Annotated in this window: 100 protein-coding genes (1 of these 100 only partly in view); 57 read left to right on the top strand and 43 right to left on the bottom strand. The window is 71.5% G+C overall.

The features are described 5' to 3' along the window. Window positions 1-837 carry the 5' portion of an aldehyde dehydrogenase family protein gene (locus tag ABEA43_RS43255; RefSeq protein ID WP_345571521.1) on the bottom strand. 612 nt of this gene lie to the left of the window's left edge, so the window shows 837 of its 1,449 coding nt (coding positions 1-837); its start codon is at window positions 835-837; the stop codon falls past the left edge of the window. A gap of 204 nt (window positions 838-1,041) precedes the next feature. Here ABEA43_RS43255 and ABEA43_RS43250 point away from each other — a divergent pair, with 204 nt between their 5' ends. From ABEA43_RS43250 to ABEA43_RS43240, 3 genes are read left to right on the top strand one after another with little or no spacing between them, the layout of a single operon-like run. Continuing rightward, window positions 1,042-1,800, top strand: a complete 759-nt coding sequence (locus tag ABEA43_RS43250) for an IclR family transcriptional regulator (protein ID WP_345571519.1) — start codon at window positions 1,042-1,044, stop codon at window positions 1,798-1,800. Between the two features lie 15 nt (window positions 1,801-1,815). Continuing rightward, window positions 1,816-2,973: a CaiB/BaiF CoA transferase family protein gene (locus tag ABEA43_RS43245; protein WP_345571517.1), complete on the top strand. Its 1,158-nt coding sequence runs from the start codon at window positions 1,816-1,818 to the stop codon at window positions 2,971-2,973. Beyond that, window positions 2,970-3,797, top strand: a complete 828-nt coding sequence (locus ABEA43_RS43240) for a citryl-CoA lyase (RefSeq protein WP_345571515.1) — start codon at window positions 2,970-2,972, stop codon at window positions 3,795-3,797. Before ABEA43_RS43245 ends, ABEA43_RS43240 begins: the two co-directional genes overlap by 4 nt. A 34-nt stretch (window positions 3,798-3,831) precedes the next feature. Here ABEA43_RS43240 and ABEA43_RS43235 read toward each other — a convergent pair whose 3' ends face one another. Then, window positions 3,832-5,961: an outer membrane protein assembly factor BamB family protein gene (locus ABEA43_RS43235; protein WP_345571513.1), complete on the bottom strand. Its 2,130-nt coding sequence runs from the start codon at window positions 5,959-5,961 to the stop codon at window positions 3,832-3,834. 173 nt (window positions 5,962-6,134) lie between these two features. Between ABEA43_RS43235 and ABEA43_RS43230 the strand changes: the two genes are divergently transcribed. After that, complete coding sequence (locus tag ABEA43_RS43230; RefSeq protein WP_345571511.1) at window positions 6,135-7,076, top strand: ThuA domain-containing protein; 942 nt, start codon at window positions 6,135-6,137, stop codon at window positions 7,074-7,076. Window positions 7,077-7,083: 7 nt separating this feature from the next. Here ABEA43_RS43230 and ABEA43_RS43225 read toward each other — a convergent pair whose 3' ends face one another. Continuing rightward, entirely contained in the window at window positions 7,084-7,524 is a 441-nt protein-coding gene (locus tag ABEA43_RS43225; protein ID WP_345571510.1) for a MarR family winged helix-turn-helix transcriptional regulator, read from the bottom strand. Window positions 7,525-7,617: 93 nt separating this feature from the next. On the opposite strand from ABEA43_RS43225, the gene ABEA43_RS43220 reads away from it, so the two are divergent. The 4 genes from ABEA43_RS43220 (at window position 7,618) to ABEA43_RS43205 (ending at window position 12,338) form a co-directional block, all read left to right on the top strand. Continuing rightward, window positions 7,618-7,980: a VOC family protein gene (locus tag ABEA43_RS43220; RefSeq protein WP_345571508.1), complete on the top strand. Its 363-nt coding sequence runs from the start codon at window positions 7,618-7,620 to the stop codon at window positions 7,978-7,980. An 81-nt stretch (window positions 7,981-8,061) separates the two neighbouring features. Continuing rightward, window positions 8,062-10,302: a GH92 family glycosyl hydrolase gene (locus tag ABEA43_RS43215; RefSeq protein ID WP_345571671.1), complete on the top strand. Its 2,241-nt coding sequence runs from the start codon at window positions 8,062-8,064 to the stop codon at window positions 10,300-10,302. Next, window positions 10,299-11,573, top strand: a complete 1,275-nt coding sequence (locus ABEA43_RS43210) for a glycosyltransferase (protein ID WP_345571506.1) — start codon at window positions 10,299-10,301, stop codon at window positions 11,571-11,573. The genes ABEA43_RS43215 and ABEA43_RS43210 overlap by 4 nt, the downstream gene beginning before the upstream one ends. A gap of 318 nt (window positions 11,574-11,891) precedes the next feature. Continuing rightward, entirely contained in the window at window positions 11,892-12,338 is a 447-nt protein-coding gene (locus ABEA43_RS43205) for a MarR family winged helix-turn-helix transcriptional regulator (RefSeq protein ID WP_345571504.1), read from the top strand. Between the two features lie 82 nt (window positions 12,339-12,420). Here ABEA43_RS43205 and ABEA43_RS43200 read toward each other — a convergent pair whose 3' ends face one another. Beyond that, entirely contained in the window at window positions 12,421-13,026 is a 606-nt protein-coding gene (locus tag ABEA43_RS43200; protein WP_345571502.1) for an SAM-dependent methyltransferase, read from the bottom strand. A gap of 169 nt (window positions 13,027-13,195) precedes the next feature. On the opposite strand from ABEA43_RS43200, the gene istA reads away from it, so the two are divergent. Next, window positions 13,196-14,776, top strand: a complete 1,581-nt coding sequence (gene istA / locus ABEA43_RS43195; protein ID WP_345571669.1) for an IS21 family transposase — start codon at window positions 13,196-13,198, stop codon at window positions 14,774-14,776. Window positions 14,777-14,872: 96 nt separating this feature from the next. After that, window positions 14,873-15,652: an IS21-like element helper ATPase IstB gene (gene istB, locus ABEA43_RS43190; protein WP_345571500.1), complete on the top strand. Its 780-nt coding sequence runs from the start codon at window positions 14,873-14,875 to the stop codon at window positions 15,650-15,652. A gap of 256 nt (window positions 15,653-15,908) precedes the next feature. Here istB and ABEA43_RS43185 read toward each other — a convergent pair whose 3' ends face one another. Next, the gene (locus tag ABEA43_RS43185) at window positions 15,909-16,355 is read right to left on the bottom strand and encodes an SAM-dependent methyltransferase (RefSeq protein WP_345571499.1); all 447 of its coding nucleotides are present in this window, start codon (window positions 16,353-16,355) and stop codon (window positions 15,909-15,911) included. 123 nt (window positions 16,356-16,478) lie between these two features. On the opposite strand from ABEA43_RS43185, the gene ABEA43_RS43180 reads away from it, so the two are divergent. After that, a complete protein-coding gene (locus tag ABEA43_RS43180; protein ID WP_345571498.1) occupies window positions 16,479-16,751 on the top strand; it encodes a DUF7336 domain-containing protein in 273 nt (90 codons plus the stop codon). A gap of 131 nt (window positions 16,752-16,882) precedes the next feature. Here ABEA43_RS43180 and ABEA43_RS43175 read toward each other — a convergent pair whose 3' ends face one another. From ABEA43_RS43175 to ABEA43_RS43135, 9 genes are all read right to left on the bottom strand, one after another. Further along, a complete protein-coding gene (locus ABEA43_RS43175) occupies window positions 16,883-17,749 on the bottom strand; it encodes a hypothetical protein (protein ID WP_345571497.1) in 867 nt (288 codons plus the stop codon). Window positions 17,750-17,930: 181 nt separating this feature from the next. Continuing rightward, a complete protein-coding gene (locus ABEA43_RS43170) occupies window positions 17,931-19,526 on the bottom strand; it encodes an FGGY family carbohydrate kinase (protein ID WP_345571496.1) in 1,596 nt (531 codons plus the stop codon). Next, window positions 19,519-20,472, bottom strand: a complete 954-nt coding sequence (locus ABEA43_RS43165; protein ID WP_345571495.1) for a transketolase family protein — start codon at window positions 20,470-20,472, stop codon at window positions 19,519-19,521. Before ABEA43_RS43165 ends, ABEA43_RS43170 begins: the two co-directional genes overlap by 8 nt. After that, the gene (locus tag ABEA43_RS43160) at window positions 20,469-21,359 is read right to left on the bottom strand and encodes a transketolase (protein WP_345571494.1); all 891 of its coding nucleotides are present in this window, start codon (window positions 21,357-21,359) and stop codon (window positions 20,469-20,471) included. The genes ABEA43_RS43165 and ABEA43_RS43160 overlap by 4 nt, the downstream gene beginning before the upstream one ends. Continuing rightward, window positions 21,356-22,369, bottom strand: coding sequence for a TIM barrel protein (locus ABEA43_RS43155; protein WP_345571493.1), 1,014 nt, complete (start codon window positions 22,367-22,369; stop codon window positions 21,356-21,358). Before ABEA43_RS43155 ends, ABEA43_RS43160 begins: the two co-directional genes overlap by 4 nt. A gap of 76 nt (window positions 22,370-22,445) precedes the next feature. Then, window positions 22,446-23,546, bottom strand: coding sequence for an aldo/keto reductase (locus tag ABEA43_RS43150; RefSeq protein ID WP_345571492.1), 1,101 nt, complete (start codon window positions 23,544-23,546; stop codon window positions 22,446-22,448). A gap of 130 nt (window positions 23,547-23,676) precedes the next feature. After that, the gene (locus tag ABEA43_RS43145; protein WP_345571491.1) at window positions 23,677-24,273 is read right to left on the bottom strand and encodes a TetR/AcrR family transcriptional regulator; all 597 of its coding nucleotides are present in this window, start codon (window positions 24,271-24,273) and stop codon (window positions 23,677-23,679) included. Window positions 24,274-24,326: 53 nt separating this feature from the next. Beyond that, the gene (locus tag ABEA43_RS43140) at window positions 24,327-25,148 is read right to left on the bottom strand and encodes an NAD(P)H-binding protein (RefSeq protein ID WP_345571489.1); all 822 of its coding nucleotides are present in this window, start codon (window positions 25,146-25,148) and stop codon (window positions 24,327-24,329) included. Between the two features lie 28 nt (window positions 25,149-25,176). Next, window positions 25,177-26,640: an MFS transporter gene (locus ABEA43_RS43135; protein WP_345571487.1), complete on the bottom strand. Its 1,464-nt coding sequence runs from the start codon at window positions 26,638-26,640 to the stop codon at window positions 25,177-25,179. Window positions 26,641-26,735: 95 nt separating this feature from the next. Between ABEA43_RS43135 and ABEA43_RS43130 the strand changes: the two genes are divergently transcribed. The 6 genes from ABEA43_RS43130 (at window position 26,736) to ABEA43_RS43105 (ending at window position 34,877) form a co-directional block, all read left to right on the top strand. Beyond that, complete coding sequence (locus ABEA43_RS43130; protein ID WP_345571485.1) at window positions 26,736-27,200, top strand: MarR family winged helix-turn-helix transcriptional regulator; 465 nt, start codon at window positions 26,736-26,738, stop codon at window positions 27,198-27,200. 241 nt (window positions 27,201-27,441) lie between these two features. Further along, complete coding sequence (locus ABEA43_RS43125; RefSeq protein ID WP_345571483.1) at window positions 27,442-29,067, top strand: ABC-F family ATP-binding cassette domain-containing protein; 1,626 nt, start codon at window positions 27,442-27,444, stop codon at window positions 29,065-29,067. A 180-nt stretch (window positions 29,068-29,247) separates the two neighbouring features. After that, entirely contained in the window at window positions 29,248-30,018 is a 771-nt protein-coding gene (locus ABEA43_RS43120; RefSeq protein WP_345571482.1) for an IclR family transcriptional regulator, read from the top strand. 63 nt (window positions 30,019-30,081) lie between these two features. Next, entirely contained in the window at window positions 30,082-30,930 is an 849-nt protein-coding gene (locus tag ABEA43_RS43115) for a fumarylacetoacetate hydrolase family protein (RefSeq protein ID WP_345571667.1), read from the top strand. Beyond that, window positions 30,930-32,000, top strand: coding sequence for a zinc-dependent alcohol dehydrogenase (locus tag ABEA43_RS43110; RefSeq protein WP_345571480.1), 1,071 nt, complete (start codon window positions 30,930-30,932; stop codon window positions 31,998-32,000). The genes ABEA43_RS43115 and ABEA43_RS43110 overlap by 1 nt, the downstream gene beginning before the upstream one ends. Window positions 32,001-32,075: 75 nt before the next feature. Continuing rightward, a complete protein-coding gene (locus ABEA43_RS43105) occupies window positions 32,076-34,877 on the top strand; it encodes an FAD-binding and (Fe-S)-binding domain-containing protein (RefSeq protein WP_345571478.1) in 2,802 nt (933 codons plus the stop codon). Window positions 34,878-34,886: 9 nt separating this feature from the next. On the opposite strand, the gene ABEA43_RS43100 is transcribed toward ABEA43_RS43105, so the two are convergent. From ABEA43_RS43100 to ABEA43_RS43085, 4 genes are read right to left on the bottom strand one after another with little or no spacing between them, the layout of a single operon-like run. After that, complete coding sequence (locus ABEA43_RS43100) at window positions 34,887-35,858, bottom strand: glycine betaine ABC transporter substrate-binding protein (protein ID WP_345571476.1); 972 nt, start codon at window positions 35,856-35,858, stop codon at window positions 34,887-34,889. Window positions 35,859-35,910: 52 nt separating this feature from the next. Next, window positions 35,911-36,678 (bottom strand): ABC transporter permease, encoded by a 768-nt coding sequence (locus ABEA43_RS43095; protein ID WP_345571474.1) that lies wholly within the window; start codon window positions 36,676-36,678, stop codon window positions 35,911-35,913. Next, the gene (locus tag ABEA43_RS43090) at window positions 36,668-37,666 is read right to left on the bottom strand and encodes an ABC transporter ATP-binding protein (RefSeq protein WP_425570478.1); all 999 of its coding nucleotides are present in this window, start codon (window positions 37,664-37,666) and stop codon (window positions 36,668-36,670) included. The genes ABEA43_RS43095 and ABEA43_RS43090 overlap by 11 nt, the downstream gene beginning before the upstream one ends. Beyond that, complete coding sequence (locus ABEA43_RS43085; RefSeq protein ID WP_345571472.1) at window positions 37,653-38,306, bottom strand: ABC transporter permease; 654 nt, start codon at window positions 38,304-38,306, stop codon at window positions 37,653-37,655. The genes ABEA43_RS43090 and ABEA43_RS43085 overlap by 14 nt, the downstream gene beginning before the upstream one ends. A gap of 124 nt (window positions 38,307-38,430) precedes the next feature. On the opposite strand from ABEA43_RS43085, the gene ABEA43_RS43080 reads away from it, so the two are divergent. The 4 genes from ABEA43_RS43080 to ABEA43_RS43065 all read left to right on the top strand — a co-directional run bounded on the left by ABEA43_RS43080 (window position 38,431) and on the right by ABEA43_RS43065 (window position 42,778). After that, a complete protein-coding gene (locus ABEA43_RS43080) occupies window positions 38,431-39,222 on the top strand; it encodes an IclR family transcriptional regulator (RefSeq protein WP_345571470.1) in 792 nt (263 codons plus the stop codon). A gap of 86 nt (window positions 39,223-39,308) precedes the next feature. Then, window positions 39,309-40,334 carry a LacI family DNA-binding transcriptional regulator gene (locus tag ABEA43_RS43075; RefSeq protein ID WP_345571468.1) on the top strand — a complete coding sequence of 342 codons (1,026 nt, stop codon included), beginning with the start codon at window positions 39,309-39,311 and terminating at the stop codon, window positions 40,332-40,334. After that, a complete protein-coding gene (locus ABEA43_RS43070; protein WP_345571467.1) occupies window positions 40,331-41,446 on the top strand; it encodes a mandelate racemase/muconate lactonizing enzyme family protein in 1,116 nt (371 codons plus the stop codon). Before ABEA43_RS43075 ends, ABEA43_RS43070 begins: the two co-directional genes overlap by 4 nt. 75 nt (window positions 41,447-41,521) lie before the next feature. Continuing rightward, window positions 41,522-42,778, top strand: coding sequence for an MFS transporter (locus tag ABEA43_RS43065; protein ID WP_345571465.1), 1,257 nt, complete (start codon window positions 41,522-41,524; stop codon window positions 42,776-42,778). A 60-nt stretch (window positions 42,779-42,838) separates the two neighbouring features. Here the strand turns inward: ABEA43_RS43065 and ABEA43_RS43060 are convergent, their stop codons facing one another. From ABEA43_RS43060 to ABEA43_RS43050, 3 genes are all read right to left on the bottom strand, one after another. Then, the gene (locus tag ABEA43_RS43060; RefSeq protein ID WP_345571463.1) at window positions 42,839-43,036 is read right to left on the bottom strand and encodes a ferredoxin; all 198 of its coding nucleotides are present in this window, start codon (window positions 43,034-43,036) and stop codon (window positions 42,839-42,841) included. Between the two features lie 28 nt (window positions 43,037-43,064). Continuing rightward, the gene (locus tag ABEA43_RS43055) at window positions 43,065-44,276 is read right to left on the bottom strand and encodes a cytochrome P450 (RefSeq protein WP_345571462.1); all 1,212 of its coding nucleotides are present in this window, start codon (window positions 44,274-44,276) and stop codon (window positions 43,065-43,067) included. A gap of 90 nt (window positions 44,277-44,366) precedes the next feature. Further along, on the bottom strand, window positions 44,367-45,710 hold the full coding sequence (locus ABEA43_RS43050; protein WP_345571460.1) for an NAD(P)/FAD-dependent oxidoreductase: 1,344 nt from the start codon (window positions 45,708-45,710) through the stop codon (window positions 44,367-44,369). A gap of 141 nt (window positions 45,711-45,851) precedes the next feature. Here ABEA43_RS43050 and ABEA43_RS43045 point away from each other — a divergent pair, with 141 nt between their 5' ends. Further along, the gene (locus ABEA43_RS43045) at window positions 45,852-46,484 is read left to right on the top strand and encodes a TetR/AcrR family transcriptional regulator (protein ID WP_345571459.1); all 633 of its coding nucleotides are present in this window, start codon (window positions 45,852-45,854) and stop codon (window positions 46,482-46,484) included. A 137-nt stretch (window positions 46,485-46,621) separates the two neighbouring features. On the opposite strand, the gene ABEA43_RS43040 is transcribed toward ABEA43_RS43045, so the two are convergent. From ABEA43_RS43040 to ABEA43_RS43030, 3 genes are all read right to left on the bottom strand, one after another. Then, window positions 46,622-47,002, bottom strand: a complete 381-nt coding sequence (locus ABEA43_RS43040) for an STAS domain-containing protein (RefSeq protein WP_345571663.1) — start codon at window positions 47,000-47,002, stop codon at window positions 46,622-46,624. 248 nt (window positions 47,003-47,250) lie between these two features. Continuing rightward, window positions 47,251-47,577 carry a hypothetical protein gene (locus ABEA43_RS43035; protein WP_345571458.1) on the bottom strand — a complete coding sequence of 109 codons (327 nt, stop codon included), beginning with the start codon at window positions 47,575-47,577 and terminating at the stop codon, window positions 47,251-47,253. Window positions 47,578-47,681: 104 nt separating this feature from the next. After that, window positions 47,682-51,155, bottom strand: a complete 3,474-nt coding sequence (locus ABEA43_RS43030) for an AfsR/SARP family transcriptional regulator (protein WP_345571457.1) — start codon at window positions 51,153-51,155, stop codon at window positions 47,682-47,684. 175 nt (window positions 51,156-51,330) lie between these two features. Between ABEA43_RS43030 and ABEA43_RS43025 the strand changes: the two genes are divergently transcribed. Next, window positions 51,331-52,446, top strand: a complete 1,116-nt coding sequence (locus tag ABEA43_RS43025; protein WP_345571455.1) for an alkene reductase — start codon at window positions 51,331-51,333, stop codon at window positions 52,444-52,446. Window positions 52,447-52,460: 14 nt separating this feature from the next. Here the strand turns inward: ABEA43_RS43025 and ABEA43_RS43020 are convergent, their stop codons facing one another. After that, a complete protein-coding gene (locus ABEA43_RS43020) occupies window positions 52,461-53,180 on the bottom strand; it encodes an SDR family oxidoreductase (RefSeq protein ID WP_345571453.1) in 720 nt (239 codons plus the stop codon). Window positions 53,181-53,347: 167 nt separating this feature from the next. Here ABEA43_RS43020 and ABEA43_RS43015 point away from each other — a divergent pair, with 167 nt between their 5' ends. After that, a complete protein-coding gene (locus ABEA43_RS43015) occupies window positions 53,348-54,241 on the top strand; it encodes a LysR family transcriptional regulator (protein WP_345571451.1) in 894 nt (297 codons plus the stop codon). Window positions 54,242-54,279: 38 nt separating this feature from the next. Further along, on the top strand, window positions 54,280-54,423 hold the full coding sequence (locus tag ABEA43_RS43010) for a hypothetical protein (RefSeq protein WP_345571449.1): 144 nt from the start codon (window positions 54,280-54,282) through the stop codon (window positions 54,421-54,423). A gap of 172 nt (window positions 54,424-54,595) precedes the next feature. Here ABEA43_RS43010 and ABEA43_RS43005 read toward each other — a convergent pair whose 3' ends face one another. After that, window positions 54,596-55,057 carry a carboxymuconolactone decarboxylase family protein gene (locus ABEA43_RS43005; RefSeq protein ID WP_345571447.1) on the bottom strand — a complete coding sequence of 154 codons (462 nt, stop codon included), beginning with the start codon at window positions 55,055-55,057 and terminating at the stop codon, window positions 54,596-54,598. Between the two features lie 122 nt (window positions 55,058-55,179). Between ABEA43_RS43005 and ABEA43_RS43000 the strand changes: the two genes are divergently transcribed. After that, window positions 55,180-58,152 (top strand): AfsR/SARP family transcriptional regulator, encoded by a 2,973-nt coding sequence (locus ABEA43_RS43000; protein ID WP_345571446.1) that lies wholly within the window; start codon window positions 55,180-55,182, stop codon window positions 58,150-58,152. Window positions 58,153-58,203: 51 nt separating this feature from the next. On the opposite strand, the gene ABEA43_RS42995 is transcribed toward ABEA43_RS43000, so the two are convergent. Then, window positions 58,204-59,220 (bottom strand): LacI family DNA-binding transcriptional regulator, encoded by a 1,017-nt coding sequence (locus tag ABEA43_RS42995; protein ID WP_345571445.1) that lies wholly within the window; start codon window positions 59,218-59,220, stop codon window positions 58,204-58,206. Between the two features lie 370 nt (window positions 59,221-59,590). On the opposite strand from ABEA43_RS42995, the gene ABEA43_RS42990 reads away from it, so the two are divergent. The 7 genes from ABEA43_RS42990 (at window position 59,591) to ABEA43_RS42960 (ending at window position 66,672) form a co-directional block, all read left to right on the top strand. After that, on the top strand, window positions 59,591-60,775 hold the full coding sequence (locus tag ABEA43_RS42990; RefSeq protein WP_345571444.1) for a sugar ABC transporter substrate-binding protein: 1,185 nt from the start codon (window positions 59,591-59,593) through the stop codon (window positions 60,773-60,775). A 29-nt stretch (window positions 60,776-60,804) separates the two neighbouring features. Then, window positions 60,805-61,683 carry a carbohydrate ABC transporter permease gene (locus ABEA43_RS42985; RefSeq protein WP_345571443.1) on the top strand — a complete coding sequence of 293 codons (879 nt, stop codon included), beginning with the start codon at window positions 60,805-60,807 and terminating at the stop codon, window positions 61,681-61,683. Between the two features lie 54 nt (window positions 61,684-61,737). Beyond that, entirely contained in the window at window positions 61,738-62,556 is an 819-nt protein-coding gene (locus tag ABEA43_RS42980) for a carbohydrate ABC transporter permease (protein WP_345571442.1), read from the top strand. 19 nt (window positions 62,557-62,575) lie between these two features. Then, complete coding sequence (locus ABEA43_RS42975) at window positions 62,576-63,373, top strand: ThuA domain-containing protein (RefSeq protein WP_345571440.1); 798 nt, start codon at window positions 62,576-62,578, stop codon at window positions 63,371-63,373. Further along, window positions 63,370-64,458: a Gfo/Idh/MocA family protein gene (locus ABEA43_RS42970; RefSeq protein ID WP_345571438.1), complete on the top strand. Its 1,089-nt coding sequence runs from the start codon at window positions 63,370-63,372 to the stop codon at window positions 64,456-64,458. The genes ABEA43_RS42975 and ABEA43_RS42970 overlap by 4 nt, the downstream gene beginning before the upstream one ends. Window positions 64,459-64,600: 142 nt before the next feature. After that, window positions 64,601-65,773 (top strand): globin domain-containing protein, encoded by a 1,173-nt coding sequence (locus tag ABEA43_RS42965; protein WP_345571436.1) that lies wholly within the window; start codon window positions 64,601-64,603, stop codon window positions 65,771-65,773. Next, entirely contained in the window at window positions 65,770-66,672 is a 903-nt protein-coding gene (locus ABEA43_RS42960) for a DivIVA domain-containing protein (protein ID WP_345571435.1), read from the top strand. The genes ABEA43_RS42965 and ABEA43_RS42960 overlap by 4 nt, the downstream gene beginning before the upstream one ends. A 61-nt stretch (window positions 66,673-66,733) precedes the next feature. Here ABEA43_RS42960 and ABEA43_RS42955 read toward each other — a convergent pair whose 3' ends face one another. From ABEA43_RS42955 to ABEA43_RS42925, 7 genes are read right to left on the bottom strand one after another with little or no spacing between them, the layout of a single operon-like run. Continuing rightward, entirely contained in the window at window positions 66,734-67,924 is a 1,191-nt protein-coding gene (locus ABEA43_RS42955) for an ABC transporter permease (protein ID WP_345571434.1), read from the bottom strand. Then, window positions 67,921-68,586, bottom strand: a complete 666-nt coding sequence (locus tag ABEA43_RS42950) for an ABC transporter ATP-binding protein (RefSeq protein ID WP_345571433.1) — start codon at window positions 68,584-68,586, stop codon at window positions 67,921-67,923. The genes ABEA43_RS42955 and ABEA43_RS42950 overlap by 4 nt, the downstream gene beginning before the upstream one ends. Then, window positions 68,583-69,683, bottom strand: coding sequence for an efflux RND transporter periplasmic adaptor subunit (locus tag ABEA43_RS42945; protein ID WP_345571432.1), 1,101 nt, complete (start codon window positions 69,681-69,683; stop codon window positions 68,583-68,585). The genes ABEA43_RS42950 and ABEA43_RS42945 overlap by 4 nt, the downstream gene beginning before the upstream one ends. Further along, the gene (locus ABEA43_RS42940) at window positions 69,680-70,216 is read right to left on the bottom strand and encodes a hypothetical protein (protein WP_345571429.1); all 537 of its coding nucleotides are present in this window, start codon (window positions 70,214-70,216) and stop codon (window positions 69,680-69,682) included. The genes ABEA43_RS42945 and ABEA43_RS42940 overlap by 4 nt, the downstream gene beginning before the upstream one ends. Window positions 70,217-70,239: 23 nt before the next feature. Then, window positions 70,240-71,013, bottom strand: coding sequence for an ABC transporter permease (locus tag ABEA43_RS42935; protein WP_345571427.1), 774 nt, complete (start codon window positions 71,011-71,013; stop codon window positions 70,240-70,242). Beyond that, complete coding sequence (locus ABEA43_RS42930; RefSeq protein WP_345571425.1) at window positions 71,010-71,903, bottom strand: ATP-binding cassette domain-containing protein; 894 nt, start codon at window positions 71,901-71,903, stop codon at window positions 71,010-71,012. Before ABEA43_RS42930 ends, ABEA43_RS42935 begins: the two co-directional genes overlap by 4 nt. Beyond that, window positions 71,900-73,534, bottom strand: a complete 1,635-nt coding sequence (locus ABEA43_RS42925; protein WP_345571423.1) for a nucleotide-binding protein — start codon at window positions 73,532-73,534, stop codon at window positions 71,900-71,902. Before ABEA43_RS42925 ends, ABEA43_RS42930 begins: the two co-directional genes overlap by 4 nt. A 439-nt stretch (window positions 73,535-73,973) precedes the next feature. On the opposite strand from ABEA43_RS42925, the gene ABEA43_RS42920 reads away from it, so the two are divergent. After that, entirely contained in the window at window positions 73,974-74,384 is a 411-nt protein-coding gene (locus ABEA43_RS42920) for a hypothetical protein (protein WP_345571421.1), read from the top strand. A 77-nt stretch (window positions 74,385-74,461) separates the two neighbouring features. Here ABEA43_RS42920 and ABEA43_RS42915 read toward each other — a convergent pair whose 3' ends face one another. After that, window positions 74,462-75,067, bottom strand: coding sequence for a response regulator (locus tag ABEA43_RS42915; RefSeq protein WP_345571419.1), 606 nt, complete (start codon window positions 75,065-75,067; stop codon window positions 74,462-74,464). 75 nt (window positions 75,068-75,142) lie between these two features. Further along, a complete protein-coding gene (locus tag ABEA43_RS42910; RefSeq protein WP_345571417.1) occupies window positions 75,143-75,802 on the bottom strand; it encodes a GOLPH3/VPS74 family protein in 660 nt (219 codons plus the stop codon). Between the two features lie 269 nt (window positions 75,803-76,071). Here ABEA43_RS42910 and lxmK point away from each other — a divergent pair, with 269 nt between their 5' ends. From lxmK to ABEA43_RS42840, 14 genes are all read left to right on the top strand, one after another. Then, complete coding sequence (gene lxmK / locus ABEA43_RS42905) at window positions 76,072-77,208, top strand: class V lanthionine synthetase subunit LxmK (RefSeq protein WP_345571415.1); 1,137 nt, start codon at window positions 76,072-76,074, stop codon at window positions 77,206-77,208. Beyond that, window positions 77,205-78,236: a T3SS effector HopA1 family protein gene (locus ABEA43_RS42900; protein WP_345571413.1), complete on the top strand. Its 1,032-nt coding sequence runs from the start codon at window positions 77,205-77,207 to the stop codon at window positions 78,234-78,236. Before lxmK ends, ABEA43_RS42900 begins: the two co-directional genes overlap by 4 nt. Before the next feature lie 5 nt (window positions 78,237-78,241). Next, window positions 78,242-78,454 carry a hypothetical protein gene (locus ABEA43_RS42895; protein WP_345571411.1) on the top strand — a complete coding sequence of 71 codons (213 nt, stop codon included), beginning with the start codon at window positions 78,242-78,244 and terminating at the stop codon, window positions 78,452-78,454. A 46-nt stretch (window positions 78,455-78,500) separates the two neighbouring features. After that, a complete protein-coding gene (locus ABEA43_RS42890) occupies window positions 78,501-78,722 on the top strand; it encodes an LxmA leader domain family RiPP (protein ID WP_345571409.1) in 222 nt (73 codons plus the stop codon). An 89-nt stretch (window positions 78,723-78,811) separates the two neighbouring features. Then, window positions 78,812-79,816, top strand: coding sequence for a methyltransferase (locus tag ABEA43_RS42885; RefSeq protein WP_345571407.1), 1,005 nt, complete (start codon window positions 78,812-78,814; stop codon window positions 79,814-79,816). Between the two features lie 26 nt (window positions 79,817-79,842). Beyond that, the gene (locus ABEA43_RS42880; protein WP_345571405.1) at window positions 79,843-81,723 is read left to right on the top strand and encodes an ABC transporter ATP-binding protein; all 1,881 of its coding nucleotides are present in this window, start codon (window positions 79,843-79,845) and stop codon (window positions 81,721-81,723) included. A gap of 83 nt (window positions 81,724-81,806) precedes the next feature. Then, window positions 81,807-82,742, top strand: a complete 936-nt coding sequence (locus tag ABEA43_RS42875; RefSeq protein WP_345571661.1) for an LLM class flavin-dependent oxidoreductase — start codon at window positions 81,807-81,809, stop codon at window positions 82,740-82,742. Further along, window positions 82,739-84,424 (top strand): flavoprotein, encoded by a 1,686-nt coding sequence (locus tag ABEA43_RS42870; RefSeq protein ID WP_345571403.1) that lies wholly within the window; start codon window positions 82,739-82,741, stop codon window positions 84,422-84,424. The genes ABEA43_RS42875 and ABEA43_RS42870 overlap by 4 nt, the downstream gene beginning before the upstream one ends. Beyond that, the gene (locus ABEA43_RS42865; RefSeq protein ID WP_345571401.1) at window positions 84,408-87,134 is read left to right on the top strand and encodes a M16 family metallopeptidase; all 2,727 of its coding nucleotides are present in this window, start codon (window positions 84,408-84,410) and stop codon (window positions 87,132-87,134) included. Before ABEA43_RS42870 ends, ABEA43_RS42865 begins: the two co-directional genes overlap by 17 nt. Then, window positions 87,131-87,640 (top strand): PH domain-containing protein, encoded by a 510-nt coding sequence (locus ABEA43_RS42860; RefSeq protein WP_345571398.1) that lies wholly within the window; start codon window positions 87,131-87,133, stop codon window positions 87,638-87,640. The genes ABEA43_RS42865 and ABEA43_RS42860 overlap by 4 nt, the downstream gene beginning before the upstream one ends. Then, the gene (locus ABEA43_RS42855; protein WP_345571396.1) at window positions 87,637-89,247 is read left to right on the top strand and encodes a PH domain-containing protein; all 1,611 of its coding nucleotides are present in this window, start codon (window positions 87,637-87,639) and stop codon (window positions 89,245-89,247) included. Before ABEA43_RS42860 ends, ABEA43_RS42855 begins: the two co-directional genes overlap by 4 nt. Window positions 89,248-89,308: 61 nt before the next feature. After that, window positions 89,309-90,220 carry an ABC transporter ATP-binding protein gene (locus ABEA43_RS42850; RefSeq protein ID WP_345571394.1) on the top strand — a complete coding sequence of 304 codons (912 nt, stop codon included), beginning with the start codon at window positions 89,309-89,311 and terminating at the stop codon, window positions 90,218-90,220. Continuing rightward, window positions 90,221-90,961 (top strand): hypothetical protein, encoded by a 741-nt coding sequence (locus tag ABEA43_RS42845; protein WP_345571392.1) that lies wholly within the window; start codon window positions 90,221-90,223, stop codon window positions 90,959-90,961. A gap of 280 nt (window positions 90,962-91,241) precedes the next feature. Beyond that, on the top strand, window positions 91,242-94,010 hold the full coding sequence (locus ABEA43_RS42840; protein ID WP_345571390.1) for an AfsR/SARP family transcriptional regulator: 2,769 nt from the start codon (window positions 91,242-91,244) through the stop codon (window positions 94,008-94,010). On the opposite strand, the gene ABEA43_RS42835 is transcribed toward ABEA43_RS42840, so the two are convergent. Beyond that, window positions 94,007-94,885, bottom strand: a complete 879-nt coding sequence (locus ABEA43_RS42835; protein WP_345571388.1) for an ABC transporter ATP-binding protein — start codon at window positions 94,883-94,885, stop codon at window positions 94,007-94,009. The two genes, ABEA43_RS42840 and ABEA43_RS42835, sit on opposite strands and share 4 nt — an antisense overlap. A gap of 526 nt (window positions 94,886-95,411) precedes the next feature. On the opposite strand from ABEA43_RS42835, the gene ABEA43_RS42830 reads away from it, so the two are divergent. Then, complete coding sequence (locus ABEA43_RS42830; protein ID WP_345571386.1) at window positions 95,412-96,638, top strand: polysaccharide deacetylase family protein; 1,227 nt, start codon at window positions 95,412-95,414, stop codon at window positions 96,636-96,638. 66 nt (window positions 96,639-96,704) lie between these two features. Here ABEA43_RS42830 and ABEA43_RS42825 read toward each other — a convergent pair whose 3' ends face one another. Continuing rightward, on the bottom strand, window positions 96,705-97,745 hold the full coding sequence (locus tag ABEA43_RS42825) for a glycosyltransferase family 4 protein (protein WP_345571385.1): 1,041 nt from the start codon (window positions 97,743-97,745) through the stop codon (window positions 96,705-96,707). Continuing rightward, a complete protein-coding gene (locus tag ABEA43_RS42820; RefSeq protein ID WP_345571383.1) occupies window positions 97,742-100,534 on the bottom strand; it encodes a methyltransferase domain-containing protein in 2,793 nt (930 codons plus the stop codon). The genes ABEA43_RS42825 and ABEA43_RS42820 overlap by 4 nt, the downstream gene beginning before the upstream one ends. 91 nt (window positions 100,535-100,625) lie before the next feature. On the opposite strand from ABEA43_RS42820, the gene ABEA43_RS42815 reads away from it, so the two are divergent. Continuing rightward, window positions 100,626-101,735 (top strand): D-glucuronyl C5-epimerase family protein, encoded by a 1,110-nt coding sequence (locus tag ABEA43_RS42815; RefSeq protein ID WP_345571381.1) that lies wholly within the window; start codon window positions 100,626-100,628, stop codon window positions 101,733-101,735. Window positions 101,736-101,775: 40 nt separating this feature from the next. After that, window positions 101,776-102,786 carry an LCP family protein gene (locus ABEA43_RS42810; protein WP_345571379.1) on the top strand — a complete coding sequence of 337 codons (1,011 nt, stop codon included), beginning with the start codon at window positions 101,776-101,778 and terminating at the stop codon, window positions 102,784-102,786. A gap of 81 nt (window positions 102,787-102,867) precedes the next feature. Here ABEA43_RS42810 and ABEA43_RS42805 read toward each other — a convergent pair whose 3' ends face one another. From ABEA43_RS42805 to ABEA43_RS42795, 3 genes are all read right to left on the bottom strand, one after another. After that, on the bottom strand, window positions 102,868-105,882 hold the full coding sequence (locus ABEA43_RS42805; RefSeq protein ID WP_345571377.1) for a WD40 repeat domain-containing serine/threonine protein kinase: 3,015 nt from the start codon (window positions 105,880-105,882) through the stop codon (window positions 102,868-102,870). Between the two features lie 81 nt (window positions 105,883-105,963). Continuing rightward, window positions 105,964-106,647, bottom strand: coding sequence for a GntR family transcriptional regulator (locus tag ABEA43_RS42800; RefSeq protein WP_345571375.1), 684 nt, complete (start codon window positions 106,645-106,647; stop codon window positions 105,964-105,966). Window positions 106,648-106,679: 32 nt separating this feature from the next. Next, window positions 106,680-107,561, bottom strand: coding sequence for a dihydrodipicolinate synthase family protein (locus ABEA43_RS42795; RefSeq protein ID WP_345571374.1), 882 nt, complete (start codon window positions 107,559-107,561; stop codon window positions 106,680-106,682). A 76-nt stretch (window positions 107,562-107,637) separates the two neighbouring features. Here ABEA43_RS42795 and ABEA43_RS42790 point away from each other — a divergent pair, with 76 nt between their 5' ends. The 3 genes from ABEA43_RS42790 to dhaL are packed head-to-tail and all read left to right on the top strand — an operon-like array spanning window position 107,638 to window position 110,543. Beyond that, on the top strand, window positions 107,638-108,966 hold the full coding sequence (locus ABEA43_RS42790) for an MFS transporter (RefSeq protein ID WP_345571373.1): 1,329 nt from the start codon (window positions 107,638-107,640) through the stop codon (window positions 108,964-108,966). Continuing rightward, window positions 108,963-109,964, top strand: a complete 1,002-nt coding sequence (locus ABEA43_RS42785) for a dihydroxyacetone kinase subunit DhaK (RefSeq protein ID WP_345571371.1) — start codon at window positions 108,963-108,965, stop codon at window positions 109,962-109,964. Before ABEA43_RS42790 ends, ABEA43_RS42785 begins: the two co-directional genes overlap by 4 nt. Beyond that, window positions 109,965-110,543, top strand: a complete 579-nt coding sequence (dhaL, locus tag ABEA43_RS42780) for a dihydroxyacetone kinase subunit DhaL (protein WP_345571369.1) — start codon at window positions 109,965-109,967, stop codon at window positions 110,541-110,543. Window positions 110,544-110,550: 7 nt separating this feature from the next. Here the strand turns inward: dhaL and ABEA43_RS42775 are convergent, their stop codons facing one another. Then, entirely contained in the window at window positions 110,551-111,183 is a 633-nt protein-coding gene (locus ABEA43_RS42775) for a TetR/AcrR family transcriptional regulator C-terminal domain-containing protein (protein WP_345571367.1), read from the bottom strand. An 87-nt stretch (window positions 111,184-111,270) separates the two neighbouring features. On the opposite strand from ABEA43_RS42775, the gene ABEA43_RS42770 reads away from it, so the two are divergent. The 3 genes from ABEA43_RS42770 to ABEA43_RS42760 form a co-directional block, all read left to right on the top strand. After that, window positions 111,271-112,230, top strand: a complete 960-nt coding sequence (locus ABEA43_RS42770; protein ID WP_345571366.1) for a quinone oxidoreductase family protein — start codon at window positions 111,271-111,273, stop codon at window positions 112,228-112,230. Window positions 112,231-112,362: 132 nt separating this feature from the next. Then, window positions 112,363-113,907 carry a PP2C family protein-serine/threonine phosphatase gene (locus tag ABEA43_RS42765; protein WP_345571365.1) on the top strand — a complete coding sequence of 515 codons (1,545 nt, stop codon included), beginning with the start codon at window positions 112,363-112,365 and terminating at the stop codon, window positions 113,905-113,907. Further along, the coding region (locus tag ABEA43_RS42760; protein ID WP_345571363.1) for a cobalamin B12-binding domain-containing protein at window positions 113,904-114,483 on the top strand (580 nt) is incomplete at its 3' end. The genes ABEA43_RS42765 and ABEA43_RS42760, both read left to right, overlap by 4 nt.

Genomic DNA, 114,483 nt, shown 5'->3' with positions numbered 1-114,483 from the left:
GTTGCTGTAGCCGGTGCGGGCGCACGCGCGCGCCGCCGCGGCGACGTCGGCGTCCTCGCAGACGATGGTCGCGGCGTTGCCGCCGAGTTCGAGCAGCACCCGTTTCGGCCCGGCGGCGCGGGCGACGGCGTGCCCGGCCGTGACGCCGCCGGTGAAGCTCACCACGGCGACCTCCGGCGCGGCGCACAGCCGCGCGCCCACGTCGCCGCCCCCGTGCAGGACCTGTACCGCCTCCACGGGCATCCCGGCGTCGAGCAGCAGCTCCACCAGCGCCGTGGAGACGGCGGGAGCCTGCGGCGGCGGTTTGACGATCGTGGTGTTGCCGGCCGCGAAGGAGGCGGCGAGCTTGTGCGCCAGGAGGTTGGCCGGGGCGTTGAACGGCGTGATCGCCAGCACGGGGCCGGCGGGCGCCCGCTGCGTGATCGCGGTGTTGCCGACCCCGCGGGCCCAGCCCGCCACCGGCAGCACCTCGCCGCCGATCATCCTGGCCTCCGCGGCGGCCACGGACAAGGTGTCGGCGACCCGCACGATCTCGCCTCGTCCGTCCTTGAGCGGCTTGCCCAGTTCGAGCGCCAGCAGCGTGGCCAGCCGCTCGCCGCGCTCGGTGACCAGGGCGGCGGCGCGTTCCAGGATGCCGGCCCGGGTGGCGGGCGCCAGGCGCGCCACGGCCTTGGCGGAGCGCGCGGCGTAGGCCAGCGCCGCGGTGATGTCGGCGAGCTGTGCGGTTCGCGCCCGGCTGACGGGCTCCCGGAGATAGGGGCCAATGCGGTCGGTATGCGCGCCCCCGGTCAGCCACTCGCCGGCGACTAAGCACGCCGCGTCGTGGATTGCGTTCATGGTGACTCCCATTGATCCGCTCAGCGGTTCTGGTAAACCGCACTGTGGATTGCCTCACGGTATGAGGGCGATGAACGTTATGGCAAGGGGCTCGCGCAATCCGCTTGATGGAGCATATGGACCGCCAAGCGGACTGAGTGTTAGCGTACGGACCGCATGAGAAGGTGTGCGGCAGGTTCACCTTCGACTCTTAAGCGAGGATCCGTGCCTTCGACAGAAGACGCCGGCGGCGTCCGCAGCGTCCAGCGGGCGTTCGACATCCTGTCCCTGCTCACCGAGGACCGGCGGACGCTGAGCATCCGCGAGGTCGTGGACGAGACGGGGCTGGCCAAGACGACGGCGTTGCGCCTGCTGCAGACCCTGGAGCACATGGGACTGCTGTGGAGCACGCCGAAGGGATACACGGCCGGTCCCGCCCTGTGGCGGTGGGCGCATCTGGCCCGCCGCGCGTGGGAGCTGCCGCCGGAGACCGTCCAGCTCATGCGCGAGCTGGGCGCCCGGCACCGGGAGACCGTCAACCTCTACGTCGCCAGAGACATGCACCGCATCTGCATCGCCCAGCAGGAGAGCCCGCAGCCGCTGCGCCACGTGGTGCGGGTCGGCGACGAGCTGCCCCTGTGGGCCGGCGCCTCCTCCAAGGTCCTGCTGAAGGACGCGCCCGACCGGCTGCTCGCGCGGGTGGCCCGCTCCTCTCCGCACGGCGAGACGCACGTCGCGACGCTGCGCGAGTGGATCGAGCAGGCGGCGCGCGACGGCTACGCGGTCAGCCACGGCGAGCGCGAGCCCGGACTCTCCGCGGTCGCCGTCCCGATCACGGGCGGCACGCGGGCGACCGTGGCGGCGCTCACGCTGAGCGGCCCGACGGTCCGCTTCACCGAGGACCGGGTCCAGGCTTTCGCCGCGGACCTGCGTGAGGCGGCCAAGCGCATGTCGGAGCGCGGGTTCGACCATCCGCTGACTTGACCCTATGGAGCGTGAATGCAGCAGTTGCCACTGGACGGCGTCAAGGTCGTGGACCTGACCAACGTTCTGGCCGGGCCGTACTGCAGTTATCAGCTGATGCTGTTCGGCGCGGAGGTGGTCAAGGTGGAGCTGCCCGGCACCGGGGATCTCGCCCGGCGCCTCGGGCCGGACCCGGAGCTCAACCGGGCGCAGATGGGCGCCTCCTTCCTGGCCCAGAACGCCGGCAAGAAGTCGGTCGAGCTCGATCTGAAGAGCCCGGAGGGACGGGCCGCGTTCGAGTCGATGGTCGCCGGGGCCGACGTCCTGCTGGAGAACTTCAGAGCCGGGGTGCTGGGCAGGCTCGGCTATGACTGGGACCGGCTGCGCGAGCTCAACCCGGGCCTGGTCTACTGCGCGATCTCGGGGTTCGGGCAGAGCGGGCCGATGCGGGAGGCCCCCGCCTACGACCAGATCATCCAAGGGCTGTCCGGCATGATGAGCGTCACCGGCACCCCTGACACCGTCCCGCTGCGGGTGGGGTTCCCCATCTGCGACACCATCGGCGGGCTGATGGCCGCGCTGGCGATCTCCGCCGCGCTGGCGGGCCGGCACCGGAGCGGTCGTGGCTGCCATCTGGACCTGTCCATGCTGGAGGCGTCGATCTCCGCGATGGGCTGGACCGTCTCCAACTACCTGATCAGCGGGGTCGAGCCGGAGCCGATGGGCGACCAGAACGCCACCGCCGCCCCCTCCGGCACGTTCGAGACCGCCGACGGGCCGCTGAACATCGCCGCCAACCAGCAGGCCCAGTTCGAGACGCTGTGCCGGCTCGTCGGGCGGCCCGACCTGCTCGCCGATCCCCGCTTCGCCGAGCGCGAGGCGCGCAAGGCGTACCGGCAGGAGCTCAATCACGAGCTCAACCAGGCGCTGCGGGCCAAGACCGCGCTGGAGTGGGAGGAACTGCTCGCCCGCGAGGGCGTGCCCGCCGCCCGCATCCTCACCGTGCCGCAGGCACTCCTCCTCGACCAGGTACGGCAGCGCGGCTTCCTCACGGAGGTGCCCTTCGCGGGCGGCGGGGAGCGGTCCGTCACCGTCACCGGCAACGGCGTGGTCGTCGACGGCGCCGCCCTGCGCCCGCGCGGGGCCGCCCCGCGGCTGGGCGAGCACAACGACGAGTTCGAGGCGGCGTCGTGAGCGAGCGGCCCGAGGAGGGCGGCGTCGTGAGCGAGCAGGCTCGGGAGGGCGATGGCAGGCGCGAGCAGGCTAGAGAGGGCGGCGATATGCGTGAGGTGTCCGACTGGTGGGCGACCGCGGTGTCGAGGGTCGAGCCGGACGTCATCGAGCTGCGCGGGCAGCCGGTCCAGGACCTCATCGGGCGGATCGGCTTCGCCGAGCTGATCTGGCTCATGCTCCGCGGCGAGCGCCCGGAAGCGCGGCAGGCGGCGCTGCTGGAGGCGGCGCTGGTCTCGTCGGTGGACCACGGCCCGCACGCGCCCTCCATCGCCGTCGCGCGGATGGCCGCCACCTGCGGCGTGGGGCTCAACAACGCGGTCGCCACGGGCGTCAACCTGCTCGGCGACGTGCACGGCGGCGCGGGGGAGCAGTGCGTCGGCCTGCTCGGCGAGGTGGTCCGCGACGGGGACGCGGCCGCCGTGGTGGCGCGGTGGCGCGCCCGCGACAAGTACCTGCCCGGCTTCGGGCACCGCTTCCACACCCGCGACCCGCGCCGCGACCCGCTGCTCGGCCTCGTGGCGGCGGCCGTCGCGGACGGGGTGGTGCCGGGCGACCACCTGCGTGCCGCGCTGGAGGTCGAGCGGCTGATCGCGCCGGTGCCGATGAACATCGACGGCGCCACCGCCGTGGTCTACGCCGAGCTGGGCTTCCCCGCGCCGCTGGCACGCGGGCTCTTCGTCCTCAGCAGGAGCGTCGGGATCCTGGCGCACGCCTGGGAGGAGACCGGTCAGGGCCGGCGGAACAAGGGCCCGATGCCGCCGTCCGTACTGCCGACCTGGCTCTGAGCGCGGAGGGGAGCCCTGGGGCTCCCCTCCCGTGTCAGTAGACGACGATCTTGCCGGTGTTCTGCGGGAAGATCGCGTCGTTGTAGAAGTACTCGCCCGGCGTCGCGAAGGTGTGGGTGAAGGACTGGCCGGGCATCAGGACGCCACTGTCGAATTCGTACTCGAAGAAGGAGACGGCGGCGTGCGCGTTCGCGTTGCCGGCCGGGTTGACGAAGGTGACCGTCGTGCCCTTGGGCACCCGCAGGTGCTGCGGCGACATGGCGTTCTGGGCGACGGTGCTCTCGGTCGCGCCGGGCTGCTGGCCGGCCGCGTCCCAGACCCGGCCGAGTGTGACCGTGGTGCCGGTGACGGCGGCGGCCCGGATGTCGTTGCGCTTCTTCGGCGGCGTGGGCGTCGCGGCGGGCGGCACCTTGCCGCCCAGCTTGAAGGCCCACAGGTGGTCGCCCCTGGGGATGTCCGGGTACGGCAGGCCGTTGCCGCCCGCCAGCACCGCGACGTACTGCTCGCCGTCGATCTCGTAGCTGATCGGGCTGGTGTGCACCCCTGCGCCGCACTGGAAGCTCCACAGCACCGTGCCGTCGGTGTCGTCCATGGCGTGCAGCAGCCCGTCCGGCCCGCCCTGGAACATCACCCGCCCCGCCGTGGTCAGGATGCCGTTGCCGTGCGCGAGCGACCACTCCCGGTCCAGCGTCCACACGGGCGTGTTGGTACGGGGATCGACGGCCGCGATGCCGCCGGCGAAGTACTCGCCGAGTGGCCGCGAGGTGTTGACCCGGCCGTCACGGCTGTTGGAGAACCCGGAGTTGATCAGCCCGTAGCCGACGTAGATCCAGCCGGTGTGCGGGTTGTACGACACGTGCGCCCAGTCGGCGCCGCCGCCCGCCCCGGGGAAGATGATCGTCGCACGGTCCCAGTGCGGCGTGTAGAGCCCGCCCCAGGCGTAGAAGGGGACCGGCCGGGTGGCCTTGCCGAACTCGGGCGCCTGCGTGATGAACGGCTTCCCGCCGGGGAACGGCTGCGTCGCCGCGGTCTTCTGCCGCGGATCCTGCGGGACCGGGCGTTCCTCCACGCCGTGCAGCGCCTCGCCGCTCTCCCGGTCGAGGATGTAGAACATGCCGGCCTTGCTGCCGTAGACCACGGCCTTGCGCGTCCGCCCCTTGATCTTGACGTCCACCAGCACAGGCGCCATGACGTTGTCGAGGTCCCAGATGTCGTGGTGCACCGACTGGAAGTGCCATTTGCGCACGCCGGTCTTGGCGTCGATGGCCACGATCGAGTTGGCGAACAGGTTGTCGCCGCCCCTGCCGGAGCCGTCCAGCCGTGGGTAGGAGCCGCCGAACGTCCAGTAGACCAGCCCCAGGTCGGCGTCGATGGCCGGATGGATCCACGGGACCGCCCCGCCGGTCTTCCACGAGTCGCCCTCCCAGGTGTCGTTGCCGAACTGGCCCTCGCCCGGGCACGCCCAGAACGTCCAGACGACCTCGCCGGTGGCGGCCTTCAGCGCGTACGCCCGCCCCCGCGCGCCGCCGGTGCTGCCCTGCATGCCGACGTAGATCAGGCCGTCCCAGTGGACGACCGCCCCGGCCAGGGTCCCCGTCAGGCCGCCGCACTGCCCGTTCTGCGGATCGCAGCCGCCGGTGTCGCCGCCGCCCTCGTCCTCGGTGATGAGCTGCCGCTGCCAGACGACCTGGCCGGTCTCCTTCTTCAGCGCGTAGACGATGTTGGCGCCGGAGGTGGAGAAGACCAGGCCGTCGCCGAGCGCGACCCCGCGCATGTTCGTCTGCTTCGTGCCCAGATTCGTCTTCCACTTGACCGCGCCGGTCCTGCCGTCCACGGCGAAGACGTTCTGCTGCGTGGTCTGGACGTACAGGACGCCGTTCTCCACGACGCAGGTGCTCTGCTGCGCGGCGGACGTGCTGCCGCCTTCGAGGTTGACGTGCCAGGCGCCGCCGAGCCGGCGCACCGTGCGGGCGGTGACCTGCTTCATCGGCGAATAGTTGTGATTGCCCAGGTTGCCGCAGACCTTCGGGAAGTCCTTGCCCGTCACGCCCAGGGACGCGGGCTGCCGTTCCAGCGGTTCGGTGGCGGCCTGGGCGGGTTCTGTGATCGCGGCGGGGGCGCTCAACGCCGCGGCCGCACCGAGGAGGAAGTTACGTCGTTCCACTGGCACCAACCTTCAGTGGTCCGTCTAATGGACCACTAGATCCATATAACGGACGCACCTTAAAGCCGATCGCGCGGTGAAGGCAAGGCTTGTACCCGTGGAGATCCATGGTTACGCTCGAACCTCTGAGTGGACCATCCGATCCGTCTAGCGGATCGCAGCGTGAGGTGCCCATGCGTAGCAAGCTCTCCATCGCCGCCGCCACCGGAGCGGCCGCACTCCTGCTCACCGCCACCGCTCCCAGCTCCGCCGCCGCCCCGCAAGGGGCCCAGAACCTCGGCGATCCCGATTACGGCGTCTGCCGCGGCACCGACTCCCGCTGCTACCACGACTGGGGCAATTTCGACCCCGCCAAGGGCTACAAGCTGCTCGTCTACAGCCGCACCGCCGGGCCACGGCACGCCCATCTCGGCACCCCGCTCGCGCCCGGCCTGAACCCGCCGCTCAACGACGACAACGTGGCCGTCAAGGCGGTCGTCAAGCTGGGCCAGGAGAACGGCTTCGCGGTGGACTACACCGAGGACGTCACCCAGCTCTCGTCCGCGGGGCGGCTGCTGTCGTACAACGCGGTGATGTTCCTCAGCACCACGCGCGACACGCTCGACGACGCCGCCCAGACCTCGCTGCGCCAGTACGTCAGGGCCGGCGGCGGCTTCATCGGCGTGCACAACGCCTTCGGCACCGAGTACAACTGGCCCTGGTACGAGGGCCTGCTCGGCAACGCCAACTTCTACGACCACAGCGCCAACCAGCCGGGGACCGTCGTCACCGTGAACCGGCGCGACGCCTCCACCCAGGGGTTACCCCGGACCTGGGCCTTCACCGACGAGTGGTACAACCTCGTCCCGTACCCGACCCGCGTCCGCGTGCTGGCCGAGGTGGACGAGGACACGCTGACCCGAGGGGTGCGCGGCAGCCTCGGGCACCCCGGTCACGGCGACCACCATCCGGTGAGCTGGTGCCAGTACTACGACGGCGGCAAGGCCTGGCTCACCACCCTCGGCCATGACGTCAAGGCGTGGACGGACGAGCCCATGGACGGCGACCAGTACTTCGTCCAGCATCTGCTGGGCGGCGTCAAATCCGTGCTCGGCATGGCGCCCTTCTGCCGCTGAGCCGGGCTCAGGCCCGCTTCCCGCCGGTCGCCAGCGCGTCGATGCAGGCGGTGAGCCCGTCCGCCAGGCCGCTCCGCGCCTGGGGCGAGAGGCCGGCGAGCATGCGTGACTCGACGCCGTCGACCGCGAGGCCGGCGGGGTCCAGCAGGTCCCGGCCGCCGGCCGTCAGCTCCGCCTGGAGCACCTTCCGGTGCCGCGGATGCGGCCGGCGGCTCAGCAGCCCCCGATCCTCGAGCTCGCGCAGCACCACGTTCATGCTCTGCGGGGTCACGAACGCCCGGCGCGCGAGATCGGCGTTCGACAGGCCGGGCTCCTCGCTGAGCGCCGTGAGGGCGGCGTACTGCGACACGGTGAGCCCGTGCGGGGCGAGGGCGCTCACCATGGCCTCGTGCAGCACCAGCTGGGCTCGCTTGATCAGGTAACCGGGCCGGGCCGCGCTTCCGCTCATCGCATCTCCTTGCGTGTATCAGTCTGTCTGATACAGTGTCAGTCAGACTGATAACACCTTACCAGTCGTCCCGATCACGTTGAGGAGCATGCCTTGTCCGCCATCGGCCCCGACTTCATCGCCATCCAGGTCCGCGACCTGGAGGCCTCCGCCGCCTTCTACACCACTCACCTCGGCCTGACCCGGGCGCCCGTCAGCCCGCCGCACGCCGTCGTCTTCGCCACCGAGCCCATCGCGTTCGCCGTCCGGGAGCCGGTCGTCGACCTCGACGCCGTCGAGCGGCTCGGCTGGGGGGTCGCGCTGTGGCTGCGGGCCGAGGACCCGCAGGAGCTGCACGACAAGATGGCCGCCGCCGGCGTGCCGATCGTGACCGAGCCGTTCGACGGGCCGTTCGGGCGCACGTTCGCCTTCGCCGACCCCGACGGCTATTCCGTCACCATCCACGGCCAGGCCTGAAGCCGGGCCGGCCCGGATCTTTGACCGACAAATTCATCTCACCGAAACCTACGCGCGGACGGCGCTGGGTAGAGTCCCGCCATCCTGGACAATGTTGATCCCTTCATCGGCACCGCGGCGACGGACCTGCCTCGCGCGCGCGGTCTGGCCGCCACGTGGTGGTGGCCGAAACCCCAGGTGGGCAACACCCACCCGGGCGCCACGTCCCCGCTGGGGATGGTGTCGGCCTGTGCCTACTCCGGCGCGTACCCCACCGGGTACGGGCGGTACACGAAGAACACCGAAGGCGTGCCGGAGGAGATGTTCGGGCAGCTCCAGGCCTCCGGGTTCACCCACTTCCAGCAGTCCGGCACCGGCGCGATCCGCAAGTACTACAACTACGTCCGGGTCACCCCGATGGTGCAGCCGCTCGACGTGCTGGGGGAGGCCTGGCCGCTGCGCGACGAGGTGGCGGAGGCGGGCTACTACGCGGCCACCCTGGACACCGGGGTCCGCTGTGAGCTGACCGTCGGCCCCAAGGTCGCCGTGCACCGCTACACCTTCCCCGAGCACACCAGCGCCCGCGTGGTGATCGACCTGTCCTGCGGCGGCCTGGAGAGCGAGCTCGGCCGCACCGTGCCGGTCCGGGCGCAGGTGGAGAGCATGGGCCACGGCCGGGCGCAGGGCACGGTGGTGATGGAGGGCGTGCCGCTGTCGGTCTATCTGGACGTCGACAGCCCGGGCTGGCGGCAGATGCTCTGGTACGACCGGCGCCTCATCGACGGTGGCACCCGCCTGGACTTCGACAGCATCAGGCACACGACGCTGCGCCCGTTCGGCCTGCTCTTCATGGGTCCGGCCGTGGCGGGGCAGACCGTCGAGGTGCGGCTCGGGTTCTCGCTGCGCGGGTGCGAGCAGGCCAAACAGAACCTGGAGCGCGAGTGCGGGCCCGCCCAGCAGGCCTTCGACGCCGTACGTTCCCGCACCCGCGCCCGCTGGGGCGAGCATCTCGGCCGCGTCGAGGTCGAAGGCGGCACGCCGGCCCGCCGCACCGTGCTCGCGACCTCGCTCTACCACTCGCTGATCAAACCGTGCGTCACCGACGACGAGAGCCCGTTCTGGCCGACCCCGGGGCCGTTCGCGTTCGACGTGTGCACCATGTGGGACATCTACAAGACGCAGCTCCCGCTGCTCGCCGCCATCGTCCCCGACCGGGCCGCGGACCTGCTGGAGTCGCTGATCCGGATCTGCGAGGAGGAGGGCAACTTTCCCATCGGCTACCGGATGTCCCGCGGCGCCGACCGGTTCTTCCGCCAGGCCAGCGCGCTCGCGCACACCATCCTGGCCGACGCCCACGCGCTCGGCTGGGCCGGCCTCGACTGGAACTGGGCGCTCGTCCACATGGCCGGCGACCTGCGGCGCATGTACGGCGAGGACTTCTACGAGCACGGAGTGGTGCACCCGATCACCCACACGCTCGACCTCGCCTACGCCCACCACTGCACCGCACAGGTCGCCAGGGCGCTCAACGACCGGCGCCTGGCCGACGACCTGGAGGACCGCGGCCGCCAGTGGACCAACGCCTTCGACCCGGACACCGGGCTGCTGCGCGACTCGGAGTTCTACGAGGGCGGCAAGTGGAACTACTCGTTCCGGCTGCTGCACGACATGGCCGCGCGGATCGCCCTGGCCGGCGGCGACAAGTCCTTCATCGACAAGCTCGACCGGTTCTTCGGCTTCGGCGCCGCACCGGTCACGCAGCCGGGACGGCGCCCGCAGCCGGCGGAGATGCTGGCCGGTTACGCGCTCAACCGGTTCGAGGGGCTGAACAACGAGCCCGACATGGAGGCTCCGTGGGCCTACCACTACGCGGGCCGGCCCGACCGTACGGCGCAGGTGGTGAAGGCGGCGCTGACCTGGCAGTTCGGCACAGGACCCGGCGGGCTGCCCGGCAACGACGACTCCGGCGGCCTGAGCTCCTGGTACGTCTGGGCGTCGCTGGGCCTGTTCCCGATCGCCGGCCAGAACCTGTTCCTGATCAACACGCCCGCGTTCGCCAGGGCCGTGCTCAAGGCCGGCGGCAACGAGTTCGTCATCGAGACCAGCGGGCACCGCGAGACGCCGATCGGGGTCGACGGCCTCGATCACGACCCGCCGCCCCAGTACGTCCAGTCGGCGACCCTTGACGGGAAGCCGCTGCACGCGACGCACCTGAGCGCCGCCACGGTGCACCGCGGCGGCCGGTTGCACCTGCGACTGGGCCCCGAGCCGTCGGCGTGGGGCCAGGGGAGCCGCCCGCCGTCCCTTTCCGATCCGCCTGCGAAACCGGAGGAAGCGCGATGACATACCCCCCTCGCCGTCTCGTCATCGTGGTCAGAGCCGACCCGGTCATCTGCGGCCATTCCGGTGAGGCCCGCAACCTCGCCGAGGTGGCGCTGACCCGCGGGTTCTCCGACGTACGGCTGCTGACCTGGCCGATCCCCGCGCTGCAGGCGGCCGGGCTGCCGCTCAAGCCGCTGGACCGGCTGCTGCCGTACAGCGCCGGGATCACGGTGGAGCGGCCGGAGCCGGTCGGCGACTACCGGGTGCCGGACGGCCGCCATCAGGCCGGTCTCACCGGCCGGCTCGTCGAGCTGCTCAGCGAGCCGCTATCGACGGTCTGCCTGTCCATGTACCTCATGCCGCACGCCTCCGTGGTCATGGACGCGGTCGCGGCCGCGCGCATGGCCGGGTTCGCGCCCGACGTACGCACCATCGCGAAGGCGGTCGGCTCCGACGTGACCAACGTGATCAGGTCGTGCCTGCGGGAGGGCCGGTTCGGCGCGGCGACCGTGCTGTTCACCACGTTCCTGGCCAACGACGAGGTCGTCGCGGTCTCCGACTACACCCGCGAGGAGATCGTCGCCTCGGCCGAGGAGGTGGACGCCGCCTGCGGCACCACGTTCGCCGAGCAGTGCCGGCGCCGGGTGACCGTCAGCTACCCGCCGATCGACTCCGCCGCCTTCCTCGACCCGGACCCGGCGGACGTGGCCGCCGCGCTCGCGCGCCGCGGTCTGGAGCGCGACGGGTACATCCTGTTCCTGTCCCGGGTGACCAAGGCCAAGGGGATCGACGACCTGCTGGCCGCGTTCCGCCGGATGCGCTGCAGGTCGCGGGTGAAACTGGTGGTCGCGGGCACCGGGCCGATGCTGGCGCAGGCCAAGGCGATGGCCGAGGACGACGACCGGGTGGTCTTCCTCACCGACGTCGACGATCAGGAGAAGCCGCTGCTCATGCGCGGGTGCGCGGCCTACGTCCTGCCGACCAAGCCCGAGCCCGACTTCGTCGAGACGTTCGGCATCGCGCTGGCCGAGAAGATGCTGGCCGGCGGGGGGCCGATCGTCACCACGACGACGGGCGGGACCCTTGAGGCGGTCGGCGACGCGGCCGTCGTCATCGGGCCGGGGGACGTCGCCGCGCTGGCCGCGGCGGTGGACCGGGTGGTCCTCGACATGTCCGCGGCCGAACGGCAGGACCTGGAGCTCCGTGCCCGGGTCCGCGCGATGACCTTCGACAGGGAGGCGGTGTTCGACGACCTGTTCCCGCAGGAGGCGCCCGCCGTCGGGGTCCTGTAGAGCGCGCGGGCGGTCTGCGAGCTCAGCCGCCGAGTGAGCGGCTGATGAGCCGGGCCGCCCGCAGTACACCGCCGGCCACCCCACAGCCTGGAGGCCGGCGGCTTGCTGCGCGAAGCCCTCGACCTGTGATGGCGGGCCCCGGTGAGCTACGAGCGGATCCGCCACCACGTCATGGGCGACGCCGGCGAGCGTGGGGTCAGACGCCGAACAGCACCCGCGGGCGCGGCGATACGCTGAGTCATCGTGCCCGCCCAGCCGGGGCCGGGCGCGGCCGGACAGGCCGCGCGTCCGCCGGTTGATCCGCGCAAAGGAACGTGTGTGACTTCCCTGCCCCGTCAGTCATCGCTCGGCTACCAGGTCAACCACCTGGCCCGGCTGCTCGGCAACGGGCTGCGGGTCAACATCGCCGGCACGGGGGTGACGCCGGGGCAGTTCGCCCAACTGCTGGCCCTGTACGAACAGGACGGGCTCACCCAGCAGGAGCTGTGCGAACGGGTCAGGATCGACCAGTCGACGATGGCCCACACGCTCAAGCGGATGCAGCGCGACGGCCTGGTCGTCCGGGTCGCCGACACCCACGACCGGCGGCGCTCCCACTACCTGCTCACCGAGCGGGCCCGCGAGATCCAGTCCGCGCTCACCGAGGGCGCCCGCGAGGCCAACGCCCAGGCTGTACGGGGGATCGGCCAGGAGGAGCTCAAGGCGTTCATGGACACGCTCGGCCGCATGATCACCAACCTGGAGGAGCTCCCCGCCCCTGAGTAACAGGACCCATCGTGGTGACCCGCGGGTCAGGGCGAGGCGGCGGCGGATGACCGGCCGGCTCGCTTCCCCGCTCACCCCCAGGTCAGGGCTTGCGGGCGATGCCGCCGAACATGAGGCGCTGCCCCACCGTCAGCTCCTCCGGCACGCCGGCCTCGGGACGCCACAGAGGCAGCGGCACGACCCCCGGCTCCACCAGCTCGAACCCGTCGAAGAACGCCGTGATCTCCGCGACGGTGCGGAACCTGCCGGTGCCGAGCAACGCCAGGTACTTCTGCTCCGCGTCGCGGGACTCCTGGCTGGAGGCGCAGAAGTGGGTGATGAAGAGGTGGCTGCCGGACGGGACCGCGGCCATGTACGCCTCGACGATGCCCTGTGGATCCTCGTCGTCGTGCAGGTGGTGCAGGATGCCGACCAGCATCACGCCGACGGGGCGGCCGAGGTCGATGAGCCGCTTGACGGACTCGTCGCCGAGGATCGCCGCCGGGTCGCGCAGGTCCGAGGTGACCACCGCGGTGCGCTCGTTCGCCGCCAGCAGGGCCTGGCCCTGGGCGCGCACCATGGGGTCGTTGTCGACGTAGACCACGCGCGACTCCGGGTGCGTGCGCTGCGCCACCTGATGGGTGTTCTCCACGGTCGGCAGCCCTGAGCCGAGGTTGTCGGCGATCACGTTATTGAGCCGGAAAAGCATGATCGACTTCACTGATTTGAGCCGGGCAGGGGAGCCTCGATCGCGTAATTGAGCCAGGTCAGGACGTGTGCGTGTCGTCTGGACTTGGTCAGTCCTGTCCATGATCCTTTTGGTAGTCCATCAAGGGCTCGCCGAAGGGAGGGCGATCACGGCGCGGAAGGCGTTCCACGTGGTCGACATCGCAGAGATCCTGATGCATTGGCATGCCGGCCGTTCCGTCAGAGAGATCGCCAACAGCCTGGGCGTGTCACGTAACACCGTGGCCAGGTACTTGGCTCCGGCGATCGCCGAGGGCATCACGCCAAGCGACGAACCCCTTACCGCGGCGGAATGGGCCGAGTGGATCCACCTGTGGTTTCCCGCCCTGCGTGACACCAAGCTGCGCCGGACGACCTGGCCGCTGATCGAACAACACCGCGACTACATCACCGAGCAGATCGAACGCGGCGTCACGATCACCACCATCCACCAGCGACTGCGCGACGAACGCGGCCTGACCTGCTCGATCTCCGCGATGAGACGGTGGGTGCACGCCAATGTGCCTGAAGAGGTCTCCCGCTCGCGAGTGGTGGTGCTGCGGCTGGAACCGGCCCAGCCCGGCCAGGAAGCCCAGGTGGATTACGGGCGGCTGGGGGCGTGGGTCGATCCGGCCACCGGCCGCAAACACCAGGTGTGGGCCTTCGCCCTGGTGCTGTGTGCCAGCCGTCACCTGTTCGTCAAGCCGGTCATCACGATGGACCAGCACGCATGGTGCCAAGCTCACGTGGAAGCGTTCGAATTCTTCAAGGGTGTGCCCGCGCGGATCGTCCCGGACAACTTGAAGACCGGGGTCGAGCGCCCCGACCTCTACGACCCGAAGATCAACAAGTCGTACGGCGAACTCGGCGCGCACTACCAGCTCCTCATCGACCCGGCCCGCAGCGGCAAACCCCGCGATAAGGCGCGGATCGAACGGCCCATGCCCTACATCCGTGACAGCTTCTGGCGCGGACGAGAAGACAGCTTCGCCTCGGTGGCGGACATGGAGGCCGCGGCGCTGCACTGGTGCGAACAAGTCGCCGGGCAGCGCCAGTGCCGGCCGTTGGAGGGCGCCGCCCCGCTGACCGTCTTTCACACGGTCGAACAGCCCGCCCTGCGACCCCTGCCCCGCCATCCCTTCGAACTGTGTCGATGGTTTCGGGCGAAAGTCGGTCCCGACATCCACTGCAGCGTGGACAAGGTGCTGTATTCGGTGCCGTGGAAGTACGTCGGCAAGCACCTGTCGGTGCGGATGACGGTGAACCTGGTGCAGTTCTTCTACGACGGCGACCTGGTCAAGACCCATGTGCGCAAACCCCGCGGCAAGCAGACCGACCTGGCCGACTACCCGCCGGAGAAGATCGCCTTCCACATGCGCACCCCCGACTGGTGCCGCAAGCAGGCCGAACAGATCGGCCCGGCCTGCCTGGCGGTGATCGACGAACTCCTGGCCGACAACGCGCTCTACCACCTGCGCTCAGCCCAAGGGGTGCTGGCGATGGCCGACAAGCACAACCCCGAACGGCTGGAAGCCGCCTGCGCCAAGGCGCTGGCCGTGGGCGACCCCTCCCACCGCACCATCAAGGGAATCTTGGCCGCTGAAACCGATCAGGGCGACCAGGTCGCCCGCCATGCCGGTGACGGCGGCGCGGGCGCGTTCCTGCGCGGCCCGCAAGAGCTGTTCAACCACGACGCGGTCGCCCTGGACGCCTGGGACATCCCGGTCTCCTGACCCGCGACGAGCGGACACGGCGCCCTCGAATCCAGCCTGACCTTCATCGCGGCGGACTCAAGGGCGCCGAAAAACACCATCGAAAGGATACGGATCATGGCCACCCACATCGAGCTTGGCGCGCTGGACAAGGCTCTTCGCACGCTGCGACTCGGCGGCATGCTCGACACCCTCGACACCCGGCTCAGCCAAGCCCGCTCCGGCGACCTAGGACACATCGAATTCCTGCAGGTGTTGTGTGAGGACGAGATCTCCCGCCGGGAATCGGCCGCGATGGAGCGCCGCGAGCGTCGCGCACGCTTCGACGAGCCGGTCACCATGGAAGGCTTCGACTTCGCCGCCTCACCCAAGTTGCCCGCCGCTCAGCTACGCGATCTGGGAGCGCTGCGCTGGTTGCACGCCGGAGAGTCCGTGATCTTGTATGGCCCGGTCGGGGTCGGAAAGTCGCACATCGCCCAGTCTCTGGGCCAACTCGTCATCCGCCAGGGCATGGACGTCCGCTTCATCAAAACCTCCCGCGCGCTGGCTCACCTGGCAGGCGGGCACGCCGACCAGAGCTGGCGCAAACGCCTGGCCGAACTGACCAAACCCGCCCTGCTCATCCTGGATGACTGGGGCATGCGAGAACTCACCGCCGCCCAAGCCGACGACCTCTATGAACTGGTCTCCGAACGCTCCGGCAAGTCGATGATCCTCACCTCCAACCGGGCCCCGGAGGAGTGGTACAAGCTGTTTCCCAACCCGGTGGTCGGCGAGTCCCTCCTGGACCGGCTGATCAACACCAGCTACCGGATCTTCATGGACGGCCCGAGCTACCGCCCCAACAAACGTCCTGGCCAGAAACCCGCGGCGAACCGGGCCAAGAGCCGATCCTGAGGCACTTGCCAGCGCTTCCCAGAAGGACGGTCCCCCCGCCTCCACCTCAGCGTGCATTCCGCATCGCCATATCCGACACGCCAAGCACCGCCCGACGATCGCCCTGCGATGGCACCGCTCTGGACAGGGCTGGGGGCGATCGACGCCGCACGACCTCCTTCGTCGGCCGCACGGCAACGGTTTACCTTCTCATCCCTCCTGGCCAAGCCGAGGCAACCGAAGCCCCAAGCACAGCGCCGAACCATGAGAAATGCCGTCACAGCGGCAGATATTCGGCATCGACTCCGAACGGGCCGGTGACTACAGGTGGCTCAATTCCCTGATCGTTGCCCGGCTCAATTAGACGATCGCTGACACCGAGGTCGAGGAACTGCGTGATGCCCTGGCCGAGCATGAACCGGACGCCGCGCCCCAGGAGCAGGCGGTTGTAGGTCGCCACGTCGTAGATCTCGGGGATCACCTTGGCGATCTCCGCGACGAAGGCGCGGTCCACCTCGAAGTTGTCGTTGCCGCGCAGGACGACGTCGTAGGCCCTGGCGATGCTCGGCCTGGTCGTGTCGATCTCATCTGACGTGCCGGCCACGGGATGCCCTTCCTCGCGGGGGTCGATCAAACGATCATAGGGCGGCCGTGGCTTCTCCGCACGAGCGCGACCTTCGCCCACGGCGATCGCATCACCTGTCGAACTGGTGACGTGAAGCATGCGTTCTGTGCGGCAACCCCGCGCTCGACCTGACCTGCCCGCACCCGTCCGGCGTCGCGACGTCGTACGATTCCACTCGATCGAGGACGCCCGCGAGGCCGCGACACCTGAGGAAAAGGCGCGATGAAGGTTTTCATCCTCTGGCACGTTCACCACCTGGCGCGAGACGGCGAGGGGAACGTGGTGCATTTCGCCGACGGCGAGTTCGCGGCCCAGGAGGACGAGGGAGACGACGTCAAGCTGCTGGGCGTCTACTCCAGCGAAGAACGGGCCCGGCGTCGCATCGCCTCGGCGCGCGAGCTGCCGGGGTTCCGCGACGAGCCCGATTGCTTCTGGCACGGCGCGTACGAGATTGACGAAGACGCCTGGACCAGCGGGTATGCGAGTGAGGCTTGATTCGTTCCAAACCGGCCCCTCGTGCGGGCGCGCGGTCGGCGCTGACCTGCACTATCGTGGGGCTGAGTCCGGCACACTGATCCTGTGCCGGACTCAGCTCACGACCGCGGGCCGATCGCCCGGCGGATCGTCTAGCTCTTGCTCCAGATCGACGCGATGACGCCGTCCTCGGCGCTCAGGATCTGCGGCCGGTAGCCCAGCGCCTTGAGCTGTGCCGACTTGACCGTGTAGGTCAGCTTCGACAGGCTCAGGTACTCCTTCAGCCCGGTCGTGCTGCCCTTGCTCCACACGGTGGTGTAGAGCTTGCCGGGCCCGACGGCCATGAGAACCGGGCGCAGGCCCTGCTTCGTCTTCGCCAGCAGCTCCGCCCCGCGCTGCTCGACGGTCTGGCCGAGGGTCACCTGGAGGGTGCCCGCGGCGGCGCCCGCCACCCAGACGGCCGCGTACAGGGGCCTCTCGACCGTGCCGTACACGTCCAGCGAGGCGATGCTGAAGCCGGCGGCGGTGAGCTCGGCGTTGACCTTCGCGAAGGTCTCCTTGCTCATGCTGAGCTGGGACTTGGCCAGCTGCGTGGTCTTCTCGAAGACCACGCCGAAGACCGCGCTCGCGCCCGTGCCGGTGCCGGTGATCAGCTTGGGCTGGAAGCCCGACTTCACCTGCTCCTGGATGCGGGCAGGCAGGTCGGTGGCCGACAGGCCCTGCAGGACGTTCACCTTGCGGGTGGTGTCCTTGATCCACAACGACGTGTACTGCGGGTTCGCCGCGTTCGTCACGTTCAACGCCGAGGGCACGTAGCCCTTGCCCAGCAGGTCCTTGACCCGTTGCAGCAGCGCGGTGCCGCTGAGCGCGTCAAGGGAGAGCCAGTCCAGAGCCTGGGTCTGTACGGCCTGGGTGGTCGTGGCCGACTGGGCCATCGCCGGGGGCGTGAGGGCCAGCAGGGGTGCCGTGGCAGCCGCCACAGCCGCGGTCAGGGCAATCGCCCTCTTCGTGCTCCTCATGTTCCTCCTAGGGAAGTAAAGGTCATCCCAATTGCGGACAAGACGGGACCATAACAGAGCATGAGTGCGAGGCAACCTACCGTTACCGTGATCGTGACAAGGCTGTGTCAAAACTCACCACACCCGAGGATGACTCACCTTAAGTGGAGCGGTCCGGACGCGACCTCGGGGCCGCGCCGGGTCATCTCCGGGGGAGCGAGCGGCCGACCGCCTCCCGCCAGGCGGCCCTTCTGGCGTCGCGATCGTCCGAGGCGACCGCCGGCCGGAACGTGTCCGCCGGGCGCGGCCGGTCCTCCAGGCCCTCGCGGGTCCACAGGCCCGCCGCGAGCCCGGCGGCGCAGGCCGCGCCCAGGCAGGACAGATCGTGCTCGCCCGACCTGGCCACGGCGCGGCCGCTGAGGTCGGACTGGAGGCGCATCATCCGGTCGCTACGGGTCAGGCCGCCGTCGGCCAGCAGCACCTCCACCGGGCCCGCCACCCGTTCGACGGCCTCGACCACGTCCTCGACCTGGAACGCGACCGCCTCCAGCGCGGCGGCGACCAGCTGGGTCCTGCGGGTGCCCAGCGTCAGGCCGGTGAGCAGGGCCTGGGCCTCCGGCTCCCACCAGGGGGCCCCGAGCCCGCCGAACGCGGGCACGAATCGCACCCCTTCCGGCGCGTCGTCGTCGCAGGCGTCCAGCTCGGCCAGCAGCGCGTCGGGCGTGGTGCGGAACAGCTCGGCGAGCCAGATCAGGGTGCGGCCGGTCGCGCGGATGTTGCCCTCCGCCGCCGGCACCGGCCCGTCGCCGACGTCCCACGCCACGCTCCGGCACAGCCCGTCCGCCTGGCCGACGTCCCACGCCTCAGCCGGGCCCGGCCCCATAGTCCGGCCTGAGGTCCCGATGGACCGGCCGGGGGCCCCGATGGTCTGGCTTGCGGTCCCGAGGGTCTGGCCGGGGGCTCCGATGGTCCCGGCCGGAGTGCCGATGGCCATCACCGAGGAGCCGGTTCCGTACGTCACCTTGACCACGCCCGGCCGCCACCCGCAGTGCGCGAACATGGCGGCGTGCGAGTCGCCCAGCACCGCCAGCACCGGCACCCCGTCCGGCAGCGGCGGCAGGCCGCGGGCGGCGGGGAAGGGCCCGCACGAGGGCACCACCCGGGGCAGCACCGCGCGCGGGATCCCGAACAACGCGAGCAGCCGCTCGTCCCAGTCGCCCGTGGAGACGTCCATGAGCTGGGTGCGCGACGCGTTGCCGATCTCGACGACGTGCTCGCCACCGAACCGGCTGAGCAGCCACGAGTCGACGGTGCCCAGGCACAGCTCCCCGGCGAGGGAGCGCCGCCGGTCCGGGTCGCAGGCGTCCAGCAGCCAGCTCCCCTTCAGCGCCGAGAACATCGGGTCCAGCGGCATCCCGCTGACGGCCCTGACCAGGTCGCCCGCGCCCTCGGCGGCCAGCTCGGCGCAGTCGGCCGCGGTCCGCTGGTCCTGCCAGCTCACCAGGGGCCGCACCGGCCGTCCGGTGTCGCGCTCCCACAGCACGAGCGACTCGCGCTGCGTGCTGAACGCCACCCCGGCGACCCGCCCGGCCAGTGCCGGGTCCACGCAGGCGGCGACGGCCCGGCGCACGCTCTCCCACAGCTCGTCCGGCGACTGCTCCACCCAGCCGGGCCGTGGATGGCTCTCGGTCAGCGGCGCCGAGCCGCGCGCGACGACCGCGCCGCGGCCGTCCACCAGCAGGGCCTTCGTCGAGCTCGTCCCCTGGTCGACGGCCAGGATCAGCGGGCCGCTAGCCATGGCCGAGCAGATCGCGTACGGCCGCCGCGATGCCGTCGGCGGACAGCCCGAAATGGTCGAGCAGGAACTCGTTGTCGCCCGTGGGGGCGAACACCCGGGGCACGCCGAGTATCCGCATCGGCCCGGGATGCCGGGAGACGACCGCGGCGGCCACGGCCGCGCCCAGGCCGCCGCTGGTGGTGGCCTCCTCGGCGGTGACGATGCCGCGCGTCTGCCTGGCCGCCGCCACGACCGCCTCCTCGTCCAGCGGGTCGAGGAAGGGCATGTTGAGCACCCGTACGGACACGCCCTCGTCCTGCAGCAGGTCGGCGGCCAGCAGCGCCCGCGAGGTGAGCGAGCCGATCGCGATCACGGTGACGTCGTCGCCGTCGCGCATGACCACCGCCCGCCCGGGGCCGAACGGCGCGTCGGCGGGCGTCACCTCGGGCACCTTGAAGCGGGGGATGCGCAGGTAGGAGGGACGGTTCGAGGTGGCGGCCCAGCGGACGGCCGCGCGGGTCTGCACGGGGTCGCACGGGACTATGACGTCGAGCCCGGCGATCGCCCGCACCCACGACAGGTCCTCGATGGAGTGGTGGGTGGGGCCCAGCTCGCCGTAGGCCATGCCGGGGCTCTGGCCGCACAGCACGACGTGCGCCTCGCTGTAGGCCACGTCGGTCTTGATCTGCTCCAGCGCCCGCCCGGTCAGGAACGGCGCGGCGGCGCACACGTACGGGATCTTGCCGGCGTTGGCGAGACCGGCGGCGATGCCGACCATGTCCTGCTCCGCGATGCCCACGTTGAACAGCCGATGCGGGAACTCCGCACGGAAGCCCGCCAGGTTGCTGGAGCCGACGGAGTCGTTGCAGACCGCCACGACCCGCTCGTCCTGCCTGGCCAGGGCGATGAGCTCGCCGGCGAACGCCTGCCGGCAGTCGAACGTGGCCTGCTCCTCCGTCACCGTCATCCGGCCAGCTCCGCGAGCGCTGCCTGAACCTGCGCGGGATCGGGCACCTTGTGGTGCCATTCGACCCGGTCCTCCATGAAGGACACGCCTTTCCCCTTGATGGTGTTCGCGATGACGGCGACGGGCCTGCCGGTCGCCGAGCCGCGCAACGCCTGGCGCAGCGCGAGGTGGTCGTGGCCGTCGATCTCGCGGACCTCCCAGCCGAAGCTGTGCCACTTGCCGGCCAGGGAGTCGAGCCGGTTGGTGTCCTCGGTCCGCGCCCCCTGCTGGAGCCGGTTGCGGTCCACGACGGCCGTCAGGCCCGCCAGCTCGTGGTGCGCCGCCGCCATGGCGGCCTCCCAGTTGCTGCCCTCCTGTAATTCGCCGTCCCCGAGGACGACGAACGTCCGCCACGGCGCGCCGTCCAGCCTGGCGGCCAGCGCGCAGCCCGTCGCGACGGGCAGCCCGTGGCCGAGCGCGCCGGTGTTGGTCTCGACGCCGGGCACCTTGACCTTGTTGGGGTGGCCGTTCAACGCCGACAGCGGCGCCATGAACGTCTCCAGCTCGGCGGGCGCGAAGAAGCCGCAGTGGGCGAGCGTGGAGTAGAGCGCCGCCGCGCAGTGGCCCTTGCTGAGGACGAAACGGTCGCGATGCGCCCAGCGCGGACGCTCGGGATCGATGGACATGACGCCGTAGAAGCAGGTCACGAGGATGTCGGTGACGGACAGGTCGCCGCCGATGTGGCCGATCCCGGCCCGGTCGATCATCGTGACGATGCTCCTGCGCACGTCGGTGGCGATCCGGCCGAGCGCGGCGGCGGCCTGCGGCGCGGTGCCCTCGCGGATGCGCTCGGCGGTCTCCCGGTACGCGGCCGCCGCGACCGGGTCGGCGGGCAGCAACGCCATCATTCCTCGCCCATGACCGCGAACAGGGCCTTCTGTGCGATCCGCTGCGCGCCCAGCGCGTCCTGGGCCCGCTGGGCGGCTTCGAGCGCCTGCCGGTCCACCAGGCCGAGCGCGCGATGGATGGCCTTCATCACCCGGATCCCCGCGCGGGCCGCCTCGACCGAGTCCTCGCGGAACGGGAACTGGTCGAGCTGCCAGACGCCGTCCCAGCCGGCGTCGGTGAGCGCGTGGAAGAACTCGAACGTCTCGGTCAGGTGCACCGAGCCGACGACCATGTCGTCGTCCCAGCCCCGGTAGTTGTCGTTGACGTCGATGGCGAACAGCCGGCCGCGCGAGATCGCCAGCCGGGCGGCGTCGGCGGGGGATTCGCCGCCGTACAGGGAGTGCCCGAAGTCGAGCAGCACGCCGACGTTGGGCAGGCCGATCTCCTCGATGCCGAGCAGCGTCTTGGCCATGGAGGAGAACACCATGCGATTGCGCGGCTCGCGCGGCTTGTACTCGATCGCGAAACGCAGGTCGGGGAAGGACGTCGCCAGCTCGCGCACCGCGTCCAGCGACCACCGCCACAGCTCGCCGTGGTCGGCCTGGAACGGGTAGTCCCAGCCGTCCTGCCCCGGCCACAGCTTCACGTAGTCGCAGCCGAGCCGCCTGGCCGCCTCGGCCCCCTCCGCGACCAGCGCGACCGCCGCGCGGCGCACCTCCGGGTCGGGGTTGGTGAACGCGCCACGGGAGAAACGCCTGGTGTAGATCTCGGGCGTGACCGCGATGGCGCGCAGGCTCTGGCTCTTGAGCGCGGCGGCCACCTCGTCCACGGTCAGGCCGGGCGGGTCGAAGGGGTAGGTCATGTCGACCACGGACAACTCGCCGACCTGGCCGGCTCGCTCGATGGCCTGCGGCGTCGTCACGGGCGGGCCGTATCCGTCGGTGGCATAGCGATCCACGTACCGGCCGAAGTGCCAGATGCCGGCGCCGAACTGCGGGTACTGAATATCTATTCCACTCTGATTAGCCATACTTAGAAGTTAAGTCCCCCTCGTGCGCCTGTCAATGAGGTGTTCGCGTCTTCGGAATTCACTTTGAGCGCGGGCTTTACGCCACCCAGTTCTGTACGGCCGGAGCGTATTCCGCGGGTTTGTCGCCGACCTTGACACCCGGGTTGACCAGCCAGCTCTGATAGCCGGGCGTGAACATCCGATAGACGGACACGGGCGGCACCGCGCTGGCCTCGTCGAGCTGGGCCCGCAGCTCGGCCGGCAGCTCGAAGTCGAGGGCGCCCAGATTGGCGTCGAGCTGCCGCACACTGCTCGCCCCGGCGATCGCCGCGGCGATCCCGGGCTGGGTCGCGACCCAGTTCAGCGCGACCTGGGCCATCGTCACGCCGAGCTTGCCCGCGACGCCTTCGAGCGCCGCCAGCAGCCGCCATTCGCGCTCGCTCCACGAGCTCCCGGACGGGCTGCCCGCGTCGCTGAGCCGCCCTTCGCCGCTGAGGCCCTGGTCGGAGGGCCGGTACTTGCCGGTGAGGAAGCCGCCACCGAGCGGGCTCCACGCCGTGATGCCGAGCCCCAGGGTCTGTCCCATGGCGACGTGCTCCTGCTCGATCGCCCGGTCGATGAGCGAGTACGGCAGTTGCAGGCTGACCGCGGGTGCGAGGGCGTGGGCCTCGGCGTGGGTCTGGGCCCTGGCGGCGTACCAGCTGGGCACGTCGGACAGGCCCGCGTAGCGGATCTTGCCGGCGGTGGTGAGGTCGTCGAACGTCCGCATGACCTCCTCGACGGGCGTGATCCGGTCCCAGGTGTGCAGCATGAACAGGTCGATGTAGTCGGTGCGCAGGCGGCGCAGTGACGCCTCGACCGCTCTGATCATGTGCTTGCGGCCGTTGCCTCCCGCGTTCGGATCTCCAGGGGCGACGCTGTTGGTGAATTTGGTGGTGAGCACCACTTTGTCGCGTACGTTCGCCTCCGCGATGAGGGTGCCGAGGATGCGCTCGCTCTCGCCGGCGGTGTAGAAATCCGCGGTGTCGATGAAGTTCCCGCCTGCTTCCAGGTAGCGGCGGAAGATTTGCCGGGATTCGTCCTCGGTCTTGCCGTAGGCGGCGTGGAAGCCGCCGGTGCCGAAGTTCATCGTGCCCAGTGCCAATCGGCTGACGCGCAGGCCGGAGCGTCCGAGCAAGTAATAGCGGTCCAGGGACATGAGGGTGCCACTCCGTTCTGAAAGGGATTCGCCATTCAGCTTGCGGAGGGAAAAATGGACTGTCAAGTCCAAAAATGTCCTGGCGCCACCTCGGGCTGGGGGGCCGTCCGGGCCGCCGCCTGAGGCCGACTTATGGCCTGGTGGCGCGGAGGTGGGCGATGCCCATGTCCAGGGCGGCCTCCAGATGCGTCGTCCGGCCGGTGGACATCTGGATGAGCACGCCGCCCTGGATGCCGGCGAGCAGGGCGGCTGCCGCGTGGTCGGGGTCGAGGCCCGGATCGATCTCGCCGGCGCCCTGCATGTGCCGCACCCCGGCCGCGATCTCGGCCTGCCAGCTGCGCAGCAGCTCGGTGACCACGGCCTGGGCGGCGGGCGTGCTGTCACCGAGCTGCGACATGACGGAGTTGAGCGGGCACAGGCGGCCCTGGCTGCGATAGCGCTCGACGACCCGGTCGCGCCACCGCAGCCAGGCGGGCCAGGACGTGAGGTCGCCGAGCTGGGGCCGCTGGTCCTCCAGCACGCGGTCGGCCTCCAGCCGGGCCACGGCCAGCAGCAGCTCCTCCCGGCCGCCGGGGAAGTAGTGGAACAGCTGGCTCTTGCTCGTCGCCGTCCTGGCCAGCACGTCGTCGAGGGTCGTGGCGGCCACGCCGTGCTCGCGGATGTGCAGGGCCGCGCCTTCGAGGATGCGCTGCCGCGTCGCGGCTCCCTTGCGGGTCAACGTAGGCATGACCACCCCCCCAGATTGAACCGTACGGTCCACTCTAGCCCGCCCCGCGAACGTCAGCGCTTGAATGCGGCCGCGTGCTCCTGGGCCCAGGCGGCGAACGTGCGGGCGGGCCGCCCGATCAGCCGCTCGACGTCAGGGGTGAGCTCGGCCGGCACGCCGTCGTTCGACTCCTGCCAGTCCAGCAGCGCGTCCGCGATGGGCCCGGGGACGTAGTCGGCCATCTCCGCCTTCCACTCCTCCCGGGAGACGTGCCTGATGGCGATGTCCTGGCCGATCGCCTGGCTGAGGAGGTCGATCTGCCCGGCGCACGTGATCGACTCGGGCCCGGTCAGCGTGTACGCCCGCCCGCCCAGCGCGGGGTCGGTGAGGACGGCGGCGGCCACCTCGGCGAGGTCGGCCTCGTGCACGGGATCGGCGTACGACCCCGGGTACGGCAGGCTCACCGGCTCGCCCGCCTTGATGGGCCAGGCCCAGGCCAGGGCGTTGCCGGCGAACGCGCCAGGGCGCAGCAGCGTGCTCAGGAAGGGCGCGGCGGCCAGGGCGCGTTCGACGTCGAGGTGGGATTTGGCCAGCGGGCTGGCGTCGGCGTCCGGTGCGAGCACGGAGGACGACGAGAGCAGCACGACGTGCTCCACGCCGGCGGCGACGGCCTCCTTCACGAAGGCGTCGATGTGGGCCGGCTCGGCGTACAGGAAGACCGAGCCGACGCCCGCCAGGACGCCGGGGAAGGTGGCGGGGTCGGTCAGGTCGCAGGTGGCGATCGACGGGTCGCTCGGACGGCTCGAAGCCGGGCGCACCGGCAGGCCGCGCCTGCGCAGGAGGTCGATGAGCTCGGTGGCCACGGCGCCGCGGGCGCCGGTGACGAGGATGGTCATGTCGGGGAATGCCTTTCTGATGGGTGGGTCAGGAGGAGTGGCGCGGCTGCGCCTTGCGGGGGAGCAGGCGCACCAGCGCGCAGCAGGCGAGGATGGCGGCGATCACGACGAGCAGGCTGCGCGTGGCGGGCCCCGCTGGGTCGGCGGCGATCACAGCGGGCAGGCTGCGCGTGGCGGCGGCGGTCCCGCCGCCGTCGCTCGCGTGGAAGTAGACGGTGGTCACGGCGGCGGCGCCGACGGCGTTCGCGAGCTGCTGGATCGCGGTCAGCGACCCGCTGGCGCTGCCGGCCTGGCGCGGGTCGACGTCGCCCAGCGTGACGTCGAAGACGGTGCCGAAGCAGGCGCCCATGCCCAGCCCGATGATCAGGGCTGGCGGTACGAGCGCCCAGACGCCGTGCGGGTCGTTCGTGGCGACGAACAGCAGCAGCCCGGTGCCGGCCAGCGTGGTGAGCAGGCCGATGAGGATCAGGTCCCGGCCGAGCTTGGCGATGAGCCGGTGGCAGGCCACCGAGGCGATGACGATGCCCATCGCCAGCGGCGCCAGGCCCAGGGCCGCCTGCATGGGGGTGAACCGCAGGCCGTACTGCATGAGCAGCGACATCACGTACAGCAGGCCGGACACGGCGGCGAAGAAGACCACGCCGAGCACGAGCCCGGCGGTGAATCCGCGGTTGCGCAGCAGCGACGGCTCGATGAGCGGGTTCGCGGCGGTGCGCTGGCGGACCCAGAACAGGCCGGCGAACACCACGCCGCCCGCCAGGCACAGGTAGGCGAGGAGCCCCCACCCGTGGGCGGAGCCGTCGATCAGCCCGTACAGGAGGCCCGCCATGGCCAGCCCGAGCAGCCCGGCGCCGATCCCGTCCACCTGCACCTCGGTCTCGGTGGGGGAGGGGCGGTCGGCGGGCAGGAGTCGCGCGGCGGCGAGGAACGCCGCGCCGCCGAGCACGATGTTGATCAGGAACATGGCCCGCCACCCCAGCCCCAGCACATCGGCCTGGATGAGGAACCCGGCCAGCACGGGCCCGCCCACGGACGACGCGCCGAGCGCCGGGGCGAAGACGCTGAACGCCTTGCCGAGCTGGTCACGCGGGAAGACCGCGCCCAGGATGCCGAACCCCTGCGGGATCATCAGCGCCCCGAACGTCCCCTGCACGATCCGAGCCGCGATCAGCGTGCCAGGGTCGCCCGCCAGCCCGCAGGCGACGGATGCGATCGTGAAGCCGCCGACGCCGATCAGGAAGAGCCGGCGCCGCCCGTACTTGTCGCCGAGCCGTCCCGCGGGGACCAGCAGGATGCCGAGCGCCAGCGCGTATCCGGCGCCGAGCCACTGGATGAGGGCTTCGCCGCCGCCGAGGTCGGCCGCGATGACCGGCGCGGCGAGGTTGGTGATCGTGGCGTCGAGCAGGTCGAGCACGGCGGCGGCGAGGATGACGGCCAGGACGGCCCAGGGCCGGCGGTCTTGGAGCGGTGCGGCGCGGATGGTCGAGCGCATGCGGTGCCCTTTCCAGATACGATGAGAGCGTGACGCAAAGAGTGCGCCACGCAAAGATTGTGTGACGCAAGTAAATGTGAAGTATGGGGCTGCCTGTGTCAAATCGAGCGGCGACGCTGAAGCGGATCATGGACGAGAGCCAGCGGCACTACGCGGCGTACGTGCTGTTCAACCAGGCGATGGCCGACCGGCTGGGCATCCACTCCACCGACCTGCAGTGCGTGGCGCTGCTGGAGCTGGAGTCGGAGCCGGTGAGCACCGGCGAGCTCGCCCGGCTGACCGGCCTGACGCCCGGATCCGCCACCCGCCTGGTCGATCGGCTGGAGAAGGCGGGCCTGGTGGTGCGGCAGGCGGACCCCGGCGACCGCAGGCGGGCCCTGGTCGCCCTGGCGCCCGCGGCCCGGGAGCGGATCAGCGCGGCCTGGGAGCTGCCGGGCCGGGCGTTCGGCGCGGCGCTGGAGAAGTACGGTGACGCGGAGCTGGCCGTCATCGCCGACTACCTGAACCGGGCCGCCGAAGTGGGCCGCGCCCAGGCGGAGCGCCTCACCGGGGAGGGCTGACAGGCCGGGACCGCCCATCGGGAGGCGGCTGCTAGGGTGTGAAAGGCTGACGTGACAGATGGCTAGGAGACCAGACGTGGCAGGTGACGACGACATCTCCGGGTGAGACCGGAGGTTGATCGGCCCCGGCAGGCGCATGTGACCGCCGCCGTTGTGGCCTGGTCGTCGTACCCCGAATCCCTGTCCCCTTTCCCGGGCGGCTTCGGCGCGCCCCGGATCACGTACGTTCGAGGTCTCTCGCATGTCCGATGCGTTCATCATCTGTTCCGACCTGTCCTTTTCCTGGCCTGACGACACGCCTGTCTTCAGCGACCTCTCCTTCACCGTGGGCGGCGGCCGTACGGGCCTGGTCGCCCCGAACGGCGCGGGCAAGAGCACGCTGCTCAAGCTGATCGCCGGCGAATACCGGCCCGGCGGCGGCAGCGTGTCCGTCAACGGGGTGCTCGGCTACCTGCCGCAGAGCCTGCCGCTCACCGGCGACCTGACCGTGGCCGAGGTTCTGGGCATCGCGCCCGTGATCGCCGCGCTGGACGCCATCGAGTCGGGGGACGCGAGCGAGGAGCACTTCACCACGATCGGCAACGACTGGGACATCGAGGAGCGCACCCGCGCCCAGCTCGACCGGCTCGGGCTCGGCGACCTCGCGTTCGCGCGCCCGCTGCGCACGCTGAGCGGCGGCCAGGTCGTGTCGCTCGGCCTGGCCGCGCAGCTGCTCAAGCGGCCCGACGTCCTGCTGCTCGACGAGCCGACGAACAACCTCGACCTCGACGCGCGCCGCCGGCTCTACGACGTGCTCGGCGACTGGGGCGGCTGCCTGCTGCTGGTCAGCCACGACCGCGCGCTGCTCGACCGCATGGACCGCATCGCCGAGCTGGAGCGGGGCGAGCTCCGTTTCTACGGCGGCGACTTCACGGCGTACGAGGAGGCCGTACGCACGGAGCAGGAGGCCGCCGAGCGGACCGTGCGCAGCGCCGAGCAGGAGCTCAAGCGGGAGAAGCGGGAGATGCAGCAGGCCCGCGAGCGGGCTGAGCGCCGGGCGAGCAACGCCGCCCGCAACCTCAAGAGCGCCGGCCTGCCGCGCATCTTCGCCGGGAACATGAAGCGCGGCGCCCAGGAGTCGGCCGGGCGGGCGAACCAGACGCACGCCTCGCGCGTCGGCGACGCCAAGGCTCGGCTCGACGAGGCCGGGCGCGCCCTGCGCGACGACCAGAGGATCACGCTGCACCTGCCGGGGACCGGTGTCCCCGCCGGGCGCACGGTCTTTCTCGGCGAGGGACTGCAGGCCCGCGGCCTGTTCGCCGAGCCGGGCATCGACCTGACGATCCGCGGGCCCGAGCGCATCGCGCTGACCGGCCCCAACGGTGTGGGCAAATCGACGCTGCTCCGCCTGATCAGCGGCGAGCTGGACCCGGACGGCGGCACCATCAGACGCGCCGACGGCCGGGTGGCCTACCTGTCGCAGCGGCTCGACCTGCTCGACGTCGAGCGGACCGTGGCGGAGAACCTGGCCGCGTTCGCTCCCGGCATGCTCGAAGCGGAGCGGATGAACCTGCTGGCCCGGTTCCTGTTCCGGGGCCAGCGGGCGCACCTGCCGGTCGGGGTGCTGTCGGGCGGCGAACGGCTGCGCGCCACGCTGGCCTGCGTGCTGTGCGCGGAGCCGGCGCCCCAGCTCCTGCTGCTCGACGAGCCGACGAACAACCTCGATCTGGTCAGCGTCGGGCAGCTGGAGAGCGCGCTCGGCGCGTACGAGGGGGCGTTCGTGGTGGTCAGCCACGACGAGCGGTTCCTCGCGGAGATCAAGGTGGAGCGCTGGCTGGAGCTGTCCGGCGGGCGGCTGCTGGAGACCGGAGGGCCCGCGGGTGAGTGACGCGCTGCTCGCCCGCGACCTCGTAAGGACGCTGGGCACGGGGCGCGTGCTCGACGGCACGGACACGGTCGCCGGCGTGCTCGACGACGCGCATGAGCTGGCCCTGGGCGCGGAGCCACCTCGGCCTCCCAGAAAGGGGCGAACTTCCGGATTCCGGAACCATGGTCTAACATCCGGAATATGACCCAGCCGACGGACGAGCCCAAGCTCGTCGGATCCGATCGCGTGCTGGCGGTGCTGGCGGAGCTGGCCCGCCACCCCGACGGGATCGGGCTGGAGGAGATGGCGCGGGCGGTGGCCAGCCCCAAGCCGACGGTCCACCGCGCGCTGGCCTCGCTGCGCAGGGCCGGGTTCGCCACGCAGAACGGCCACGGCCGCTACGAGCTCGGCGACGAGTTCCTGCGGATGGCCTTCGCCCACCACGAGGCCCGCCCCGACCACCTCCGCGTCACCCCGATCCTCAAGAAGCTCTGCGACCGCTACGGCGAGACCATCCACTACGCGGCCCTCGAAGGCACCTCGGTCGTCTATCGCGCCAAGCTCGACCCGCCGTCCGGCGCGGTGCGGCTGACCTCGGTCGTCGGCGGCCGCAACCCCGCCCACTGCACCGCCGTCGGCAAGGTGCTGCTGGCCGGCGTCCTGCCCGACGAGGACGCGGTACGCGCCTGGGCCGGCGGCCGGGCCCTGGAGCGGCCGACCGAGCGCTCCATCGGCACGGCCGGAGAGCTGCACGCCGAGCTGGCCCGCATCCGCGAGCAGGGCTACGCCGTCGACGACCAGGAGAACGAGCCGGGCGTCAACTGCCTGGCCGTGCCCGCCTACCTGACCTCGCCCATCGTGCCCAGCGGCGCGATCAGCGTCAGCGCCCTGGCCTACCGCACGCCGCTGAAGGCGCTGGTCGACGACCTGCCCGCGATCCGCGCCGCCGTCTCGGGCGAGGAGCACCCGTGACGCTCACCGCCTCCCAGTCGATCCAGTTCATCCCCTGATTTCCGAACCGACGGAGAAATGACCGTGCACCTCATGCGCATCGGCGCGCCCGGCGCCGAGAAGCCCGTCGTCCGCGTGGACGACACCCACTACATCGACGTCTCCGACGTCACCCCCGACTTCGACGAGCGCTTCTTCGCCCAAGGCGGCGCCGCGCTGCTGGCCGGCCGGGTCGCCGAGGGCGACGTGCGGGAGTTCGCCGGCGAGCGGATCGGCGCGCCGATCGCCCGCCCGCACCAGATCCTGTGCATCGGCCTGAACTACAGCGACCACGCCGCCGAGACCGGCCAGGCGGTGCCCGACGAGCCGATCCTGTTCACCAAGTCGCCCAACACGCTCGTCGGCCCGTACGACGACGTGCGCATCCCGCGCGGCTCCACCAAGACCGACTGGGAGGTGGAGCTGGGCATCGTCATCGGTAAGCGCACCTCCTACCTCGACTCGGTCGAGGAGGCGAAGGACGCCATCGCCGGCTACTGCGTGGTCAACGACGTCAGCGAGCGCGCGTTCCAGATGGAGCGCGGCGGCCAGTGGAGCAAGGGCAAGTCGGCCGAGACGTTCAACCCGGCCGGGCCGTGGCTGGTCACCCCGGACGAGATCCCCGACGTGCGCGACCTCGGCATGTGGCTGGACGTCAACGGCACCCGCCGCCAGACCGGCACCACCAAGACGATGGTCTTCGACCCGTACTTCATCGTGCACCACCTGAGCCAGTTCATGGTGCTGGAGCCCGGCGACCTGATCAACACCGGCACCCCGCCCGGCGTGGGCATGGGCTTCGACCCGCAGATCTGGCTGCAGCCCGGCGACGTCATGGAGCTCGGCATCGACGGGCTCGGGCGGCAGCGCCAGCAGGTTCTGGGCCCCCGGTAGTGCGGGCGCTGGTCTTCACCGGCCCGCGCAAGGCCGAGGTGCGGGACATCGAGCCGCCGGTCGCGACGCCCGGGGAGGTGGTCGTGGACGTCGAGCGGGTGGGCGTCTGCGGCACCGACGTGGAGCTGTTCACCGGCGAGATGAGCTACCTGCACACCGGCCGCTCGTGGTATCCGCTGCGGCCCGGCCACGAGTGGTGCGGCGTCGTCACCGCGCTCGGGGACGGGGTCGCGGCGGAGTGGCTGGGCCGGCGGGTGACCGGCGACACCATGCTGGGCTGCGGGCGCTGTGCCCGCTGCCGCGCGGGCCGCCACCACGTGTGCGCGGAGCTGGCGGAGATCGGCATCAGCCGGGGCCGTCCCGGCGCGCTGGCCGAGCAGCTCGCCGTGCCGGTGACGGCGCTGCACCCGCTGCCGGACACGGTGGACCCCACGCTCGGCGCGCTCGCCGAACCGGGCGGGAACGCGCTCAGAGCCGTCGAGGCCGCCGGCCTCCAGCCGGGCGAGCGGCTGCTGATCCTGGGCACGGGCACGATCGGCCTGCTGGCGGCGCTGTTCGCGCGCGCCCAGGGGATCGAGGCCCACCTGCTCTGCCGCGACCAGGAAGCCCTCCGCCTGGCCCAGCCCCTTGGCCTCGCCACCGCCGCCGTCCGGGCCGGGTCGTCGGCGCGGGCGGATGCCCACCCGGCGTCGGCGGGCGTCTGGACCAGGGCGTCGCTGCCTGAGCTGCCCTGGCATGCCGTCGTCGACGCCTCCAACGCCCCCGGCCTGCCGGGGCTCGCCCTCGAACTCGTCGAGCCCGCCCGGCGGGTGGTCCTCATCGGCCTGGCCGGCACGCCGAGTACCCTCGACACCCGTGACCTGGTGCTCAAGGACGTCACCGCCGTCGGCATCCTGGGCGGCTCGGCCGGGCTGGCCGGCGCCATCGCCGCCTACGCCGACGGCTCGGTGGACGCCCGCCCGCTGGTGGCCGTCACGGCCGGCCTGGCCGAGACGGTCGGCATCCTGGCCGGACGCCGCCCGGCCGGGGCCGGTCCCGGTCCGAAGATCCACATCGACCCCCGCCGTTAGACGGACGAAGACCGGCCCCGGCCCCGCCGCCGGGCGTACGCACACCACACCGACCCGTACGAAGAGAGCACGAGCGTGACCCACCCTGAACCGCGCCCTGAATCGCGACGGCTGAGCGCGCCCGACCCCGCCGTCCTCGCGGCGGTGGAGACCGCCGTGCCCGGCATCACCCGGACCCGGGCCAGCGACCGGCTCGGCATGGCCCACGACGCCTCCCACTACCTGCTCACCCCGCAGGCCGTGCTGGTGCCCGAGAGCGCCGGGCAGGTGGCGGCCCTGATGCGGGCCGGGCTGCAGCTGACGTTCCGATCGGGCGGGACCAGCCTGAGCGGGCAGGGGGTGAGCGAGCACCTGCTGGTGGACACGCGCCGGCACTTCCGCGGCATCGAGGTGCTCGACGACGGCGCCCGCGTACGGGTGCAGCCGGGCGCGGTGCTGCGGCAGGTCAACGCCCGCCTCGCCGCGTACGGCCGCAAGCTGGGCCCGGACCCGGCCAGCGAGTCGGCGTGCACGATCGGCGGGGTCGTGGCCAACAACTCCAGCGGCATGACCTGCGGCACGCACGCCAACACGTACCGGACGCTGGAGTCGATGACGCTGGTGCTGCCCAGCGGCACCGTGCTCGACACCGGCGCCCCCGACGCCGACGAGCGCCTGCGCGCCCTGGAGCCCGAGCTGGCGGCGGGCCTGGAACGGCTGCGCGACCGCGTCCGCGGCAACCCCGGCTCGGTGCGCCGCATCGAGGCCCAGTTCGCGCTCAAGAACACCATGGGCTACGGCCTGAACAGCTTCCTCGACCACGACTCGCCCGCGCAGATCCTCGCCCACCTGGTCATCGGCAGCGAAGGCACCCTCGGGTTCGTCGCCGAGGCCGTGCTGCGCACGGTCCCCGCGCACCGGCTGGCCGCCACCGGGCTGCTGGTGTTCCCGAGCCTGCGGCAGGCGATGGCCGCGATGCCCGGTCTGGTCGCCGCCGAGCCCGCTGCCGTCGAGCTGCTGGACGCCGAGTCCCTGCGGGTGGCCCAGACCGACCCCAAGGCCGACGACGTCCTGCGTACGCTGGCCGTCGCCGAGCACGCCGCGCTGCTCATCGAGTGGCAGGAGTCGGACGCGGACCTGCTCGGCGAGCGCGAGCGCGCCGCCGAGCACGTGTTCGCCGAGCTGGAGCTGTCCGCCCCGGCCCGGCTCAGCAGGGAGAGCGGCGGACGGGCGGCGCTGTGGCACATCCGCAAGGGCTTGTACGCCTCCGTCGCCGGAGCCCGCCCCAGCGGCACCACCGCGCTGCTCGAAGACGTCGCCGTCCCGGTCCCCGTCCTGGCCGACCTGTGCGACGACCTGAACGACCTGTTCGCCAAGCATCGCTACGAGCGCAGCGTCGTCTTCGGCCACGCCAAGGACGGCAACCTGCACTTCATGCTCAACGAGCGCTTCGACACCGATCTGGCGCGCTACGCCGACTTCACCGAGGACCTGGTCCAGGCCGTCCTGGAGCGCGGCGGCACGCTGAAGGCCGAGCACGGCACCGGCCGGGTGATGGCCCCGTTCGTCCGCCGCCAGTACGGCGACGAGCTGTACGAGGTGATGCGCGAGGTCAAGCGCCTGTGCGACCCCGCCGGCACGCTGAACCCCGGCGTCGTGCTCACCGACGACCCGGACGCCCACCTGCGCGACCTCAAGACCGTCGTCACGGTCGAGCCCGAGGTGGACAGGTGCGTCGAGTGCGGCTACTGCGAGCCCGTCTGCCCCAGCCGCGACCTGACCACGACCCCGCGCCAGCGGATCGTGCTGCGCCGCGAGCTCGCCGCCGCCCAGGAGGCGGGCGACCACGCGCTCGCCCGCGAGCTGGAGCAGGAGTACGGCTACGACGCGGTGGACACCTGCGCCGTGGACGGCATGTGCGCCACCGCCTGCCCCGTCCTGATCAACACCGGCGACCTGACCAAGCGCCTGCGCGCCGAGCGCCACGGCCGCCTGGCGCAGCGAGGCTGGAAGACGGCCGCCGACCGCTGGCAGACGGTGACCGGCGCGCTCAACCTGGCTCTCGACACGGCCGCCGCCGTGCCGCCCCGGCTGCCCGAGACCGCGAGCCGGGCCGCCCGCGCCGTCGTCGGCCAGGACACCGTCCCGCAGTGGAGCCGTGACCTGCCGGGCGGCGGAACGCGCCGCCGCCAGGACCCGGTCGCGGACGCCGACGTCGTCTACGTCCCGTCCTGCCTGAACACCCTGTTCGGCCCCGCCGAGGGCGGCCCCGGCGTGCTGGCCGCCTTCCGGCGGCTCGCCGAGCGGGCGGGCGTGCGCCTGCACATCCCCGAGGGGATCGGCGGCCTGTGCTGCGGCACGCCCTGGTCGTCCAAGGGCTACACCGACGGCCACGAGGCCATGGGCCGTCGCGTGCGCGACGTGCTGCGCACGGCCACCGGCGACGGCCGGATCGCGGTGGTCAGCGACGCCGCGTCCTGCACCGAGGGCTTCGAGCACCTGGTCCCGGGCCTCCAGGTGACCGACGCGGTGGCCTACACGGCCGGGCACCTGCTGCCCCGGCTGACCGTGCGGCGCCGCCTGCCGTCCCTGGCCCTGCATCCGACCTGCTCCTCGACCCGTCTCGGGCTGGACGCCGCCATCGCCAGGATCGCCGAGGCGGTCGCCGAGCGGGTCACCGTACCGGAGGGGTGGCAGTGCTGCGGCTTCGCCGGCGACCGGGGGCTGCTGCACCCGGAGCTGACCGACTCGGCCACCCGCGCGGAGGCGGCCGCGGTGACCGAGGGGGACTTCGCCGCCCACGCCTCGGTCAACCGCACCTGCGAGCTCGGCCTGACGCGCGCCACCGGGAAGCCGTACCGCCACCTCCTGGAGCTGCTCGACCAGGTCACGGCCTGAGCCGGCGGCTCAGGCGGCGTCGCCGAGGAAGCCCTGCTTGCCCAGCCAGTCGGCGGACACCTTGGCGGGCTCCTCGCCGTCCACGTCCACCTTGGCGTTGAGCTGCTGCATGGTGGCGTCGTCCAGCTTGGCGATCACCGGCTGGAGCACCTTCTCCAGCGCGGGATGCTTCTGGTACGTCTCCTGCCGCATGGTCATGGCCGCGTTGTAGATCGGGAAGAACTTCTTGTCGTCCTCCAGCACGGTCAGGCCGAGCGCGGCGATGCGGCCGTCGGTGGTGAACACCTCGCCGAAGTTGCAGGTCTGGCCCTTGTCGGTCTCGGTGTAGACGACGCCGGTGTCCAGCAGGCTGATCTGCTTCTTCGGCAGGGTCATGCCGTAGGCCTTGCTCAGGCCGGGCAGCCCGTCGTCACGGGTGGAGAACTCCGTCTCGATGCAGATCGTGATCTCCTCGGGCTTCGTCTGAGCCAGCTTCGCCACGTCGGAGACCGTCTTGACCCCCAGCTCGGCCGCCTTCTCGGAGCGGATGGCCAGGGCGTAGGTGTTGTTCAGCGGTGTGGGGCCGATCCACTGGATCTTGTTCTTGGCCAGGTCGTCCTTCGCGGTGGCCGCGAACTGCTTGGCCGGGTCCTGGATCGGGGTGGTGTTGCGCAGGTGCTCGATCCAGCCGGTGCCGGAGTACTCCCAGTACATGTCGATCTCGCCGGCCGTCAGGGCCTTGCGGTTGGGCACGGTGCCGCCGAGGTTGGTCTTGTCGACGATCTCGGCCCCGTGCGCCGTCAGCAGCTGAACGGCGATCTTGCCGAGCATGATGTTCTCGGTGAAGTCCTTGGAACCGACGACGAACTTGGCGCCCGCCAGCTCGTTGCCTGCACTGCCCGACTCCACGGCGTCGGCTGAGCCGCAGGCGCTGACCGTCGTGATGGCCAGAGCCGCGGCGGCGAGCAGGGGGAACGTCTGTCGAAGCGGGCGGGAGATCATACAGGGACACCTCTTGGTTGTGATCGGGGGAAATTGCCGCGGAGTTCGTACGTCACATGCCGCGTGGCTTGAGCAGGCTCTCGGCGAGACCGCCGAGCCAGTCGACGAGGAAGGCGATGCACGCGGTCAGCACGCCTCCGACGATGGTCACGGGCATCCGGTTCAGCTTGAGCCCGTTGATGATCAGCTCGCCGAAGCCGCCGGCCGCGACGAAGGCGCCCAGCGTGGCGACGCCGACGGTGAGCACCAGCGCGGTGCGCAGCCCGGCCAGGATGGCGGGGACGGCCAGCTTGAGCTCCACCCTGCGCAGGATCTGGCCTCGGGTCATGCCCATGCCGCGGGCGGCCTCGATGAGCGCGGGATCGACCTGCTGCACCCCGACCATGGTGTTGCGCAGCACCGGGAGCACGGCGTAGGCGACGAGGCCGACGAGCGCGGTCTGGAAGCCCACGCCCATCACGAACGTGCACAGCACGAGCAGCCCGATGCACGGGATCGCCTGGCCGAGGTTGCCGATGGTGAGGATGACCGGGGTGATCAGCCGGTTCCTGGCGCGGGAGGCGACGATGCCCAGCGGGATCGCGATCACCACGACGAGGGCGGTGGCCGCGACCGTCATCTGCACGTGCTCGATCGCCTTGGTCAGGAGCACCGTTCCGTTGAGGCTGCGCTGCTCGATGGAGTCCAGCTCCAGCGTGCCGACCCAGGCGTACAGGGCGGCCAGGACGGCGCAGACGACGGCGGGCGTGACGAGGTGGCGCAGGCCGGACGAGCGGCCGGCCGGGCGGGCCCGGCCGACGGCCAGGGTCTCAGCGGTCACCCGAGATCACTTCCTCGCGGGCGGGCGCGGGCCGGGTGCCGAGCGCCGCGCACAGCGCGGCGTAGGTGAGCACACCCCCGGGCGTGCTGCAGCGGTCGGATCCGTGGGCCATCATGGCGTCCAGCGCCTCGCGGAGGCTGGCGTCGGCGGCGACCTGCGGCAGGAGCGGGTCGGGGAGCGTGCCGGTGGCCGGTACGTCCGCCACGCGCAGCAGCGCCAGCCGCTTGAGCGTGACGTCCTGGCCGATGAAGCCCGCGACGTAGTCGTCGGCGGGGGCGGCGAGGATGGCGGCGGGCGTGTCGTACTGCGCGATCTTCGAGCCCTCGCGCAGCACCGCGATGCGGTCGCCCAGCTTGATGGCCTCCTCGAAGTCGTGCGTGACGAAGATGATCGTCTTGCGGAGCTGCTTCTGCAGCTTCACGAACTCGTTCTGCAGGTGCTCGCGGGTGATGGGGTCGGTGGCGCCGAACGGCTCGTCCATCAGCATCACGGGCGGGTCGGCGGCCAGCGCCCTGGCCACGCCCACACGCTGCTGCTGCCCGCCGGAGAGCTGGCGCGGGTAGCGGTCGCGGAAGGCCGACGGCTCCAGGCTGACCAGCGCGAGCAGCTCCTCCACCCGGGCCGCGATCCGGCCGGCCGGCCAGCCGAGCAGCTTCGGCACCAGCCCGATGTTCTGGGCGACGGTCTGGTGCGGGAAGAGGCCCACCTGCTGGATGGCGTACCCGATGTGCCTGCGCAGCTCGTCGGGGTCGAGGCTGAGCGCGTCCTGGCCGCCGATGCGGATCTCGCCCGAGGTGGGCTCGACCAGGCGGTTGATCATCTTCATGGTGGTGGTCTTGCCGCAGCCGGAGGGGCCGACGAAGACGACCAGCTCGCCGGCCGGGATGTCGAGGCTGATGTCGTCGACCGCTGGGGCGGGCTGCCCCGGGTAATGCTTGGTCAGCGAGCGCAACTCGATGCGCACGCCTTCGGTGTCACGGTCGAACACGAAGCCCCCTCGGGGTGGTCAGCTGGCGGACGGCGAAGAAGAACAGGTCGAACAGGACGGCGATGACGACGATGCCGAGCGTTCCGGCGAGGGTGGCGTTCAGCGAGTTCGCCGAGCCGAGCCGGGACAGGCCCTCGAAGATCTGCGTCCCGAGTCCAGGGCCGTCCACGAAGGCGGCGGTGGCGGCGATGCCGATCAGCATCTGCGTCGAGATGCGCACGCCGGTCAGGACCAGCGGCCAGGCGAGCGGGAGCTGCAGGCGCAGCATGAGCCGGGTACGGCTCAGGCCCATGCCCCGTCCGGCCTCCACGGTGGCCGGGTCCAGCCCGCGCAGCCCGGTCACGGTGTTGCGGATGATCGGCAGGAACGCGTATACGGTGAGCGAGAGCAACGTGGAGCCCCAGCCGAGCCCGGTCAAGGGGATGAGCAGGGTCAGCAGCGCGAGCGACGGAATCGTCAGGATCGCCGCGGAGATCGCGATCGAGCTGCCGCGTGCTTTGGGGGAGTCGTAACTGAGGAGCCCGATGCCGACTCCGACGACGGTGGCGATGACGATGGCGATCGCCACGACGAGGGCGTGTTCGGCGGCGGCCAGCGAGAGAGTGTCCCAGCGTGAGACCACGTACTCGCTGAAATTCATGGGGGTACCGCCTTCGCCTACGCTTGCATGAGTTCGCAAACGTATGCGATGTGTTGCAATCAGCGCAAAGTCGGGTGCAACTACCGCAACAGTTATGAAGTGGTTTCGTCATGAACGGATGGGGATGAGCGAGAAGCCGCCAACGTCGTCGGCCGGGCTGCGCCGTGACATGGAGATCCTCGAAGTACTCGCTGGTCACGGCGATGATCGGGACGCTGACGGGTTCGGGGTCAGCTGGATCGCGCAGCGGCTCGGCAGGGAGAAGAGCCAGGTCTCCCGGGCGCTGCGGGCACTCGAGATCGAGGGCATGGTCGAGCGGGACCCGATCAGCCGGCGCTACCGTCTCGGGTGGCGGCTGTTCGCGCTCGCCTCGCGCACCCACCTGCCCAGGCTCGTCCAGGTGGCCGCGCCGTTCCTGCGGAGCCTGGCGACGGCCTTCGACGAGGACGCCTACCTGGGCGTGCTGCGCGGCAACATGGTGCTGACGCTGTTGTCGGTGCCGTCGTCGCGCGCCTATCACCGGGTGTGGGAGGGCGTCTCGGTGCCGGTGATCATGGCTGCCGCCGGCCGGTCGCTGCTGGCCGAGTGGGACGAGGAGTCCGTCCGCGACCTGCTGCGCACCACCCTGCCCTCCGGGCTGGACAGTGCCGTGAGCAGCGCGGACGAGTGGCTGGCCGATCTCGCCCACGTCCGCTCGGCCGGTTACGCGGTCTCGGACATGGAGCTGGAGGACAACGCCGCCGGGGTGTCGGCGCCCGTACGCGACCACCGAGGGCTGATCACCGCGGCGATCAGCGTGTCCGTGACGCGCGCGGCGGCGCCGGCCCGCCTGCACGAGATGGGCGCCGTCGTGGCGGAGACGGCCCGGCGGCTCTCCGCCGTGCTGGGCTTCAAGCTGGGCGAGCCCGGGATGTGACCGAGGCTTGTGGCCCTGGTCGAAGACGTTGTAGCTTGCTCGTAGCATGACAGTTATCGATAACAGCACGGAGAGTAGTCGAGACTGTGCCACAAGCGAAGGCGACCATCTACACGGTCGCGCGCGCCGCAGGAGTGAGCGCGCAGACCGTCTCCCGGGTGCTCAACGGGACCGGCCAGGTCAGCGAGAAGACCCGCGCCGCCGTCCGCGCCGCGATCGAGGCGCAGGGCTACCGGCCGAACACGGTCGGGCGGAGCCTGCGCGCCTCCCGCACGCCGATGATCGGCGTGCTGGTGGCCGACATCGGCAACCCGTTCTACGCCCGCCTGCACCGCGCGATCGAACGCCGGCTGGCCGGCAGCGGCTACTCGCTGATGCTGATGAACTGCGATGACGACGCGCAGATCGAGCGCCGCCAGCTCGACCTGCTCCGCTCCTACCGGCCGGCCGGGCTGGTCATCGTCCCGTCGGTCGGCAGCTCGCTGGACGAGACGGACCTGCGGGCGTTCGGTCACGTCGTCAGCGTCAGCCGCGTGCTCGACGACGTACACGTTCCCGCGATCGTCACCGACGAGCGGGAGGCCGTCGCCGCGGCGGCGGCCGAGCTGCTCGCGCTCGGGCACACCGAGATCGCCATGATCCTCGGCCCCCCGGAGGCGTCCACCACCCGCGCCCGTGCGGCGGGCTTCCACGCGGCCGTGGCCGGGCGGCCCGGCTGCCGCGGGCACGCGCGCCACACCGACGGAACGCGGGCGGGCGGGGAGGCCGCGGCCGGCGAACTGCTCGGCACGCACCCGGGCGTCACCGGGATGATCGGCTTCAACGCGCTCGTCACGGAGGGGATCGTCAGCGCCGTCCGCACGGCCGGCCGTGCCTGCCCGGACGAGGTCTCGGTCATCGGGTTCACCGACGCGGGGTGGATGACCCTGTACCAGCCGGCCATCTCCGTGATCGACCAGCCGGTGGAGGAGATGGGCGCCCTCGCGGGGCGGCTGCTGCTCGACCTGGCCGCGGGCGAGAGCGTCGATCCAGGGCCCTGGGTCGTGCCGAGCACCCTGATCAGGCGGGGCTCGGTGGCCCCGCCCGCGACGACGAAGGAGTCCAGGACATGAGAATCGCGTCGGTCGGCACGCACGTGGTCGCCGAGAAGCTGCGGACGCCGTTCGGGATGTCCCAGTGGTCGTGGGAGACCCGCAGCAGCTGCCTCGTGGAGATCGTGACCGATGAGGGGATCATCGGATGGGGGGAGTGCTTCGGCCCCGCCGAGGGCAGCCGCGCGCTCATCGACTCCGTGTACGCCCCGCTGCTGGTCGGAGCGGACCCGTTCGAGCACATCGCCCTGTGGGAGTCGATGTACAACCGCGGCCGCGAGTGGGGGCGCGCGGGCGTTCCGATCGCCGCGATCTCCGGCGTCGAGATCGCGCTGTGGGACATCGTCGGCAAGGCGCTCGGCCAGCCGATCCACCGGCTGCTCGGCGGCCGGGCGCCGGAGTCGTTCGAGGCCTACGCCTCGGCGTTCTACTACGGCGGCGAATGGCAGGACGACCTCGAAGCCGAGGCGCGGCACCTCGTCGAGCAGGGCTACCGCCACGTCAAGATGAAGGTCGGAGCCGGCCTGCGGTCCGACATCGAGCGCGTGCACCGCGTACGCGCGGCGCTGGGGCCTGACGTCCTCCTGGCCGCCGACGCCAACCGCGGCTACACCACGGCCGAGGCCCTGATGTTCGCCCGCGAGACCGAGCCGGACGCGCTGTGGTTCTTCGAGGAGCCGGTGATCCCGGAGGACCTGGCCGGCTACCGCGAGCTGAGGGCGTCCACGGGAGTGCCCATCGCGGGAGGGGAGTCGGCGTTCACCCGCTGGGGCTTCGCGGAGCTGATCGAGTCGCGGGCCGTGGACCTGCTGCAGCCCGACGCCACCGCCTGCGGCGGGCTCCGCGAGACGCTGCTGATCGCCGGCCTGGCCAGCGTCCACGGCATCCCGACGCTGCCCCACGTGTGGGGCTCCGCGATCACCGTGGCCGCGGGCCTGCACCTGGCCACCGCGCTGCCCGTCGTGACCCCCTCGCTCGGGCGCACACCGCCGGTCATCGAGCTCGACCAGGCACCCAACTCCTTCCGGCAGAACCTGTCGGATCTCGCCATCGGGCCGGTGATGTCCGTGCCCCACGGCCCTGGGCTCGGCATCGAGATCGACCGGACCGTCATCGAGGCGTACCGAGCCTGACCACCCGACACCGAACCGCACCCCGAACCGCACACCGCACCGCACCGCACACCGCACAGCACTAAGGAACAACCCGTGCCATCGGACCCGCACCCCACCCACGCCCCCGCCCTGACTCCGACTCTGCCGCACAAATGGCTGCGCATCAGCGGACTGCTGCTCGTCGGCCTGTTCGTCGCCTACCTCGACCGCTCCAACCTGTCGGTCGGGATCAAGAACATCTCCACCGACCTCGGGTTCTCCGGCGAGAAGTTCGCCGGCACGTCGAGCCTGGCCCTGACCGCGTTCCTCGTCGGCTACCTGATCGCGAACTTCCTCGGCGGCTTCCTCACCGCCAGGATCGACGCCAAGTGGATCCTGCTCGCCACCGTCGCGGGCTACTCGCTGTGCACGGTGCTCATCGGCTTCGCGGACTCCGTCGGCGTCCTCGTCGCGCTGCGCGTCGGCGTCGGCATCTTCGAGGGGATCTACTGGCCCCAGCAGTTCAGGATGGCCAAGGCCTGGTTCGACGACCGGGAGATGAGCCGGGCCAGCGCCATGATCCAGTACTACGGGCAGTATCTCGCCCTGGCGCTCGGCTTCTTCGTCCTGACCCCGGTCGAGGCGTCGTTCGGGTGGCGGCCGATGTTCTGGGTGCTGGGCGCGATCGGGCTCGTCGTCATCCTGCCCCTGTACGCCAGGTTCCTGCCGACCGCGCCCGGCACCACCACCGTCTCCACCGCAGGTCAGAAGAGTGGCGGGCGGCTCACCTTCGCGGCGTTCGGCGGCTGGCGGTTCGTGCTGCTCGTGTTCAGCTATTTCACGAACGGCATGCTCTTCTGGGGGATCACGCTGTTCATCCCGCTCATCGTGCCGACGTTCGGCTTCGCGACGAGCATCAACGGCCTGCTCGCCGCGGCGCCGTACCTCGTCTCGCTGGTGCTGACCGTGCCGATGATGCTCCTCGCCGACCGCACGGGCCGGCGCGGCCCCATCGCGGTCTCCGGGCTCGTCGTCGGCGGGGTCCTGCTCGCCGGCGTCGCGTTCACGACCAACCCCGTGCTGCAGTTCGCGCTGATCTGCCTCGGGCTCGGCTACTTCACCGCCGCCTACACGCCCAACATCTGGGCGATCGCCGTGACCGACCTGCCCGCCCACGCGGTGGGCCCGGCCACCGGGATCATCAACGGTTTCGGGGCCGGCGGTGGCGGCATCGTCGCGGGCGCTCTCGTCGGCGCCCTGCTCGCGGCCACCGGCACGTACGCGCTGGGCCTGTCCGTCCTCGGCCTCGTCGCGATCATCGGCGGCCTCGCGCTGCTGCTGTACACCAGGATGCGGCCGGCCGCGCACTGACCGTCGGCAGCACTCGGCCCCGCGGCGGTGATCGCCGCGGGGCCTCCTGTGATCCGGCGCCTACGCCTCGCTCAGCTCGATCGCGGCGCCCGGGCAGACGGCGGCCGCTTCGCGGACCGCCGCGTGCTGGTCCGCGCCCGGCGCGGCCTCAAGGAGGATGACGATGCCGTCGTCCTCGTTCTGGTCGAACACCTCAGGCGCGATCAGTACGCACTGACCGGCGCCGCAGCACTTGTCCTCGTCGACGATGACTTTCATGACAGGGATCCTCTCTCGGGTCTCGGGGTCACCAGCGGACCGGGACGGTGCGCAGACCGCCGACGGCCAGCCCTTCCACGCGCTCCAGCTCCGCCTCGGGCACGGCCAGCTCCAGCGTGGGCAGCTTGCGCAGCAGCACCTCCAGCACGACCTGCAGCTCCGTGCGGGCCAGCGACTGTCCCAGGCAGGAGTGCGCGCCGGCGCCGAAGGCCAGGTGCGGGTTGGGGCTGCGGCTCAGGTCCATGTCCGCGGCGGCCTCGAAGGCGCTCTCGTCGCGGTTGGCGGCGGCCATGCTGCAGATGACCGTGGTGCCCTTGGGCAGGTGCGTGCCGCTGACCTCGGTCTCCTCCTTGAGGTAGCGCGGCAGGCCGAAGCCGGAGTTGGCGTCGAGGCGCAGGGTCTCCTCCACCGTGGTGCGGATCAGCGACGGGTCGGCCAGCAGGCGCTCCCATTGGGCGCGGTCGGCGAGCAGCATGGAGACCATCTTGCCGATCATGTTGGCGGTGGTCTCGTGCCCCGCGACCAGCAGCGCCATGCCGGTGACCAGGATCTGGATGTCGGACAGCCCGCCGTCCTCGGGGCCGCCGACCGCGATCAGCTCGCTCAGCAGGTCGTCGCCGGGCTCGGCGCGCTTGGCGGCGACGTGGGCGGACATGTACTCGAAGAACGCGGCCTGGGCGGCCTCGATCTCCTCCTTGCCGTACCTGGTGAGGTTGAGCAGGGTGTCGGACCAGTACGAGAGCCGGTCCCGGTCCTCGGCGGGCACGCCCAGCATGTCGCAGATGACGTAGACGGGCAGCGGGAAGCCCAAGGCCGCCTTGAGGTCGCCGGGGGCGCCGCTCTTGACCATGTCGTCGAGGAGGTCCTCGGCGATCTCGGTCATCCGGGGCCGCAGCGCGGACATGCGCTTGGCGGTGAACCACTTGCCGACCAGGCGCCGCCAGTGCTGGTGCTCCTCGCCGCCGTCCGGGATGATCGCGGCGAACTCGCTGCTGAACACCCCGCCGCCCTCGGCCGACAGCCGGGCCGCGTCGGGGGCGTTGAGCTGGCGGGTGAAGCGCGGGTCGGCCAGCACCTCCTTGACGTCCTCGTACCTGGTCAGCAGGCGTGCCTGGTCGCCGCTGGGCAGCTTGACGTGCGCCACCGGGCACGTGCCGCGCAGCTCGGCCCACTCAGCGGGCGGGTCCAGCGGCGCGTCACTGGGGATCGGATAGCTCAGGACCTGCTCGTTGCCACTCATCGGGCATCTCCTCGTTAACCGGTGATCGTGCGAAAACGGGTGATCGATCGAAACGGGTGAATCGCGCGAAACGGGTGATCGTGCGAATGCTCACGCGGGCGTGAGCGGTGGGGTGGTCTGTGCCTGCGTCTGTGCCTGCGCCTGCGTCTGTGCCTGTGCCTGCCAGTCGCCCAGGGACTGCTGCCGGAGCAGGCGGGCCTGCTTGGCCATGTTCCAGCCGAGCACGCCGGTGATCCGGCCGCCCTCGCGGTAGACGGCGGCGAACCGGTGCTGCGCCGGGTCGCCCTCGGCGATGCTCACCTCGGCCGCCGGTGATGGCAGGCCGTGAGCCTGGATCTTGATGTCGTACTGGTCGGTCCAGAAGTAGGGGATCGGCAGGTATGGGCGGTCGGCGCCGAGGATGTTGGCCGCCACGACCTGGGCCTGCTCTGTGGCGTTCGTCCGGTTCTCCAGGCGCAGCCGCCGGCCGATGCCCTCGTGCTCGAACGAGGCCACGTCCCCGACGGCGTAGACGCCCTCGGCGGCGCGGCAGCGCGAGTCGCACTCCACGCCGTCGCCCACGGTCAGGCCGCTTCCCGCCAGCCAGCCGGTCGCCGGGCGGCAGCCGATGGCCACCACGACCGCGTCGGCGGGCAGCAGCTCGCCGGTCGCCAGGCGTACGCCGGTGACCCGCCCGTCCGCCCCGGTCAGCCCGTCGACCGGGGCGCCGAGCCGCAGCCGGACGCCGCGGGCGATGTGTGCCTCCGCGAGCATCGCGCCGAGCACGTCGCCGAGCTGGTCGCCCAGCAGGGTGCGGCCCATGCCGGCGAGCGTGACGTCCAGGCCCATGGTGCGGGCGGTGGCGGCGATCTCCGCGCCCAGCACGCCCTCGCCCACGACTACCAGACGCTCGGCGGCGCTCAGGTGGGCGCGCAGGGTCAGCGCGTGATCCAGGCCGCGCAACACGTGCACGCCCGCCCATCCGCCTGCGGCTCCGCCCGCCGATCCGCTCGCCGGCCCGCTCGTGGCCCCGCCCGGCGATCCGCTTGCGGTTCCGCGCGGCGATCCGCCTGCGGATCCGCTCGCCGGCCCGTTCTGGCCGGGGAGGTGGGAGGGGGTCAGGCCGGTGGCGACGACGAGGACGTCGCCGTGCAGCACGCGGCCGGAGGCCGTGGTGATCGTACGAGCCGCGGCGTTCAGCGCCGTGGCGGGCTCGCCCCGTACGAACTCGGCGCCCAGGGCGTCGAGCTGCTCCTGCGTGCGGAGCTGGGCACGACCCGGCTCCCAGGCTCCGGCCAGGACCTGCTTGGACAGCGGCGGCCGGTCGTAGGGGAGGTGGGGCTCGGCGTCCAGCAGCGTCAGCCGGCCCGCGTAGCCGTGCCGGCGCAGCGCTTCCGCCGTGGCCAGCCCGGCGGCCGACGCGCCGGCGATCAGGATGCTGTCCGGGGAGCTCACGCTGCGTCGCCCAGGTGTCGCGCCACGGCTCGGCCCACACGAATACGCATATGTCGTGATCCTTTCGCTCGTCCCGCCCTGTCACGTTAGCTTACAACTGCAAGATAACTGACATGTGTAAGCAGACGGTAAACTCATGGCGTGGCCACGACGAAACACAGCAACACCCCTTCGAGCGACCGGCGCGTCCTGCGCACACGCGCGGCCCTGGCGCGCGCGCTGATCAAGCTGGTCGAGGAGCGGGAGCTGTCCAGGATCAGCGTGTCCGACGTCGCCGAACACGCGGGAGTGAGCCGCACGGCCTTCTACGACCATTTCCGGGACGTGCACGAGCTGGCCGAAGCCGCCTGCACCGCGATGATCGACACCCTGATCCAGTCCCTGCCGGGACCGAGCGCCGGCGAGACGCCCCTGGAGCCGGAGGTGACGCGGTCGCTGCAGGACTTCTTCGCCAGCCTCGCCGAGCACGCCGGGCTCTACCGCAGCCTGCTGGGGCCGCACGGCAGCGCGTACGTGGCCGACCACATCCGTCGCCGCATCACCGCCGCCATCCACGAACGCCAGAGCGAGGCCACCGCCGGCGGAGAGCTCCCCGAATACGCCGGCGCCCTGTCCGAGGTCCCGCACGACGTCTCTGCCGCGTTCACCGCGGGGGCGCTGCTCGGGGTGGCCGGCGACTGGCTGCAGCGCGGCTGCCCACGCCCGCCGGCCGAGATGGCCGCGCTGACCTGGCCACTCCTCAGCACGCTCTACCACCTCGACGCGACCCCATGATCGAGCGCGTGATTCAGCGTGGGGCCGCGCGCGTGATCGAGCGTGGGTCGAGCCGCTCATCGAGTGCGGAGCCGAGCGCGAGGCCGAGCGCGTGGTTGAGCCTGTGATCGGGTGCGGGGCCGCGCGGGCGGGGGTGCTCAGCCGTCGGGTACGCCCTCCGAGGCGCCTGTCGTCTCACCGCGGTCGAGGCTGATCACTGCGTCGGCCACCGAGAGGTAGAGCGGGATGATGCTGGTCAGCCGGCTCGCATGCAGGGCGTGAAGCACATGCCCCCGCGCGCCCGCCAGCGCCAGTCGCCCGCCCTTGGCGCGCAGCTCCTGCGTCAGGCCGGTGAGCGTGTCGACGCCGCCGCTGTCGAGTGAGTCCAGCCGGCTCACGTCCATGATGAGCATGGGGCCGTAGTCGTCGAGGAGCAGGCGCACTTCCTGCCGCAGGTCGGCCACGGTGCTCCGGTCGAACTCGCCCTGGAGCACCATCGCGGCCCAGCTTCGCCGGTAGTCCGGAAAGACCTTGTGCATCCCCACGGCCTTCTCCTCAGCTACCTCGCCGGAGATCTCACGTGTGCTTGCCAGGCTTTCCTCGTTCTTCTGGCGATCGGCCCAGTTTAGGACCGTATGGGGATGACGCGCCGGACTGGCGGAGGCCACTCTTCCGTTCGTGAGCCGGCCTCGGGGTCTACGTGCCGGGGTACCTGGGATGCCTGCGTGCTTGGGTGCCGGGAGTCGAGGCTCACGGCGGGTCAGATCGCCGGGTGGACCTGGCGGGGTCAGATCGCCAGGTGCACCGTGACGGTGATCGGTCCCAGGCTGCCCTCGATGACCAGGCAGTCGGAGTCCACCGCCGCGGCCCTCCCCGCCGCCTCCTCGGCCGTCTCGCCCAAGGCCGTCGCGTCCTCGGCCGACAGCGTCCTGCGCACCGTCCGCGACATGATGCGCAGGGGCACGTTCACCTCGACGACCTCCGCCTGGCCGCCGCCGATCTGGTCCATCGCCTCACGTACGGCGTAGTCGGCGACGAACGCGCCGAACGATTCGAGTGTGTGGATCGCCGGGCGGTGCTCGTCCAGGTAGCGCCAGTCCATCTTCTTGGCCATCGTTCCTCGTCCCTTCGCTGTGCTGCTTTCTTCGAACCAGCGTCGCGCGGATGGAGGGCGGGCGCCTGAGTAGCCCGTACTCAGCGTGCCCGGTTTCAGGGCGTTCAGGAGGTGGGGGCGAGTGCGGTCCGGGCGAGGTGAGCGGCCTCCTGCGAGGTCAGGCGGGTGCCGCGCCGGAACGCCTCGGCGAACGCCGCCTCGCCCAGGACGGCCGTCGCCGCCGCCGTGATCCGGTCCACGTCACCGCGTTCGGCGGGCGGCAGGGGAGTGCCCACGCTCCGCCGTGCCGCGTCCGCCGCCCCGAGCAGCTGGGCCGCGTACCCGGTCCGGTCCGCGTCGCGGGACAGCGCCGCCGCGCCCGCCAGGCCCTCCAGCGACAGGGCGAGGGCCCGGGGCTCCCCGATCGAGCAGGCGATCTCCAGGCCGCGCAGCTGGCAGTCCGTGGCCTGCGCCGCGTCCCCGCGCAGCTCGGCGGTGAAGCCCAGCTCGGCGAGCAGCAGGTGCGTGCCCACCTCCGAGGACACGAACTCGTCGCGGAGCCGGACCAGGTACGCCTGCGCCGCGTCGAGGTCCCCGGAGCGGCGGGCCCCGAGCGCCAGCCCCATGATCGCGTGTACCTCGCCATAGACGTAGCCCTGCTGAGCGGCCAGTTGCCGAGCCCGATCATGCAGGTCATGGGCCTGGTCCCACTCCTGCGAGAGCAGCGCCAGCCGGCCGAGCCCGGAGTGGCGCGCGGCGACCTCCGACGCCAGGCCCAGCTCCTGGGCGATGCGCAACCCATGGTGCTGACGGCGGGCGGCTTCCGCGTAGTCGCCCTTGATCTCGGCGAGTGTGGACAGCGGGGACACGGTCTGCAGCTCGCCCCAGCGGTCCCCGAGCTCGCGGAAGAGCTCGGCGCTGCGCAGGCCGTCCCGCGCGACGCCGTCGAGGTCCCCGCGGATCAGCGCCTGCATGGCCCGCAGCCCGAGTGCGGCCGCGGTGCCCCAGGCGTCGTCGGCCAGCAGGTCGAGCGCATGGGCGTTGAGCTCCTCGCCGGCGGCCGGGATCCCGGCATGGAACAGCCCGTACGCGTGCAGCCAGGCCGCCCGGCCGCGCCGTACCGGATCGTCGATCCCCACGGGGAGGGCCGGTCGCGGCCCCGAGCGGTCGCCGGTCAGCAGCGTGAACGCGCTCTCCAGCACCCGCAGCTCCGCGGCCTCCGGGGCGACGGCGAGCACTTCCGACAGGGCGCCGCGGCCCTCGCTCAGCCGGCCGCGCAGCAGCCACCACCAGCAGAGGGCGGTGGCCAGGCGGACGGCTGCGTCCGGCACGTCCCGTCGCACCGCCTCCTCCAGCGCCGATCGCAGGTTGGCGGCCTCGGCGTCGAGGCGCCCGAGCCACGCCTGCTGCCGCGGGCCGCGCAGCTCGGGCTCGGCCCGTTCGGCGAGGCCGAGGTAGTGGAGCAGGTGCCGCTCGCGTACGCCGGCGAGGTCTTCCGCCTCGTGCAGGCGCTCCATCGCGTACGCGGCCACGGATTCGAGCAGCCGGTAGCGCGGCCCCTCCTTTCTGTCGACCATGACGACCAGGGACCGGTCGACCAGGCGCGTCACCAGGTCGAGCACGTCTTCACGCGGTACGCCGGCACCCGCGCACACCGCCTCGGCCGCGTCCAGCGTGCACCCGTCGGCGTGTACGGCCAGGCGGCGCAGCACGACCTGCTCCGGCGCGCTGAGCAGCTCCCAGCTCCAGTCGATCATCGCCCGCAGCGTCTGCTGGCGGGCCGGCGCGCCGCGCTGCCCGGTGCTGAGCACCCGGAACCGGTCCTCCAGGCGCGCCGCCAGCTCCCGCACACCGAGGCCACGGACCCGGGTCGCCGCGAGTTCGAGCGCGAGCGGGATGCCGTCGAGGCGGCGGCAGATCTCAGCCACCACCCGCCCGATCTCCCCCGCCTGGCCAGACTGATCGGTCTCGCCGGTCTGGTCCGTCTGCCCCGGCTGGCCGGTCTGGGCCGCTTGGCCCGCCTGGTCGGCCTGGCCTGCTTCGCCGGTCTCGCCAGGCTTGCGGGTCTGGCCAGCGTCGTCCGTCCCACCAGCTTTGCCGGTATTGCCGGTTTCGGCGTCGAGCGTGAAGCCCGGCGTCGATGCGGCGGCTCGCGCGGCGAACAGGCGTACCGCGTCGGCCGGCTGGAGGGGCTCGACCAGGAATACGGTCTCGCCCGTCAGGCCGAGCGGCTCACGGCTGGTGGCGAGGACGCGCAGCCCGGGCGCGGCGCGCAGCAGCAGGTCCGCGAGCTCGGCGGCGGCGTCGATGACATGTTCGCAGTTGTCCAGTACGAGCAGGGTCCGGCGCTCACGCAGGGCGACGGCGAGCCGGTCGGCGGGCGGTCGGGGCGTACCGAGTCCTGGTGGGGCGGTGGGCACGTCGGCGCTGAGGCCGAGCACGGCGGCGACCGCCTGCGCGAGGTCGGCCATGCCGCCGTGCTGGGCGGCCAGCTCGACCAGCCACACCCCGCCGGGCACATCGGCGTCAGGGGAGTGGGCGACCCGCGTCGCGACCTCCACCGCGAGCCGCGTCTTGCCCACTCCGCCCGGCCCGGTCAGGGTGACCAGGCGGGTGCCGCCGAGGAGTCGGCCGACCCCGTCCAGGGCGTGCTCGCGACCGATCAGGGCGGTGAGCGGGGCGGGAAGATTCGAGCCCGTGCGCACCGAAGCGTCGGCGTCGTCGGTCGAAGGCGGGCCCGGCCCCTGACGCGAGCCGAAGGCGACACCGTCCGAGGGGAAGCCGGATGCCCTGCGTGCGGCGAAGGGGGCGCCGTCTGGAAGTGGGGCCGATGTCCTGCCCCCGGTGAAGGGGTCGTTGGCCGGAGGTGGGGAAAGAGACGGGTCCTGGCGGAGGATCGCCTGGTGCAGGGCGGTCAGCTCTGGGCTCGGATCGACGCCGAGCTCGTTCGCCAGGCGGTCGCGCAGCTCCGCGTACGAGGCCAGCGCCTCGCCCTGCCGACCGGCCAGGTACAGGGCGCGCAGCTGGACCGCGCGCAGTCGTTCGCGAAGCGGATGACGGGACACCAGGCCGGCGAGCTCCCCGGTGAGCAGGAGGTGGTCGCCGGCAGCCAGGCGGGTCTCGGCCTGTTCCTCCACGACGGCGAGGCGCTGCTCGGTCAGGCGGTGCGCAGCCGTACGGGCGAACTCCTCGTCGGCGAACTCGGCGTACGCCCGCCCGCGCCACAACCCGAGCGCCTCGGTGAGCAGCGCGGCCCGCGCGTCGCCGGCCGACCGGGCCTCGGACACCAGGGCCCTGAACCGGTCCGCGTCCACCTCGTCGCCCGACCCGAGCCGCAGCCGGTAGCCGGGAGCCTGGTAGACCACGCGGTCGCGGCCGAGCGCCCGGCGCAGCTGGGAGACCTTGGCCTGGAGGGCGTTGGCGGGGTTGCCCGGCGGCTCCGCGCCCCACAGGTCGTCGATGAGCCGATCGGCGGAAACCGGGCGGCCCTCGTGCACGAGCAGGTCGGCGAGCAGCGCCCTGACCTTGACTTCGAGGACCTTGATCGGCCGGCCCTCGTCGTCCAGCACCATCAGTGGACCAAGCACTCCGAACCGCACAGTGGCCACCGTACACAGAGCCGGGCAGCAACCGTCAGCGGACGGTCAGGCACCGCGAAGCCCGACGGTCAGGCACCGCGCAGCGCGACCGTCAGCGGACCGTCAGGCGCTCCGAAGCGCTCAGGAGCACAGTCGTCACTGCCAGGGCACCCCTGAGAGATCGGACCAGATGATCATGGACAACTCCCGCCTGTTCGAGCCCGCCCGCCTCGGCGCTCTGCGCCTGCCCAACCGGCTGGTGATGGCGCCGCTGACGCGCAACCGCGCGGCGGCCGACGGCGTCCCCGAGCCGATCATGGCCGCCTACTACGCGCAAAGAGCCTCCGCGGGGCTGATCATCGCCGAGGCCAGCACGCCGAACGCGGTCGGGCAGACCTATCCCAACATCCCCGGAATCCACAACGACGCGCACGTGGCCGGGTGGCGGCGCGTCACCGGCGCGGTGCGCGCCGCGGGCGGCCGGATGTTCCTGCAGCTCCAGCACGGCGGCCGGATCGGCCACCCGGACATCACCGGCCTGACGCCGGTCGCGCCCTCGCCGGTGGCCTTCCCCGACCCGATCTTCACCCCGAACGGGTCCCAGCCGGGCGTCGTGCCCCGTGAGATGACCGTCGCGGAGATCCGCTCCACCGTGGCCGACTTCGCCGCCGCCGCCCGGCGCGCCGTCGACGCCGGGTTCGAGGGGGTGGAGGTGCACGGCGGCAACGGTTACCTCATCCACCAGTTCCTGTCGGACGCCACGAACCACCGTGCCGACGCCTACGGCGGGTCCGTGGCCGGCCGCATCCGCTTCGCGGTCGAGGTGGCCGAGGCCGTCGCCGACGCGGTCGGCCCCGCGCGGGTGGGCCTGCGCATCGCGCCCGGCGTCACGGCCAACGCCATGCGCGAGCACGACATCGAGCGCGTCTATCCGGCGCTCGTCGGCGCGCTGGCGGACAAGGGCCTGGCCTACCTGCACGTCGTCTTCGCCGACCCCGGTGTGCCGCTGTTCCACCGCATCCGCGGCGACTGGCCGGCCACGCTGATCGCCAACCCGGCGCTGCCGTGGCCCACCCCGTTCCCCGCCGACGGCGGCCGGCGTGAGGGCGAGCGGCTCCTCGCCGCGGGCGCCGACCTGATCTCGCTGGGCCGGGCGTTCCTGGCGAACCCCGACCTGGTCGAACGCTTCCGCCGCGGCGCGCCGCTCAACCCGGTCCGCGACGAGTACTGGTACGGGGGCACGGAGCTCGGATACACCGACTACCCGGCGCTGGCCGCCGCCCCTGACCGGCTCGACCCGGTCGCGGTCTGACAAGACCCCGGCGGTTACGCGCTGAGCCCGACCCCGCCGCCGACCACGATGTTCTCGCCGGTGACGAAACCGGCGGCGGCGAGGAACGCCACGACCTCGGCGACCTCTTCGCTGGTCCCCAGCCGCCCCAAGGGAATGGCGCGGGCGATCTCGTCCAGCGCATCCTGCGGAAACCCTTGCTTGGCCCAGATCCCGGTCGCGATCGGGCCGGGGCTGATGGCGTTCACGCGGATGCGCCGGGGCGCCAGCTCCAGGGCCAGGGAGGGCACCAGCGAGAGGAGCGCTCCCTTGGCGGCGACGGAGACGGACCCGTTGGGCAGCCCTCTGGTGGCGCCGACGCCGACGTTGAAGATGATCGAACCCCCCTCGTTGAGCAGGGGAAGAACCTTCTGCAACGTGAAGAACTGGCCTTTGACGTTGACGTCGAACAGGTCGTCGAAGGTGGCCTCGTCGAAGGCCTCCATCGGTTGCGACCGGACGATCCCGGCGTTGAGGAACACGGCGTCGAGCGCTCCGAAGCGCCGCCGGATCTCCTCGGCGACGCGATCGGCGTCGGGGAGGGACCGGGCGTCGGCGCGTACGACGACGACTCCTTCAGGCAGCTCCTTCTCAGCGGTGGCGATGGTGACGGGGTTCTGCCCGGTCACGATCACCTCGTACCCCCGGCGATGGAGCAATGCGGCGGTGGCCCGGCCGATTCCGCTGGTACCGCCGGTGATCAGTGCTGTGGGCATGTGAGGGCTCCTGTACGGTCGTTCAGCGGAAACCGGAGGTCCGCGACGAGTGTCGCGGGGGGTTCTGGGCCGGTGGTTCCACTTTGTGGCCACGCGGCGCGCCACGTCCAATGAATGTTTCGCAAGGCGCGATACGATCCGCGCATCACCGCAGCTAGGCTGGGTCCATGCCCGACTCGCTGCCCCCTGATGTGGACCTCGACCTGCGGCTGGTGCGGTGCTTCGCCGTCGTCGCCGAGCACCGGCACTTCGGCCGCGCCGCCGTCGTCCTCCACCTCACCCAGCCGTCACTGAGCCGGCAGATCCGCCGGCTCGAACAGCAGCTGGGCGCCCGCCTGCTGGACCGCACGCCGCAGGGCAGCCGGCTCACGGAGGCAGGCGAGGTCTTCCTGCCGCTGGCCAAGACGCTGCTGCGGTCCGCCGCCCAGGCCGCGGCGCGCACCCGGGCCGCCGCGCAGCCCAGCCGCATCACGATCGGGTACACAGCCGGCCTCATCATCACGCCGGCCGTGCGCGAGCTGCGCCACCGCCACCCGGACGCCGACGTACGGACCATGCACCTGGCCTGGAACGAGCCTCGCGAGGCGCTGCTGGATCACCGCGTGGACGCGGCGGTGACCCGGCTGCCGTTCCCGACCGACCGGCTGCACGTGACGATCCTCTACGACGAGCCCCGGGTCCTGCTGGTCCCGCTCGACCACCGCCTGGCCGGCAAGGAGTCGATCACCCTCGACGACATCGCCGACGAGCCGCTGCCCCGGCTGCGGCAGTCCGATCCCGCCTGGAGCGCCTTCTGGCGCCTCGAACCGCGCCCCGGCGGCCGCCCGGTGCCCGACGGCCCCATGATCGACGCCATGGAGGACAAGCTTGAGCTCATCGCCGGCGGTCAGGCCGTGGCCGTGACGCCCGGCCTGGGCGGCAGCAGTCTGCGTCCCGACCTCACCACGATCCCCCTGGAGGGCGTCGAGCCGTGCCACGTCGCGCTGGCGACCCGCGCCGACGACCGCGGCCGCCTGGTCGCGGCCTTCCGCAAGATCGCCCAAGCGCAGCTCACGGGCTGAACGCGAATGACTCCTCATCCAGGGGCAGAACCTCCACTATGGACGTCATTCGCATCCTTGCCCTCGTCGCGCTGCTCGCCGGTCTGGTGATCGCGCTCACCCAGCGGGTGTGGCCTGTAGCGCTTCTGTGCGGTGGCGTGTTCATGGCCGTACTCGCCGACGCCGGGGTCATCATCGGTTAGCGCCGCGCGGCGCAACCTGGCCTCCAGGGTGGGGTCCTCAGGGCCGAGGTCGGCGGTCAGCCGGAGCTCCTCGTCGCCGGCGTAGTCCGCGCCCTGCGATTCGGACGGTGTACTTCATGACCAGAAAACACGGCCACCGGCGCCGGGTACAACAACGGAAAGGCTGGTCGGGTCAGGCCCAGGAGGCGCCGGCGGGCTCCTTGATGGTGGCGTTGATGCGGTTGAAGAAGTTGGTGATGGAGATCGTCAGGATGATGGCGGAGAGCTGCTGCTCGTCGAAGTGGTCGGCGACCTCGTCCCAGAGCTGGTCGGACACGGCGTCGGCGGATCGGTCGGCGATCCTGGTGACGGCCTCGGTCAGCTCCAGCGCCGCTCGTTCGACATCGCTGTAGAACGGCGCCTCGCGCCAGGCCGCCACATTGCCCACCCGCTCGTCGGACTCGCCCGACTTCTTGAGGTTCTGGACGTGCGCGTGCACGCAGGCGCTGCACCCGTTGATCTGGCTGGTGCGCAGGGCGATGATCTCCAGCAGCTCCTGGGGGACGCCGCCCTGGTAGATGGCCTTGTAGATGGTCTGGATGCCCTTGGTGGTGTCGGCGAGGACGAAGGCGGGGTTCTTCATACGTGCTTCCATGATCAAATTTCCTTTTCTCGGCTCGTTGACCTGTGCACTCATCATCGGAAGCCGGGTTGATACATTCGCGATGCGTTCGCGATGGATGTCCCTATAGAGCCAAGGGCGGGAAGGAGGCGGCGGTGGAGATACGGTTCGCCGTCCTGGGGCCCGTCCAGATCACGGCCGGCGGCCGGGAGCTGACCGGCCTGGCGCCGCGCCATCGTGCGGTCCTGGCGTACCTGCTGCTGCACGCCCGCAGCGTGCTCAGCGCCGATCAGCTCATCGACGCGGTGTGGGGGCTGACGCCGCCGGACACGGCCCGTGCGCAGATCCAGGCCGCCATCACCGCCATCCGCCGGGCGCTGCGCGAGGTGGGAGCCGCTTCGCTGCTCGCCACCCAGGCCGGTGGGTACGTGATCGACCCTCCGTGGCTCGACGCACAGGAGTTCGCCGGTCAGCTCGCGGCCGTCGAAGCGGACGCCGAGCCGGGGGCCGCCGTCCAGCGGATCCGCGACGCCTTGGCGCTGTGGCGGGGTCAGCCGCTGGCGGACGTGCACGCCGACTATGCCGAGAGCGCCAGGACCCGGCTGGAGCAGCGGCGGCTGTCGGCGATCGAGCGCTTGGCCGACATCGAGCTGTCGCTGGGGCGGCACGAGGACCTGATCGACGAGCTGTCCGCCGGGGTGGCCGCCCATCCGCTGCGGGAGCGGCTGGCGGGGCAGCTCATGCTCGCCCTGCATCGCGCGGGACGGCAGGCCGAGGCACTGTCGGTGGCCAGGACGCTGCGTGAGTCGCTGGTGGAGCAGCAGGGGCTGGATCCCGGGCGGGCCTTCGTGGCACTGGAACAGGCCGTGCTCCGTGACGACCCGGACCTGCAGGTACGGGCCGCCGCCCCCGAGCCGCCGGTACGGGAAGCGGGGCCGCGGGCGAACTTCCTGCCGTACGACATCCCGGACTTCGCCGGCCGAACCGCCGAGATCGAGCGAATCGCCGAACGGACAGGCGGGAGCGGGCGGGCCACCGAGAGCGGGCGCGGCACTGAGGGCGGGCGCGGCATCGAGAGCGGACGGACGGCCGAGGGCGGGCGGGGCGCTGAGGGAGTGCGGGCGGGCGGGTTGGTGCTGGCCATCGATGGGATGGCCGGGATCGGCAAGACGGCGCTGGCGATCCACGCCGCGCACCGCCTCGCCGGCCGCTACCCCGACGGGCAGCTCTTCGTGGACCTGCAGGCGCACACCGCGGGGCACGAGCCGGTCGAAGCCGGCGCCGCGCTGGAGACGCTGCTGCGCCAGCTCGGGGTGCCGGCCGAGCGCCTGCCGGCCGCGCTCGCAGCGCGGGCGGCGCTGTGGCGGGCCGAGCTGGCCGGGCGCAGGACCGTCGTCGTGCTGGACAACGCCGCCGACACCGCCCACGTACGCCCCCTGCTGCCCGGCGCGTCCGGCAGCCTCGTCCTGATCACCAGCCGCCGCCGGCTGATCGACCTCGACGGCGCCCACGCGATGTCCATGGACGTGCTGCCCGCCAGGGACGGCGTAGAGCTGTTCGCCTCGATCGTGGGGGAGCGGGCGCAGGCCGAGCCGAGCGCGGTGCTCGACGTGCTGCAGCTCTGCGGGTTCCTGCCGCTGGCCGTGCGCATCGCCGCCGCCCGGCTCCGCCACCGCCCGCGCTGGAGCGTCGGCTACCTGGCCGGCCGGCTGCGGGACGAGCGTCGCAGGCTGGCCGAGCTGGCCACGTCCGACCGGGGGGTGGCCGCCGCCTTCACCCTGTCGTACGAGCACCTGGACCCCGCGCGGCAGCGCATGTTCCGGCTGCTGGGCGTGCACCCGGGGCGTGACGTGGACGTCTACGCCGCCGCCGCGCTCGCCGGCGTCCCCGCCGACGACGCGGAGACGCTGCTGGAGGACCTGCTGGACGCCCACGTCCTGGCCCAGCAGGAGCCCGGCCGCTACACCTTCCACGACCTGCTGCGCGAGCACGCGCGGGCCACCGCAGCGGCCGAGGAGAGCGAGGGGGCCAGGCACGACGCGCTCACCCGGCTGCTCGACCACTACCGGCACACGGCGGTCACGGCGATCGGGCTGCTCTATCCGTTCGGCAGGCTGCGCAGGCCGGACCTGCCCGAGCCTGGGCCGGAGAGCGTGCCGCTCCTGGACGACGCCGCGGCGACCGCGTGGCTGGACGCCGAGCGGGCCAACCTCGTGGCGGCGGGCGGTCACGCGGCCGACGGCGGCTGGCCGGTGCACGCCGGGCATCTGGCGACCACGCTGCATCCCTACCTCGACGGTCACGCCCATCACGCCGACGCGATCACGCTGCACGGCAAGGCCCTCGACGCCGCGCGCCGCACGGGGGACCGGGCCGCGGAGGCGCTGGCGCTGCTCGACCTGGCGTGGGTGTACTGGCGGCAGGGCCGCTACGAGGAGTCGTACGAGAGCTGCCTGCCCGCCCTGGAGGTGTGCCGCGAGCTGGGCGACGTGCTCGGCCAGTCGCGGGCGCACAACACGATGGGCAACGTGTGCCTGCGGCAGCACGCGTACGAGCGGGCGGACCACCACCTGCGGCACGCGCTCGACCTGAGCCGCGAGCTCGGCAACCGCGTCGGGGAGGCGTACACGCTGAGCAGCCTCGGCATCTCCCACGAGCGGCAGGGACGCTACGCAGAAGCGCTCGATCACCATCGCCGCGCCCTGGAGCTGCATCGCGCGCTCGGCAGCAGGAACGGCGAGGCCCGCGTGCTGGACCTGCTCGGCCAGGTCCACCGGCGGCAGGGCCGGCCCCAGGAGGCCCTCGACCACCATCGGCAGGCGCTGGAGCTCTGCCGCGAGCTGGGCAACAGGAACGACGAGGCCGCCCCGCTCAACGGGCTGGGGGAGGCCGCCCTGGCGCTCGGCGATCACGGGCAGGCCGCGGCCTGGCACGAGGCCGCGCTCGCCCTGGCGCGCGAGCTCGGCGACCGGCCGGAGGAGGCGCGGGCCCACGAGGGGCTGGCGCGCGTCCATCGAGGTGCCTCCGAGCAGGTGCGCGATCACGCCAAACGAGCGCTGGACCTGTACGTGGAGCTCGGCGTGCCCGACGCCGGCGGAATGGCGGCGGTCCTCGCCGAACTGGACTGAGACGTCCAGAGACGGGGCCGGGCGGAGGATGCCCAGGGGGACCTGGGGCGTCTACGGGCGGGACGGGGCGGGGCCGACGCTTTCGCCGGGGACCAGGGTGCAGGGGATGAGGATGTGCGGCGGCACGTCCTGGACGCCTTCGAGCTGGTCGATCAGCGCGTCCGCGGCGAGGCGGCCGAGCTCGGGCGCCGGCGCCGCCATGACGGTCAGCGACGGCTCGATCATCTCCCCGAGCTCCCTCGTGGTCGAGGCCGAGATGATGGACAGGTCGCCGGGCACGGTCAGGCCGAGTGCGCGCGCGCCCTTGACGAGCCCCGCGGAGGCGCCCTCGTTGAGCAGGATGACGGCCGTCGTGTCGGGGAACCTCTCGTGCAGCGTGCGCGCGGCCTCCCGGCCGCCGGCCGAGGTGCCTTCGACGGTGACGACGGCGGGGGATCGGCCGAGCGCCGCCATGGCGTGCAGGTAGGCGGCCTCCGCCCGTCTGATCCGGCCGGGCTCGTTCTCCGGCGGCGCCTTCGTCCGCTGGGTGACCAGCGCGATGTGCTCGTGGCCGTACGAGCGGAGGTGCTCGACCGCCTGGTCGATCGTGGCGGTGAAGTCGATGTCGACGAACGGCAGGTCGTCGTCCTCCGTCCGGCCGATCAGCGCGAACGGCACCCGTGACGCGATCAGCCGGTCGACGCGCGAGTCGCGGATCTGCACCTCCATGAGCAGCGCCCCGTCCACGAGGCCGCCGGCCAGCAGGTGCGACATCTGCTCGTCGTCGTTCACCGGCCACAGGACGAGGTCGTAGCCGCGCTCGCGGGCGCCGTGCGCGGCGCTCATGACGAACTGGATCACCGTCGCGTTCGGCCTGATCTCCAGGTCGGGGTGCAGCAGCGCGAGGATGCGCGTGCGGGAGCTGGCCAGCGCGCGGGCGACCACGTTGCGCCGGTAGTCGAGCTCCTCGATGGCTGCCTCGATGCGGGCCCGGGTCGCCGGAGCGACGCGCTTGGTGCCGTTGATGACGAAGGAGACCGTGGCGATGGAGACGTTCGCGCGCTGGGCGACGTCGCGCATCGTGACCATGACTGCCGCCTCCCGGGCTCGTACGGAGTGCGCGGATACTCGCGAAGCACTGCGACTATATCCCAAACGCGTTCGTAAAAACGCTTAACTTGTTGTTGACATCACTCGTCGATAGGCACAACATACTTCACAAGCGAATGCCGGTTAAGCGCTTTGCCAGACCAGTGTCCATTGCCAGGAAGCGAAGAGGCTCCATCCGCTCGTGCCGCGAAACCGCAGGCAGGCGGCATCAGGGGCCCTCCATGACTCAATTCTCCAGCGCTGCCGTGCGCCGTGGATAAACGGCCGTGCGCGGTCGCCTGACGCATTCCGCAGAAGGAGCGGCTCACTCATGGAGACAGCACGGAAGCGCCGTGGAAAGGCGTCCCAAGTGGCTGTCGCGGCGGCGGCACTCCTCCCTCTCTCCCTGACCGCGTGCGGTGGAGCCGATCCCGCCGGCGCCGAATCGAAGAACACGCTCACCATCCAGGACTACTACGACGAGAGCCACGATCCGATCTACCAGGCGTGCGCGAAGAGCCTCGGCGTCGGCATCGACATCAACCACGTCCCCGGACCCGGGCTGATCCCCAAGGTCCTCCAGCAGAGCTCCTCGCGCACCCTTCCCGACGTGCTCATGCTGGACAATCCCGACGGGCAGCAGATCGCCGCCTCCGGCGCGCTCGCACCGCTGAGCGACTACGGCGTGAGCGCTGAGGGCTTGGTGCCGTCCGTCGTCAAGGCGGGCACGTACGAGGGCAAGCTGTACGGCCTCGCCCCCGCCGTGAACACCCTCGTGATCTTCTACAACAAGGACCTGTTCGCGGCCGCCGGCATCACCGCGCCCCCGAAGACGTGGGACGAACTGCGCGCGACCGCGAAGAAGCTGACCGCCCAGGGCCGCTACGGCTTCGCCATGAGCAACATCAACACCTACGAGGGCACATGGCAGTTCCTGCCGTTCATGTGGACCAACGGCGGCTCGGAGAAGGACATCACGACGCCGGAGACCGCGCAGGCGCTGCAGTTCCTCGTGGACCTGCAGAACGACGGCTCGATCTCGAAGAGCTCCGTCATCTGGAGCCAGGACGACGTGATCGACCAGTTCATCGCCGGCAAGGCCGCCATGGTGGTCAACGGCCCGTGGCAGCTGCCCGCCCTCGAAGAGCAGCAGAACGTGAACTGGGCGTCGTTCGCGATCCCCGCGCGGCTGGCGTCGCAGTCCCCGGTCGCCCCGCTCGGCGGCGAGATCTTCACCGTGCCGCGGACCGGCGACCGGACCAAGATGGCGAAGGCCGGGCAGTTCGTGAAATGCCTGTCCTCGCCGGCCGGCCAGCTCCAGTCGGCCGAGGTCAGGCAGAACATCCCGGCGAACCCGGAGGTCGCGGAGAAGTTCGGGGCGTCCAGTCAGACGATCATGCCGTTCGTCGGCGCGGTCCGGAACGCGCGCTCGCGCACCGAGCTGCTCGGGCCTGAGTGGCCCAAGGCGGCGACGAAGATCTACAACGCCGTGCAGATCGCTCTGACCGGCCTGGCCACGCCCGCCGAAGCCCTGCGGCAGGCGCAGGGCGAGTAACAGCCGCCCCCAGTCGAAAGGAGTGGCTCATGACAGCAGCCAGACGTCACGCGCAGTGGCTGTTCTGCCTGCCCGCCATTCTCTTCGTGGCGATGTTCTTCGGATATCCCATCGTCCAGAACGTCGTCATGAGCTTCCAGGAGTACACGACCAGGACCTTCTACAGCGGCGTGGCGCCGTGGGTCGGCCTGGCCAACTACCTGACCACCTTCTCCAGCCATCTGTTCACCACGACGCTGCTGAACACGGCCCTGTTCACGATCGGGTCGATCGTGTTCCAGTTCGTGATCGGGCTGGCGCTGGCGCTGTTCTTCCGGCGCAACTTCCCGCTGAGCGGGTTCCTGCGCTCGTTGCTGCTGCTGCCCTGGCTGCTGCCGCTGATCGCCTCCAGCGCGGTCTGGAAGTGGATCCTCGACCAGGAGAGCGGCGTGCTGAACGGCTTCCTCGGCCTGTTCGGCGTCGATCCGGTCCCGTGGCTGGTCAACCCGGCACTCGCGCTCGCCGGGGTGATCGGGGTGAACATCTGGCTGGGGATCCCGTTCAACGTCGCGATCCTCTACAGCGGGCTGCAGGCGGTCCCGCGCGACCTGTACGAGGCGGGCTCGCTGGACGGTGCGGTCGGCTGGAAGTCGTTCAGGCACATCACCTGGCCGAACATCAGGCCCGTCGTCAGCGTCGTGCTGGTGCTCGGCGTCGTCTACACGCTCAAGGTCGTCGACATCATCCTCGGCCTGACCGGCGGCGGCCCGGCCAACTCGACCCAGACGCTGGCGACGAACGCCTACAACAAGTCGTTCGTCGAGTTCAACTTCGGGGAGGGCGCCGCGATCAGCAACGTCCTCATCGTGGTCTCGCTCGTCTTCGCCATGGCCTACCTCTACCTCTCCCGGCGTGAGCCGCACGAGTGACGCCCGCCACCCCCTCCTCCCCTCGCGCGCCGAGGCGCTGATTGCGAGCCTGACGTGAACCACTCATCGACCGTGCGCCGGCTGCCCATGACCGTGCTGGGCGTCGTCTTCCTGGCCGTGATGATCTTCCCGGTCTACTGGATGCTGAACAGCAGCCTGCAGGCCGGCTCCGGCGCGGCCTCCATCGACCTCCTGCCGTTCGACCTGACGTTCGCGGGGTACGGGCAGGCGCTTGAGGAACAGGGCCAGAACTTCGTCACCAGCCTGATCGTCGCGCTCGGGACGGTCGTGCTGACCCTGATCATCGCCACACCCGCGGCGTACGGGCTGTCGCGCTTCCGCACCAGGGGCGGCGCCGTGTTCCTGCTGGTGCTGCTGATCACCCAGATGATCCCCGTCATGGTCATCGCCAACGCGCTCTACCCCCTGTTCAACTCGCTCTTCCTGATCAACAGCGTCCTCGGCCTGATCCTCGCCAACACCGCAGCGGGCATCCCGTTCGCGGTGCTGCTCATCCGCGCGTTCATGGGCGCCATCCCCCGGGCGCTCGTGGAGGCCGCCCTGGTGGACGGGGCCGGCAACCTGCGGGCGTTCGTCTCGATCGTCGTACCGATCAGCAAGAACGCGATCGTGACCGCCGCCCTGTTCACCTTCCTGTCGGCGTGGAGCGACTTCCTCTTCGCGCTCACCCTGACCAGCACGCCCGAGGTGCGGCCCATCACCCTCGGCATCTACGACTACATCAGCGCGAACTCGCAGGACTGGAGCGCCGTCATGGCGACCGCGGTGCTCGCCTCCGTACCGGCGGCCCTGCTGCTGATCTTCGCCCAGCGCTACATCGCCGCCGGCGCCGTCAGCGGCGCCGTCAAGTGACTGAGAAAAGGACACTCGCATGAACGCGGACAGCACCCGGCCCATCCACGTCACCGTCTGGGGCGAGAACCGGCACGAGCAGGCCGAGCCCAGCGTGGCGAAGATCTATCCCGACGGCATGCACAACGCCATCCGCCGGGGGATCGAGCACTGGCTGGGCGAGCGGGCGACCGTCGCGACGGCCACGCTCGACGACCCCGAGCACGGCCTGACCGAGGAGGTCCTGGCCGGCACCGACGTCCTGACCTGGTGGGGCCACGCCGCTCACGGTGAGGTGTCCGACGAGGTGGTCGAGCGGGTGCACCGGCACGTCCTGTCCGGCATGGGCCTGGTGGTGCTGCACTCCGGGCACTGGTCGAAGATCTTCACCAAGCTCATGGGCACCACGTGCACGCTGCGCTGGCGCAGCGAGAACGACCGCGAGCTGGTCTGGACGGTCAATCCGACCCATCCCATCGCCCGCGGCATCCCGCACCCCATCGACATCCCGGCCCAGGAGATGTACGGCGAGCAGTTCGACATCCCGGCGCCCGACGAGCTGATCTTCATCAGCTCGTTCACCGGGGGAGAGGTGTTCCGCAGCGGCTGCACCTTCCGGCGCGGCAACGGCAAGATCTTCTACTTCAGCCCCGGCGACCAGGACTACCCCGTCTACCACCATCAGGACGTGCTGCACGTCATCGCCAACGGCGCCGAGTGGGCGGCCGGCGACCGGTCGCGGCGCGAGCTGCCGACCCTGCTCAGGTACGAGATGGGCGACTTCTTCGGCGGGCACGGCTACCGGGGCGCGATGAACAACAAGGAGAATGCCGAATGAGCGCGGATCCGGCCCGCCCGCTCCGGGTGGTGCAGGTCGGGGCCGGGTCGATGGGCCTGGCCTGGCTGCGCACGCTGACCGCGTCCGCCGACGTCGAGCTCGTCGGGGTCGCCGACCTCGATGCCGCCAGGGCGGAGGCGGCCGTACGCGCCGCCGGCGCCGACGCCAAGGTGGACGCCTCGCTCGGCCGCCTGCTCGCCGCCACCGAGCCGGACGCCGTCGTGAACGTCACCGTCCCGGCGGCGCACGGCGAGGTGAACATCGAGGCGCTCTTCGCCGGGATCCCGGTCCTGTGCGAGAAGCCCGCCGCGCCGACGCTGGCGGAGGCGCTCGTCCAGGTCGCCGCCGCCGAGGCGGCCGGCCGGCTGCTGATGATCAGCCAGTCCCGCCGGTACTTCGCCGCCCTGGCCGAATACCGCCGCCGCGTCGCCGAGCTCGGCCCGCCCGGCCTGCTCACCACCGAGTTCTTCCGCGGCCCGCGCTTCGGCGGCTTCCGCGACGAGATGGAGCAGCCGCTGCTGGTGGACATGGCCATCCACGCCTTCGACGCGGCTCGCCATCTGCTCGGCGCCGAGCCGGTCTCGGTCATGTGCGAGAGCTGGAACCCCGCGTGGAGCTGGTATCGGGGCGACGCCGTGGCCACGGCGTCGTTCCTCTTCGACAGCGGCGCCCGTTACCTGTTCACCGGCGCCTGGTGCGCGGACGGGCTGGAGACGTCCTGGAACGGCCGATGGCGGGCCGTCGGCTCGGGCGGCACCGCCACCTGGGACGGGGAGGACCGCGTCAGCTCCAGCGTCAGCGGCGCGGCGGACGTGCCGCGCGGCACGGCGGAGCAGATCGCCGGGGCGCTGGCCGAGTTCGTCGCGGCGCTGCGGACCGGCGTGGAGTCGTCGGGGGCGATCGCCCGCAACGTCCGCAGCCTCGCCATGGTCGAGGCGGCGGTGCGCTCCGCGGAGTCCGGTACGCGGGTCCGGATCGACGCGTTGCTGGCGCAGGCGCACCGGGACGCGCTGGCCCTCCCCGTACGCGAGGAGATCCGGGCCCGGCTGGCAGCCGCTGACATGGGGTTTGACCTGCCCCGATAAAGGTCGTCAGTCGCGCCGGGCGGCCCGCCCGCAGGGCGCCCGGCGGGCTCGCGCCGCCGCCTTGACCATCTAGGCCGGAAAACCTGAATTACCAGGATTAATGGACATCAGAAGCGCCCCTGTCTAGACTCGGTTCAGTAACATGTTTCTCGAGGTACGTAGCGCTGCTGGGGGGGCCTTGTTGGGCTTTCAGCGACTCAGGGATAACTTCGAGCTGGTCGCCAAGTACGGGGATGGCGTGCCGTTATATCTGTTCTCCGACATGTTTCTGCGGGCACCGCAGCTGCGTGAAATGTTTCCGGTGAACATGCGGAGCCAGCGCGACCGGCTGATGACCACGCTCGCGTTCACCGTGGAAAATTCCGCTAATCTCCTGGAGATCACCCCGTACCTGCATCAGCTCGCGCGCAGCCACCGCAAGTTCGGCACCGAGCCCGAGCACTACGCCCAGTGGAGCGCCAGCGTGGTGAACGCCATGCGCCGCTTCTCCGGGAGCGCCTGGGACGACTCGATCGAGCGCGAGTGGTGCGAGTTCCTGGCGAATGTGTCCCAGATGCTGCTCGACGGCGCGCGTCAAGACTCGACCACCAGGCCGCCGCACTGGTCGGCGGAGGTGATCAGCCACGAGCGCCGGGCGGTCGACACCGCGGTGATCCGGCTGCTGGTCGACGACCCCTTCCCGTACGTTCCAGGCCAGTCCGCACCCATTGAGGTCGCTAAATGGCCGAAAATGTGGCGGTATTATTCAATGGCGAATGTCCCGAGGCAGGACAACACCATTGAAATTCATGTGAAGGGCGACGGCGCGGTCAGCCAGGCCCTCGTTCGCGAGATACGCGAGGGCGATATCGTCAGGCTGGGCGCACCCGTCGGGACGCTCACGCTCAATCCGAATACCGAACGCAATATCCTGCTCATCGCGGGCGGCACGGGATTCGCGCCGATAAAGGCGATCCTGGAGCACGTGATCAGACTGCCGGTGCCGCCGTGGGTCTCTCTGTTCGTCGGCGCGCGCGAGCCCGACGGACTTTACGACCTGGACATCGTCCGCAGCTGGGCAGAGAGATACTCCTGGCTCAACGTCCGGGTCGCCCTGTCCGAGATCGGCGACCCCGACGTCGCCGCCCTGGGGACGGTGAGCGAGGTCGTCAGCCGCTACGGGCGGTGGGGCGGCTACGACGCGTACGTATGTGGGCCGCCCGCCATGGTCGACAGCACGGTGAGCATGCTGCGCGAGAACGGGTTCAGCGACAATCGCATACGCCTGGAGAGGTTCGCGAGCGCGGTCACTCCAACACAGAGGTTCGCCATATGAATGACTCGGTGCAGCACTACCACAACGGACATCCCGGCCAGCCGGAGACCGGCAACGAGTTCCACCTCAACGACTTCCACGTCAACGACGACGCCGGCGGCTTCACCGTCAACAGCGAGGTCGAGGCCGACGGCTGGCACGAGCCCGGTGACGCGGCGGGCGACGGCGGATCCTGGGAGGAGCCGCAGTGGGACGAGCCGCGCAAGGCCGAGTCCGGGTCGTTCGGGCGCGCCGGTGATCGGCTGACGCCCGGCCAGTTGCGCTCCATCGTCTTCAGACGCGCTCCGCTGGGCAAGCGAGGGCTCGACGAGCACCAGGTCAACAGCCTGCTGGACCGGGTGGAGGAGGAGCTGACCCGGCTGACGCAGGAGAAGAACGCCCTCTCGTCCGAGCTGGAGCTCCTGCGTGGCTACGTCACCGACGCCTCGTCGGCCGCGCCCGCTGTACTGCCCCAGCAGCCGGAGCACGGCGCGATCGAGAGCGCCGCGCCCGCCGCGCCCGGGAGCGGGCTGACCCGCGTGGAGCCCGCGGGCGCCGCCGAGTCGCAGGCGGTGGCGGGCCGGATGCACGAGGCGCACGTGTACGCGGCCAGCCTGCTGTCGCAGGCCCAGCAGACCGCCGACCAGTACATCCAGGACGCCCAGCGCTACAGCCGCGAGCTGGTCGAGGACGCTCGCAACCGGCGCCGCGAGCTGCTGTCGTCGTCGGCGGACTCGGAGCAGGGGGCTCCGGTCGGCGAGGAGGCGTGGGAGCGCGAGGCCGTACGCCTGCGCGCGGCCAGCCGTGAATATCGCGGCAAGCTGCGCGACTACTTCGAGCTGCTGCTGATGAACCTCGACGAGTGGGAGACCGCCGAGGGCGCCGGCGACCCGCCGCCGGCGAGCGAGCCGCCCTACTGACGCTCCGACCTGGGCTTGAGTTAAGGACCCAGGCTAAAGGCCTGGGTGAGGGCCTGCCGGTTTACTGGCCGCTGAGTGCGACGGTCGGCGGGACCCGCGCCGCCCTGAGCGCCGGGTAGAGCCCGGCGAGCGCGCCGATCAGCACCGTCGTGCCCAGCCCGCCGCCCAGGGCCCACGTCGGCACCACCGCGGGCAGCGCGTTCAGCTGCGCGTAGACGAACGTGGCCAGCGCGCCCAGCAACACCCCGGCACCACCGCCGAAAGCGGACAGCAGCACGGCCTCGACCAGGAACTGGCTGCGCACCTGCCCCCTGGTGGCGCCGAACGACCTGCGCAACCCGATCTCTCTGCGCCGCTCCAGGACGGCGACCACCATGGTGTTGGCCACGCCGACCGCACCGACGAACAGGGCGACCGCGCCCAGCCCGAGCATCAGCCCGGTGAACGCCCCCGCCGCCGCGGTCTTCGCCTTGAGCGCGTCGGACGGCCTGCTGACCTTGGCCTCGTTCGGGTTCTCCGGGCTCACCGTACGGGCCAGCACCGCGCGTACGCTCTCGACGGCCTCGTCAGCCGACCGCTCGTAGACGGTGGTCGGGTGACCGTCGTGGTTCAGGTAGTCCTTCGCGGCCGGAAAGCCGATCAACGCCGACCGCTCGATCTCCTCGGCCAGCGGCATCCTGTCGAGGATGCCGATGACGGTGAACCACCTGTTGCCGATCCAGACCTGCACGTCGGGGCTGGTCAGGCCGAGCCGGTCGGCCGCCACAGCGCCGAGCACCACCACCGGCTGCCGTTCCGTGGCCGCGTTGAGCCAGGTGCCCGACTTGACCTTGCCGTCCACGGTGTCGATCAGGTCGAGGCTGCTGGCCTGGACCGTGATGCCGAGGGAGATGCCGCTGGGGATGAGGTCGTTGCGCCGGACGATGACGCCCGTCGCGCCGGTCTGACCGGCCTTCGACACGCCGTCGATCCGCCGGACCATGTCCGAGGCGGTCTTGGGCAGCTTGACCTTGTCGCCGAAGAGGCTGTCGCCGGGCTCCACCCTGAGCAGGTTGGTGCCGAGCGCGTCGAGCTGGCGCAGCAGCTGTTCCTGGCTGGAGGCGGAGATGCCGACGACCGTGACCATGGTGGCGATCCCGATGGAGATGCCGAGCGCGGCGAGGATCGCGCGCATCGGCCTGGCCCGCAGGCCCGAGGTGCCGAGCCGGGCCAGGTCCGTCGGCCGCAGCCGGGCGGGGCGCAGCGTCGTCATGAGATCTCTGACCTGACCAGGCCATCGCGGACCCGGACCCGGCGCGGGCACGCCATCGCCACCTCCGCGTCGTGGGTGATGATCACGACCGTGATGCCCGCCGCGTTCAACCGCCGGAACAACGCCATCACCTCGGTGCCCGCCTCGGAGTCGAGGTTGCCCGTCGGCTCGTCGGCCAGCAGCAGCGGCGGCTCGCCGGCGACCGCCCGCGCGACCGCGACCCGCTGCATCTGCCCGCCGGAGAGCTGATGCGGCCGGTGTTCGAGCCGGTGGCCCAGGCCGACCCGGTCGAGCGCCGCCGCCGCCCGGTCGCGCCGCTGCCTCCTGGACAGGCCGGAGTAGAGCAGGCCGTCGGCGACGTTGTCGAGCGCCGACGAGCCGGGGCTCAGGTGGAACTGCTGGAAGACGAACCCGATGTAGCGGGCGCGCAGGGCCGACAGCTCGCTGTCCGACAGCCTGCTCACGTCGTGACCGGCCACGCGTACCGTGCCCGAGGTCGGGCGGTCGAGGGTGCCCGCGATCTGCAGCAGCGTCGACTTGCCCGAGCCGGACGGGCCGACGATGGAGACCATCTCCCCGCGGCCGATGATCAGGTCCACGTCGCGCAGCGCCTGCACCTTGCCGTAGCTCTTGCTGACGCCGCGGATCTCCAGGATCTTCATCGGCCCGACACCGAGACCTGCAGGCCCTCGGCGAGCCCCGCGCCGCTCACCTCGACCCGGCCGTTGCCGAACGCCCCGGTCTTCACCGGGGTCCGCACGGGCGCCTTGCCCGGCTCGACGATCTCCACCCCGTAGCCGCCCTCAGGCAGCGCGAGCAGCGCCTCCACCGGCACGGTGAGAACGTTCTCCGCGCGCCGGCGTTCGAGCTCGACGGTCACCGGGGCCTCGTCCAGGGAGCCGAGCGACTTGGCCGAGACCTTGATCTCCACCTCCACCGTGGCGCCGCTCTCCTGGTTGTCCGCCCGCTTGACGGTCTTGGCCACCTTCGCGATCCGGGAGATCTTGCCGGTGGCCTTCTTGACGCCGGCCAGCTTCACGGTGACCTTCTTGCCGACCTTGGCGATGTCCTGCCGGTCGGCGTCGAGGTTGATGCGCACGAGCCGGTCGGTCGCGGTGGTCTTGAGCACCGGCCGCTGCTGCGCGACCTGGTCGCCCACCTCGACGACCGTCTCGCTCACCCGGACCTCCTCCGGCACGAAGACGATGTCCGCGGGGGTCACCTCGCCGTCGCGCTCCATCCCCGTGTCCTTCTGCCAGGCGCGTACGGCCCGCCGCGTCGCGTCGGTGAAACGGGTGTCGACCGTCATGTTCTTCTTGTAGCCGAGTGCGCGCAGGTTGCGTTCGAGCTGCTTGACGTCCGGGCCCCGCTTGACCCCTTCCTTCAGGGTCCGGTACGCGGGCAGCTTGCCGTACAGCAGGATCCGCGGCCGGCGATCGATGTGGTAGAGCGACTTGCCGCGCTTGATGGTCTTGCCCTCGGCCGGAAGGCTGGTGATCGTGCCCCCGGAGCCCGCCTTGATCGTGCGGTCACCGGCGTACGTGAGCGTCCCGTCGATGCTCTCCTTGTCCACGAGGTCGCCGCGGGTGATCGGCTTGGTGGCCGTGGAGACCGTACGCGGGGTCGGGGTGCTGCCGGCCTGCGCGCGCGGGCCGGTGTCGAAGAACGCGGCCGAGGCGTGGATGCCGCCCGCGGTGACCGCGCTGCCGACGACCGCGGTGCTCAGCGCGACGATGACTCCCTTGAGCCGGCCGTTCACTGGGCGGCACCCCCTTGGCCCTGGAGCTGCGCGGCGCACTTCTCGGCCGCCTGCTGCAGCTTCGGGTCGTTGGGGTCGAGGTTGGGGTTCTCCTGAGGCGGGTCGGGCACGTCGAAGCCCGCCTCCCGCATGCACCTGGCGACCTGGATGAGCTGGTCGCGCACCTTCGGGTCCTCAAGCGGGTTGGGAATCTGCGAGGCGTACTCCTCGCACGCCTTCGCCGCCTTCTCCAGGGTCGCCTGGTCGCCCTCGTACTTCCAGGTCTTCTCCTCGGGAGAGCCCGGGTCGGGCACGTCGATGCCCTGCTCGCGCATGCACTGGGTGAGCTTGAGCATGGCGTCGTCCGCCCCGGCGGTGGGCGCGCCCGACGCCTTGGGAGCGCCGGACGCCTTCGCGGCGGTCGCGGCCTTCGAGGCGGCCGGGGTGCCGGCGATGGCGATGGCGATCGGGTGACGCTCGTCCCGCTGGGCACAGCCGGTGAGGAGCGTCAGGCCGGTGAACGCGGCGGCGGCCATGGCGATGGCCTTGGTCATGGAGGGCCGTCCAGGTCGCTGGGTCATGAGCGGCCGTCCCAGTCGAAGGTGCGCCTGGTCAGCACGTTCACCACGACGGCGGCCACGAGCAGCCCGGCCACGGCGGGCCAGGTCTCGGACAGCCGGCCCTGGTAGGCGTGGAAGACGAAGTCGTTGAGCTGGGCGAGCGGGTTGTAGTTGGTGATCTCGTAGAACCACGGCGCCACCCCCTTCCACCCCTCGCGCGGGACGCCCAGGCCGCTGCCGGCGAACAGCAGCACGATGCAGAGCGGCGCCGCCACCCGGGCGCCGGCGGGCGGCATCCGCATGCCCCCGAGCAGCAGCCCGGTGCTGAACGCGCAGTAGGTGACGACCAGCGCCGCGCCGGCCAGGCTCAGCGGGTGCCACGAGCGCGGCGGCCCGTAGACGAGGAACGTCACCGCGGTGAACAGCGCCACCGAGGCCAGGACCAGCACGCCGGCGGCGATCGCGTGGGCCGCGACATAGGAGCCCGCGCCCACGGGAGTGCGGCGCAGGCGCCTGAGCATCCCGCGGTCGCGCAGCTCCGAGACGTGCGTGGTGAGCACCATGATCCCGACCGTCGCGGCGACGGTGCCGGCCATCTCGGGCAGTAACCGGTCGATGACCCGGACCCCCGGCATCGCGCCGAACTCCAGCGTGGGGAACGAGAAGCCGATGAACAGCATCAGCAGCAGCAGGACCGCGAACGGCAGGACGATCGCGGACACGAGCGCCGCCGGGGAGCGTACGAGGAGCATCAGCTCAAGGCGGACCATCGCCCACAGGGTGCCGTTCATCGCCCGCTCTCCAATGCCGCGGGTTCCGGGACGGCGGCCAGGGTGAGGTAGGCGTCTCTGAGGGTGGGTGGGCGAATCGACCAGATCCGGTCGCCGCTCATGGGTGACAGCTCCTGGATCGCCGCCTCCAGCGCCGGCCGCGAGCCGTACAGGTAGGTCGAGCTGGCATAGGGCAGGACGCGTACGTCGCTCGGCCGGCCGACCTTCATGTGGGAGGGCACCCGCAGCACGAAGACCGAGCCGAGCAGCCGGATCAGCCGCGACGGCGAGCCTTCCGCGAGCACCCGGCCCCTGCGCAGCAGCACGACCCGGTCGGCCAGGTTCTCGGCGTGGCCCAGGTCGTCGAGCGTGACGCAGACCCCGCCGTAGCCGTCGCGCAGCTCGCTGATCGTCTGCTCGATGCGCTGCCTGCTGCCCGGCTTGAGCCCGGTCATCGGCTGGTCCAGCAGGACGAGCTCGGGGTTGCCGGTCAGGGCGAGCGCGATCATGGCTCGCCTGCGCTGGCCCTCCGTGAGCGACTTGAAGCGCTTGGGCAGCAGGGGCTCCAGATCGAGCAGATCGATCAGTCGGGAGGGCAGGCCGCGGGTGCCGTACAGGCGGGAGAACAGGGAGATCCCCTCGGAGACCTTCATCCGATCGGGCAGGCTCTCGTCGCGCAGGCTCACGGCCAGGCCAGAGGGCAGCGGGTCGCCGGGCCCGACCGTGCTGCCGAGGATCTCGACGCTGCCGGAGTCGGGCTCCGCGCCGCCGGACAGGCACTCGATCAGGGCGCTCTTGCCGCTGCCCGGCGGGCCGACCACACAGACGATCTCACCGCGCTCGACGGTGAAGGACACGTCTTCCAGCGCCTGCGCCTTGCTGAGGTCGGTGACGTCGAGCAGCGGGGTCATGCGCCCGCTCGCTGGCTGAAGCGGTCGGCGATGGTGGCGCCCACCTCCAGGTACGTGTCCCGCGTCGAGGTGCGCAGGAGGTCGAGGTCGACTTCTGAGCCCTGCTCCAGGTGCGGGTCGAAGGGGATGCCGATCACCGCCCGGCAGCGCTTCGAGAAGTGCCCCTTGAGCTCTTCGAGGTTGACGGGGTTCCTGCGGGTGTTCTTGACCGCCGACAGCACCACGACGGCGTCCTTGGCGAGCGTCTGGTGGCCGTGCGCCTGCAGCCAGTCGAGGGTCGCGGACGCCGATCGGGCGCCGTCGACCGTGACCGGGCTGACCAGCACGATCTGGTCGGCCATGGCCAGGATCGCGCTCATCGCCGAGTGCAGCATGCCGGTGCCGCAGTCGGTGATCGAGATCGAGTAGAACTGCTCCAGGATCTGGGCGACGGCACGGTAGTCGTCGTCGTTGAACGCCTCGGAGATCGCCGGGTCGCGGTCGGAGGCCAGCACCTCCAGCCGCGAGGGCGCCTGGGAGGTGTAGGACCGCACGTCGGCGTAGCGCCAGATGCCGCCCCGGTCGTTGAGCAGGTGGCGAACGGTGGCGGGCGACTCCAGCCGGAGCTTCTCCGACAGGGTGCCGCGGTCGGGGTTGGCGTCGACCGCGATGACCCGGTCGCCTCGCTGGTGGGCGAGGGTGGAGCCGAGCCCGATGGTGGTCGTGGTCTTGCCGACGCCGCCCTTGAGGCTCATGACGGCGATCCGGAAATGTCCGGCGGCGACCGGCCGCCTGATGCGCTCGATCAGCTCGTGGCGGTGGCGTTCGGCCTTGGAGTCCTGGGGGCGGATGAGGCCGCCGGACAGCGTGTACACGAGTTTGCGCCAGCCGCCGGAGGGCGGCCGTCTGCGGGTGCGGAGCAACCGCTCGGGGCGCAGGCTCTCCGACGACATCGCCGCGCCTGGGCTGCCGTCCGCCGCCCCGGCAGCAGAAGGGTCGGGGTACGCCGCGCCCGGCTCGGACGCCTGCACGTGCGGCGCGGCCTGCCCGTGAGCCTGGCCATGAGCAGGCATGCGCGGGGTGGCCTGTCCGTGAGCCGGCGTCCCTGTCGCGGCCGGGTCGGGGACGGGCGCCGACATGGGTGCGGGCCTGGCCTGCCGCTGCTGGGGCGGCGGCGCCGACGGCTGCTCCCACGGGGCCCGCTTCTCGGGCGGCAGCGGGGTGGCCGCCGGCGGCTGGCCGGGCGGCGGGAAGACGCGCACCGGCCTGGGCGGCGGCGCTGCGGCCGCGGTCGGCTCGGGCAGCACCGGTCCCTGGCCCGGTCCCTGTGCCGGTCCTTGCGCCGGTTTCTGGGCCGGTCCGTGGGCCGGGCTCTGCACCGGTGCCGTGTCGGGCTCCGGTTCGCCGCTGTGCCACACTCCCTGATCCTCGTCCGGCTGGTCGCCGGGGCTCGGCCAGGGGTCGGCGGTGGGGGGACTCCACATCTCGAAGTGCCCCGCGGCCGGAGCCGAGGCAGGAGGCTCGCTCCCGCTCCTGTCCTGCTGCCACCACAACCCGGAGGGCGGGGGCGGCGGCGGCTTTTCGGCGGCCGGCGCCCCGGACGACCTGTTGGGCGGCGGAAACCGGATGGTACGCGTCAGATCCGGATCCACGATTTGTTCCCCGTTAACCCCGCCTTTGTGCTGGTCGTCCGCATTCCCCTGAGGCTGTTCATCCGGCCCGCCGTGCATGTCTCACCCGTCCGCACTCCGTGCGCATCAACTGCTCGCAGGACATTCCACGAATAACAACGTACATGCGCACTTGTCAAGGTTGAAGATCTGAATCGATATTAGTGAGATTTGGAGACGAAAGTGACAAATGTCCGCTTTGTCCGTATTCTTGACTTGTCGTGTCGAGATTGCCGGAAAATTGGCGATCTTGGTTTGGAAAATCTCCCCCGTGGGGAGTCCAGAATTCACCGCCGAGCGCTACATTCGCAATTGTCTTGAGATGTTCGGCCCCTGGAGCGAGACTCGGTAGCTCCCTTACGCTTTCGTCTGTCCGAGAGAGGAAAGGTTAATGGCTCACAACAACGAGTTAATCCCGGGTATGCCGGGAACTGTCCGAGCCGTCCAGGTTTTCATGTGGATCAGCGTGGTGCTCGGCATCATCCTGCTGGCGGTCGGGGCCCTCAGCCTGGTCGCCGTCAGCGCGCTGTCGGGCGACCCCGAGATCGACGCCGCCTCCGCGGCGCTGCCCCCGATGGGGGTGATGTGGATCCTGATGCTGGTCTCGGCCGTCCTGGTCGTGGCGCAGCTCGTCCTGGTCATCAGGATCCCGCGCCGGCAGGCTGCCACGCGTACCGGCATCATCTGGCTGTTCGTGGTCTCCGCGGTCGTCAACCTCGTCGCCGCCATCGTCACCACCGACTACGTGTCCAACGGAGTCTCCCTGCTCCTGTCCGTCCTGCTCATCGGCCTGCTCATGTCCGCCGACGCCAAGCGGTACTTCGCCGCCTGACCGCCGCGCGCGCCAGGCTTGGCAGAGGGCCTTCGTCACCGTTCCCGGTGGTGGAGGCCCTCTCCATGTTCACGGCGTCACAGCCACCCGAGCCGCTGCGCGTTCCTGATGGCCTCCGGGCTGCTCACGGCCCCCAGCTTGGACATCGCGCTCCCCAGGTGGCCGCGCACGACGCCCTCGGTGAGGTGCAGCTCCGTCGCGATCCTGGCGACTGCGGCGCCGCCGCGGACCAGCCGGAGCGCGGCCCGCTCGTGCTCGGTCAGCGGGCTGTCGCTGGCCGCCATCGCGCCCGCGGCGAGCTCGGTGTCGAGGTAGCGGCCGCCGGCGGCGACCTTGCGGATCGCCGTCGCCAGCTCCTCCGCCGGGGCGTCCTTGCCCAGGAAACCGCCCACGCCGGCGGCCATCGCGCGGCGGAGGTATCCCGGCCTGGGCAGACTCGCCAGGATGACGATCCCGCACCGCTGCGCGATCTGCTGGGCGGCGGCGAGCACGTCCATGCCGGGCAGCTCGATGTCGAGAACGGCGACGTCGGCGCGGTGGCCTGCCACCGCCGGGGCGATCTCGTCGCCGCGGCCGACCTCGGCGGCGACCTCGATGCCCTCTTCGAGGGTGAGCAGCGCGGCCAGGGCTGCTCTGATCAGGTGTTCACCGTCGGCGAGCAGCACTCGGACGACGTCTGCCATCTACGTCTCCCACGACATGCGTACGGCTGGCGCCGGACTATGCAGGAATCCGGCGTCAGCCGTACTGAGCAGATCCTACGACCCGCCTGAGGCCAGTATGGTCACGCTGTCCCCGGAGTCGTCGCTCTTCGCCGTGGTTTTGTCCACGTAGGCCTTGACGGCCTGCCCGGCCCAGTCGTCCCGGACGAGCTCCTCGATCCGCCGGTCGTTCCCGCCCAGGGACAGGTGGCGGAGCACGCCGCTGTGGTGCGCCAGGGCGAGCAGGGTGACCGTGCGGGCGTCGGGCTTCCCGCCGCGGATCGCCTGGCCGAGCCGGTCCTTGAGCCGGCGCACCGGCTCGGGGTCGTCGTGGCCGTACCGCTCGACCGGGAACAGGCCCAGCATCCGGGACTTTTGCGCTCCGAACGTACCCCGCTCGGAGAGTCGTTGCAGGTAGTGCCGTCGTTTGCGGACGGGATTGATCATGATCAGCCACCGGCTGGGCGGCAGTGTCTTGCCCACCTTGACGAGCCGGGCGAGCACGGCGTCCAGCTCGGTGTCGCCGACCGGATGCCTGTCCACCACCGTCAGGCCCGTGCCGCGCACCCGCACCTTGCCGAGCGCGCCCAGCTCGGCCAGCTCGGCGGCCGTGAGGCTGATGTTCAGCACATTGTTGGGGATCAGCTGCTTGCCGTCGGTCTCCCGGTGCGCGAGCAGGATGAGCTCTTCCGCGAATGCCAGCTGTTCAGTGGACATACCGTGAGTGTCACTCCGGCCCGCCGAACCGCGTAGACCTTGATGTCATCGGGGCGATGTGACATCTGTCATGACGCCCCCGTCACGCGCCGGGAAACCGGCCGCTGAGCGGCGGATGCAGGTCGGAGGTCCCGCTTCACGTGCGCTTCCTGCCCTGGAAGCTTCGAGGAAGCCCGGAGGAAGCCGCTCTTGTTACCTTTGCCCGCAGCACCTCCGAGTTGCTCGGTTCGAGCAGCTTTGCGCCACGGTCGCCGACAGACGGGGGAACGATGACGGCGCTCAAGAACGAGGCAACGGACACGGCCAAGGGGTGGATGGCCCCGATCGATCTGGATCGGGTGCCGGGCGTCGAGGAGTTCCTCGGCCGGCTCGGCTACGGCCGCTTCGACCGGGAGACCCTGGTGGCGCCGATCGGCCGCAACGAAGTGTGGGCGGGCCGGACGGACAGCGGCAGGAAGGTCTTCGTCAAGCGTCTGATCGGGGGAGACGACGCGACGCCGAGGCTGAGGCGCATCCTCGCCTTCGAGCGGTTCAAGGCGGCCCGGCCGCTGCTGGCGGAGCGGCTGAGCACCCCGGACTTCCTGGGCGAGGACGAAGCCGCCGGGCTCGTGGCGTTCGAGTTCATGGACGAGGCCAGGAACGGCGCCGAGGCCATGATCGAGGAGTCGTTCGGCGACGAGCTGGCCAGACAGGTCGGCGAGGCGATCGGTCACCTCCACAACGCCGTGCCCGAGGACGGCGAAGGGCTGCCCGACGGCCCCTTCCCGCTGCCTGACCTGCGGCTTCTCCGCGGACTGCCGCTGGAGCTGTGGCAGAACCTGAGCTACGGCGAGATGGAGAGCTGGAGCATCCTGCACGGCGACCCCGAGCTCATGCGCGGCATCCACGCGCTGTGCGAGCGGGAGAGCCGGGCGCCCAAGGTGCCCGTCCACGGCGACTTCCGGGTCGACCAGCTCCTGCTGCCGGAGACCGGCGGATTCCAGGTCACCGACTGGGAGGACTTCCGGCTCGGCGACCCCGCCCGCGACGTCGGCGCCTTCGCCGGGGAATGGCTCTTCCGCTCGATCCTGGACATCGTGAGCGCGCGCGGCGACGAGGTGGTCTTCGAGGCGGCCGAGTTCACGCACGAGATGGTCCTCCAGCGCGGCGCCGAGAAGATCGAGCGGCTGCGCCCCCGCATCCACGGCTTCTGGCAGGGCTACCGCGGCGTCAGGACCGGGCTCGACGACGACTTCGCGGTGCGCGCCACGGCGTTCGCCGGCTGGCACATGATGGACCGCCTGCTGGCCTCGGGGGCGCGCTCGGGCAAGCTCTCCGGCATCCAGCGCGCCGCCGCCGGCATCGGGCGCACCGCGCTGCTCAGGCCCGCCCGCTTCACGATCGCCCTGGGTTTGGAGGACGAATGAGCGTCGCTGACCTGGCCGTACCCGACGGGATCGCCCCGGTGCTGGACGCCGTGAGCGTCGACGCGGACCGGCTGCGCGCGAGCGTCGCCGACGTGACGGTCGAGGCCGACAGCGCCGCCGAGCTCGCGGTGAAGCTCTCCCAGGCGCTGTACGAGGTCCTGCACACCGGCCGGCGTACGGAAGAGGGCGCGGGACTGCCGTTCCACCTGCGGGACAGGGAGTTCGAGCGGGCACTCGCCGAGCACGTGCCCCATGAGACGACGGTGTCGGAAGGCGTGATCGCCGAGGCGTTCCCCGCCGACGCGGCCGAGGACGAGAAAGTCCTGGTCGTGTGCGGAGGACCGCGGGTCTGGGTGCCGCGCGACCGGATCAGGGAGCAGCCGCCGCTCACGCCGGGTCAGCGCGTGCTGGTCGCGCTGTCCCCGCTGCGGCCGGCGCTCTCGCCGGGCTTCTTCTTCGTGCACGGCTCGGTGCCGAGCGACATGCGGGGCGACATCCTGCGCGTCTACGTGAACCTGGCCGATCCGGAGCAGGCCCCGGCCGTCTGGCGCCTGGTCCTGTCCTACCTGGAGGAGCAGCAGGCGGAGTACCGCGCGAAGGTGCTGTCCTCCCCGCTGCTCTATCCCCGGCGCGACGGGCTCGTGATCTATCTCGGCGACCGCTCCCGCGGCCTCGCGGCCGACCTCGCCGCCCTGGTGGACGGCGTGCCCGGCGTGGGGGCGGAGACGTCCGCGTTCGCGCACGCCCTGGGCCCCGGAGTGGCGGTCGCGTGGGAGCCGGACGACCGCAGGCTGGTCATGAAGGGCATGAGCTTCGGCCAGCACCGTGCGGGCGTGCTCGGGCAGGCGCTGGTGGAGGCGGCCGCGGGCCAGTCCCCCGCCTCCGCGGTGATCGCCGCCCGGTTCGCGGAAGCCAACATCGACCCGTGCGACCTCGCACGGAACGGAACGTCGCCTCAGGCGATGACGGGAGGCGTCTGCACGTGCCCCCCGATGTCGGATCCGGACACTCAGCTGGGAAGGAGGTGAACAGCATGACGAAGAGCACGGCCATCATGGAGCTGGTCGCGGGCTACGACTCCTACGCGCAGCCGAGCGAGTTGCAGGTCTCCGCGATTTCGGACGCCCCTGAGCTGTGGTTCACGATTTGGGCCATCAGCTATGGCGTACGCGTGAGCTCCGCCAAGTGCGCCATTTGGGCCTCGGCCGCCTCCGGCGCCGTTTCCGGCTGGATCCTGAACCGTTAGGACGGGATCGCGCTTCCCTGCGATGAAAAGCGAAGGGAGGGAAAGAATGCACGATGTCGTGCGCCCGTCGAAGTCGACGGCGATTATGGAACTCACGGCGGGATATGACGCCTACGCGGATGCATCAGAATTCAGTCTGCCGGCCGAATCCGAGGCGCCCGCGGGCACGCCCATAACAATTCTGGTACTGGGCGGATTCGCCACCAGTTATGTGGTCAGCGGGATCGCCCGCAAGGCCTGGGACAGAACCTTTATCTTCGGCTGCTGATAACCCGGAGAAAAAGAGTGGGCAGGCGATATATGCAGGGCGCCTGCCCACGCCCGTCCCGTCCTGCTCGGCACGTCTCAAGGAAACACATGCGAGATTCGAACGCCGACGACCTGGCCGAGATGGCGGACCTGCTCACGCCGCTCGCCATCCGGGTCGCGGCGACGCTACGCCTGGCGGACCACATGGCCGCCGGGGTGACGACGGGGGCCGGCCTCGCCGAGCAGACGGGTGCCCATCCCGCGACGCTGAAGAAGCTGCTGCGCTTCCTGGTCACCCGGGGGATCTTCCGGTGGAGCGAGGAGCGCGGCTACGAGGTGACCGAGCTCGGCGCCCCGCTGCGGGACGGCGCGCCCGGCGGCGTGCGCCGGCGGCTGAGCATGGACGGGCTGCTGGGTCTGGCCGAGCTGGGACTGACCGGCCTGCTGCACACCGTGCGCACCGGCGAGGCCGGATACAAGGCGGCGTTCGGCAGAGACTTCTGGCAGGACGTGAGCGACGTGCCCGACGACGCCAACGTGCTGGCGGAGGAGGTCGTCAGCGGCCTGGAAGCGGACGGCGTGCTGGTCGTGCACAGCTACGACTGGCCGGACGCGGGCCGGGTCATGGACGTCGGTGGCGGCAACGGGACGCTGCTCATCGAGCTCGCCCGCCGCAACCCCCGCCTGCACGGCGCCGTGCTCGACCTGCCCGGGATGGTGCGGGCCGCGGCCAAGCGCATCGAGCAGGCCGGCCTGGCCGACCGATGCGAGGCGATCGAGGGCAGCTTCTTCGATCCGATCCCGCCGGGGTTCGACGTCTATCTGCTGTCGGCGATCCTGTGCGACTGGCCGGACGACGACGCCATCACGATCCTGCGCCGCTGCGGAGAGGCGGCGGGGGCGGACGGCCGCCTACTCGTGGCCGACCTGAACCTCATCTACGACGACGACGCGGACGCCGCGCGGATGAACCTGCTCCTGACCGGCACGGTGCCGGTGCCCGTGCGCACGCTGAAGCAGCTGAAGCGGCTCGGTGCGGCGGCGGGACTCGAGCTCTCCTGGGAGGGTCCGGCCACGAGGAGACGAGCACTTCTGGAGTTCCGCGCTCATTGACACGCACTCTCTTGGACAGGTGAGAAGTGGAAGAGCAGCCGCCCACGCAGGTCGCGAACGGGCACAACCCCGCGCAGACCGTGGAAACCGGGCAGACCGTGGAGACCGTGGAGACCGTGGAGACGCAGCCGGCGGATGAGCAGGCGCCTGCGCAGAAGCTCCTGCTGTCCCGTGAGATGACGGCCGGCAAGGCGAACCAGGTGGCCGTGATCGCGCTGCTCGCCCTGCTGTCGACCATCACCACGCTCGCCCTGCCGCTGATCGGCGGGGCCTTCGTCGCCGAGTTGGAGAAGGGCGGCGGCGCGGTGACCACGGCCGCCCTCTGGATGGTCGCCGTCGGCCTGGCCGCGGCGATCACCGGCACCATGTCCGGCTTCCTGCTGGCCAAACTCGGCATCCAGCTCGTCACCAAGCTGCGCGTGCGGACCCTGCGGCACTCGCTCGGCCTGCCGCTGAAGATCGCCAGGCGTGAGGGCACCGGCGACCTGGCCGCCCGGCTCACCTCCGACTCCTCCCAGATCCGCGGGCTGACCGAGGTCGGGCCGCTGCAACTGCCCATGGCCGCGCTGCAGGTCGTCGCGACGCTCGTCATCATGGGCGTGCTGGACTGGATCCTGCTGCTGATGACGGTCGGCTCGTTCCTGATCGCGATCGTCGGGGTCGTGTTCGTCATCAAGGCGATCCGCCAGAAGTTCGAGGCGCTGCAGACGGGGGTCGGCAAGCTGTCCGACGACTTCGTCGCGACCATGGAGTCGCTCACCGTCGTCAAGGCCCACCGGGCCGAGAGCAGGCTGGTGAAGAGCTTCTCCGAGCGGGCCGAGAACCTGGGCGGGCTGGAGATCGCCGCCGCCAAGCTCGAAGCCATGGTGGTGCCGGTGATGACCCTGGCCCAGCAGATCGCGCTGGTCATCGTGATCATGGGTGGCGGCGTCCGCTACGTCTCCGGCGACATCTCGCTGCCGAACCTCGTCTCGTTCCTCCTCCTGCTGCTGCAACTCGCCGCTCCGCTGATCATGGCCATTCAGGCGACCGGCGCCATCCAGGCCGGTCTCGTGGCCAAGCAGCGGTTCGAGTCCGTGTTCTCGCTCCCGTACGAGCAGATGGACGACCGCACGGCGGACCGCGAGCCGGTGACGGTGCGGCCCGGGGCTCCCGCGGTCGTTCTGGACGAGGTCGGCTTCGCGTACGAGGAGGGCCAGCCGGTGCTGGAGGGCGTCGGCTTCACCGTGCCGCAGAACGGGCTGACCGCGATGGTCGGCAGGTCCGGGGCCGGCAAGACCACCGTGCTCGGCCTGATCGAGCGGTTCATGGAGCTGGACTCCGGCAAGATCACGGTCTTCGGGCGCGAGCTGCCGGAGTGGCCGCTGTCGGACCTGCGCGGCCGGATCGCCTACGTCGACCAGTCCTTCACGCTGCTGCGCGACACGGTACGCAACAACCTGCTGCTCGGCCTCGACCGGACCGTGCCGGACGAGGTGCTGCTCGACGTACTGGAGCAGGTCGGCCTGCGCGAGGAGATCGACGCGCTGCCCCAGGGACTGGACACGTCCATCGGCGGCGAGAGCGACCTGTCGGGCGGCCAGCGGCAGCGCCTGGCCCTGGCCGGCGTGCTGCTCAGCGACGCCCGGCTGGTCCTGCTCGACGAGCCGTCCTCCCAGCTCGACAGCTTCAACGAGGGCCGGCTCCGCGAGGTCGTCGACCGCCTGTCCGAGGACCGGGCGGTCCTGGTGGTCGCGCACCGCCTGTCCACCGTCCAGCACGCGCGCCACGTCATCCTCCTGGACCGGGGGAAGGTGCTGGCGCAGGGAACGCATGAGCGGCTGATGAGCGAGAGCGAGCCTTATGCCGAGCTCGTACGCGGCCAGATGCTGCGCCCCGTCGACTCCGTCCACCTTTCCCGACCATGAACGCCCGCTGAACCCCCGCCTTCCCTGAACGCCCGCCTTCTTGAACAGGAGTGATGATGCCCAGCCTTTCTGTCTTGTTGCCGATGATGCCCGCGCGGCACGAGCAGATCCTGTCCTACGCGGCCCTGGTGCAGTGGACGGACGCGCTGCGCCTGTGGCAGGGGCAGGCCCTGTCGCTCGACGCGCACCACAGCTTCGTCTTCGCCGCGGGCGCCGGCTTCAAGGTCCCGATGGGCACGGGCGTCTCGCTCATGCCGCTGCGGCACCCGCACGACGCCGCCGTGCACGCCCGTTCCGTGGCGGTGGCCTCCGGGCATCCGTTCGTCGCGGGGATCGGTCCCGGCGGCATCGACTTCCAGCGCAACATCGCGGGCCGCCCGTACGCCAGCCAGCTCCAGGCCGTCAGGGAGTACGTCGCCGCGATGCGCGGCCTGCTGGACGGCGAGGAGGTGGACCTGGACGGGGAGCACTTCACCGCCCACGACGTGCTGCCGCCGCTGCCCACCCCGCCGGTGGAGATCGGCGTCGGCGTGCTGCGGCCGGGGATGGCCAGGCTGGCCGGTGAGATCGCCGACGTCGCGATCACCTGGCTCACGCCCGCCTCCTACCTGCGGGACGTGATCGTCCCGGCGATGGAGGAGGGCGCGAAGCAGGCCGGGCGTCCCGTGCCCCGGCTGGTGGCGATGGTGCCGATGTTCGTGGCTCAGCCCGATCGGGACCAGACCCGCATCGTGCTGCAGTCCAACGCCGGGCACCTCATGCTGCCCCATTACGTGGACATGCTGGAGCGGTCGGGCATCGAGATCGACCCGCAGCAGCCGGTCGAGACCGTGAAGCGGCTCGTCAGCGGCGGGGCGTTCCTGACCGGGACCCCGGAGGAGCTCGGCGAGCAGATCGGCGAGTTCCACGCCGCCGGGGTGGACGAAGTGGTGATGAATCTGACCGGAGTGGCCAGCTCCTACGGGCCGCAGGCCGCGCTGGCCGAGATCGAGACCATCCTGAGCCAGGGCGCCCCGTGAGCGATCCGTCCCCTTTCCTCCGGCCGGGCACGCCTGTGTCCCGGCCGTCCGCCATGCCCGGGGTCTCGCGGCTGTTGCTCGTCGTCACGGGTTCCCTGGCGGCACGCAACCTGCCGTTCGCGCTGACGCTGCTGCGCGGGTCCCGTCCCGGCCTGAGCGTCAGGGCGGTCGTGACGCGGAACGCGGAGCGGTTCGTCACGCGGGCGGCCCTGGCGCCCGAGGTGGACGAGGTCATGGTGGACGAGTGGCCGGACGACGCCGCGCAGGCCAGGCACGTCGAGTGGGCCGAGTGGGCGCAGGCCGTCGTCGTCTACCCGATGACCCTGCACTTCATGGGCCGGCTGGCACTCGGCCTCGCGGACACTCCGGCGCTGCTGGCCGCCCAGTGCACGCGCGCGCTCGTCGTGCTGGCGCCGGCCCTGCCGCCTGGAGGGGTGGAGAGCGCCGCCTACCAGTCGCACTGGAGCGCCCTGCGCGAACGCCCGAACGTGGTGCTCGTACCGCCGCGTCCGGGGATCAGCACCGCGACCGGGCGCCCGGACTCGTGGCTGTCCACGCTGGCACAGGCGATCGAGGCAGTCGACGCACGCTGGGATGCGCAGGGAGATGCGCGATGGGATGCGCAGGGGGATACGCCGGGGGAGGAGCGCCGCACTCGCCGGGACGTCCCGGCGGAGGACGGGACGGGGCACCTCTTGATGGAGGTGACGCCCTCGGACGGCGGGTTCGTGTGGCGGCGCAGGCCGGGGCGGCTCGCGCACAGCGGGTTCGCGCCCGTCGACAGCGCTCTGAACGCCAAGCTTGCCGGGCTGTTGGACGGCCCTGATGTCCGGCTGGCGCCGGGCGAGCAGGACGGCGAGTCACGCGCCTACCGGGTGGCCGGGGCGGAGTCGGCGGCGCGGGTCCTGCTCCGTGACGGCCCCACCGCTCAGGTCGAACGGCTGATGCGCGGCCTCGGCCGGGCGCTGCGTGAGGTGCACGCCGTCGCGCCGGGCGACGTCACCGGCCCGCCGCGCGCACTGCGCAGGCTCGAAGAGTGGCTGGCCGGCGACTCACGCAGCGCACCGGCCGCCGCCGCCGGCGCGGTGCTGGCCGACCGGCTGGGGGCGAAGTCCTGGGAACGGCTCCGCGACTGGTGCGCCGAACAGAACGCGGACCCCGACGTCGTCCTCTCCCACGGCGCACCGGGCCTGGGCTCACTGGCGGTGATCCCACCCGCCGGCCAGGACGTCGATGGCCCGCCCGACCCGGAACCCCTGGCCCCGGCCCCGGACGTGGGCCCGCGTGTGAGCCCGGACGTCCACTCGGGCACCGGCTCGGACGCCGACCCACGAGTGAGGCCGGAGGGGCGGGGCGTGGGGGAGTTGCTGATCGGGGAGGACGTGTGTGCGGCGCCCTGGTATCACGACCTGGCCTGGATCGCGGGCGAGCTCGTCGAGCTGCGGTGGCTGAACGATGGGGACCCGCAGGAGTGGCAGCGCCTGCTCGACGCGCTCTTCGAGGGCTACGGCCGGGACCTGGGCGAGGACGCGAACCGGCTGATCGCCCTGCGCATCGCCCTGCACCTGCACGACATATCCGCCTACGTGGGGCTCGATGCCGCACTGCTGGCCACGTACGCGGGATTCCTTGATTTTCTGGTCAATCTCGATGGAGGATCGCCGCATGCCCGGACTTCATAGGCGAACGCTGGCGAACGGGCTGAAGCTGCTGGTGGCGCCGGTCGCCGGCACCTCGCGGGTGGCCGTCGCGGTCCATTACCGGGTGGGCTTCCGCGTCGAGCCTCCGGGCATGGAGGGGTTCGCTCACCTTTTTGAGCACCTGATGTTCGTGGGCAGCCAGAGCCTGCCGGACGGCGCGTTCTTCAACCACGTGAGCGACACCGCCGGCGCGGCGAGCGGGCGCACGCACCAGGACTACACGGAGTTCTACCAGGTGGTGCCGCGCTCGGCGCTGGAGCAGGCGCTGTTCAGCGAGGCCGACCGGATGCGCGCCCCGAGCTTCACGCAGGAGGCGCTGACCGAGCAGCTGGCCGGCGTCGCCGCCGAGATCCGCGAGATGATCGTCGAACGGCCCTACGGCGGCATGCCGTGGCCGCACATGGCCGGGCTGCTCTACACGTCGTTCGCCAACGCGCATGACGGCTACGGGGACCCCGACCAGCTCAAGCAGGCGACGCTGGAGGACTGCGCCGAGTTCTTCGCCCGCTACTACACGCCGGGCAACGCGGTGGTCACCGTGGCCGGCGATGTAGATCCCGACGAGGTGGCGGCGTACGTGGAGCGCCATTTCGGCGACATCCCCGCCCGCGTGGCCGCCCCGCAGCCCGACCTGTCCGAGCCCGGGTTCTTCATGGACCAGACCGCGTCCTTCACCGAGCCGGGGATCCCGGCCACCGCGATCACCATGGGGCAGTGGCTGCCCGACCCGGCCGCCGACCTGCGCGGCTATCTCGCTCATGTGGTCCTGGCCCGCATGATGGCCAGGCAGATCACCCCCGACGGGACATCCGCGGTCAGCACGAGCTGCGGGTTCTTCGGCCCGCTCGACGCCCGTGCGCCGGACGCGCTGCTGCTGACCGTCCTCGTGCCGCCGGCCACGCCGTCCGTGCAGATGGTCGGAGCCGTACGCACGCAGTGGGGCATGTGGGCGAAGGGCGACCTCACCGGCGAGGTGTCCGCGGCCGTCAACGAGCTGGTGTCCGAGCACCACCGCGACCACGACGACATCGAGACCCGCTGCCGCGCGCTCGGCCGCCTGGAGACCCTCTTCGACCGGGCCGAGCTGCTCGACGAGCTGCCCGAGCGGCTCGGCGAGGTGACCACGGCGCAGGTCGCCAAGGCGGCGTCGCGGCTGCACGGCTCAGCCTGCGCGGTCATGACGATCGAGCCGGGCCGCAGGCGGACCCGGCCCAAGCCGGGCCACACGGAGCAAGCCGGACGCGGGGCCGCCGCGCCCGCTAGGGCCGCCAGGGCCGCTGGGACTGCTGGGACTGCTGGGACTGCTGGGACTGCTGGGACTGCTGGGATCGCTGGGTCCGGTGAATCCGCTGGGTCCACCGGGGCCGCCGAGAGCGCTGGGACCGCCGGGGCCGTGGAGAGTGCCGAGGCCGCCGAGACGTTCAGGATCCCCGAGCCGGTGGCGGGGCAGGCGAGCGTGCCGCCGCGAACCGAGCAGCCGCGTCCCGTGCTGGGCGAGCACGTGGAGACCGTGTTCGGCAACGGCCTGCGGGCCATCGCCGTCCGCGCGGGCAGCGCTCCCGTGGTCGAGCTGCGCCTCCGGCTGCCCGCCGGCCCCGCGGGCTGGCGGCGCCCGGATCACATGGAGCTCCTGGCGCACGTGCTCGGCCGGCGCGCCCGCGTGAGCCTGCACGGTCGCGGCGCGGGCGGCGAGCTGACCGTCAGGACGGACGGCCAGTGGCTCGACTTCTCCGGGTACGCCCGCACAGACGGGCTGGACGCCTGGCTCGCCGTCCTGTCGGAGGTTCTCACCCCGTCCCCCATGATCGAGCCCCTGTCGCTCGGCCGGTCCCTGCTCCGCGGCCGGAACCCGGGGCGGATCGCCGACGACGCGCTGCGCGCGCACCTGCTCGGGCCCGCGACGCAGGAGCCCGCCGGGCTCGCCGACCTCCACCGGACCGTGGTCGTGCCCGGCGGCGCCTCGCTCGTCGCCGTGGGGAACGCCGACCCCGCCCAGCTCCTCTCCAAGCTGGAGGGAGCCCTGGAACGGTGGCAGGGGCAGACGCAACCGGCGCCCGCGAGCACCGCCGCCGAGGGCGCGGTCCTGCTCGTCCCGAGAGAAGACCTGTCGAACATCCTGGTGACCTTCAGCGCACCCGAGCCGCCCGACGGCCCGGACGACGTGGCCCGCTATCTCGCCACCGGCGTGCTCGGCCGCTACCGGCGCAACCGCTCGATCCGCGACGCGCCCGGCACCACCGGTCTGGGGGCCAGCGGCTACGAGGCGTTCCTGGGCCGGGACCTCTTCACCGGCTTCCCGCGCGCCTACATCCAGCTCATGCGGCCGAAGGAGCAGGTGCCCGACGTGTTCACGGAGGTGCTGGACCGGCTGCCCGAGCTCACGGCCGCGCCGCCGGACCCCGTCGAGCTCGACCTGACCAGGGAGTACTGCGTCCTGGAGATGCTGTGGGGGCTGGACTCGCCCTCGAAGATCGCCGACCTCGTACGCGTCGGGTTCTCCTTCGGCCAGGGCGCCGGCCTGCTCACCCGCCTGTACGACCGCCTCGGCCAGATCACCGCGGACGAGGTGGTGACGGCGGCGGTCAGCACGTACGGACGGATGCCCCTCCCGAGCGTGGTCGTCGGCGACATCGAGGCGGACTGGCTGTCGGACGAGATCGAGCGCGAGGTCACCGAGATGGAGGGAGTGTGAGCGTGGCGCAGAAGGCCGGAGCGGTACGCCTGAGGCCGCCGCAGAACGCCGTGCACCGCCGGGCGATCACGATGTGGACCACCCGGTCCGCCGTGGGGTACGGGCTGGCGGCACTGGTGTTCCTGGTCCTGGCGGCGTTCGTCGACGGGGCGGGGACCGTTTTCGCGGTCCTCGCGTTCCTGACGGCTCTGGCCGGCGCCTGCTACGCGATCGTGGTGCCGCGCTGGCGCTACGGCGTGCACCGCTGGGAGGTGACCGGCGACGCCGTCTACACCAGCTCAGGCTGGCTGTGGCACCAGTACCGGGTGGCGCCGATGTCGCGCATCCAGACCGTGGACACCGTGCGCGGGCCGTTCTACCAGCTCTTCAAGCTGTCGGCGGTGACCGTGACCACGGCGTCGGCGATGGGCCCGCTGCGGATCGACGGCCTGGACGAGGAGTTCGCCAGGGACCTGGTCGAACGGCTCAACAGGGTGACTCAGGCGACCCCCGGAGACGCGACGTGACGACGAAGGACATGACGGTGGAGTCGGTCGGCTGGCGCCGGCTCGACCCCCGCATGCTCCTGGTCAACCTGCGCTGGCTGCTGCCGCCCCTCGGGATCATCGCGCTGACCGCGCTGGCCTCGGGCGGGGTGAACTGGGCGGAGCACAAGCTGCAGATCGTCTCCGCGCTGCTGTTCGTCGGGCTCACCTGCAGCGAGATGATCCGCTGGCGGACCACGCGCTTCCGGGTGAGCGACGAGCAGGTCGAGGTGAGCTCCGGGCTGTTCTGGCGCCGGCACGTCGCGATACCGCGCGACCGCGTCCGCACCGTGGACGTGACGTCCGGTCCTGTGCACCGGATCTTCGGCCTGTCGATCGTCACGATGGGCACCGGCCAGGCGCTCAGGACCGACCGCCGGGACCAGGTCAAGCTCGACGCCGTCGCCACGGCCGAGGCCGCGACGCTCCGCGCCGGCCTCCTGCCCCGGGCGCCGGCCCCGCTCCCGGCCCCCGCCGCGCCGCAAAAGGGCCCCACACTAGGGAAGAGCCCCGCGCCCGTGCCGACGAGCGGCCCGGAAAAGCCGGTGAGCGTCCCCGCGACGGTGGAGCTCGCCAGGGTCGATCCGGCCTGGATCCGGTACGCGCCACTCAGCCCCCTCGTCTTCGTGATCGGCCTGGCCCCCCTGACCCAGGCGTACAACCTGGCCGAGCGCCTCGGCATCCCCGTGGACATCGGCGGCGCGGTGCTGGGGGCCATCGAGTTCCTGGAGGAGATGCCCGGCTGGCTGTACCTCGTCCTCTTCCTCCTGATGCTGATCGCCGGCGCGATCGGCACGATGCTGCTGTTCACCGAGTCGTGGTGGAAGTTCCGCCTCGTACGCGAGCCCGGCAGCGGCACCCTGCGCGTGAGCCGCGGGCTGCTCACGACCCGCTCCTTCACGCTGGAGGAGCGGCGGCTGCGCGGCGCCGAGCTGATCGAGCCGTTCATGCTGCGCTGGGGCAGGGGAGCCCGGCTCAAGGCGATCGCGAGCGGGCTGCGCCAGACCATGGACGGCCCGCGCGGCGGCTCGGGAGCGCTGCTTCCCCCCGCCCCCCGAAGGCTGGCGCACCTGACGGCCGCGTCGGTGCTGGGGGAGCAGGAGAGCCCGCTGCTGCCCGAGCGGCTGCGCGCCCATCCCAGGGCCGCGCTGCGGCGCAGGCTGACCCGCGCCGCTGTGGCGAGCGTGGCGGCCATCGCCGCGGCGGCCGTGCTCGCGGTCCTGGCCGGCTGGTCCGCCGTCTGGCCGGCGGTGATCGCGGCCGTGGTCGTGGTGCCGGTCTCGCTGCTGCTCGCGGCCGACTCGTACCGCTCGCTGGGGCACACGCTCTCCGGGGCGTACCTCGTGACCCGGTCAGGCGTGCTGCTGCGCCGCACCGTGGCGCTGCAGCGCGGCGGCATCATCGGCTGGACCGTCACCCGCTCGCCGTTGCAGCGGCGGGCGGGCCTGGCCAACATCGCGGCGACGACGGCGGCCGGGACGCTGGGCGCCTACACCGTGCGGGACGTGGACTACGGCGACGGTCTCGTGGTGGCCGGCGAGGCGGTCCCCGGGTTACTGGCGCAATTCATCGAGGTGACCGAGAAATAACGAATTGCTCATGGTAAAGGTGAATATTCATCTCATGTGCATCATGGGAGTGACGCGATAAATGACTGTTCTGCAGGCAGTAGGGCTCACCAAGAGATATGGGCCCGTATTGGCGGTCAGCAACGCCAGTTTCTCGGTTCGCGCCGGCGCCATTACCGGCTTCCTGGGGCCGAACGGCGCCGGGAAGTCGACGACCATGCGGATGTTCCTGGGCCTTGACCACCCCACCAGCGGGTCGGCGCTCATCGACGGCAAGCGCCTCGACGAGTGGCCCGTGCCCGCCCGCAAGATCGGGGCAGCCCTCGACACGCAGTGTGCCCATCCCAGCCGCCGGGCGATCGACACCCTGCGCTGGGTCGCCAAGATGATCGGGGTCGATCCCAAGCAGTGCGAGGTGATGCTCGAACGGGTCGGCCTGACGGAGGTGGCCGCGCAGAAGGTCGGCAGGTTCTCGCTGGGCATGAGGCAGCGCCTGGCGCTGGCGATCGCGTTGATCGGCAATCCGGAGATCGTCGTGCTGGACGAGCCGATGAACGGCCTGGACCCCGACGGCATCTCCTGGATGAAGGATCTTCTGCGGCAGTTCCGCGACCAGGGCCGCACGGTGTTCGTCTCCAGCCATCTCCTGGCCGAGATGGAGGACCTGGTGGACGACCTCGTGGTCATCGCCCAGAGCAGGATCGTGGGCAGCGGGTCGGCGTCGGCGTTCATGCAGCGCTTCCAGGTGAAGAAGGTCACCGTGGTGTGCGAGAACCCGAAGCTGCTGGCGCCCGCGCTGGTCAAGGCCGGTGGCCGGGTGAAGGCGAGCGGCAACCGCGGCATGCAGGTCATCGGGCTGGCCTCCGGGCAGGTCGGGACCATCGCGCGGGACGCCATGGTGGCGCTCTACGAGCTCAAGGAGGAGCGCAGCCTGCACCACGCCTTCGCGCAGGCCACGCAGGATCGGTCGAGCATCAAGGGTGAGGTGGGGTAGGTGACTTTCGCGAACGTCTGCGCCGCGGAGCTGCTCAAGTTCCGTACGCTCCTGAGCAACCGGATCACGCTGGCCTGCGCCCTGGTCGGCGTGGCGGCGGTCGGGCTGCTGATGGGCTCCAACATCGGCCCCAACGGGCATCTCATCCAGGGCGCGCCCGGCTCGCAGGCCGTCGCCTCGCCGATGCAGTTCGTGATGTTCTCGATGATGATCCTCGGCGTGCTGTCCGCGACGAGCGAGATCAGGAACGGCACCTTCCGGATCACCCTGTCCATCGCGCCCTGGAGGACGCGGGTCCTCACCGGCAAGATGGTCACGCTCGCCGCGATCTCCCTCGCCGTCACGATCATCGGCCTGCTGATCGCGTACGGGACGTCGCTGATCACCGCGAGCGGCACCGCGTACGCGCCGCTGTCGCACGGGGGAGCCCCCATCATCCTGGCGTTCCTGGGCAGCGTGCCGCTGGTCACCGCGCTCGGGGTGGCGGTCGGGGTGCTGGTCAAGAGCACCGCGGGGGCGCTGTCCATCCTGCTGGTGTGGGCCTTCGCCGGGGAGGGGATCCTGGCGGTGGTCCTGCCGGACAGCATCGATCCCTATCTGCCGTTCATGATGGTCGGCGCGGGTCCCGGCGTCTTACCCGAGGGGCCCGGGCCGGTGCTCGGGCTGGGGATCTTCGCCGTGTACGTCGCGATCGTGGTCGCCCTGACCTTCGTCATGACCGAGCGGCGGGACATCGCCTAGCGGTCGCCTCCGGGAGGCTGGCGGACGCTTCCGGGAGGCTGGCGGACGCTTCCGGGAGCAGGGGCGAGAAAGGAGATAGCGCACGATAGTCAGATGAAAGTAGAAATCAACCCTACCCAGGACAATCCCCCTTAGATTGCTTGACCTCGCCAGTAGGCGGCAGTCAAGCGCCTGTGGTGACGTGCGGTGGCGGTCGTCATTGAATCGCCGCGCACGGGCCAGGACAAAGCGGTTCAAGTGAGGGATAATTACTGGGAACGCTAGGGGGATCGTGCCGCTGATGCGCTTTGGAATCCTTGGTCTACCGGCAATTTGGCAGCAGGGCGAGGAGATCAGACTCGCCACACGGCGGTCGCGCGGCGTTCTGGCTCATCTCCTGCTGAGCCCCTCCCGCTCCGCCTCGGTCGAGAGCCTCATCCACGCGATCTACGGTGACACGCCCACGAAGAGCGCCAGGAACCAGGTGCACCGCGGCGTCGGCGAGCTGCGGAAGTACGGCGTCACCATCGACGTCCACGACAACGTCTACCGGCTCGAAGCCGCGGAGGACGACGTCGACGCCTTCGTCTTCATGCGGCTGTGCGACGAGGCGCGCGCCCTGGCCGACGACGGCGACCACGCGGGGGCGGCCAGGACGCTGGGCGAGGCCCTGGCCCTGTGGCGCGGCTCGGCCCTGTCCGGCCTCGACAGCGAGGTCTTCCTCGCCGAGGCGGCGGTGTGGGACGAGCGCAGGCTCGCCGCGATCGAGGTCCGTACCGACGCCGACTTAGAGCTCGGCCGGCACCGGGACGTGATCGCGGAGCTCCAGCAGCTCACCGACCAGCACCCGTTGCGCGAGGCCTTCTGCGGCCAGCTCATGCTCGCCCTCTACCGGTCACAGCGGGGCAGCGAGGCGTTGCAGGTGTTCACCGACCTGGAGGAGCGGCTCAGGGACGAGCTCGGCACCGATCCGAGCCCCGCGCTGCGCGACCTCAGGACGCAGATCCTGCGCCAGGACCCGCTGCTCGAACCGGCCGGGGCCATCGAACCCGCTTCAGCCGACCCGCAGGCCCCCGTGCCGCGGCAGCTTCCCGCCCGTTCCGGCGCGCTGGTCGGCAGGGACGCCGACCTGCGGCGGATCACCGACGCGATCGAGGAGCACGGGCCGTGTCCCGTGGTGGTGGTCACCGGTCCAGGCGGCGCGGGCAAGACCGCGCTGTGCCTGGAGGCCGCGCACCGCGTGGCCGCCCGCTATCCCGGTGGCCAGCTCTACGCCGACGACCTGAGCGAGCCCGGCGAGGTGCTGGCCGGGTTCCTGACCGCGCTCGGGGCCGACGACATCCCCGATGGTACGAGCGCGCGCGCCGGGCTGCTGCGCAGCCTGCTGGCCCGCCGCCGCGTCCTGATCGTGCTGGACGGCGTGAGCGGCGCCGGCCAGCTCGACCTCTTCCTGCCGGGGCATCCGGACTGCGCCGTCATCGTGACCAGCCGTTCGCCGCTGGCCCTGCTGCACGGGGCCATGCGGGTCCGCGTGTCCGCCCTGGACCGGGCCGACGCGCGGGCGCTGCTGGCCGCGGGCGCGGGCGAGGAGCGGATGGCGGCCGAGCCGGCGGCGGCCGACCGGATCATCGACCTCTGCGCCCGGCTGCCGATGGCCCTGCGCATCGCCGCGGCCAGGCTCGCCACCCGGCCGCACTGGACCCTCACGCGCCTGGCCGATCGCCTGGCCGACCCGGCGAAGATCCTCGGCGAGCTGCGGCACGACGGTCAGAGCGTTCTGCCGACGTTGATGCGCGGCTACGAGGCGCTGCCCGAGGGCCCGCGCTCACTGATCCGCAGGATCGGCTTCTACGGCAGCGCGGAGGTCACCGTCAGAACCACCGCCGCGCTCGCCGGCGTCCCCATGGACGCGGCAGAGAACATGCTGGAAGAGCTGGCCGAGACCCATTTCATGGTCACCCTGCGGGACGGCGAGCGGTTCCGCTGCCACGAGCTGCTGCTGGGCTTCGGCGCCGTCCGCGCCCTCGCCGAGGACCGCGAGGCGGACCTGCGCGCGGCCGCTCAGCGCGCGCTCGGCGGCTGGCTGGCGCTGACCGACGACGCCCACGCCTCGATGCGCGGCCAGGACAACTCCATCCCCCGGGGTACGGCTCCGCGCCACCGCCCCCAGGGCGCGGCGGCCTGGTCGGGCCAAGGGACGGAGTGGTTCGACGCCAACCTGGACGGGATTCTGGCGGCCGTCCGGCGGGCGGTCCCCTTCCCCGAGACGTGCTGGGAGCTGGCCATCGCGCCGCTCGCGCTCTACGAGGCCGGGTCGCGCTTCGACGTCTGGCTCGACTCCCACGAGCTGGCGCTGTCCAGCGTGCGCGGCGCCGGCAACGTCCGTGGCCAGGCCGCCCTGCTCTACTCGCTCGGCCACCGCTCGCTGCTGGTCGGCGACTACGCCGGCGCGGCCCGCCGCCTGGAGGAGGCCTTACGGCTCTTCCAGGAGCTCGCCGACGAGCATGGGCGCGGGCTGGCGCTGCGGCTGCTGGCGGACCTCGACCGGATCCGGCAGGAGCTGGGCAAGGCGCGCAAGACGTATGAGGAGGCCGCCGAGGTGCTGCGCAGGAGCGGGGACCCGGTGGGCGAGGCCGACGCGCTGGGCGGGCTGGCGATGGTGCTGCACAGCACAGGGGAGGGGCAGGCGTCCCAGGAGTGCCTGGAAAGGGCGCTGACCCTGTGCCGTGAGGGCGGCAGCCTGCGCAGCGAGGCGCAGATCCGGCGCGGCGTGGCCATGTACGCCGCCAGGGCGGGCACCCCGGAGGATGCCTATCCCGAGCTGCTTCAAGCTCTGGAGATCGCCACGTTCATCGGCGACCGGGTCGTGCTGTCGGACATCCTGCTCGACCTCGGCACCACGCGGATCCTGCTCGGCGACCCGCGGGCCGCCTACGACAACCTGGTCACCGCCGAGGAGATCGCGAAGGTCGCCGGCGTGAAGCGGACCGCGCTCAGGGCGCGCAGGGCGCGGGCCTTCCTCAACGGCAACGGCGAGGCCACCCGCCACGCGGTGGCGCGCAACGCCTAGAGATCGGTCGTGTCGGCGGTCGCCTCGGTGAACGCCCGCTTCAGGCTGCGCTCCTCCGTGAGGCCCAGCAGCGCGATCCCGGCGTCGCGGGCGATCTCGCCGAGCTGGATCGAGGTCAGCCCGCTGATCTCCATGCGCTGGCCGTGCATCTCCATGACCTCGCCGCCCGCGTCGATCACGGCGGCGCACAACGGCTCGGGCTTGTCCGACAGAACGCTGATCGTCTGCGTCTGGAAGCGGTCGATGAACGCGGTGGCGGACCCGCTGCCGATGATCCGGCCGCGGGCGATCACCACGAGATCGTCCACCAGATCCTCCAGCTCGGCCAGCAGGTGGCTGGAGATGAGCACCGTACGGCCTTCGTCCCGGAAACCGCGCAGCAGCTCCTTCAGCCACGCGATGCCCTCGGGGTCGAGCCCGTTCATCGGCTCGTCGAGCACCACGATCTCAGGGTCGCCGACCAGCGCGATCGCCAGCGCGAGACGCTGCCGCATGCCGACGGAGAACTTGCCCGTACGCTGACCCGCCACCGCGCCGAGCCCGACCTGGTCGAGGAGCGTCTCGGCCTGGGACGCGGGCACGCCCGCCAGCCAGGCCGCCCACCGCACGCTGTCGATCGCCCGGCGGGAGGGATGGACGCACCGGGTGTCCAGCACGGCGCCGACCTTGCGGCTCGGGGCCGGCCACTCACGCAGCGGCTTGCCGTCGACCAGCGCGGAGCCCGCGGTCGGATGCGCGAGGCCGAGGAAGAGGCGCAGCATCGTCGACTTGCCGGCGCCGTTCGGCCCCAGGAAGCCGGTGATGGCGCCCGGCCTGATGGCGAAGCTGGCGTCGTTGATCGCCACGACCTGACCGAAGCGTTTCGTGAGGCTCACCGCCTCCAGCGTCGGGCGCATGCTCAGCGCTGCCCTCGTCCGCGGGGCCCGCGTCTCGAACGCCGGCATACTGTGCGCACGATTCACCCGTTTTCGCAGTATCTGTGTGGTAGATCTTGCCATTGGGGCCAAATGTAAACATCGGGCTACACAGCGTGTCAATACCGTTGGAATGCGACGAACGACAGGCGGGCGGACATCCGGGCCGTCGGCCTCGGCGACCACGGGGCGGGACTCCCTGGTCGCCAGCGTGGATCTCGACATGGGCGCGGTCTCCTCACGTGGGGTGTGCACGGGATCTGGCCCAGATTTCGTGATGGAGACGAGGCCAGCCAGTACGGTCGGTCACGTGCGTTGAGCGGTGAGCAATACCCACTTGTGGATAAAGCGTAGCTGTGCGTGCCCGAACATCTGACTTTTGCTCATTTAGCTCGCTGTTGTTGACGTGTCAGAACAGATACCCCATATCGCTGATCGGGGGCACATGGGAAGATGTTCCGCCGCCGGGGTGAGGGAGGAGAGACTGGTGCGTCGTCTGGTGATGGTGGGAGTGGCGATCGCCGTGCTGTCGGCCGGATGCGGCGGGCAGAGCCCCGCTCCGGTTCCGACCAGCGCGACCGGTGGGCCGGTGACCGGTGGCGTGGTCTCGCTCACCTTCGACGACGGGCTGGCCCGCCAGGAGCAGATGGCGCAAGAGCTCACCAAGCGCGGCCTGATCGGCACCTTCTACGTCCACAGCACCAGGACCAAGGCCGCCGGATACCTCGACCAGCCCAAGCTGGAGCGGATGTCGGAGGCGGGGCACGAGATCGGCGGGCACACCCGTACGCATGCCCGGCTGCCCGAGCTCCATCCCGACGAGCAGCGCAGGGAGGTGTGCGCGGACCGGTCGGCGCTGAAGGCCATGGGGTTCGCCCCGAAATCCTTCGCCTACCCCTTCCACGCGGTGAGCGCGGCGGCCGAGTCGGTGGTCCGGGAATGCGGGTACAGCAGCGGCCGGGGCCGGGCGGGCGCCGCCGCGGAGCGGATCGAGCCGCGGGACCCGTACAACCTCAACACGCCGCTCGCGGTCGGCGCGGGCACCACGCCCGCCCAGATCCAGAAGTACGTGCTCGCCGCCGAGCAGCACAAGACCTGGGCGATCCTCGTCTTCCACGACTACTGCGACGACTGCGGGCCGCTGGGGGTCGAGCCGGCGGTCTTCACCGGGTTCCTCGACTGGCTGAAGGAGCACAAGATCGCCGTCCGGACCGTCGGCGACGTCATCGGCGGCGACCTGCGACCCGTACCGAAGATCAAGGCTCCGTCGATCGTGCTGAACGCCTCGCTGGAGAACTACTTCGGCAAGGAGGGCGTCCCCGACTGCTGGCAGCTCGACGGGAGGTCCAAGACGGCGACGTTCGGCCGGGTGGCGGGCGCGCGCACCGGGCGCTGGGCCGGTCGCATCCAGGTGGGCGACGGGGACCCGGGACGGCTGAGGCTGGCGATCAAGCAGGACGACGGCGACTGCGCACCCCGGACGGGCGCTCTGTCGGTCTGGTACACCTCGACCGTGCCGGTGCGGTTCACCTTCAGCAGGCGGACCGGCGACGGGGTGTGGACGCGGTGGGCCGACGGACCCGTCTTCCCCGCCACGACGTCCTGGCGGCAGGCCACCTGGACGCCCCCGCGGGCGCAGGCCGCGGGGATCAGCTTCGGCCTGGTGCTGGCCGCGCCCGGCCAGGCCACCTTCGACGACTTCGCGCTGCGCTGACCCTTGTCGAGGCTATGCCGTCGGGCTGGCGTCCGGGTTGATGACGCCGGGCTGATGACGTCCCGGTCAGGCCACCTTCGCTGACTTCGCGCTGCGCTGCAGCACGTTGCGGAAGGCGGCCAGCGCGTACTCCGTGTGCGTGCGCTCCCTGACGAGTTGCGCGGTGCTCATCAGGGCGGCACGGAAGCCGGCGTCCGACAGCGCCCTGAGCGCCTTGTCCGCCGCCTCCGCGTACGCCCCCGGCGGGTACAGCGCCTCCTCGGGGAGGATCTCGGGCAATGCGCCCACCGCGGGCGCGATCACCGGGCACCCGCGCACCAGCGCCTCGGCGACCGACATGCCGAACGACTCGTCGGTCGTCGTCGAGACGGTCAGCCCGCCGTTCGCCCCGATGGCGGAGTACAGGGCGGGCATCATGTCGTAGTCGACGCGCGGCAGCCACCGCGCCGAGCCGAGCGCGGGCGAGGTGGCGAGCTTGGTCGTCAGCGCGGACACCTCGCTCACGGGCGCGGTGTACCCGCCGACGAGCAACGGCGTGACGCCGGGGCGCGCGGCGGCGATCCGGTCGAGCAGGTCGGCGGCGGCCCGCCAGCGCTTGTGCCCGTCCAGCTTGCCGATCCAGGCCACCGGGGAGGAGCCGAGCGCGGGCGGCACGGTCTCGGCGTACCAGCGCTCGTCCAGGCAGTTGGGCACGACGCTGATCGGGGACAGGCCGAGCGCGCCCAGCTTGCCCCGCATGTACTCGCTGACGGTCACGATGTGGTCGGGCTGAACCGCGAGATCGCCCAGGTACGACAGATTGGCCGTGGTCGTGTGCACTTCGAGGATCAAGGATCCGGGTGCGCCCGCGCGCTGCCAGGCGGTCAGGAAGCTGGGGCTGTCGATCACGACCAGGACGTCCGGCTGCACGTCCCGGATGGCGGCCTCACGGGCGTCGTCGGTGGCCGCCACCCTGGCCACGCCCGGCGGGAAGTGGGCGACCATGCCGTGGTCGGACTCGTAGAGCACGCCGATCTCGAACTCGGCCGAGAAGTGGGTGTAGCGGTTGAGCAGCTGGGTGGACACCCCGCCGATCACGCCGTAGCGGTAGCAGAACAACACCTTCATCGGCACTCCAGCAGCGTCAGCAGGCCTTCCCGCCCCTTGCGCACGACCTGCTCGGCCATCTCGGAGTACGCGTCCACCCGGCACTCCCAGGTGTTGTACGCCAGCCAGGAACGGACCTCGTCCACGTCCAGGGACGCGTCCATGAGCTCGGGTATGGCGGCGACGAACTCCGCCGCGGACTCGGTGACGCGCACCCCCGGATAGTCCGCGCACTGCGGGAAGTACGTGGTCAGCACCGGCAGGCCGAGATGGAGATACTCGTAGACTTTGATCGGGTCCACGGCGTCGGCCAGCGCGCCGTTCTTGAACGGGATCAGCGCCAGCGCCCAGCCGGCGCTGAGCTCGGCCAGCTCCCGATGGCCGAGCAGCCCCAGCAGGCGCACGTTCTCCGGCAGCCGCAGGTCGGGGTTCTGGTGACCGGCCAGTTCGAAGGTGTAGTGCGGATAGGTCTTGGCCGCGCGGATCACCAGGTCCCAGTCGAACCACTTGTCGGTCAGGTGCCCGAAATAGCCGATCCTGGTGGCGTCGGGACTGCGCGGCGCCGCGGGGGCGGGGAAGGCCGGGTCGAGGGCGTTGGCGTTGACGCTCACCTTGCGGCCGCCCAGCAGCTCCATCTTCCTGGCCAGCGGCGCGGAGACGGCGGTGACGGCGTCGGCGTGCGCGACGACGTAGCGCTCATAACCGGGGTGGTACCACTTCGCCATGCCGATCTTGGCGAACTCCTCCCAGTCGTCGCGCGCGTCGTAGATCGTCACCCAGCCGAGCGCGGCGGCGTGGGTCAGCGTCCGCACCATCGTCTCGTGCGGGAAGGAGGCGAACAGCAGCTTCCGCTTGCCGCCGAAGTCGGCGCCCAGCACCTCGTCGAGCAGCTGGGGTGTGATGTCGATCGGGCTCTGGAACAGCAGCGGGTCGGGATGCGACGGCCGCGGGTCCGTGTCGCGCCAGCGGTAGTAGTTGAAGAAGACCGGGCAGTCGCGGCCGAGGTAGACGCGCGTGAGGCGGATGGGCCGGTTGCCCCTGGCCTCCTGCACGAAGGTGGTGCCGGAGAACATCAGCACCACCTCCTCGCCCTCGGCCGCTCTGGCCCGCTCGATCCACTCGTGCAGGCCGATCCTGAACTCCTCCAGCGGCACCGGCGCGGCCGGCGCGGGCTGCGGCGTGGGAGCGGGGGTGGACGGCGAGGACGGGCGCAGGACGATCGCGCGGGCCGGCCTGCCAGGGGAGGAGGCGGCCGGCCTGATCTCCAGGCGCTGCTGCACCGGCTCCGCCCGGCCCGGACGGCGTAACTGCCGGTAGACCGACAGCATGCGCCAGGCCCGCGAGGCGCGGATCCTGGCGACCTGGTCGCGGTAGTCCGCCAGGCGTCCCGTCACCGTCTCCAGCTTGTCCCGCAGGCGTTCGTTCTCCTGCCTCAGCTTGGGCTCGGCCGCGACGAGCTTGTCCAGGCGCTGCTGGGTGAGCGCGTGCCGGTGCCGCTCACCGTTGTAGACCGTACGGAGCCGGTCCAGGGCGGCCGTCTGCGTACGCAGCTCCGCGCCCAGCTCGGCGATCCGGTCGCGCAGCCCGCGCAACGTCTCCGCGTGCGCCGCCTCGGTCGCGTTCAGCACCTCGACGTGCGCGGCCTCGGTCGAGCTCAGCACTTCGACATGCGCCGCCTCGGCCGCGCTCAGCGCCGCGCCGTGGGCGGCCTCCGCGGCGCGCAGCTCCTCGGCCCGGTCCCGGAGGAGCGCACGCAGCTCGTCCCGCTGCGCCGTCACGGCGTCGGCCGTCTCGCGGATCGTCTCCAGACCGGCGGTCAGCCCGTGAACCGACTCCAGGAGCCTGCTCCGCTCCGCCTCCGCGGCACCGGCCGACTCGCGCAGCAGGCCGATCTCGATCTCCGCCGCGCGGAGGTCGGCCCGCAGCCGGTCGCGGTCCTCGGTCAGCGCGCCGAGCCGGTCCTGAACGTTGTTCCGCTCCGTGACGGCGCCGTCCGCGATGCTGGTGGAAAGCCGCCCGACGGTGTCCTGGAGGGCCGACAACTGATCGAGTACGTGCTGTCCCGCCCTGCTCTCGCCGAGCTGCGTCTTCAGCTCGGCGTTGGCCTCGGTGACGTCGCGGTAGAGGCGGTTGGCCCGCGTCAGCTTCTCCCGCACGCTCTGCAGCTGCTGCTCCAGGCGCTCCTCGCGTTCCAGGAAATCGGACTCCTCCTGACTCAGCAGGAAGACGGGGTCCCCGAGCGGCGTCTCCCGGCGTACGACCACCGCGGCGAGGTGCCGGTCCAGGGCGGTCAGCTCGCGGATCTCGAAGAGGGGCTCGATGAGCCGGCGGAAGCCGGCGCGGTAGAACGTACGGCGATGATCGTGATGCGGCATCAGTCCGTGGGGCACGGAGACCAGGAGCGTCCCGCCGGGCGCCAGGACGCGGTGCAGCTCGGCCAGGACCGCCCCGGGATCCGCCACGTGCTCCAGCAGCTCACCGGCGACCGCGGCGTCGAAGCAGCCGTCGGCGAAGGCCAGGCGGCCGCCGTCCCCCCGGACGAAGGCGAGCCTGGCGGCCACGTCGGAGGGCAGCTCGGCGGCCAGGCCCGCGGCGAAGCCGATGGCCTCTTCCTCGACGTCGACGCCCGTCACGCGGTCGCCGCGGCGGGCGGCGAGGATGGACAGGGTCCCCTGGGAGCAGCCCAGGTCGAGGATCCGCCCCGAAGGGAGATGATCCAGCAGCCAGTGCAGCCTGTTCCTGGTGAGCGCCTGGGTCTCGGGATCTACATCTATCCCGTTATAGGCACAATGGACGCGGTCGTGGTTCATATGGGCAGGAACCCCTGGGGAATGATCAGTGAGGGCCTGACATTACCATTTCTTGAAAAAGCCGTTAAGGGCGGTAGGCAAGGTGCTGCTGTTGCGTAAGTTCCTCATCCACGGGATCGCCCTGTGCCTGCTGGCCGGCTGTACCTCGGCGGAGCCCGCCGGTCCGCGGAAGCCGTCCTCGGTCGCGGCGGCGCAGGCTCCGGTCAGCCTCCTGCACGAGACCGTTCCAGGTCTGCGCGTCGGCGACGAGCTCTACGTGCCGCTCGACGCGCTGGAGAAGCGCCTCGGCCTGTCGGTGTCCACGGGCGCCGACGGCATCGTGCGGGCCGAGTATTTCGAGGACGAGACCCCGCTGATCACGAAGCACGACCCGCGCGGACCCTGGCTGCACTTCGCCACCGTGGACGTGACCACCTGGCGGCGCATCGCCATCGGGTCGGACGGAATCCCGATGAGCACGTATGACTTCGGCACGTTCCAATATCCGGTCGAAGTAGTGCAATACGGGATGGAGAACTACAGCAAGTGGGTCGTCACCGGCGATCAGAAATACCGCGCCAAGGCGGAGACGGTGGCCCGCTGGCTGCTGGAGCACCAGGACGCCAAGGGCGGCTGGCCGGTGCCGTTCGATTACTCCTACCGGGAGGGGCTGGCGGGCGAGCTGCGCGCCGGCTGGTATTCGGGGATGGCCCAGGGCATCGGGGCCGCGTTCCTGGCCAAGATGCGTGACAAGACGGGCGAGTCGCGTTACGGCGCCGCCGCGCTGCGGGCGCTCGTACCCCTGCGCACCAAGGTGGAGCAGGGCGGCGTGCTGCGCCGCTTCGAGGGCCGCCTGGACTGGTACGAGGAGTATCCGACGCCGACCGCGACGCACGTGCTCAACGGTTACCTGTTCGCCCTGATCGGCGTGCACGACGTCGGCGAGCTCCTGGGTGACGCGACGGCCAAGGAGATGTTCCAGCGCGGCCTCCGGACCCTGGATCGCGTCCTGCCCCTGTACGACCTTTCGTACCGGACCACCTACGACCTCCTCCACTACACGCGGACGCCCGCGACCGCGCCCAACCCGGCCCGCTGGAGCTACCACTCGCTGCACGTCACCCAGCTCTCGGCGCTGGACGCGATCACCGGCGGGCGCTACAGCGCGATCGAGAAGCGCTGGCTCGGATACCTGGACGGCAAGGCGCTGCCCGGCAATTAGCTATAAAGTCCACTAAATGAATCTTGGGAGGTAACGAGGGATGCGTCGGTTCCTGTGGGTGTCCCTGGCCTCTCTGGCGTTGCTGGGTGCGCTCGCGACCGGTGGTTTCTTCGTCTACCAGGCCAGCCTCGACAGCGACATCGTCCGGCTGCCCGCGGCCCTGCCCACCTCCCAGGAGGAGGAGAAGCAGCGCCCGCAGCCGAAGCCGGGGCTCGGCGAGACGTGGCTGCTCGTGGGCACCGACCGCAGGGCCGCCGGCTCCACCACGGGCGACGGTGCCGGCGCAGCGCTCTGGCAGCCCGGCTCCCAGCGCACCGACACGATCATGCTGGCGCACCTGTCGGAGGACCGGGAGCACGCCACCGTCGTGTCGATCCCCCGTGACTCCTGGGTGAACATCCCCGGCAGGGGCCGAGCCAAGATCAACGCGGCCTTCTCCTGGGGCGGACCGGCTCTGCTGATCAAGACCATCGAGACGCTCACCGGCATCCGCATCGACCACTACGCCGCGATCGACTTCAAGGGGTTCGCCACGGCGGTGGACGCGGTGGACGGGGTGGACGTCGACGTGGCCAAGACCGTGCGCGACACGAACAGCGGCACCACCTGGACGGCCGGTCGCCACCACCTCAACGGCGAGCAGGCGCTGCTCTTCGTCCGGCAGCGCTACAACCTGCCGGGCGGCGACTTCGACCGGATCAAGCGCCAGCAGGCGCTGCTGAAGGCCCTGTCCGACAGAGTGCTGAGCGCCGGGACCCTGACCAGCCCGGCGAAGGTGGACGGCCTGCTGCGCGCGATCACCAAGTCGGTCACCGTGGACGACGGCGTGACCCTGGCGATGCTCAGGAGCAGCCTGATCGACCTGGCGGGACTGGACGAATCCGGTTTCTTCACGATGCCCACCCGTGGCACCGGCATGGAGGGTCAGCAGAGCGTCGTCTACCTGGACGACCGCAAGACCCGCGCGCTGAGCGAGGCGATCAAGACCGACCGGGCGCGCGAGTACGTCAAGCGGACCGGCCCCGGCAACTCGGTGGACGAGGTGAGGTAGCCCCGCGAGGCCCCGTGTGGATGCGGGCCCGCGGTCAGGTAGCCCCGCCGAGCCCCGTGTGGATGCGCGCCCGCGGTCAGGTCACCTGCCGTCGATGTTCCAGGCGCGTACGGTCCAGTCCGTGCTCCCGGAGACCGCGATCGTCGTCCCGCCGCCGGGACCGGCGGCCAGCGCGTACACGGGACCGGCGTGCCCGGTGATCGGCTTGCCGAACGCCGCGCCCGTGGTGAGGTCCCACACCCGCAGCGACCGGTCGTCGCCGGCCGAGACCACCCGCTCGCCGTTCGCCGCCAGCGCCCGCACCCAGTCGGTGTGCCCGGTGAGCGGCGCGCCGATGGCCGTACCGGTGATCAGGTCCCAGCGGCGCAGCGTGCGGTCCTCGCCCGCCGACACCGCGACGGGACGCCCGCCGACCACGGTGGCGGCCACCGCGAGGACGACGCCGTCGTGGCCGGTCAGCGGGTCGCCGATCTGCTTGCCCGCGATGACGTCCCACAGTCGCAGCTCGTGGTCCTCGCTTGCGGAGACCACCACGGGACGCCCGTCCACGAGCGTGGAGGCCAGCGCCCTGATCGGCTTGCCGTGCCCGGCGACGGGCGGCCCGAGCGGCGCGCCCGTGACCGCGTTCCACCGGTGCAGGCTGCCGTCCGCGCCGCCGGAGACGATGACGTCGTTGATGATCGTGACGGCGTTGACGCTGCCCCGGTGCCCGGCCAGCGGCTTGCCCAGCGCGGCGCCCGTGTCCAGCCGCCACATCCGCAGGACGCCGCCCGCGTCACCGCTGACGGCGACCGGCTTGCCCGCCACGATGCCGGCGGCCATCGCCATGATCTGGTCGGTGTGCCCGAGCAGCGGCGTGCCGATGGCCGCGCCCGTCGAGGGGTCGGACATCCTGACGGTCTTGTCCGCGCCGCCGGAGACGGCCACCGCCCGGCCGCCCACGCTCGTCAGCGCGACCGCCTTGACCGCGCCGGAATGACCCGGCTGGCCCGTCGCCATTGCAGCGGCGGTCCACTTGCCGAGATCCCACGTGCGTACGGATTTGTCCGCGCCGCCGGAGAACGCGAACGGCGCCCCGTCGACCACGGCCGCCGTGACGGCCATGACGAACCCCGTGTGCCCCGTGAGCGGGGTGCCCACCGGCTTACCCGAGGTGTCCCAGCCGCGGATCACGCCGTCGCGGCCCGCGCCCAGCAGCGTCCAGGACGTCCCAGTCTTGATCGCCGCGAGCGAGATCACGACGTCGGGCAGTTGCTTGATCGTGCTCACCCGGTCGGAGGCGAGGTCCCACACCCTGACGGTCTTGTCGTCGGACGCGGAGACGACCGTGTCCGGCATGGCGGCCAGCGCCCGCACCCAGTCGGTGTGCCCGGCCCTGGACGGGGCCGCCGGCCGGCCGGTCTGGGGATCCCAGACCCGCAGCACCCGTTCCTTGCCCGCGCTCACGACGACGGGCTTGCCGTTCAGCGTGGTGGTGGCGACGGCGAGGACGGCTCCTGCGTGTCCGGTGAGCGGGGCGCCGATGGGGCGGCCGGTGGTGAGGTCCCAGAGGCGGACGGTCTTGTCGTCGCTGCCGGTGACCGCGACCGGCTTGCCGTTCAGCGTGGTGGTGGCGACGGCGAGGACGGCTCCTGCGTGTCCGGTGAGCGGGGCGCCGATGGGGCGGCCGGTGGTGAGGTCCCAGAGGCGGACGGTCTTGTCGTCGCTGCCGGTGACCGCGACCGGCTTGCCGTTCACCGTGGTGGTCGCCACCGCCCGCACCCAGTCGCCGTGGCCGGCCAGCGGCTCGCCGACGGGCTGCGCGGTGCGGGCGTCCCACTGCCGGAGCGTCCCGTCCTCGCTGCCCGTCACCATGACCGGGCGTCCGGCGACCGTGGCCGTGGCGACGGCGGTGACCGCCGCGAAGTGGCCCGTGGACCGCCAGCCGATCGGGGCGCCGAAACCGGTGGCGGCCGGCGCGGAGGTCGGGGACGTGGCCGGCGCGGAGACGAGCTTGGGCACCACCACCGCGCCCGCTCCGATCAGTGCCACCAGCACGGCCGCCGCGATCCCGAGCCGCCGCGTCCGCCGGCTCGGTGACGCCGCCAGGGGCGTGGCGCCGGTGGGCTGCGAGAGCGGGCCGGAGATCGCCGCGTCCGCCGGCGGCATGGTGAAGGGGATCGAGACGGGGACCGAATCAGGCGGCGCGAAGGGCACGCTCGGCGTGTCCGGCGGCGCGAAGTGCGTGATCGGGGACTGGGGCGCCGGACGCGGGGCCGGCCGCGGCAGGTCGGCGGGGTCGGGCACGGACGGCGGGCCGATCAGGGAGTTGAGCACCTGACGCGCGGTCGGCCGCCATTCGGGCGTGCGCACCAGGCAGGAGGCGATGATCGAGCGCAGCGGCTCGGTGATCCCGCTCAGGTCGATGTCGTCCTGGCGCAGGGTGATCGCCATGGCGGCGATGGTGCTGCCGCTGAAGAGCGGCCGGCCCAGCGCCGCGAAGATCATCGTCAGGCCCCAGCTGAACAGGTCGGAGGCCGGCGTGACCCGGTCGCCCGCGAGCTGCTCGGGAGACATGTAGGCCGGGGTGCCCAGGATCCCCGTGACGGTCACGGTCTTGTCGTCGAACCCGCGGGCCACGCCGAAGTCGATCACGTACGGGCCGTCCGAGCCGAGCAGGACGTTGCTGGGCTTGAAGTCGCGGTGGACGATGCCGGTGTTGTGGATGGACAGCAGCGCCGTGGAGGTGTTGACGGCCAGCCGGGTGAGCGCGGAGGCGTCGAGCGGCCCCCTGGCCAGCACGTGCTGCTGGAGCGACTCGCCCGGGATGTACTCGCTCACCATGTAGAGGCGGTCGTCGCAGATCCCGTGGCCCAGCACGCGTACGGTGCAGAACGAGGCGACCTTGGAGGCGACCTCGATCTCGCGCTGGAACCGCAGCCTGGACTCGACGTCGGCGGCGTTGACGGACGTCATGATCTTGATCGCCACCTGCTCGCCGTCGTCGTCGACTCCGAGCAGGACCGTTCCCTGGCCGCCCTCGCCGATGCGGCCCGTGATCCGGTACCGGTCCACGGACCTGGGATCTCCAGGCTTGAGGGGCTGGATGTCCGGCACGAGACTCCTGGCGGGGGGCAATACGGCTAACCCGATCATAGGGCCACAAGGTTCACCAGGCGGAGATGGTGCAGTGCGTGCTCAGGTGGCGATGGCCTTGGATTCCATGTCGGCGATCGTCCACTCCTCCACCTCGTCCAGATGGACGGCGGCGGCCTGCTGCGCGGTGGTGGCGTCCCTGGCCGCCATGGCGTCGAGGATCTCCAGGTGGCGGCGGGTGGAGCCGGCGATGCGGTGCGGGCCGGTGGCCCCGAGCACGCGCAGCCACTGGACGAAGGGCTCGGTGGAGGTGCGGGCCTTGATGAGCCTGGCGTTGCCGGTGGCGGCGACGATCTCGTTGTGCAGGCGGCTGTCGCTGGCGAAGAACGGCTCGTAGTCGCCGCGCTCGGCCTGCTGGAGCGCGGCGACGGCTTCCGCGCGCAGGTCGGCGATCTGCTCCAGGGACATGGAGGCGGCCGCGATCCCGGTGGCGACCCATTCGATGCCCTTGCGGAGCTGGCAGACCTCGTGCACGTCGGTGACGCCCGGCCGGGCGACGAAGGTGCCCGACCGGGGCCGCGTGACGATGAGCTGGTCGTGTTCGAGGCGGGCCAGCGCCTCGCGTACGGGGGTCCTGGAGACGCCGAACTCTGTCGCGACCGCCTGCGGGTCGAGCCGTGCTCCGGGCGCCCAGGTCCCGGTGGTGATCCGGTCGCTGAGTATCCGGTAGAGCTGGTCCGCGATCGAGTCCACGACTAGGGACGAGCCCTTCGCCAGAGGCGGCACTTATGTCTCCCTTTTGTGCGAATGCGGGTCGGCTAGGCGATCAGGTTAGCCGCGCGGAGCGCCGTGGCGATGCGCTCGCGTTCGGCCGGGCTCGCGGGGGCGAACGGCTTGCGCGGCCGGCCTCCGTCGCGGCCCTGCAACTGGAGCGCGGCCTTGAGCGTCGCGGGGAGGTTGGGGCCGTCGATCGCCCGCCACACCGTGAGAATACGCTCGTGCAGCTCGCGGGCAAGGGCGTGGTCGCCGGCCTGGACGGCGTCCCAGAGCTCGACGCTGAGCCGCGGGGTGACGGTGGGGATGGCGGCCAGCGCGCCGTGCGCGCCGAGCATGAAGGCCGGGTAGTGCAGGTCGTCGAGCGCGGCCAGGATGGTGAACCGGTCGCGCACCCGGGCGAGCAGGTCCACGAGCAGGTGCATGTCGCCGCCGCTCTGCTTGACGGCGATGAGCTGCGGCACCTCGGCGAGCCGCTCGATCACGTCGACCGGCACGAGCGCCCATGGCACCACGTTGTAGAGGACGATCGGCAGGTCGACGGCCTGGCCGATCTCGCGGAAGTAGGCGACGGTCTCCTCCGCCGACGGGGCGAAGACGTAGTGGACCGGGGTGATCTGCAGCGCGTCCACGCCCACCTCCTTCAGCGCGAGGGAGTAGCGGATCACCTGGGCGGTGGAGTTCTGGATCACGCCGGCGATCACCGGCACGCGACCGGCCACCTCCTCGACCACCACGCGGCAGATGTCCCTGCTCTCCTCCAGCGACAGGGTCTGCCCCTCGCCGGTGCTGCCGCAGGCGCAGATGGCGGTCACGCCCGCGTCGAGCAGGTATTTGATCTCCCCGCGCAGCAGATCGAGGTCCACTTCGTCGTTGTCGTCGAAAGGTGTGACGACGGTGGAGATCATCCCGTGCAGATCCAGCATTAAGACTCCTCGTCCCAGATGTTGCGGTCGCGTTAAATCTAGTGTCTGATATATCAGACTACCAGAGAGGATGCTGATGGACAGCTCGCGCTCGATCGGCGGCGGCGGCGCCGCCGCACCGCCCAGGCCCGCTGCCACGCCGACGCCGCTGCGGCGGGTGGTGTGGGCCAGCGCCCTGGGCACGACGGTGGAGTACTACGACTTCACCCTGTACGCCACCACGGCGGCCCTCGTCTTCAACGACGTCTTCTTCCCGGCCGAGACGCCGCTGGTCGGGACGCTGGCGGCGTTCGCCACGTTCTTCGTCGGCTACCTCGCCCGGCCGCTCGGCGGCCTGATCTTCGGCCACTTCGGCGACAAGCTGGGCCGCAAGAACGTGCTGATCATCACGATGCTGATGATGGGCGCGGGCACCTTCGCCATCGGCCTCATCCCGTCCTACGACTCCATCGGCATCGCCGCGCCGCTGCTGCTGGTGCTCATCAGGCTGGTGCAGGGCCTCGGCATGGGCGGCGAGTACGGCGGCGGCGTGCTGATGGCGCTGGAGTACAGCCCGCGCGAGCGGCAGGGCCTGTCCACGTCGCTGGTGCACATCGGCACCCCGGCCGGCGTGCTGCTGCCGGTCGGCCTGGTGACGCTGCTCGACGTCGCGCTCCCCGAGGGCGCGTACGAGTCGTGGGCCTGGCGGCTGCCGTTCCTGCTGAGCATCGTCCTGATCGCGGTCGGCTTCTACATCAGGCTGCACCTGAGCGAGAGCCCCGAGTTCGTCAAGATGCGCGCCGAGCGCGACGTGCAGACGGTGCCGGTCAAGGAGCTGTTCGGCAAGCACGTCGGCAACGTGGCGCTGTCCATCCTGGCCAAGATCGCCGAGAGCGGGCTGTTCAACGTCTACTACGTGGTCGCCATCGCCTTCGTCACCACCGAGCTGGGCCTGCCGCGCGGTCCCGTGCTGCTCGCGGTGCTCATCGCGTGTCTGGCGGAGTGCTGCACGCTGCCGCTGTTCGGGGCGCTGTCGGACCGGGTGGGGCGGCGTCCCGTCTACATCGCGGGCGCGGTGTTCCAGGCCGTGCTGGCGGTGCCGTTCTTCCTGCTCGTGCAGACCGGCGACTTCTGGCTGACCACCATCGCCATGGTGCTCGGGCTGGCCGTGGGGCACGGCTCGATGTACGGGGCGCAGGCGGCCCTGTTCGCCAACCTCTACCCGGTGCAGGTCCGCTACACCGGGCTGTCGGTCACCCAGCAGGTGGGCGCGACGCTGGGCGGCGGGCTCGCGCCGCTGGCGGGCACCGCGCTGCTGGCGGCCGGGGGCGGGCACTGGACCTGGCTGGTCGCGTACATGGTCGGGGTGGCCCTGGTCTCCAGCCTGGCGGCGAGCCGGCTCGGCAGCGGAGAGGTGCGCCGGTGAGCGGCCTGTTCGTACCGGAAAGCGATGCCGTCACCCCGGCGCTGCGCGGCTTCGCCCGCGCGCACGCGGGTCTGGTGGAGCTGAACGAGGACCCGGCCTTCCTGCGCGCCCGCGACCGCGACCCGCGCCGCGCCGTCGGCCTGGTCTCGGGCGGCGGCTCGGGACACGAGCCCCTGCACGCGGGCTTCCTGGGCCGCGGCATGCTCGACGCGGTGGCGCCGGGGCAGGTGTTCGCCTCCCCGCACAACCGGCAGGTGCTGTACGCCAGCCGGGCCGCCGCCGGTCCTGACGGCGTCCTGCACATCGTCAAGAACTACACCGGCGACCGCATCAACTTCGGCATCGCCGCGGAACGCCTGCGGCTCGAAGGCATCGAGGTCCGCCGGGTGCTGGTCGACGACGACCTGGCCACCGACAGCGCGCAGACGGCGACCGGGCGGCGCGGCACCGGCGCCACCGTCGTGGTGGAGAAGCTGCTCGGCGCCGCCGCCGACGAAGGTCGCGGACTGGCGGAGCTGGCCGGGCTCGGCACCGCCGTCGGGGCGGCCTCGCGCAGCCTCGCCGTCGCCTCCCGGGCGCAGACCTCCCCGCACACCGGCGCCCCGGCCTTCGAGCTGGGCCCGGACGAGCTGGAGTACGGCGTCGGCATCCACGGTGAGCGGGCGGCCAGGACGATCGAGCGCCCGCCGCTGCCGCAGCTGCTCACGCGCCTGCTCGACGAACTGCTCGCCGGGCTCCCGGCGGGCTCCGACGACCTGCTGGTCCTGGTCAACGGGCTGGGCGCGACCACCCAGCTGGAGCTATACGGGATCTTCGAGCACGTGGCGGAGGACCTCGGCGGGCGCGGGCTCCGCGTCGCCGAGTCGCTCGTCGGCACGTTCGTGCCCGCGCTGGACATGGCGGGGTTCTCGATCACCTTGACCCGGCTCGACGACGGGTGGCGCCAGTGGTGGCGGGCACCTGTGACGACACCCGCATTTCCCGTTCAGGAGGCATGAATGACCGGCTCACCGGTGCTGCGCCGCTACGCCGCCGCCGTGGCGGACGCCCACGCCGAGCTGACCAGACTGGACCAGGTCAGCGGTGACGGCGACTTCGGCGACAACCTGCGTTCCGGGCTGGAACGCGTGCTCGCCGAGCTGGCCGGGTCGCCGTCGCCGGAGGAGGGGCACGGGTTCGACGTGGCGGGCCGGGTCTTCCTCGACGAGGTCGGGGGGACCAGCGGGCCGCTGTTCGGGCTGCTGTTCAGCGAGATCGGGCGTGCGCTCGACGAGGATCCTCGCGCAGGCTGGGCGGCGGGGACGGCCGCCGGGCTGGCCGCGATCCAGCGGGTGGGGGAGGCCGAGGTCGGCGACCGTACCCTGGTGGACGCGCTCGCGCCGGCCGTGGCCGAGCTGGGGCGGGGCGGCACGTTCGCGCAGGCCGCCCGCGCCGCCGCGGAAGGGGCGCGCGGCACGGCGGAGCTGCTCGCCCGCCGCGGCCGGGCCAGTTACGTCGGGGACCGGGCGCGCGGCGTGCCCGACCCGGGGGCCGTGGGGGTGGCGCTGCTGTTCCAGGCGCTGGCGGCCGGCGACTGACCCCGTGTCAGGGCGCCGGCCGGAGCTTCGCCGCGGCGCCCTCGACGATCAGCTCCAGGCAATCGTGGAACAGGTCGTCGACGGTGCGGCCGGGCTCGAAGTACTCGGCCACACCGGCTATCACCGTGGGGTAGGCCGCGGCGAAGGCCGCCATGTCGAAGCCGTCCAGCGCGTCCGGGTCCAGCGGCAGGGCCTGCTCCTCCAGGACGTAGCCGACGGTGAAGCGTTCGACCGTCAGCACGATCATGCGGGCCGCCCGCAGCGGGAGCCCGCGCGCCACCAGGGTGCTCATCGCCAGCTCGGAGATCGCGGCCATCTTGAGCGAGAGCTGGGAGGCCGAGATGACGCGCGCGCCGTCGGGGTGCGCGAGCAACGCCCGGCGCAGCCGCTCGGCCAGGCCGATCAGCCAGTCCTGCCAGCGTTCGCCGGGCTCGGCCGGCACCAGCTCGGGGAACTCCTGCTCAAGGATCGCCTCGGCGATCGCGGTCACCAGGGCCGCCTTGTTCGGCAGATGCCAGTAGAGGGTCGGCGAGCGCACGCCGAGTCTGGTGGCGAGCTTGCGCAGGGTCACGCCGTTGAGGCCTTCGTCGTCCAGCAGGGCCACGGCCTCGGTGACGATCCGCTGTTTGTCGAGCGTCAATTTCCGGTACCTCCCTGCGTACTCTATCAGTGTTAGAGTGTCTCTATCGGTGATAGAGAAGATCACCATTCAGCCCAGGGAGGCGCCATGAAGGCAGCGGTGTTACACGAGGTCGGCGGCATTCCCCGCTATGAGGACTTTCCCGATCCGGTGGCCGGCGACGATGAGCTGATCATCGAGGTGAAGGCCGTCGCCGTGGAGAACGTCGACAAGGCGATCGCGGCCGGCACGCACTACGCGAGCGAGAAGTACCTCACTCGGCTGCCGCTGGTCCCCGTCTTCGACGGCATCGGCACGCTGGCCGACGGCACCCTGGTCGGATTCGGCAACCCGCGCCTGCCCTACGGCGCGCTCGCCGAGAAGACCGTGGTGGCCGCCGGCATGTTCGTCCCGATGCCCGAGGGCTTCGACCCGGCCGTGGCGACCGTGCTGGGCACGGCCATCACCGGCATGTCCATCACCACCGCCGCCGGTTTCACCCCTGGTGAGACGGTGCTGGTGCAGGGCGCCACCGGGGTCGCCGGCCGGCTCGCGGTCAAGGTGGCCCGGCTGCTCGGCGCGGGGCGGATCGTCGCGACCGGCCGCGACGACGACCAGCTGCGCGAGGTGCGGGCCATCGGCGCCGACACGGTGATCAACACCGCGGTCTCCGACGAGGCGCTGGCCCAGGCGTTCACCGACGCCAAGGGGGACGGTTACGACGTCGTCCTGGACTACCTCTGGAGCAGGCCCACCGAGATCCTGCTGCGCACGCTGGTCCCGGAGTCGTTCGCGTTCGGCAAACCGACCAGGGTGATCCAGGTCGGCGCGTCGGCCGGGCCCGTGCTCACCCTCGCCGCCGACAGCCTGCGCACCTCTGGCGTCGAGATCGTCGGCGCCGCCAGGGGGCTCACCCCGGAGACCATGGAGAAGGTGTACGGGCAGATCGTGGCGTGGGCACGGGCCGGCGAGCTCACCTTCGACGTGGAGAAGGTCCCGCTGAGCGACATCGAGGCCGCCTGGCAGCGGACGGATCTCAAGGGCAGGCGGCTCGTCGTGGTGCTGTGACGGCCGCGTCCGGGGGTGTCCGTCTGGCTGGCGAAAGTTACGGCAAAGGAGCGATATGGCGTGAAGGGAGGCTCCGCTCACTGTCTGTAGTGTGACGTATCTGGAGAGTCGTCTGGACGGGGCACGATCGGGATGGTGTGGGAGGACGCGCCGTACCCGATGCTGGCGATCAACGCCGCGGGCGTCATCGAGGAGGCCAACGGGGCGGCCCGCCTGCTCATCCCCGGCGCGGTCCCGGAATGGCTGTCAAGGGCAGCGCCCGACGGCCGCGCGCCCGCCACCGGGTACGAACCGGCGCGCGGCCCGATCGGCGAGCGCGTGTTCCAGGCCTACCCCGCGCCGGGTGACGGGGACCGCGTCCTGTGGTGGCTGGTCGACGTCACCGGCCACCAGCAGGCCATCGAGGCGCTGCGCGCGCATGACGAGTGGACCACGTTCCTGACCGAGGCGTGCGACGAGCTGCTGTCCTCCCTGAACCCCGGCCGCTGCCTGGAGGCGACCGCGCGGCTGGCCGCCCGGCGCCTGGCCGACGCGGCGCTCGTCGTCATGCCGGTGGCCGGCCGCCGGCACCTGATCGCGTGCTGCGACCCGCAGGGCAACGTGGTCCGCGAGAACGTGACCATCGACCCGCGTACGCTCCCCGGCCTCGACGAGGCGCTGCGGGGCTTCCCGCCGGTGCCCGACCGCTGGGTCGAGCCGGCCGAGGCCCCCGACTGGGTGCTCCGCGACGGGATCGGCGAGGTGGGGTCCGTGACGGTGAGCGCCCTGCCCGGCCACGGCCTGCCCGCGGGCGCGCTGGTGCTGCTGCGCCGCTCCGGCCAGCCCGGCTTCCCGGAGGCCGACGAGGTGTTCGTCCGGCTGTTCGCCGCGTGGGCCGGCGCGGCGATCTCGGTCGCCCGCCTGTACGCCGAGCAGGCCGTCATCACCGAGACCCTGATGGCCGAGCTGCTGCCGCCCGGCACGCCGCGGCTGGACGGCGTGGAGCTGGCCGCGCTCTACCGGCCGGCCGGCCCCGGCGAGCACGTCGGCGGCGACTTCTACGACGTGCATCCCGCGGCGGGCACCGGGCGCGAGTCGCTGGTGGTGCTCGGCGACGTGTCGGGCAAGGGACTGGAGGCCGCCGTGCTCACCGGACGCATCCGCAACACCCTGCGCGCTCTGCTGCCGCTGGCCGACGATCACCAGCGCGTACTGGAGTTGCTGAACGGCGTGCTGATCAACGACAGGGACGCGACGCGTTACGTCACCCTCGTGCTGGCCTCGTTCGAGCGGCACGGCACGCGGGTCGCGCTGCGGCTGACCAGCGCCGGGCACCCGCCGCCGCTGATCATGCGGAACGACGGCCGCGTCGAGGAGGCCGGGTCCTCCGGCACGCTGATCGGCGTGCTGGAGGACGTCACCAGCGTCACCGAGCAGGTCGTCCTGGAGCCCGGCGAGACGTGCCTGCTCTACAGCGACGGCATCATCGAGGCCAGGGGCGGCCCGCTCGGCGATGAGTTCTTCGGCGAGGAGCGGCTGGCCGCCCAGCTTCGCGAGTGCGCGGGCATGCCGCCTGAGGCGCTGGCCGAACGCGTCCAGATGCTGGCCTCCCAATGGGTCGGCGAGGGCGAGCACGACGACATGGCCGTCGTCGCCATCACGGCTCCGCGCGTCACCGGGGCAGGTCCGCGGCCATGACGTACGACATCGAGGAGCGCATCGAGACGCTGTGGACGGCGGCGACGGCCGGCGACGAGTACGCCGCGGCCGACGCGGTGACGGCCGCCATCGAGGCCGGCGTCCCCATGGAGACCCTGCTGCTGGACGTCGTCGCCCCCGTGCAGGCGCGCGTCGGATACGAGTGGGCGGCCAACCGCATCACCGTCGCCCAGGAGCACACCGCGACCGCCGTCAACGAGCGCGTGCTCGCCGCCCTCGCCCACCACCCGTCCATGCGGGAGCACCCGGAGCCGGCCAAGGGGCGGATCGCGGTGGCGTGCATCGACGGCGAGTGGCACGCCTTCCCGGCGCGGCTGCTGACCGAGGTGCTGCGGGGGCGCGGCTGGCGCGTCGACTACCTGGGCGCGCAGGTGCCCACGCCGCACCTGGTCGCCCACCTGCACCGGACGAACCCGCAGGCGGTGGCCCTGTCCAGCTCGCTCGGGATCCGGCTGCCCGCCGCGCACGCGGCGATCACCGCGTGCCAGGCGGCCGGCACGCCCGTGCTGGCCGGCGGCGCCGCCTTCGGCCCCGACGGCCGCTACGCCCGCCTGC

The sequence above is a fragment of the Nonomuraea rosea genome (assembly GCF_039539705.1).
Classification (GTDB): domain Bacteria; phylum Actinomycetota; class Actinomycetes; order Streptosporangiales; family Streptosporangiaceae; genus Nonomuraea; species Nonomuraea rosea.
The sequence above is the reverse complement of the archived record's forward strand: the minus strand, read 5'-3'. Positions and strand labels throughout refer to the sequence as shown.

Coding starts and splice junctions, on each gene's coding strand:
- ABEA43_RS42790 (WP_345571373.1), top strand. CDS start 107,638: ATGGACAGCTCGCGCTCGATCGGCGGCGGCGGCGCCGCCGCACCGCCC.
- ABEA43_RS43015 (WP_345571451.1), top strand. CDS start 53,348: ATGCCCGACTCGCTGCCCCCTGATGTGGACCTCGACCTGCGGCTGGTG.
- ABEA43_RS43165 (WP_345571495.1), bottom strand. CDS start 20,472: ATGACGGTGACGGAGGAGCAGGCCACGTTCGACTGCCGGCAGGCGTTC.
- ABEA43_RS42875 (WP_345571661.1), top strand. CDS start 81,807: ATGATGCCCGCGCGGCACGAGCAGATCCTGTCCTACGCGGCCCTGGTG.
- ABEA43_RS42910 (WP_345571417.1), bottom strand. CDS start 75,802: ATGTCCACTGAACAGCTGGCATTCGCGGAAGAGCTCATCCTGCTCGCG.
- ABEA43_RS42865 (WP_345571401.1), top strand. CDS start 84,408: ATGCCCGGACTTCATAGGCGAACGCTGGCGAACGGGCTGAAGCTGCTG.
- ABEA43_RS43120 (WP_345571482.1), top strand. CDS start 29,248: ATGACCCAGCCGACGGACGAGCCCAAGCTCGTCGGATCCGATCGCGTG.
- ABEA43_RS43135 (WP_345571487.1), bottom strand. CDS start 26,640: ATGCGCTCGACCATCCGCGCCGCACCGCTCCAAGACCGCCGGCCCTGG.
- ABEA43_RS42885 (WP_345571407.1), top strand. CDS start 78,812: ATGCGAGATTCGAACGCCGACGACCTGGCCGAGATGGCGGACCTGCTC.
- ABEA43_RS42970 (WP_345571438.1), top strand. CDS start 63,370: ATGAGCGCGGATCCGGCCCGCCCGCTCCGGGTGGTGCAGGTCGGGGCC.
- ABEA43_RS42935 (WP_345571427.1), bottom strand. CDS start 71,013: ATGAACGGCACCCTGTGGGCGATGGTCCGCCTTGAGCTGATGCTCCTC.
- ABEA43_RS43025 (WP_345571455.1), top strand. CDS start 51,331: ATGGACAACTCCCGCCTGTTCGAGCCCGCCCGCCTCGGCGCTCTGCGC.
- ABEA43_RS42850 (WP_345571394.1), top strand. CDS start 89,309: ATGACTGTTCTGCAGGCAGTAGGGCTCACCAAGAGATATGGGCCCGTA.
- ABEA43_RS43055 (WP_345571462.1), bottom strand. CDS start 44,276: ATGAGTGGCAACGAGCAGGTCCTGAGCTATCCGATCCCCAGTGACGCG.
- ABEA43_RS43020 (WP_345571453.1), bottom strand. CDS start 53,180: ATGCCCACAGCACTGATCACCGGCGGTACCAGCGGAATCGGCCGGGCC.
- ABEA43_RS42930 (WP_345571425.1), bottom strand. CDS start 71,903: ATGACCCCGCTGCTCGACGTCACCGACCTCAGCAAGGCGCAGGCGCTG.
- ABEA43_RS43125 (WP_345571483.1), top strand. CDS start 27,442: ATGTCCGATGCGTTCATCATCTGTTCCGACCTGTCCTTTTCCTGGCCT.
- ABEA43_RS43170 (WP_345571496.1), bottom strand. CDS start 19,526: ATGGCTAGCGGCCCGCTGATCCTGGCCGTCGACCAGGGGACGAGCTCG.
- ABEA43_RS42890 (WP_345571409.1), top strand. CDS start 78,501: ATGCACGATGTCGTGCGCCCGTCGAAGTCGACGGCGATTATGGAACTC.
- ABEA43_RS42900 (WP_345571413.1), top strand. CDS start 77,205: ATGAGCGTCGCTGACCTGGCCGTACCCGACGGGATCGCCCCGGTGCTG.
- ABEA43_RS42825 (WP_345571385.1), bottom strand. CDS start 97,745: ATGAAGGTGTTGTTCTGCTACCGCTACGGCGTGATCGGCGGGGTGTCC.
- ABEA43_RS43225 (WP_345571510.1), bottom strand. CDS start 7,524: ATGAGCGGAAGCGCGGCCCGGCCCGGTTACCTGATCAAGCGAGCCCAG.
- ABEA43_RS43140 (WP_345571489.1), bottom strand. CDS start 25,148: ATGACCATCCTCGTCACCGGCGCCCGCGGCGCCGTGGCCACCGAGCTC.
- ABEA43_RS42770 (WP_345571366.1), top strand. CDS start 111,271: ATGAAGGCAGCGGTGTTACACGAGGTCGGCGGCATTCCCCGCTATGAG.
- ABEA43_RS42950 (WP_345571433.1), bottom strand. CDS start 68,586: ATGAAGATCCTGGAGATCCGCGGCGTCAGCAAGAGCTACGGCAAGGTG.
- ABEA43_RS43210 (WP_345571506.1), top strand. CDS start 10,299: ATGACATACCCCCCTCGCCGTCTCGTCATCGTGGTCAGAGCCGACCCG.
- ABEA43_RS43080 (WP_345571470.1), top strand. CDS start 38,431: ATGAGCGAGAAGCCGCCAACGTCGTCGGCCGGGCTGCGCCGTGACATG.
- dhaL (WP_345571369.1), top strand. CDS start 109,965: ATGACCGGCTCACCGGTGCTGCGCCGCTACGCCGCCGCCGTGGCGGAC.
- ABEA43_RS42940 (WP_345571429.1), bottom strand. CDS start 70,216: ATGACCAAGGCCATCGCCATGGCCGCCGCCGCGTTCACCGGCCTGACG.
- ABEA43_RS43010 (WP_345571449.1), top strand. CDS start 54,280: ATGGACGTCATTCGCATCCTTGCCCTCGTCGCGCTGCTCGCCGGTCTG.
- ABEA43_RS43005 (WP_345571447.1), bottom strand. CDS start 55,057: ATGGAAGCACGTATGAAGAACCCCGCCTTCGTCCTCGCCGACACCACC.
- ABEA43_RS42985 (WP_345571443.1), top strand. CDS start 60,805: ATGACAGCAGCCAGACGTCACGCGCAGTGGCTGTTCTGCCTGCCCGCC.
- ABEA43_RS43180 (WP_345571498.1), top strand. CDS start 16,479: ATGAAGGTTTTCATCCTCTGGCACGTTCACCACCTGGCGCGAGACGGC.
- ABEA43_RS42960 (WP_345571435.1), top strand. CDS start 65,770: ATGAATGACTCGGTGCAGCACTACCACAACGGACATCCCGGCCAGCCG.
- lxmK (WP_345571415.1), top strand. CDS start 76,072: ATGACGGCGCTCAAGAACGAGGCAACGGACACGGCCAAGGGGTGGATG.
- ABEA43_RS42895 (WP_345571411.1), top strand. CDS start 78,242: ATGACGAAGAGCACGGCCATCATGGAGCTGGTCGCGGGCTACGACTCC.
- ABEA43_RS42975 (WP_345571440.1), top strand. CDS start 62,576: ATGAACGCGGACAGCACCCGGCCCATCCACGTCACCGTCTGGGGCGAG.
- ABEA43_RS43100 (WP_345571476.1), bottom strand. CDS start 35,858: ATGATCTCCCGCCCGCTTCGACAGACGTTCCCCCTGCTCGCCGCCGCG.
- ABEA43_RS42820 (WP_345571383.1), bottom strand. CDS start 100,534: ATGAACCACGACCGCGTCCATTGTGCCTATAACGGGATAGATGTAGAT.
- ABEA43_RS42795 (WP_345571374.1), bottom strand. CDS start 107,561: ATGCTGGATCTGCACGGGATGATCTCCACCGTCGTCACACCTTTCGAC.
- ABEA43_RS43060 (WP_345571463.1), bottom strand. CDS start 43,036: ATGAAAGTCATCGTCGACGAGGACAAGTGCTGCGGCGCCGGTCAGTGC.
- ABEA43_RS43035 (WP_345571458.1), bottom strand. CDS start 47,577: ATGGCCAAGAAGATGGACTGGCGCTACCTGGACGAGCACCGCCCGGCG.
- ABEA43_RS43155 (WP_345571493.1), bottom strand. CDS start 22,369: ATGGCTAATCAGAGTGGAATAGATATTCAGTACCCGCAGTTCGGCGCC.
- ABEA43_RS43185 (WP_345571499.1), bottom strand. CDS start 16,355: ATGCTTCACGTCACCAGTTCGACAGGTGATGCGATCGCCGTGGGCGAA.
- ABEA43_RS43040 (WP_345571663.1), bottom strand. CDS start 47,002: ATGCACAAGGTCTTTCCGGACTACCGGCGAAGCTGGGCCGCGATGGTG.
- ABEA43_RS43200 (WP_345571502.1), bottom strand. CDS start 13,026: ATGCTTTTCCGGCTCAATAACGTGATCGCCGACAACCTCGGCTCAGGG.
- ABEA43_RS42920 (WP_345571421.1), top strand. CDS start 73,974: ATGCCGGGAACTGTCCGAGCCGTCCAGGTTTTCATGTGGATCAGCGTG.
- ABEA43_RS43175 (WP_345571497.1), bottom strand. CDS start 17,749: ATGAGGAGCACGAAGAGGGCGATTGCCCTGACCGCGGCTGTGGCGGCT.
- ABEA43_RS42995 (WP_345571445.1), bottom strand. CDS start 59,220: ATGGTCACGATGCGCGACGTCGCCCAGCGCGCGAACGTCTCCATCGCC.
- istB (WP_345571500.1), top strand. CDS start 14,873: ATGGCCACCCACATCGAGCTTGGCGCGCTGGACAAGGCTCTTCGCACG.
- ABEA43_RS42840 (WP_345571390.1), top strand. CDS start 91,242: ATGCGCTTTGGAATCCTTGGTCTACCGGCAATTTGGCAGCAGGGCGAG.
- ABEA43_RS42965 (WP_345571436.1), top strand. CDS start 64,601: ATGTTTCTCGAGGTACGTAGCGCTGCTGGGGGGGCCTTGTTGGGCTTT.
- ABEA43_RS43150 (WP_345571492.1), bottom strand. CDS start 23,546: ATGTCCCTGGACCGCTATTACTTGCTCGGACGCTCCGGCCTGCGCGTC.
- ABEA43_RS43145 (WP_345571491.1), bottom strand. CDS start 24,273: ATGCCTACGTTGACCCGCAAGGGAGCCGCGACGCGGCAGCGCATCCTC.
- ABEA43_RS43230 (WP_345571511.1), top strand. CDS start 6,135: ATGCGTAGCAAGCTCTCCATCGCCGCCGCCACCGGAGCGGCCGCACTC.
- ABEA43_RS43085 (WP_345571472.1), bottom strand. CDS start 38,306: ATGAATTTCAGCGAGTACGTGGTCTCACGCTGGGACACTCTCTCGCTG.
- ABEA43_RS42765 (WP_345571365.1), top strand. CDS start 112,363: ATGGTGTGGGAGGACGCGCCGTACCCGATGCTGGCGATCAACGCCGCG.
- ABEA43_RS43245 (WP_345571517.1), top strand. CDS start 1,816: ATGCAGCAGTTGCCACTGGACGGCGTCAAGGTCGTGGACCTGACCAAC.
- ABEA43_RS43160 (WP_345571494.1), bottom strand. CDS start 21,359: ATGATGGCGTTGCTGCCCGCCGACCCGGTCGCGGCGGCCGCGTACCGG.
- ABEA43_RS42915 (WP_345571419.1), bottom strand. CDS start 75,067: ATGGCAGACGTCGTCCGAGTGCTGCTCGCCGACGGTGAACACCTGATC.
- ABEA43_RS42955 (WP_345571434.1), bottom strand. CDS start 67,924: ATGACGACGCTGCGCCCCGCCCGGCTGCGGCCGACGGACCTGGCCCGG.
- ABEA43_RS42810 (WP_345571379.1), top strand. CDS start 101,776: ATGCGTCGGTTCCTGTGGGTGTCCCTGGCCTCTCTGGCGTTGCTGGGT.
- ABEA43_RS43070 (WP_345571467.1), top strand. CDS start 40,331: ATGAGAATCGCGTCGGTCGGCACGCACGTGGTCGCCGAGAAGCTGCGG.